The sequence below is a fragment of the Candidatus Halobonum tyrrellensis G22 genome, from assembly GCF_000495475.1.
Taxonomy (GTDB): Archaea; Halobacteriota; Halobacteria; order Halobacteriales; family Haloferacaceae; genus Halobonum; species Halobonum tyrrellense.
Genome location: NZ_ASGZ01000070.1, coordinates 1 through 115,343 on the forward strand (window position 1 = coordinate 1; position 115,343 = coordinate 115,343).

General features: G+C 58.1%; 98 protein-coding genes, 1 pseudogene and 1 CRISPR repeat array (1 of these 100 running past the window's edge). Of the genes and pseudogenes, 59 read left to right on the forward strand and 40 right to left on the reverse strand.

Annotation, left to right across the window (positions count from 1 at the left end; genetic code table 11):
• The first annotated feature begins 37 nt into the window (after positions 1-37).
• A CRISPR array of direct repeats spans positions 38-334; the repeat unit is 31 nt; unit sequence GTTTCAGACGTACCCTCGTGGGGTTGAAGCA.
• A gap of 502 nt (positions 335-836) precedes the next feature.
• The 4 genes from K933_RS16790 to K933_RS18485 form a co-directional block, all read right to left on the reverse strand.
• Entirely contained in the window at positions 837-2,735 is a 1,899-nt protein-coding gene (locus tag K933_RS16790) for an ABC transporter ATP-binding protein (protein ID WP_023395953.1), read from the reverse strand.
• Between the two features lie 857 nt (positions 2,736-3,592).
• On the reverse strand, positions 3,593-4,033 hold the full coding sequence (locus K933_RS17570; RefSeq protein WP_080509314.1) for a hypothetical protein: 441 nt from the start codon (positions 4,031-4,033) through the stop codon (positions 3,593-3,595).
• On the reverse strand, positions 4,030-4,548 hold the full coding sequence (locus K933_RS16795; RefSeq protein ID WP_023395954.1) for a DUF7342 family protein: 519 nt from the start codon (positions 4,546-4,548) through the stop codon (positions 4,030-4,032). Before K933_RS16795 ends, K933_RS17570 begins: the two co-directional genes overlap by 4 nt.
• 589 nt (positions 4,549-5,137) lie before the next feature.
• Positions 5,138-5,389 carry a hypothetical protein gene (locus K933_RS18485; RefSeq protein WP_023395955.1) on the reverse strand — a complete coding sequence of 84 codons (252 nt, stop codon included), beginning with the start codon at positions 5,387-5,389 and terminating at the stop codon, positions 5,138-5,140.
• A 109-nt stretch (positions 5,390-5,498) separates the two neighbouring features.
• Between K933_RS18485 and K933_RS16805 the strand changes: the two genes are divergently transcribed.
• Complete coding sequence (locus tag K933_RS16805; protein WP_049947995.1) at positions 5,499-6,839, forward strand: DUF1593 domain-containing protein; 1,341 nt, start codon at positions 5,499-5,501, stop codon at positions 6,837-6,839.
• 360 nt (positions 6,840-7,199) lie between these two features.
• On the opposite strand, the gene K933_RS16810 is transcribed toward K933_RS16805, so the two are convergent.
• From K933_RS16810 to K933_RS16830, 5 genes are all read right to left on the reverse strand, one after another.
• Positions 7,200-8,327 (reverse strand): ABC transporter ATP-binding protein, encoded by a 1,128-nt coding sequence (locus K933_RS16810; protein ID WP_023395957.1) that lies wholly within the window; start codon positions 8,325-8,327, stop codon positions 7,200-7,202.
• Positions 8,328-8,337: 10 nt separating this feature from the next.
• Complete coding sequence (locus K933_RS16815) at positions 8,338-9,174, reverse strand: carbohydrate ABC transporter permease (protein WP_023395958.1); 837 nt, start codon at positions 9,172-9,174, stop codon at positions 8,338-8,340.
• Complete coding sequence (locus K933_RS16820) at positions 9,174-10,193, reverse strand: carbohydrate ABC transporter permease (protein ID WP_080509315.1); 1,020 nt, start codon at positions 10,191-10,193, stop codon at positions 9,174-9,176. The genes K933_RS16815 and K933_RS16820 overlap by 1 nt, the downstream gene beginning before the upstream one ends.
• A gap of 264 nt (positions 10,194-10,457) precedes the next feature.
• Positions 10,458-11,795 carry an extracellular solute-binding protein gene (locus K933_RS16825; protein ID WP_235063462.1) on the reverse strand — a complete coding sequence of 446 codons (1,338 nt, stop codon included), beginning with the start codon at positions 11,793-11,795 and terminating at the stop codon, positions 10,458-10,460.
• Between the two features lie 221 nt (positions 11,796-12,016).
• The gene (locus K933_RS16830; RefSeq protein WP_049947996.1) at positions 12,017-14,038 is read right to left on the reverse strand and encodes a beta-galactosidase; all 2,022 of its coding nucleotides are present in this window, start codon (positions 14,036-14,038) and stop codon (positions 12,017-12,019) included.
• Between the two features lie 997 nt (positions 14,039-15,035).
• Between K933_RS16830 and K933_RS16835 the strand changes: the two genes are divergently transcribed.
• Positions 15,036-15,398, forward strand: a complete 363-nt coding sequence (locus tag K933_RS16835; RefSeq protein WP_023395962.1) for a hypothetical protein — start codon at positions 15,036-15,038, stop codon at positions 15,396-15,398.
• 81 nt (positions 15,399-15,479) lie between these two features.
• On the opposite strand, the gene K933_RS16840 is transcribed toward K933_RS16835, so the two are convergent.
• On the reverse strand, positions 15,480-17,729 hold the full coding sequence (locus K933_RS16840; protein WP_235063463.1) for a glycoside hydrolase family 3 N-terminal domain-containing protein: 2,250 nt from the start codon (positions 17,727-17,729) through the stop codon (positions 15,480-15,482).
• 194 nt (positions 17,730-17,923) lie between these two features.
• Between K933_RS16840 and K933_RS16845 the strand changes: the two genes are divergently transcribed.
• Positions 17,924-19,045 carry a tyrosine-type recombinase/integrase gene (locus K933_RS16845; RefSeq protein ID WP_023395964.1) on the forward strand — a complete coding sequence of 374 codons (1,122 nt, stop codon included), beginning with the start codon at positions 17,924-17,926 and terminating at the stop codon, positions 19,043-19,045.
• Positions 19,046-19,102: 57 nt separating this feature from the next.
• Positions 19,103-20,104, forward strand: coding sequence for an LLM class flavin-dependent oxidoreductase (locus tag K933_RS16850; RefSeq protein WP_023395965.1), 1,002 nt, complete (start codon positions 19,103-19,105; stop codon positions 20,102-20,104).
• A gap of 180 nt (positions 20,105-20,284) precedes the next feature.
• Here K933_RS16850 and K933_RS17580 read toward each other — a convergent pair whose 3' ends face one another.
• Together K933_RS17580 and K933_RS16855 are read right to left on the reverse strand one after the other, a co-directional pair.
• A complete protein-coding gene (locus K933_RS17580) occupies positions 20,285-20,602 on the reverse strand; it encodes a hypothetical protein (RefSeq protein WP_080509316.1) in 318 nt (105 codons plus the stop codon).
• A 49-nt stretch (positions 20,603-20,651) separates the two neighbouring features.
• Positions 20,652-21,200 (reverse strand): hypothetical protein, encoded by a 549-nt coding sequence (locus K933_RS16855; RefSeq protein WP_023395966.1) that lies wholly within the window; start codon positions 21,198-21,200, stop codon positions 20,652-20,654.
• A gap of 121 nt (positions 21,201-21,321) precedes the next feature.
• Here K933_RS16855 and K933_RS16860 point away from each other — a divergent pair, with 121 nt between their 5' ends.
• The 4 genes from K933_RS16860 to K933_RS18065 all read left to right on the forward strand — a co-directional run bounded on the left by K933_RS16860 (position 21,322) and on the right by K933_RS18065 (position 25,277).
• A complete protein-coding gene (locus K933_RS16860) occupies positions 21,322-21,735 on the forward strand; it encodes a helix-turn-helix transcriptional regulator (RefSeq protein WP_023395967.1) in 414 nt (137 codons plus the stop codon).
• An 803-nt stretch (positions 21,736-22,538) separates the two neighbouring features.
• Positions 22,539-23,774 carry a Cdc6/Cdc18 family protein gene (locus K933_RS16865; RefSeq protein ID WP_023395968.1) on the forward strand — a complete coding sequence of 412 codons (1,236 nt, stop codon included), beginning with the start codon at positions 22,539-22,541 and terminating at the stop codon, positions 23,772-23,774.
• A gap of 292 nt (positions 23,775-24,066) precedes the next feature.
• Positions 24,067-24,858, forward strand: coding sequence for a ParA family protein (locus K933_RS16870; protein ID WP_049947997.1), 792 nt, complete (start codon positions 24,067-24,069; stop codon positions 24,856-24,858).
• Complete coding sequence (locus K933_RS18065) at positions 24,858-25,277, forward strand: hypothetical protein (RefSeq protein WP_152529850.1); 420 nt, start codon at positions 24,858-24,860, stop codon at positions 25,275-25,277. Before K933_RS16870 ends, K933_RS18065 begins: the two co-directional genes overlap by 1 nt.
• 18 nt (positions 25,278-25,295) lie before the next feature.
• Here K933_RS18065 and hepT read toward each other — a convergent pair whose 3' ends face one another.
• The 3 genes from hepT to K933_RS16885 all read right to left on the reverse strand — a co-directional run bounded on the left by hepT (position 25,296) and on the right by K933_RS16885 (position 27,272).
• Positions 25,296-25,760: a type VII toxin-antitoxin system HepT family RNase toxin gene (gene hepT, locus K933_RS16875; RefSeq protein WP_023395970.1), complete on the reverse strand. Its 465-nt coding sequence runs from the start codon at positions 25,758-25,760 to the stop codon at positions 25,296-25,298.
• Positions 25,761-25,798: 38 nt separating this feature from the next.
• Positions 25,799-26,236, reverse strand: coding sequence for a type VII toxin-antitoxin system MntA family adenylyltransferase antitoxin (gene mntA, locus K933_RS16880; RefSeq protein ID WP_023395971.1), 438 nt, complete (start codon positions 26,234-26,236; stop codon positions 25,799-25,801).
• A gap of 211 nt (positions 26,237-26,447) precedes the next feature.
• Positions 26,448-27,272 (reverse strand): transcriptional regulator FilR1 domain-containing protein, encoded by an 825-nt coding sequence (locus tag K933_RS16885; protein ID WP_049947998.1) that lies wholly within the window; start codon positions 27,270-27,272, stop codon positions 26,448-26,450.
• 639 nt (positions 27,273-27,911) lie between these two features.
• Here K933_RS16885 and K933_RS16890 point away from each other — a divergent pair.
• The 6 genes from K933_RS16890 (at position 27,912) to K933_RS18085 (ending at position 37,744) form a co-directional block, all read left to right on the forward strand.
• A complete protein-coding gene (locus tag K933_RS16890; RefSeq protein ID WP_023395973.1) occupies positions 27,912-31,130 on the forward strand; it encodes a tubulin-like doman-containing protein in 3,219 nt (1,072 codons plus the stop codon).
• A complete protein-coding gene (locus tag K933_RS16895; protein ID WP_023395974.1) occupies positions 31,127-32,572 on the forward strand; it encodes a hypothetical protein in 1,446 nt (481 codons plus the stop codon). Before K933_RS16890 ends, K933_RS16895 begins: the two co-directional genes overlap by 4 nt.
• An 82-nt stretch (positions 32,573-32,654) precedes the next feature.
• Entirely contained in the window at positions 32,655-33,602 is a 948-nt protein-coding gene (locus K933_RS18070) for a hypothetical protein (RefSeq protein WP_152529851.1), read from the forward strand.
• A 223-nt stretch (positions 33,603-33,825) separates the two neighbouring features.
• On the forward strand, positions 33,826-36,561 hold the full coding sequence (locus K933_RS18075) for a hypothetical protein (protein ID WP_152529852.1): 2,736 nt from the start codon (positions 33,826-33,828) through the stop codon (positions 36,559-36,561).
• Positions 36,561-37,136, forward strand: a complete 576-nt coding sequence (locus K933_RS18080; RefSeq protein WP_152529853.1) for a hypothetical protein — start codon at positions 36,561-36,563, stop codon at positions 37,134-37,136. The genes K933_RS18075 and K933_RS18080 overlap by 1 nt, the downstream gene beginning before the upstream one ends.
• 239 nt (positions 37,137-37,375) lie before the next feature.
• Positions 37,376-37,744: a hypothetical protein gene (locus K933_RS18085; RefSeq protein WP_152529854.1), complete on the forward strand. Its 369-nt coding sequence runs from the start codon at positions 37,376-37,378 to the stop codon at positions 37,742-37,744.
• Here K933_RS18085 and K933_RS19120 read toward each other — a convergent pair.
• Positions 37,744-38,015 (reverse strand): annotated as a pseudogene (locus K933_RS19120) (IS6 family transposase); the annotation flags it as partial. The gene K933_RS18085 and the pseudogene K933_RS19120 sit on opposite strands and share 1 nt — an antisense overlap.
• Positions 38,016-38,439: 424 nt before the next feature.
• Between K933_RS19120 and K933_RS18090 the strand changes: the two are divergent.
• Positions 38,440-39,240, forward strand: a complete 801-nt coding sequence (locus tag K933_RS18090; protein WP_152529855.1) for a helix-turn-helix transcriptional regulator — start codon at positions 38,440-38,442, stop codon at positions 39,238-39,240.
• Between the two features lie 815 nt (positions 39,241-40,055).
• On the opposite strand, the gene K933_RS16915 is transcribed toward K933_RS18090, so the two are convergent.
• From K933_RS16915 to K933_RS16920, 4 genes are all read right to left on the reverse strand, one after another.
• The gene (locus K933_RS16915) at positions 40,056-40,223 is read right to left on the reverse strand and encodes a DUF1931 family protein (RefSeq protein WP_023395976.1); all 168 of its coding nucleotides are present in this window, start codon (positions 40,221-40,223) and stop codon (positions 40,056-40,058) included.
• Between the two features lie 44 nt (positions 40,224-40,267).
• On the reverse strand, positions 40,268-40,690 hold the full coding sequence (locus K933_RS18095; RefSeq protein ID WP_152529856.1) for a hypothetical protein: 423 nt from the start codon (positions 40,688-40,690) through the stop codon (positions 40,268-40,270).
• 101 nt (positions 40,691-40,791) lie between these two features.
• The gene (locus tag K933_RS17585) at positions 40,792-41,070 is read right to left on the reverse strand and encodes a PadR family transcriptional regulator (protein WP_023395977.1); all 279 of its coding nucleotides are present in this window, start codon (positions 41,068-41,070) and stop codon (positions 40,792-40,794) included.
• A 157-nt stretch (positions 41,071-41,227) separates the two neighbouring features.
• On the reverse strand, positions 41,228-41,890 hold the full coding sequence (locus K933_RS16920) for an NAD-dependent epimerase/dehydratase family protein (protein ID WP_049948001.1): 663 nt from the start codon (positions 41,888-41,890) through the stop codon (positions 41,228-41,230).
• A gap of 182 nt (positions 41,891-42,072) precedes the next feature.
• Between K933_RS16920 and K933_RS16925 the strand changes: the two genes are divergently transcribed.
• From K933_RS16925 to K933_RS16970, 9 genes are all read left to right on the forward strand, one after another.
• Positions 42,073-43,122, forward strand: a complete 1,050-nt coding sequence (locus K933_RS16925; protein WP_049948002.1) for a transcriptional regulator FilR1 domain-containing protein — start codon at positions 42,073-42,075, stop codon at positions 43,120-43,122.
• A gap of 175 nt (positions 43,123-43,297) precedes the next feature.
• On the forward strand, positions 43,298-44,074 hold the full coding sequence (locus tag K933_RS16930; RefSeq protein WP_023395980.1) for a helix-turn-helix transcriptional regulator: 777 nt from the start codon (positions 43,298-43,300) through the stop codon (positions 44,072-44,074).
• A 203-nt stretch (positions 44,075-44,277) separates the two neighbouring features.
• Positions 44,278-44,721 carry a hypothetical protein gene (locus K933_RS19125; RefSeq protein ID WP_235063464.1) on the forward strand — a complete coding sequence of 148 codons (444 nt, stop codon included), beginning with the start codon at positions 44,278-44,280 and terminating at the stop codon, positions 44,719-44,721.
• Positions 44,722-44,774: 53 nt separating this feature from the next.
• On the forward strand, positions 44,775-46,667 hold the full coding sequence (locus K933_RS16940; protein WP_152529857.1) for a hypothetical protein: 1,893 nt from the start codon (positions 44,775-44,777) through the stop codon (positions 46,665-46,667).
• Positions 46,668-47,155: 488 nt separating this feature from the next.
• Complete coding sequence (locus tag K933_RS18100) at positions 47,156-48,190, forward strand: hypothetical protein (protein ID WP_152529858.1); 1,035 nt, start codon at positions 47,156-47,158, stop codon at positions 48,188-48,190.
• Between the two features lie 14 nt (positions 48,191-48,204).
• Positions 48,205-49,263: a hypothetical protein gene (locus tag K933_RS16955; RefSeq protein WP_023395985.1), complete on the forward strand. Its 1,059-nt coding sequence runs from the start codon at positions 48,205-48,207 to the stop codon at positions 49,261-49,263.
• Positions 49,264-49,266: 3 nt separating this feature from the next.
• Positions 49,267-51,222 carry a VirB4 family type IV secretion system protein gene (locus K933_RS16960; protein WP_023395986.1) on the forward strand — a complete coding sequence of 652 codons (1,956 nt, stop codon included), beginning with the start codon at positions 49,267-49,269 and terminating at the stop codon, positions 51,220-51,222.
• Positions 51,219-55,691: a helicase HerA domain-containing protein gene (locus tag K933_RS16965; protein WP_023395987.1), complete on the forward strand. Its 4,473-nt coding sequence runs from the start codon at positions 51,219-51,221 to the stop codon at positions 55,689-55,691. Before K933_RS16960 ends, K933_RS16965 begins: the two co-directional genes overlap by 4 nt.
• Positions 55,692-56,064: 373 nt before the next feature.
• A complete protein-coding gene (locus K933_RS16970) occupies positions 56,065-57,465 on the forward strand; it encodes a phage NrS-1 polymerase family protein (RefSeq protein WP_049948022.1) in 1,401 nt (466 codons plus the stop codon).
• On the opposite strand, the gene K933_RS16975 is transcribed toward K933_RS16970, so the two are convergent.
• Positions 57,462-58,133 carry a DUF7509 family protein gene (locus K933_RS16975; RefSeq protein WP_049948003.1) on the reverse strand — a complete coding sequence of 224 codons (672 nt, stop codon included), beginning with the start codon at positions 58,131-58,133 and terminating at the stop codon, positions 57,462-57,464. The genes K933_RS16970 and K933_RS16975 overlap by 4 nt on opposite strands.
• A 66-nt stretch (positions 58,134-58,199) precedes the next feature.
• Here K933_RS16975 and K933_RS16980 point away from each other — a divergent pair, with 66 nt between their 5' ends.
• Complete coding sequence (locus tag K933_RS16980; protein WP_161631431.1) at positions 58,200-58,655, forward strand: winged helix-turn-helix domain-containing protein; 456 nt, start codon at positions 58,200-58,202, stop codon at positions 58,653-58,655.
• A 268-nt stretch (positions 58,656-58,923) separates the two neighbouring features.
• Here the strand turns inward: K933_RS16980 and K933_RS17590 are convergent, their stop codons facing one another.
• Entirely contained in the window at positions 58,924-59,160 is a 237-nt protein-coding gene (locus tag K933_RS17590; protein WP_080509318.1) for a hypothetical protein, read from the reverse strand.
• Between the two features lie 123 nt (positions 59,161-59,283).
• Here K933_RS17590 and K933_RS16985 point away from each other — a divergent pair, with 123 nt between their 5' ends.
• From K933_RS16985 to K933_RS18115, 6 genes are all read left to right on the forward strand, one after another.
• Entirely contained in the window at positions 59,284-59,562 is a 279-nt protein-coding gene (locus tag K933_RS16985) for a hypothetical protein (protein WP_023395991.1), read from the forward strand.
• 5 nt (positions 59,563-59,567) lie between these two features.
• Positions 59,568-59,894, forward strand: a complete 327-nt coding sequence (locus tag K933_RS17595; RefSeq protein WP_080509319.1) for a DUF7558 family protein — start codon at positions 59,568-59,570, stop codon at positions 59,892-59,894.
• A gap of 73 nt (positions 59,895-59,967) precedes the next feature.
• Positions 59,968-60,165 carry a hypothetical protein gene (locus K933_RS18105; protein ID WP_152529860.1) on the forward strand — a complete coding sequence of 66 codons (198 nt, stop codon included), beginning with the start codon at positions 59,968-59,970 and terminating at the stop codon, positions 60,163-60,165.
• Positions 60,166-60,752: 587 nt separating this feature from the next.
• A complete protein-coding gene (locus K933_RS18110) occupies positions 60,753-60,935 on the forward strand; it encodes a hypothetical protein (protein WP_152529861.1) in 183 nt (60 codons plus the stop codon).
• Positions 60,932-61,222, forward strand: coding sequence for a hypothetical protein (locus K933_RS16990; RefSeq protein WP_049948004.1), 291 nt, complete (start codon positions 60,932-60,934; stop codon positions 61,220-61,222). Before K933_RS18110 ends, K933_RS16990 begins: the two co-directional genes overlap by 4 nt.
• 91 nt (positions 61,223-61,313) lie before the next feature.
• Positions 61,314-61,715, forward strand: coding sequence for a hypothetical protein (locus K933_RS18115; protein WP_152529862.1), 402 nt, complete (start codon positions 61,314-61,316; stop codon positions 61,713-61,715).
• Between the two features lie 5 nt (positions 61,716-61,720).
• Here the strand turns inward: K933_RS18115 and K933_RS18120 are convergent, their stop codons facing one another.
• On the reverse strand, positions 61,721-62,350 hold the full coding sequence (locus K933_RS18120) for a hypothetical protein (RefSeq protein WP_152529863.1): 630 nt from the start codon (positions 62,348-62,350) through the stop codon (positions 61,721-61,723).
• A 356-nt stretch (positions 62,351-62,706) separates the two neighbouring features.
• Here K933_RS18120 and K933_RS19130 point away from each other — a divergent pair, with 356 nt between their 5' ends.
• Positions 62,707-62,937, forward strand: a complete 231-nt coding sequence (locus tag K933_RS19130; RefSeq protein ID WP_235063465.1) for a hypothetical protein — start codon at positions 62,707-62,709, stop codon at positions 62,935-62,937.
• Positions 62,927-63,340: an HVO_A0114 family putative DNA-binding protein gene (locus K933_RS16995; protein ID WP_049948005.1), complete on the forward strand. Its 414-nt coding sequence runs from the start codon at positions 62,927-62,929 to the stop codon at positions 63,338-63,340. The genes K933_RS19130 and K933_RS16995 overlap by 11 nt, the downstream gene beginning before the upstream one ends.
• A gap of 219 nt (positions 63,341-63,559) precedes the next feature.
• Here K933_RS16995 and K933_RS18125 read toward each other — a convergent pair whose 3' ends face one another.
• From K933_RS18125 to K933_RS19135, 6 genes are all read right to left on the reverse strand, one after another.
• Complete coding sequence (locus K933_RS18125; protein ID WP_152529864.1) at positions 63,560-63,769, reverse strand: hypothetical protein; 210 nt, start codon at positions 63,767-63,769, stop codon at positions 63,560-63,562.
• Entirely contained in the window at positions 63,750-69,344 is a 5,595-nt protein-coding gene (locus K933_RS17000; protein ID WP_023395993.1) for a DEAD/DEAH box helicase, read from the reverse strand. Before K933_RS17000 ends, K933_RS18125 begins: the two co-directional genes overlap by 20 nt.
• A gap of 61 nt (positions 69,345-69,405) precedes the next feature.
• Positions 69,406-70,206 (reverse strand): hypothetical protein, encoded by an 801-nt coding sequence (locus K933_RS17005; protein ID WP_023395994.1) that lies wholly within the window; start codon positions 70,204-70,206, stop codon positions 69,406-69,408.
• Position 70,207: 1 nt separating this feature from the next.
• On the reverse strand, positions 70,208-73,303 hold the full coding sequence (locus K933_RS17010; RefSeq protein WP_023395995.1) for a hypothetical protein: 3,096 nt from the start codon (positions 73,301-73,303) through the stop codon (positions 70,208-70,210).
• Positions 73,300-74,163, reverse strand: coding sequence for a hypothetical protein (locus K933_RS17015; RefSeq protein ID WP_023395996.1), 864 nt, complete (start codon positions 74,161-74,163; stop codon positions 73,300-73,302). The genes K933_RS17010 and K933_RS17015 overlap by 4 nt, the downstream gene beginning before the upstream one ends.
• Positions 74,160-75,011 (reverse strand): hypothetical protein, encoded by an 852-nt coding sequence (locus K933_RS19135; RefSeq protein WP_023395997.1) that lies wholly within the window; start codon positions 75,009-75,011, stop codon positions 74,160-74,162. The genes K933_RS17015 and K933_RS19135 overlap by 4 nt, the downstream gene beginning before the upstream one ends.
• Before the next feature lie 625 nt (positions 75,012-75,636).
• On the opposite strand from K933_RS19135, the gene K933_RS17025 reads away from it, so the two are divergent.
• The 7 genes from K933_RS17025 to K933_RS18130 all read left to right on the forward strand — a co-directional run bounded on the left by K933_RS17025 (position 75,637) and on the right by K933_RS18130 (position 86,641).
• A complete protein-coding gene (locus tag K933_RS17025) occupies positions 75,637-76,713 on the forward strand; it encodes a hypothetical protein (RefSeq protein WP_049948007.1) in 1,077 nt (358 codons plus the stop codon).
• Positions 76,710-79,451: a DEAD/DEAH box helicase gene (locus K933_RS17030; protein ID WP_080509320.1), complete on the forward strand. Its 2,742-nt coding sequence runs from the start codon at positions 76,710-76,712 to the stop codon at positions 79,449-79,451. The genes K933_RS17025 and K933_RS17030 overlap by 4 nt, the downstream gene beginning before the upstream one ends.
• Positions 79,448-81,538, forward strand: coding sequence for a hypothetical protein (locus K933_RS17035; protein ID WP_049948008.1), 2,091 nt, complete (start codon positions 79,448-79,450; stop codon positions 81,536-81,538). The genes K933_RS17030 and K933_RS17035 overlap by 4 nt, the downstream gene beginning before the upstream one ends.
• Positions 81,535-84,810 (forward strand): PD-(D/E)XK nuclease family protein, encoded by a 3,276-nt coding sequence (locus K933_RS17040; protein ID WP_023396001.1) that lies wholly within the window; start codon positions 81,535-81,537, stop codon positions 84,808-84,810. The genes K933_RS17035 and K933_RS17040 overlap by 4 nt, the downstream gene beginning before the upstream one ends.
• Positions 84,811-85,009: 199 nt before the next feature.
• Positions 85,010-85,453: a DUF6884 domain-containing protein gene (locus K933_RS17045; RefSeq protein WP_023396002.1), complete on the forward strand. Its 444-nt coding sequence runs from the start codon at positions 85,010-85,012 to the stop codon at positions 85,451-85,453.
• A gap of 167 nt (positions 85,454-85,620) precedes the next feature.
• Positions 85,621-86,169 carry a hypothetical protein gene (locus K933_RS17050; RefSeq protein WP_200862346.1) on the forward strand — a complete coding sequence of 183 codons (549 nt, stop codon included), beginning with the start codon at positions 85,621-85,623 and terminating at the stop codon, positions 86,167-86,169.
• Between the two features lie 52 nt (positions 86,170-86,221).
• Entirely contained in the window at positions 86,222-86,641 is a 420-nt protein-coding gene (locus K933_RS18130; protein WP_152529866.1) for a hypothetical protein, read from the forward strand.
• On the opposite strand, the gene K933_RS17605 is transcribed toward K933_RS18130, so the two are convergent.
• Complete coding sequence (locus tag K933_RS17605) at positions 86,627-87,124, reverse strand: AlbA family DNA-binding domain-containing protein (RefSeq protein WP_080509321.1); 498 nt, start codon at positions 87,122-87,124, stop codon at positions 86,627-86,629. The genes K933_RS18130 and K933_RS17605 overlap by 15 nt on opposite strands.
• On the reverse strand, positions 87,121-88,092 hold the full coding sequence (locus tag K933_RS18135) for a hypothetical protein (RefSeq protein WP_152529867.1): 972 nt from the start codon (positions 88,090-88,092) through the stop codon (positions 87,121-87,123). Before K933_RS18135 ends, K933_RS17605 begins: the two co-directional genes overlap by 4 nt.
• Before the next feature lie 537 nt (positions 88,093-88,629).
• Here K933_RS18135 and K933_RS17055 point away from each other — a divergent pair.
• Both K933_RS17055 and K933_RS17060 read left to right on the forward strand, forming a co-directional pair.
• Positions 88,630-89,529, forward strand: coding sequence for a single-stranded DNA-binding protein (locus K933_RS17055; RefSeq protein WP_023396004.1), 900 nt, complete (start codon positions 88,630-88,632; stop codon positions 89,527-89,529).
• A 172-nt stretch (positions 89,530-89,701) separates the two neighbouring features.
• The gene (locus K933_RS17060; protein WP_023396005.1) at positions 89,702-90,622 is read left to right on the forward strand and encodes a transcription initiation factor IIB; all 921 of its coding nucleotides are present in this window, start codon (positions 89,702-89,704) and stop codon (positions 90,620-90,622) included.
• A 1-nt stretch (position 90,623) separates the two neighbouring features.
• Here K933_RS17060 and K933_RS18140 read toward each other — a convergent pair whose 3' ends face one another.
• The gene (locus K933_RS18140; RefSeq protein ID WP_152529868.1) at positions 90,624-90,890 is read right to left on the reverse strand and encodes a hypothetical protein; all 267 of its coding nucleotides are present in this window, start codon (positions 90,888-90,890) and stop codon (positions 90,624-90,626) included.
• A gap of 234 nt (positions 90,891-91,124) precedes the next feature.
• On the opposite strand from K933_RS18140, the gene K933_RS17065 reads away from it, so the two are divergent.
• The 4 genes from K933_RS17065 to K933_RS17080 all read left to right on the forward strand — a co-directional run bounded on the left by K933_RS17065 (position 91,125) and on the right by K933_RS17080 (position 93,720).
• Positions 91,125-91,997 (forward strand): biosurfactant protein 1, encoded by an 873-nt coding sequence (locus K933_RS17065; RefSeq protein ID WP_049948011.1) that lies wholly within the window; start codon positions 91,125-91,127, stop codon positions 91,995-91,997.
• A 219-nt stretch (positions 91,998-92,216) separates the two neighbouring features.
• Complete coding sequence (locus K933_RS17070; protein ID WP_023396007.1) at positions 92,217-92,627, forward strand: hypothetical protein; 411 nt, start codon at positions 92,217-92,219, stop codon at positions 92,625-92,627.
• 109 nt (positions 92,628-92,736) lie between these two features.
• Entirely contained in the window at positions 92,737-93,117 is a 381-nt protein-coding gene (locus K933_RS17075) for a hypothetical protein (RefSeq protein WP_049948012.1), read from the forward strand.
• Positions 93,118-93,228: 111 nt separating this feature from the next.
• Positions 93,229-93,720, forward strand: a complete 492-nt coding sequence (locus tag K933_RS17080; RefSeq protein ID WP_023396009.1) for a hypothetical protein — start codon at positions 93,229-93,231, stop codon at positions 93,718-93,720.
• 96 nt (positions 93,721-93,816) lie between these two features.
• Here K933_RS17080 and K933_RS17615 read toward each other — a convergent pair whose 3' ends face one another.
• From K933_RS17615 to tcmP, 3 genes are all read right to left on the reverse strand, one after another.
• The gene (locus K933_RS17615) at positions 93,817-94,893 is read right to left on the reverse strand and encodes an SPL family radical SAM protein (protein ID WP_394295685.1); all 1,077 of its coding nucleotides are present in this window, start codon (positions 94,891-94,893) and stop codon (positions 93,817-93,819) included.
• A 344-nt stretch (positions 94,894-95,237) separates the two neighbouring features.
• Complete coding sequence (locus K933_RS17620) at positions 95,238-96,539, reverse strand: SPL family radical SAM protein (protein ID WP_235063467.1); 1,302 nt, start codon at positions 96,537-96,539, stop codon at positions 95,238-95,240.
• Positions 96,532-97,542 (reverse strand): three-Cys-motif partner protein TcmP, encoded by a 1,011-nt coding sequence (gene tcmP, locus K933_RS17085; RefSeq protein WP_161631432.1) that lies wholly within the window; start codon positions 97,540-97,542, stop codon positions 96,532-96,534. The genes K933_RS17620 and tcmP overlap by 8 nt, the downstream gene beginning before the upstream one ends.
• 625 nt (positions 97,543-98,167) lie before the next feature.
• On the opposite strand from tcmP, the gene K933_RS17090 reads away from it, so the two are divergent.
• From K933_RS17090 to K933_RS17635, 9 genes are all read left to right on the forward strand, one after another.
• Positions 98,168-98,839 carry a DUF6166 domain-containing protein gene (locus K933_RS17090; RefSeq protein WP_023396013.1) on the forward strand — a complete coding sequence of 224 codons (672 nt, stop codon included), beginning with the start codon at positions 98,168-98,170 and terminating at the stop codon, positions 98,837-98,839.
• Positions 98,836-98,979 (forward strand): hypothetical protein, encoded by a 144-nt coding sequence (locus tag K933_RS18845; RefSeq protein ID WP_023396014.1) that lies wholly within the window; start codon positions 98,836-98,838, stop codon positions 98,977-98,979. Before K933_RS17090 ends, K933_RS18845 begins: the two co-directional genes overlap by 4 nt.
• On the forward strand, positions 98,976-99,242 hold the full coding sequence (locus tag K933_RS17095; RefSeq protein ID WP_023396015.1) for a hypothetical protein: 267 nt from the start codon (positions 98,976-98,978) through the stop codon (positions 99,240-99,242). Before K933_RS18845 ends, K933_RS17095 begins: the two co-directional genes overlap by 4 nt.
• 292 nt (positions 99,243-99,534) lie before the next feature.
• Positions 99,535-101,214: a hypothetical protein gene (locus K933_RS17100; protein WP_023396016.1), complete on the forward strand. Its 1,680-nt coding sequence runs from the start codon at positions 99,535-99,537 to the stop codon at positions 101,212-101,214.
• Between the two features lie 159 nt (positions 101,215-101,373).
• The gene (locus K933_RS18145) at positions 101,374-101,982 is read left to right on the forward strand and encodes a hypothetical protein (RefSeq protein ID WP_152529870.1); all 609 of its coding nucleotides are present in this window, start codon (positions 101,374-101,376) and stop codon (positions 101,980-101,982) included.
• Between the two features lie 952 nt (positions 101,983-102,934).
• On the forward strand, positions 102,935-103,210 hold the full coding sequence (locus K933_RS17110; protein ID WP_023396018.1) for a DUF7389 domain-containing protein: 276 nt from the start codon (positions 102,935-102,937) through the stop codon (positions 103,208-103,210).
• Positions 103,211-103,258: 48 nt separating this feature from the next.
• Positions 103,259-103,477: a hypothetical protein gene (locus tag K933_RS17625; protein WP_080509324.1), complete on the forward strand. Its 219-nt coding sequence runs from the start codon at positions 103,259-103,261 to the stop codon at positions 103,475-103,477.
• A gap of 427 nt (positions 103,478-103,904) precedes the next feature.
• Positions 103,905-104,288: a hypothetical protein gene (locus K933_RS18150; RefSeq protein ID WP_152529871.1), complete on the forward strand. Its 384-nt coding sequence runs from the start codon at positions 103,905-103,907 to the stop codon at positions 104,286-104,288.
• Positions 104,289-104,406: 118 nt separating this feature from the next.
• Entirely contained in the window at positions 104,407-104,997 is a 591-nt protein-coding gene (locus tag K933_RS17635; RefSeq protein WP_080509325.1) for a hypothetical protein, read from the forward strand.
• 87 nt (positions 104,998-105,084) lie between these two features.
• Here the strand turns inward: K933_RS17635 and K933_RS18155 are convergent, their stop codons facing one another.
• Positions 105,085-109,506 (reverse strand): bifunctional RecB family nuclease/DEAD/DEAH box helicase, encoded by a 4,422-nt coding sequence (locus K933_RS18155; protein ID WP_161631433.1) that lies wholly within the window; start codon positions 109,504-109,506, stop codon positions 105,085-105,087.
• Positions 109,507-109,735: 229 nt separating this feature from the next.
• On the opposite strand from K933_RS18155, the gene K933_RS18160 reads away from it, so the two are divergent.
• The 3 genes from K933_RS18160 to K933_RS17125 all read left to right on the forward strand — a co-directional run bounded on the left by K933_RS18160 (position 109,736) and on the right by K933_RS17125 (position 111,002).
• On the forward strand, positions 109,736-110,167 hold the full coding sequence (locus tag K933_RS18160; protein ID WP_152529873.1) for a hypothetical protein: 432 nt from the start codon (positions 109,736-109,738) through the stop codon (positions 110,165-110,167).
• A gap of 153 nt (positions 110,168-110,320) precedes the next feature.
• Entirely contained in the window at positions 110,321-110,620 is a 300-nt protein-coding gene (locus K933_RS17120; RefSeq protein ID WP_049948013.1) for a hypothetical protein, read from the forward strand.
• A 55-nt stretch (positions 110,621-110,675) separates the two neighbouring features.
• Entirely contained in the window at positions 110,676-111,002 is a 327-nt protein-coding gene (locus tag K933_RS17125) for a hypothetical protein (RefSeq protein WP_049948014.1), read from the forward strand.
• A 271-nt stretch (positions 111,003-111,273) separates the two neighbouring features.
• Here K933_RS17125 and queC read toward each other — a convergent pair whose 3' ends face one another.
• From queC to K933_RS17655, 4 genes are read right to left on the reverse strand one after another with little or no spacing between them, the layout of a single operon-like run.
• Complete coding sequence (gene queC / locus K933_RS17645) at positions 111,274-111,963, reverse strand: 7-cyano-7-deazaguanine synthase QueC (RefSeq protein ID WP_023396020.1); 690 nt, start codon at positions 111,961-111,963, stop codon at positions 111,274-111,276.
• A complete protein-coding gene (gene folE, locus K933_RS17650) occupies positions 111,960-112,574 on the reverse strand; it encodes a GTP cyclohydrolase I (RefSeq protein WP_023396021.1) in 615 nt (204 codons plus the stop codon). Before folE ends, queC begins: the two co-directional genes overlap by 4 nt.
• 1 nt (position 112,575) lies before the next feature.
• Entirely contained in the window at positions 112,576-113,343 is a 768-nt protein-coding gene (locus tag K933_RS17130) for a 7-carboxy-7-deazaguanine synthase QueE (RefSeq protein WP_023396022.1), read from the reverse strand.
• 1 nt (position 113,344) lies between these two features.
• Entirely contained in the window at positions 113,345-113,800 is a 456-nt protein-coding gene (locus K933_RS17655) for a 6-pyruvoyl trahydropterin synthase family protein (RefSeq protein ID WP_023396023.1), read from the reverse strand.
• A gap of 126 nt (positions 113,801-113,926) precedes the next feature.
• On the opposite strand from K933_RS17655, the gene K933_RS19140 reads away from it, so the two are divergent.
• A protein-coding gene (locus K933_RS19140) for a queuine tRNA-ribosyltransferase tRNA-guanine transglycosylase (protein ID WP_235063468.1) crosses the window boundary here: on the forward strand, positions 113,927-115,343 show its start. The gene runs 2,060 nt beyond the window's last position; the window shows 1,417 of its 3,477 coding nt (coding positions 1-1,417); it begins with the start codon at positions 113,927-113,929; its stop codon lies beyond the right edge, outside the window.

Consider the following 115,343-nt stretch of genomic DNA (forward strand, 5'->3'; position numbering starts at 1 on the left):
GCGACCAGGACGCCGACGCCTACCCTGACCCCGACGGGTTTCAGACGTACCCTCGTGGGGTTGAAGCATTGGATGCTCCCTGTGTTGTACAGGTTGGACACCTGTTTCAGACGTACCCTCGTGGGGTTGAAGCAGCTCAGCCGACGAGTCACTAACAGACACGTTGTAGTTTCAGACGTACCCTCGTGGGGTTGAAGCATCCAGCCGTCGACAACGGCCTGGACGGCGCCCGTGAGTTTCAGACGTACCCTCGTGGGGTTGAAACTCCCCGTTCGCCCGAGCGGAAGCGGCGTATGTAACCTGGTTTCAGACGTACCCTCGTGGGGTTGAAGCGGAGAGAGCAGCCGCCTGCTCGATCGGAGTCACGTGTTTCAGACGAACCCGTTATTCGGCCCCAGTCGAGTTGCTCGGCGAATACAAACGATCACCAGTAGTGACTGCGAACACGGTTCTCACGCTGCTGAAGAAGCAGACTGGAATCGGATAGAACCCTCTCGGAGGCTAATGAGGCCTGTCGACTAGGGGCGGCGCTGTCGTGACAGTGACGAACTGAGATGAGAGATGGAGATCTCGACACAGTTGCCTTAGAACCGTATTGAGTCTAGTCGCCTCCCCCAATTCGGCCGCTATCACGCATCACGGCCTCTCTATACAAGCTGCAGTCTCATCTTCCACGGTTGCCCAGAAGTTGAGACTAGTGCTCTCAATGCAAATGGCTACTGCCCTGGCTGTCCGTCGAGAGACAGCCTATCATGTCATCCGATCAATACCTTCACAAAAATCTGGGAACGATTGTGGAGATGGTCTCTCAGAGACCGTTTCAGGCCTGATTCAGGCTACTCCCCGTGCGGTCGGAGCTGTTCCGGTAGTTCCGTAGTTTCTCCCGTATGGACCTCCCAGAGGGACGCGTATAGTCCGTCACGTTCAACCAATTCTTCGTGGTAACCCGATTCCACGATCCGTCCGTCACGGAGCACCAGCAATCGGTCGGCCTCTCGAACTGTCGAGAGTTGGTGGGCGATCACGAACGTCGTACGTGAAGCGCTCAGATCAGAAAGGCTCTCCTGGATCAGCAACTCGGTCTGATTGTCGACGTGGCTAGTCGCTTCGTCGAGAATCAGGATCGGGGGATCCTTGAGAAGTGCGCGGGCAATCGCAATCCGCTGGCGTTGCCCGCCTGAGAGTTTCACGCCCCGTTCGCCGACTGCAGTGTCATACCCGTCCGGAAGATCACGGATGAACTCGTGAGCGTTCGCCCGCTTGGCCGCTTCGACGACCCGCCGTTCGTCGGCGTTCGGATCACTGTACGCGATATTCTCGCGGACAGTACCTCCGAACAGGAATGGGTCCTGACTCACGTAGCCGATCGCCCCGCGAAGGCTCCCCACGGTCGTCATCGACACGTCGGTGCCGTCGATCGTGATCGTCCCCTCGTCGGTATCGTACAGCCGAAGTAAGAGCTTCAGCACCGTCGATTTTCCGGCTCCCGTCGGCCCCACGAGTCCGACGAACTCACCGGGTTCGGCTTCAAAGGTAACGCATTCAAGGGTCGGGCTGTCGGCGCCCGGATACGTGAACGAAACGTCGCGGTATTCCACGCGTCCGTCGACGTGTTCCAACTGCTCCGCCTCATCTGACCCCGATATTCTGCTCGGGTAGTGAAGGAGGCCGAACACCCGCTTGGTCGACGCTCTCGCATCGGTATACGTATCGACGAGGTCTCCGATCTGAGAGGACTCCTGGACGAGTCGCCGTCCGTAGAAAAGGAATGTCACGAAAAGGCCTGCGGAGAGCGGGGAGGAAAACACGAGCGGGGGCCCGAACAGCGCCCACCAGCCGCCGACGACGACGATGGTGAGGGACATCACTTCGGTGAGCAGCCGGCGAGTCGAGTAGAACAGTCCCGAGAGTTTGGCCGCACGCCAGTCGGCTTCCCAGAACGCTCGTGAGTGCGATCGATGCTGCGCGCTCTCTCGTCGTTCCGTGCTGAACGTTTTGATAGTCTCGATGCCGCCGATAGCGTTCTGCACGTGTGTGTTCAATTCCCCAACTGCCGATCGTCGTTCGTCGTAGCGGGGCTCGATCGCCCGTTGATAGACATACACCAGCCCGAGCATCACGGGGAGAAACGACATTGAGAACAGGGTTAGTTGCCAGTGAAGTCCGATCATGAAGGCGAGAAGTCCGACCAACAACGTAGTCGACTCGATGGACTGTCTGAGTCCGCCTAAGAGAAACTCTTGTAATTGGTTGACATCGTTGTTGAGGACGCTCATGACGTTTCCCGTCGCTTCGGTCTCGAAAAACGCCATATCGAGCCGCTGGGTTGCATCGTAGGCGTCTGTCCGGAGGTCGTGCAGGATTGATTGCTGGAACCAGCGGAACGTCACGACCTGTACGGCCTGGGTAAGTGCTGTCGCGAGGGCGGTCGCAACGAATAGACCTGCAATCAATCCGAACTGCCCACGTGTGCCCGAGGGAATCCAAGCGTGTGGCACGAGTACGAGGGATAGTGTGGTCCGCTGTCCGGTGAAGAAGGCGTCGAGTGTAACGCCGAGAAGGTACGGTGGGACGAGCGTGAGTAGTTGATGGAGAATCGTGGTACAGACGGCAATAGCAAACACCCCCGTGTTCCCCGGTACATATCGCCTCATCAGGGCTATGATCGGATCGGAGTCTCCGCTGTCCGCCTCGTACACCGCCGAAATGTCCGGGTGCCGTTCGTCCCCAGTCATACGTCGGAGGACTGTCTCCATTCGATGGCCAACCCGGGTGAGTTTCTATTCCGGCTGTGACTGAAGAACGTGGCAGATACTCGTGTTCTTCGTAGTGGTCGCAGCTGCAATCGTCCGGTCCACAGTCGCGCTTGCGCTCGTGTACAACCGTCGTTTGTAGATCGGTGCTTCAGTAGTGTTCGCAGTGAGCGACGGTCCCGTATCATCTGTGTGAGCCGCTGACGGGCGGCGGCCGGCCATAGCACAGCCTCGAGCCACGGCTATGGCCGTGAGAAGACGCCCGAGTGTTCCGCCAGGTAGAAGATAAGTGCTTTGGGGACCAGGAGACGGTACTCATCGAATACCTGGCTCGCCGTCCCGAGATCTGCGAGAAACTGGGCTTGGAGTCGATTCCCGCTCAGTCGACGCTATGGCGAAGCTGCCATACACGCTTCACGAAAGATCTCCGTGAGACTATCGGGACGTTTGCTTGAACGATCCTTATCACCGCTCAGAACGCGGGTATCATGGTTCCGTGTAAGCCGGATCGAACGAGGAATCGGGTAGTGAGGTGCTCTATTCGGGTTAGCGCGCCGTCTCAGTGGCTACACTGCTGGAAATATCGATCATTCGCCCATATGGTTGGGAGTATAATAAGAATGGCCGCTTGGAGAGTGATCTGAGGTAGTTTGCGTAGACTGCATCACCCAAATTCGCGCATCAGAGCCCGCTATACCCGTTGTAGTTTCAACTTCTCGGGTCAACAGTAGTTGAGACTGGCGTTCTCGATGCATACGGCGTGATCGGCTCTGATAGCGTTCAAGATGAACCTCCTTGGACAGGATAGTAGAACTGCCTCCTCCCCACCGAGACGTAAATTAGAGTTCTGCCGTATAGTCGGGGATTACGGTCTCGAAGAGATTACCACAGCACTCCCAGAGGAGTTTCGGAGGAGACTCTGCTTCGAACACGGCCCCTTCGTAGTGTGGCGTCTCCATTGAGGCCGTCTGGTACTGAAAGTGCGCTACACCGAGATCGTCGTGATCTTCATCTTGGTGCCAGCCGCAATGGAACTCCAAGTTTGGATCGGCGTAGTCGATTCTGAATTCGTCATGGGGCGGCGTCAGTTTCCAGTGGACCTCGAGCTGTGGTGACTCAGACCCGGTCGGTGGAACGACTCGCTGTGGGTCGATCTCAGCGGCGAGGTACCGTTTCTGGATCGCGTCTGGCTCGAACCGGACGGAGATGACTTCGACTTGTCGTTCCAGTACGTCCTTGAGCGTCCGATAGAGAGCCGGGTTTTCCGCTCCAGGCTTCATGCGGAGGCGGAGCGCCGCTCACCGGGGAAACGGTCGTAGAGCCGGAGCGCGTCTTCAACGAGACGACGGCGCGTTTTGAGGTGGTCCCACTCACGGGCCGCCTGACGACGTTCACGCTCGTCCGTAGCGTCTTCTGTCCTCCCGAGGCTCGCGCGTAGTTCGTTGGGGGTTTCGACGTCGTATTTGGCCTTCCACGCTCGAATCTGTTCGTTCATCTCTTCGAGACTCGCGGCGAGGTCGTCAGGCGAGTGTTCTTCGTAGAGCTCGCGCATCTCGATGAGGTACTGACCGACGGGGTCAGGCTCATACGTGGTCTGCTGGCCGCGTGTATCCGCGTTCAGCTTGCCGTCGTCTGTGAGACGTTTGAGGTACTTGGTCGCCGTTTCGTGGGCTACCTCGGCCTCTGCGGCGATCCAGTTGGCCGTTCGGGGTTCACTGACGGTGAGTGCGATTGCTTCGACGCGCTCGGCCGCCGATAGACCGTCAGTCCAGCTTCGGTCCGGTTCGTCGTTCATGACTCCGTCTACGTCCTCAATGCAGAAATAATTTGATGTGGTTCAGATTATATCGAATACGGTGTCTCCTGGGTAGACTGGTCGACATTCCCGAGGAGAGCTGGGTGGGTGGTGGGATGGCTGAGAAGAGCCGAATCGTTCCGTGGGGCATCTGATGGTGAGCAGGTTTCTCCTGACACTCGGAGTTTACCAAGGCTAGTTAGATTCAGAGAATAAACGGCTATCAGAGCGGGAATTGGAGCATTCTGCCTTCCTCAATTCGGCTCAATCCACGCATCAGAGGCCCTCTATACGGCGGGTAGTCTCAACACCCCACCCGAGAGATTTTATATCGCCATATAGAGTTTATAAGCTCCGATTTAGGCCATACACATCTCGAAACGCGTGTTATTAGCGGTTTTAGTGATTTTGCCACCCACTGTGGATTAGAGTTGCTGTACACAGTAGAATTATCGAGGTCCACGCTGTCCGGTGAGCACGGACCATGGGGACCACTCAGGACGACGCTACACCCGAGATTTTGATCGAGCGCGCTATCGAACAGTACCTCGATAGCGTCGAGGCCGGTAGCTCACGGAAGAACTTCCAGTCAGCGCTCGCCCGGTGGCGCACTTGGCTCGAGGATGAACGCGGTGTGACCACACTTGACGACCTCGACGTTTTGGACTGCCACCAATACGCTCGTCACCTCAAGCAGCGCGGTCGCGACGGCGAGCTCAAAGCCGGCACCGCGATACCACCTATACGCGTACGTCCGCGCGTTCCTCTCGTTCTGCGTCGCAGACGAGTTCCTCGACACGAACCCCACGAAGGCGAATCGACCGACGAACTTCCCGAACACCTCGGTAACGCCGACCGTCAGTTCTGGCAGAAAAACGAGCGACGGGCGCAGTCCCTCGGGATGATCCCGTCGGAAACCTTACCACATCAACCGGTAATGCCTCGATCGTATGAGTTCGGCTACTGACGACTCCCGTCCGAGGATCGTCGCCACGACGGATGGGGAGATCGACGACCGGTGTTCCATGATCCGCTTCCTGATGTACGCCAACGAGTGGGACATCGAGGGGTTGATCTACTGCAGTTCCCGTTTCCACTGGGACGGCCACGACTGGGCGGGCACCGACTGGATCGAAGGCCAGATAGACACATATGCGCAGGTGTACGAGAACTTGGTCGAACACGACTCCGAGTACCCCTCCCCCGATGAACTGCGGGACCTGGTGTACGTCGGTAACATCGACGACGTCGGCGCGATGGACGAGGATACGCCCGGTTCGGACCGGATCGTCGACGTACTCCTCGACGATAAGCCGGGTCCCGTGTACCTCCAAGCGTGGGGGGGCACCAACACGATCGCGAGGGCGCTCTGGAAGATCGAGAATGAACACCCCGAGCGAATGGAAGAGGTAGCGGATAAAGCAGTCATCTACATCATACTCAATCAGGACCGGACGCTGCGGGAGTACATCCAGCCGAACTGGCCGGATCTACAGGTGCTGAACAGCTTCAAACAGTTCGGGGTCTTCGCCTACGACTGGAAGAACCTCATCCCGGAGGAGGAGCATCGACGGTTCTTCGAGTCCGAGTGGCTGGAGGAACACATCCTGACCGGTCACGGCCCGCTCGCCTCGGAGTACCCGACGGTAGATCTCGATCGTGAGGAGGACCTGTGGGACAGCGTCAGAGTCTACTGGGAGGAGGGACAGTACTTCCTCTCGGAGGGCGACACACCGTCGTACCTCCACCAGATTCCCGTCGGACTCGGAAGTCTCGAGCATCCGAGCTACGGTGGGTGGGGCGGACGATTCGAACGAGAGCCAGGGAGTAAGAACGTCTGGATCGGCGCCGAGGACGACGGCGACCTCTACAAGCCGATCTGGCGTTGGATCTCCGACATGCAGCGAGACTGGGCCGCGCGCGCCGACTGGTGTGTCCAGTCGTACGAGGAAGCGAACCATCCCCCGGACGTCGTCGTGAACGGGGAATCCGGGCTGGACATCGTTAGAACCGACGCTCGACCCGGTGAGACCGTCGAGGTGGACGGGTCGGGGACCACCGACCCCGACGGCGACGGCCTCGAGTATCAGTGGTGGAACTATCGAGAAGCCGAACAGGTCCGCGGTGGCCCGCCCGCGATCGAGATACACGACTCCCGGAGCGAGCGTGCTACAGTCGAAATCCCGGCGGACGCGGAGGAACGGGAGTACCACGTTGTCCTCACGGTAACCGACGACGGCGAGCCGAATCTCACCCGCTACCGGCGGGTCATCCTCAACGTACAGTCGTAACGTCGCAGAAACCGGATCCGCTTGTATCGTATCGGAAGTAAATGTAGAGCGTTCGCGTACTGCTTGGAGAACCGACCAGGTACCGGGATCGGAAGTGTCACCGGATCCACGTTGACAACCATCTGACTAGACGCCCAGTCGGGACGGCGAACACACAGCCAAGCGGGCGACCGACGACCTTCCCCAAGACCTCGGCGACACCAACCGGCAGTTCTGGCGTGAAAACGAGCGGCGAGCGATCCTGCGGTTCGTCGATGGCGCGAACTGTGGAATGAGAATCCGGTCTCACGCGAGTGCGAAAGAGTCCCCCACGGAGGTTTCAATTAAAAAGTGGAGGTGTCGCCGTGTCTCTCCGGTTACTCAGGTCGTTTCGCCAATGTATTTCTCGTAGGCTACGTCCGTCTCGCCCGTTTTGGTTTTGAGAGCCTCACTGGTGTTAACATCGAAGAGGTACAGGTCACTCTCGTCAAACCCGAACTCGACGTCCGTCCCTTCCTCCGGGTTCATCACGCTCTCGATACGTGCAGTGATATCTATATCTCCCATCTCGGCGTACAGGAAGTTCTCGTTACCCATCTGTTCGACGACAGTAACCGTGCTTGGTACTGCGCCGCCAGCTTCAAGTCGCATGTCCTCGGGACGGATACCCATCCGAACGCTCTCTCGGCCGGTGACCAGTGATCCATCCTCGAGAGTATACTCGAAGCCACCGGGTCCGGAGAGAGTTGTACCACTCACCTCGGCAGTAAAGAGGTTGATGCTCGGACTTCCGATGAAACTCGCGACGAACTCGTTAGTCGGTGATCGATAGACTTCACTGGCGGTTCCGACCTGCTGGAGTTCGCCCCCGTTGAGAACGGCGATTCGGTCGCCCATCGCCATCGCTTCCGTCTGATCGTGGGTGACGTACGCTGTGGTCACATCGAGTTCTGACTGGAGTTCTTGCAGTTCCGTCCGCATCTTCGAGCGGAGTTTGGCGTCGAGGTTCGACAGCGGTTCGTCCATCAGGAACACCTCGGGGTCGCGGATGATCGCACGGCCCAGCGCGACCCGCTGCTGTTGACCACCAGAGAGTTCGCGCGGCTTCTGCTCGAGCAGGGTTCCGATCCCGAGCAGGTCGGCCACGTCCTCAACCTGTTCGTCGATTTCAGCACTCGACTGTTTCGTCGACAGCCGCAGCGGGAACGCGATGTTCTTCCGGACCGTCATGTGCGGGTACAGCGCGTAGTTCTGGAACACCATCGCAACATCGCGTTCGCGTGCGCGCTGGTCGGTCACGTCGCGACCGTCGAACTCAATGGTCCCCGAGGTGACGTCTTCGAGCCCCGCGATACATCGGAGCGTCGTCGTCTTCCCACAGCCGCTGGGGCCGACGAACACGAGGAACTCCCCGTCTCTGATAGTGAGGTTGAAGTCGTCTACTGCGACGATCTGTTCGCCGTCGTCACCGAACTCCTTACGAAGTTTCGTGATGTCGATTGTTGCCATTCGTAGTCACCTACTGTTTGACCGACCCCGAGAGGATGCCCTTGATGAAGTACTGTTGCATCGTCAGGAAGACGACGAAGATGGGCGTCACCGCCAACGACGTCGCCACCATGATCTGGTCGAAGTACACCCGCTGTTGGCCGACCAGTTCGGCCAGCGCGAGCGGGATGGTGTACATCTGCGGGTCCTGCAGGATCACCAGCGGGTAGAGGAACGCCTGCCACTGGTTCAAAAACAGGATGATCGACAGCGCCGCCAGCGACGGTAGCATCGTCGGTAGCGCGATCTTGTAGTACAGCTGGAACTCCGTCGCCCCGTCCATCCGCGCGGATTCGAGCAGCGAGTCGGGGATCGCCTTCATGTTCTGGCGCATCAGGAAGATCCCCAGCGGGTTCGCCGCCCACGGCAAGATCACCGCGAGGTAGGAATTGGTCCACCCGATCTGCACCATCAGCAGGAACAGCGGGATGATCAACAGCTGGATCGGCAACACCAGCGTCGCGAGGATGAAGTAGAACAGCGGCTCCTTGAACCGGAACTCGTACTTCGCGAACGCGAACCCCGCCATCGAACACAGCACCAACGACAGCGCCGTGTACGACACCGAGATGATGATGCTGTTCCACATGCTGTTGAGGAAGTCGATGTTCTCCTGGAGCGCTTGGAAGTTGTCGAACCACTGAAGACCGGGAATTATCCGTGGTGGCCAACTGAAGAACTCCGACTGCGGGATGGTCGCAGCGACGATCATCCAGTACAGCGGGATCAATACGAGGACGACGATCACCATGAGGAAGATGTACGCGCCGAACTTCCAGAGCGCCTCGTTGCGTGTCTCGGTACGCACTACTCCTCACCCCCGTACTGAATTTGGACGATCGACATCGCACTCACGATGATCACCAGCAGGACGGAGACAGCACTGGCGTACCCCAGGTTGAGTTGGAGGAACGCCTGGTTGTAGATGTACTGCACGACGGTGATGGTGGCGTTCGAGGGACCACCGCCCGTGATGATGTACGGTTCCGAGAATATCTGGAACGTGCCGATCGTCGACGAGACGACGACGAACAGCAACACCGGCTGGATCTGCGGCAGCGTGACGTAGCGGAACTTCTGCCAACGGCCCGCACCGTCGATCTCTGCGGCCTCGTACAACTGCTCGGGCACCGTCTGGAGGCCCGCGAGCAGGATGATCATGTTGTAGCCGAGCCAACGCCAGGTGACTGCGAGGACGATCGTCATCCGCGCACCCCACGCGCTGCCGAGCCACGCGACCGGCGAGAGCCCGAGTTGGACGAGTACGTAGTTGATGAGGCCCGCTTGGTCGTTGAACAGCAGCAGGAAGATGGTCGAGTACGCGACCAGTCCCGTCGCCACGGGCAGGGCGATGAGCGTCCGGAACAGCCCCTTCGCGCGGATGAACTTCGAGTCTAATACGACTGCGGTCGCTAGTCCCACCGAGACCATCAGCGGCACCTGCACGAGAAAGATGAAGGCGGTGTTGAACAGCGACGTGTGGAACAGCCCGTCCCGAAATACGAGCCGTTCGTAGTGGGAGAGACCGACGAACTCTAGGTTCGCGATCTGGGGGATCGATACGGTTACCGGTCCCATCGTCACCGACAACAGCACCTCGTTCGCGACGCCGAGGTAGTTGAAGAACGAGAGGTAGAGCGTATACGCTGTCGGGAAGAGCAGAAAAATCCCGAATAGGATGAAGAACGGCGAGATGTACGCGTACGGAAGCCACGGGATTTCGGGGATTCCCGCCGAAATGTCCTGTCGCGTATAGCGCACTCGGTCGGAGAGCTGCTGGTACGCCTCTAACGAGCGAACTCGCGATCGGATCGCGCTCAATGCCATACTGGTCGTGACTCCCGTACAGTGTGTCTCCACTCGGATGCGTATCCGGACCGAAGTTCGGTCGTACGCCGGGTTGTTGGGACGACGCGAGACGGGCCGATTCGAGACCAGGGGGACCGGACGCTCCACCGGCGAGATGACTCGGTCGACGAGCGATAGCTACGGCTCGCTCCGAGCATCGCGTCCGGCCGAAACGTGGGCTCCCTGGTCGAGAACGCTGACGTGTTCATGACATTCGTGAATGAGACGTGGTCTCGACTGAGGTTATGCGAGTTCTCTATCCGTTCGCTCGGCGACGGTTTCTGCTGCGTCTTGGATCGCATCCTCCGGTGATTTGTTCCCGTTGAGCATGTTCCCCAGTTCGGTCACGAGCGTGTTGTCGATCGCGGAGGTCACAGGGCTGTACCGGTACGGCTTGATGTTCTCTGCAACCTCGGTGAACAGGCTGAAGATAGCCTGCCCGTCGTAGAACTCCTGCCCCTCGTCGTAGAAGTCGGCGTCGTACGCTGCTGTGAGCGAGGGGAAGATGCCGTACTCCTGAAGTATCTGGTTCTGGATCTCGGGATTTGTCATAGCCCACAGGGAGAAGTCGTACGCGCGTTCGAGGACGGCGTCATCGCTCACCGTCGTCGGGATCGCAACGTTGGAGCCACCCCGGTTCGACGCTCGGCTGCCGCCCTCCTCGAACGCGGGAAGTTTATACACTCCCCAATTTCCGGCCGTATCGGGGAGTTCCGCCCGAAGCGTGCCGTCGAGCCACACGGCACTGGCGACGGACGCGACAGTTCCCTCCTGAAGCGCGGTGAACCACCCAGCAGAGAAGAATTCGATCTGGGTCGTGATCCCCGCCTTGCTCATGTCGTTGAGTAGCTGGGCCACACGAACGCTCTTTTCGCTATTGATATTGATCGCACCGCTCTCGGTTATAGGCTGTCCGCCGAGCTGTCGGAACAGCATCCGCCAGACGAGATTGATGTCCTGCGGAGGGAGGTTCGTCATCGAGACACCATCGGGGAGTTTCTTTCCCTCCTCGATGAACTGATCCCACGTCGAGATCGAATTCGGATCGATGTCATGTTCCTCGTAGACGGAGCGATTGTAGAAGACACCGGTCGGACCGATGTCCCACGGGATCGCGTAGTAGGAGTCATCCAGAGAGATAGTCGAGAGCTTCCCATCGACCACTTTGTCTGCGATGTTTGCCTCCTCGAGTCGGTCCGTAAGGTCCATCAGGCCGCCTTTATCGGCGTACGGTGCGACGTCGAAGTTCTGGACGGAGGAGAAGTCCGGACCGCCACTCCCGCTCAGGACGGAGGTCTGAAACTGCTGTTCCCAGTTATCGAAGCCCATCTCCTGAACGGAAATATCCGTTCCGTTCTCCTCGTTGTACGTTTCAGCGGCGAGTTGAAGCGAGCGCGCAGCGATGTTCCACCCCCATCCGGAAGCGGACGAAGCCATTTCGGCTGAGCCGGAACCGGTCTCGGTCGGGCTAGTCGGGCTAGAACCGCTTCCGCCCGTCTCGGTGGTGCCGCCGTCTCCGTTCTCTCCGCCAGTGCTGACACTACAGCCAGCTATCGTTGTTGTACCTGCGATACCGAGCATCTGCAGTAGCTGTCGACGTCGTGGGGTTGACTCCGAGGATCGGGTCATGCGTTACCAAGAGAGGATGGTGTACCGCCACGTATAATCCTTACTCTTCTATCCCGATATAGGCTATTCGAACATTACAAAAGAGATATCTCTAACATAAGTCATGGCTATCAGTAATGCCTGAATCAGGCATCGACGCTGACGCTCGGTGAGTTGTCGGACAACTCAGGAGGTTAGACGCTCTGATTCACCTCGATCTCGTGTGGAGCCGCCCTCACGACGGAGAGGTCTCGTCCCTCGACGATCGGACCGCCGAGTACGATATCGGCGTCCGAGCTGATCTCGATGGGTTTGGAGCCGAAGTTAGTGACCCACGTGTACCCGTCGCGTTCGGTGAGTCGGACCAGATCCGGAAGTCGGTCGCCGAACTGCACGTCCGCGCGTTCGAGGAGGTCCGTCGTGATGGCGTCGGCGAGTTCGGGTTCCGGCCACACGCCCACGTAACCCACGTGGCCGTCTTCGTGGTCGTTCAGAACGACCGCCGGTTCGCCGGTGGCGACACCGGAGCTATGTCGACCGACGACAGTTGCGTCCTCAGCGGTGAGCCACTCAGCCCACGTCCGGTACTCGTACGTCTCCCCTCCGTACGTCGTTCGCATCTCGGAGCCCGGAGAGAGGCTCTCGTGTTGGACTATCCGGGCACCGAGCGCATCCGAGAGCGGACCCGGGGCGAGTTCGTCCCGGAGTTTGTGGTGTTCGTCTTTCATCGCCGAGCGGGCGGTTAACAACAACTCACCGCCGTCGGCTGCGTAGCCGGCCAGTCGCTCGGCGAGTTCCTCGTCAACGAGGTGGAGTGAAGGCGCGATGAGAGCCTCGTAGTCGGTCAGGTTCCTATCGGTCGGAACCAGGTCGACGGTCACACCGCGGGCCCGAAGCGCTCGGTAGTACGCCCGGAGGTGGCCCCAGTAGTCGTACTCGGGCGTGTGTAACTCGCTGTCGAACGCCCAGAGGCTCTCGTAGTCGACGAGCATTGCCACGTCCCCGGACGGTGCATCGAGGTCCGGGAGGTCGTCGAACTCCTCGGCGACCTGCCTCGCTTCGGGGAGCCCCCGGTCGGGAGATCCATCGTAGTTGTTCAGCGCACCCCAGTACTGCTCCTGGCCAAATCGGCAGCGCTGCCACCGGAAGTACGATACCGTGTCACACCCGTGTGCCGCCGCCTGGTGGCTCCAGAGTCGAACCATCCCGTCAGCGGGCTCCGGGGCGTACGGAAAGGCGCGAATGTCCCCGGACTGCGTCTCCATCGACCAGAAGGGACCGTCGCTCACGCCCCGGTAGAGTGCGTGATTCATCCCAACGACGTCCGGGTCGCCGACGCGAGCGAGTTCGGCCCCCCGCTCGGAGGATGGGTCCGGCGTGTCGGGGGCCTGCTGTGTGACGAGTGCCGGATAGCAGTCCCATGCGGCGAAGTCGAGGTCCTCGGTCACGTCGAAGGCGTCGATGGACGGGAAATCACCCATGAAGTTGTGAGTGAGGAACCACTCCTCGTTGGCCTGACGGAGCAGTTCCGTGTGGAGGCGATTGTACTCGGCGACGCTGTCGGAGGCGAATCGGTCGTAATCCAGGAGCCGCGAGGGATGGTGTTGTTCTTGTGCCGGAGTCGGACCCGGGAGGTCGATTTCAGCGAAGGAGGCGTACTCCTGGCTCCAAAAGGCATTACCCCACGACTCGTTGAGGTCGGCGATTGAGCCGTATTTCTCTTCGAGCCAGGACTGGAACGCCGACTGGCAGTCGTCACAGTAGCAGTGAGTCGTCTCGTGACAGCCGAACTCGTTGTCCGTCTGCCAGCCGACGACGTATTCGTTGTCGGCGAACCGCGACGCAACCGCCTCGATGATTCGGCGGCTCTCATCCCGGTAGGCGGGGGAGTTGAAGCAGTAGTGGCGACGGCTCCCGAACTCCTTCGGCGTGCCGTCGCGCGTCTCTTGGCGAATACTCGGATACTCGTCGACCAGCCACTTCGGCGGCGTCGCCGTCGGCGTGCACAGGACGACCTGCATACCGCGTTCTCCGATGAGTTCGACTGCCTCTTCGAGCCACTCGAAGTCGTACGTTCCGGGCTCAGGTTCGATCCTGTTCCACGCGAACTCCGCCATACGGACGTATTCGATGCCGGTCTCGGCCATCCGGTCGGCGTGCGCTTCCCACTGGTCGCGTGGCCAGTGTTCGGGAAAGTAGCATACTCCGGTGTGCATCGTCGCTCTAGCGACCGAATCGAGGGGATAAAAGCATTAGGAATACGCTCGGGTCCACGAGCCACCGGTATCGACTGCTCACAACAGCGTTCGAATTCGATACCACCTGCCGACCGACCAATCCCGACGGAGAGTGGTCCCTGACGGTCCTTTCATTCTGACGCCTCGTCGCAGCGGCTGAAAGCGAGATCGTGGAGTCCAACGGTCAGCCGTCTCACTCTTCGAGCGTGAGCGCTTCGACCAGTCGCTCGACGCTTCCGTCGGTTGCCGTCATCGACGTCATTCCCGGTCGAAAAACAACATAAAGCTGAGTTCCCCCGACGAGTATTACTAGTAATACCAGACGGCGCTGACCGGGTCATCCCGAAATAACTCGCCGAGCGAGGGTCAACTGGAGCGTCTCCGAGCGCAGCGGGGTAGTGACAGCACGATTGGCCTCGCCTCACGAGGGAGAGATGGTGACACACATCTTGTGTGGGCGTCTCCAGAGAGTCGGTGTACATCTACATTACAGACGTACCTCCGTAAAGTTCGAGCTACACAGTGCTACGCGTTCGGACGATAGCAATATGAGTAATACTAGTATTACTCCATCAATTCTCGGGTCGGGGACTCGGCGTGGACATTTGCGAACACCGTGTAGATCCGGATCTCACCCCGCTCGTGTCCGAATGCGGAGAGCCGAACAAGCCTATTTTTGTACGCAGTATTATCGACATATGACTAATTAATCCATCTGTTTTTCGATCCTTAGAAAATTACTCCTGTCATTAGTGTCTTATTGCACGTTATTAATTGTCCTAACCCATCGAATGTCATAACCTCCGTCTAATACCCAGATTAGATATAATACGCATCTATTGTCTACAGAGGGGTACTTTTCCCATAAGGTAAATACGCTTGGCCGGCAAGCCCTAGCAGAACAAATGGTCCTATCTTGCTTGGGTCAACGAGTACGAGACCAGCTCCCCCACCGACATTCGAACGGACGGGAGCCATGAGCGAAACCCCCAGCGGAGAGGAGAATGATGAAGCCACGAACGACTCTTCCAACTCGGAGACGGACGAGCCGCAGACGGCTGAGATCTGGGCGAACAAAGCACACAAGAGCAGTGACTTTCCGCCGGAGGTCGACGTCAAAGAGGAGTGGGACGGAATGACGGTATACCTCCCATCGTCCATTCGGAAGGAGCTCGATCTGACATACCAAGAGATGAGCCTCGATACTAAACGTAATCGTGAGATAGACATTACGAAACTTCGAGACTTCTATCCTCTCGTCATCATGCTGGGGCTGGAGCGAGTAGAAGAGGCGGACACCGATGAACTGCTCGCGTTGCTTATGGATCTCACCCGTTGATCACGCGCGGCGTAGCGGAATTGCTGCGGCGAGCACCGAGCCGGTCCGTCTACGCCCGGTGGATTCCGCCGATGGAGGCAGTCAATCGTCGATGTGAAAGCGCTTCGAGAGCTCCCCGACCGTAACTTCGAACTCTCCGGGCTCAACCACCGAGGATCCGTCCGGTCGGACGACGCCAAGTCGATGGGTCTCGACTGCGAGTTCGACTCGCTTCGTCTCGCCAGGGTCGAGCGACACCCGGTCGAACGCTATGAGTTCTTTGACGGGCGTGAGCCGCGAGCTCACGAGGTCCCGAGCGTAGACCTGCACTACCTCCTCGCCCCGGCGTTCGCTTCGGTTGGCGACGTCGACAGCCACATCAATGAGCCCCGACTCTTTCGCTCCGGAACTGTCGACCGAGAGCGACCGATACTCGAAGTCGCTGTAGCTCAGACCGTGGCCGAACTCGAACACTGGATCATACGACGAGGGGTGTTCGTCCGAACCGATCGGATACGGAGTGGGCAGCCTGTCGTGGGTCGAGGGGAGGTCGCCAACGGACTTCGGCATCGTAATCGGGAGCTTCCCCGATGGGTTCACCTCACCCGTGAGAATCTCAGCGAGCGCCCGCCCCCCAGCTAATCCCGGGAGATAACACATTATCACCCCGTCCGCTCGCTCAACCACGTCCGGGACCGCTACGGGCCGTCCAGAGACGAGCACGAGAACCGTCGGAACGCCCGTGTCGGTGACGGTCCGTAGCAGGCGACGCTGGGCCTCCGGGAGTCGGAGCCGGCTCCGAGTCGGGAATTCTCCGGTCGCACCTGTGATGTCGCGCGGTCCGAACTCGTGGACGTACCAGTTCTCGCCGAGTGCGACGACCGCAAGGTCGGCACGCTCGGCTCCGTGTCGAACTGGCCCGAGGTCCGTGACGTCCCGTATCGACGCCCCCTGTTCGAACCGGACGTCGACGCCGTCTGCCACCTCGGTGAGCCCGTCGACAAGTGTCGACCCGTACTCTTGGTCCAACTGTGCTACCGTCCACCCGCCACAGAGGTTGTCGACGGAGTTCGCGTTCGGGCCAGTGACGAACACTTCGTCGACGCTGTCGTCTATCGGCAGTACGTCCTCGTTCTTCAGGAGCGTCATCGAGTGGCGTGCACACTCGAGTGCAGCGTGTCGATGCTCGTCACGCCCGAGGACACGGCGTGCCCTGTCCGCGTCGACGAACGGGTGTTCGAACAGTCCCAGTCGGAACTTCACTTCGAGAACCCGTCTGACGCTCTCGTCGATTCGATCCTCGCTTATCTCCCCGTTTTCGACCGCTTCGAGCAAGTGCCCCGCATATGTGGGACCACCCACCGAGAAGACGTCGACCCCGGCATCGGCCGCCTGTCGGATAGCGTCCGATACCGTCGTCGCTGTCCGGTGGTCCTCGACGAGCATTCCGATTCCCAACCATGCCGAGTAGATCAGTCCCTGAAAGCCCAGATCGCCGCGAAGGAGCGTTGTCAGATACTGCTTCGAACTGTGACCCGGCTCCCCGTTGATCGCGCTGTTGGTGACCAACGCGGCCGAGACCCCCTCTTCGACAACGCGCCGGAACGGCGGGACAAACACCCGGTGTAACGTCGTCGGCGAGACATCCATGGGCGCAGCGTTCTCCCCCCGCACGGGAGAGCCATCGAGGAAGTGTTTCATCGTGGCGGCGACGGCCTCGGTCGGGTCGCCCGACCCGTCAGAGCCGTACTCCAGACCCGCTGCTTCGGCGGCTGCTAGCTCGCCGACCAGATGTGGCGACTCGCCGTACGTCTCGTACGTCCGTCCCCACCGAGGATCCCGAGCCACGTTGGTCATCGGCGCGTAGTTCTGTGTAGCCCCGGTCGCTCGCATCTCGGTCGCCGTGATACGAGCGGCCTGGTGTACGCGCTCGGGGTCCCACGTCGCCGCCATTCCGAGGTTGTGAGGGAATACGGTTCCTCCCTCGACGTTTGCGTGGCCGTGTAATGCGTCGATAGCGATGAGAAGGGGAATACCCAGCCGCGTCTCGTTGATAGCTGTCTTCTGTAGTCGATTGGCGATCCGAGCGACGACACCCACGTTGTTGTGCGACGAGATACCCGTCCCGAACGGGGTGGAGACGCCGATCTTGAATTCCCGAATGGCGTCTTGGATATCCTTGATGCTCTGTGTCCCACCTGGACTTGATGCGAGTCCCGAAAAGTTCCCCTCGTACATCCCGATCAACTGGCCGACCTTTTCGCCCAGTGTCATCCGCGAGAGGAGGTCATCGACCCGTTTGGCGAGGTCCACACTCGGATCCTTGTATGGTGGGTCGCCGTTCCGTGTCACGGCTGAGAATCCGAACGGGGCAACATAAACCCGTAGTGCTACCAAGCGACCGATCGCATTACTGTTATGAAGAGTTCACACCACAAGTACTCTCGAAAGATAGCGCTCCCGGTCTCATCAAGCGGTCGTAGGGGATTATCAACCATGTACACAGTGGATTTACGACGGCCAATACTGACGGTGAAGCACAGACGATGAATGAGACTGAAGACAACACTACACCGGAGATCTCAGTCGAGCGCGCCATCGAGCAGTATCTCGACAGCGTCGAGGCCGGCAATTCACGGAAGAACTTCCAGTCGGCGCTCGTACGATGGCGCAGTTGGCTCGAGGATGAGCACGGTGTGACCACACTCAACGACCTCGACGTTCTGGACTGTCGCCGATACGCTCGTCACCTCAAGCAACGCGCTCGCGACGGTGAGCTGAAAGCCGGCACTGCAACCACCTACTACGCGTACGTCCGTGCGTTTCTCTCCTTCTGTGTCGCAGACGAGTTCCTCGACACCAACCCCGCGAAGGCCAAGCGAGCGACCGACGAACTTCCCGAGGACCTCGGCGACGCCGACCGGCAGTTCTGGCGAGAAAATGAACGACGGGCGATCCTCCGGTTCGTCGACGATCGCGCCGACCGAGCGCTCGATGGAGAGGCCGACGTCGATCGCGAGCGCGCCTTCCGCGACCGCGCCGTCGTCTACCTCCTCGGCCTCTCCGGCGTTCGTGGGGCAGAAGTGTTCGCGGCGCCGGCCGACGACAAGCGGACCGGCATCACCTGGAGTGACGTTCAACTCGACGACGGCGCCATCCGTGTCCTCGGGAAGTCTCGTGAGTACGAGTACGCCCAGCTCCCCGAGCGGGCTGCGACGGCGCTCGAACGCTACAGGCGTCTCCTCGACCCGCCGACCGACGAGTGGCCGGTCTTCCCGAGCGCTCACGCCCCGTCGAAATACCGCGCCGTTCGCGAGCAGTTAGCAGAGCAAGATATGCCGGACGACGAAGTCGAGACGATACTCGATGACCAGGAGATCAACACCGTGGTTCGCGAGTACGAGGTTGTCCCGCCGGCACTGTCGACGAACGGCGCTCGAAACCTGATGAAGCGGCTGTGCGACGAGGCCGACGTTGACGTCGACGGCGAATATCTGAAGCCGCACGGCGCCCGTCGTGGTCTTGGGCACGAACTCTACGCCAATAGCCACGCCGAACTCGCTCAGTCAGCACTTCGACACGCCAGCATCGAGACAACCCACAAGTCCTACTCAGATATTCAGGCTGCAGAAACCGCCCAACAGGTAGACGAGTTGCTCGAAGACTGACTCGCCTCAGCGGAGTTTGGCGATTAGGCTTATCAGGAGCCGGCGGGTGGTTTTCGTATGGACGTTGGGATCGGACTATTGAGCGCGCAGCGTCGACCAGACGACGATCGTTCAGCAGCCGCCATCTACAACGAACTCCTCGAACTCGGAACGGAAGCGGATCGGCTTGGATTCGACAGCGTCTGGACGTCGGAACACCACTTCACCGACGACGAGTACCTCTCGGGAACGATGCCCACGCTCGGTGCGCTCGCCGGCCGAACCGACGACGTCGAGATCGGGTCGGCAGTCGCGCTCACGCCGCTGTACGATTCGGTTCGGCTCGCCGAGGACGCGGCGACGATCGACGCACTCTCGGACGGGCGACTCACACTCGGCCTCTCGATCGGCTATCTCGATAGCGAGTTCGACGCCTTCGGTGTCCCAAAGGACGAACGTGTCGAGCGGACCGAAGACGCGATCGAACTGCTCCAACACGCGTGGCAGCCCGGTCCGCTGAACTACGAGTCGGAGTTCCACCCGATCTCGCCGGAGACGACCGTCACGCCGACACCGGACACCCCGCCGCGGCTCATGATCGGCGGGCTCGCGAGACCAGCCGTTCGGCGTGCGGCTCGAATGGGTGACGGCTGGTGTGCGAACGAGACCCTCTCGATCGACGACATCAAAACACGACAGGACGACATCGAACACGTCCGTGCGGACGAGGGAATCGACGGGGAGTTCACGACGTACGTTATCCAGCACGGGTTCGTCGGCGACTCCTACGAGGAAGCGTGGGAGACGATCCGAGAGAGCTACCTCTACCAGCAGCGCAAGTACGTCGAGTGGGACGAGAGCCGATCGGTCGAGGATCTCCCAGACGACTGGGAACAGGAACTCGAAGACCGGGCGATCGTCGGCACCCCCGAAGACGTCCGCGAGGAACTTGCCGACTACCGTGACGCGCTTGGCGACGACACCCACTTCATCTTCCGGATGTATCATCCGGGGATCGGAACCGACACGATGACCGAGTGTCTCGAACGGGTGAGCGACGAGGTACTCCCGTACATCTGAGAACGAACACGGCGACTCGAGAGACCGGTCAAGCACCGTACGACCGCCGAGTGACGAGTCGCGAAGGCCACGCCGAACTCGCTCAGTCGGCACTCCGACACGCGAGTATCCTACTCGTACAGACAGACTGCAGAGACAGCTGAGTAAGTCGATGAGTTACGTGACGAGTGAGGGAGGTCGCTAACTCTGGTTGACGGGCGATTTGTATTTCGAGGTCACGGTGCCGTCGTCAGCCCGCCACTGCCAGTACCAGTACTCGTTGTCGTTGATCGTCTTCTTCGTCAGCGTCGCTTTCGCCGGGACGCCCTCGGGAAGTGGATCCCCCTGGACATCGAGAGCTTGACTCTGCTCTCCTTCGGGTCCGTCCGTATCCTCTGTTCGCCACTCGTGTCGTCGTTTCTCTTCCGCGCGCCGTTGAAGGAGTCGAGCCACATCGTCGAGCTGAGCGGCTGTCAACCCGTCTAGCCACTCATCGACAGCGTCAGGTATCTTGGTCATCGTTGGTTAACTGTCCCGTTGTTGGTTAACAGTAGCGGAGCTTACCCTACTACGGCAGTTCACCACTCACAGTAACCAGATCCTCTTCCGTCCGCCAGCGATACAGCCGTCCTTCTCGGTCGAAGAGATCGAACACTCCGTCTTGCATCCACCCGAACGGGTGGTCCTCGTCGTCGTACTGCCGTTTGAGGACGTGGCTCTTCGAGAAGTACTCGACAGTCCCGACGAGTAGTCCCTGTTCGACGAGGAAATCACTAGGATCTTTCTCTGCGACTCCGACGACGTAGGTGACGAGGTCGGCAACCAAGCAGAACTTCTGGATGCTGTTGTCCCACTCGCCTCGGATATCTACCATTCTGAACGCGTACGCGTCCGTCCGTCGGTTGAGTCGGTCGACGACGAGATTCAGCCGGCGGATCGGCTCTCGGTCGTAGTTGCCGAGCACGAAGTACGAGCGGTCGTTCTCGTAGATCGGCTCGAGTTCACTCAAGGCGTGGAGGATCTCCTCGTTGTCCGCAAGCGAGATCTCTTCCTGGTCGAGTTGCTCCTTCGCGCTCGTCAGGATCTCACCTGGAACGGGGGACTCCTCGTCAACCATATCCTCATCTCTCACCGGCACGGCTTGTGGTTTACTATGTAAATTACTTCGTCGACTACCGTCGTTCTGAGTAATTTACTCTAGGGTAAACTACTTGGTGAGCGGTAACGTAGAGAGTCGTATGAGTACCGGCTTGGAGGCATCCGATGGAGGGGACGCCCGCGAACTCGTCCACTTCGTCACACAACAGACGCGGTTCACGCTCATCGCGAACATCCTCCAGCACCCCGACCAACTCCCGTCGATGTACGAGCTCGAACAGCTCAATCCTGCCGTCAGCGAGGCCACCGTCTACAAGCACATCCAGAAGCTGATCGACGCTGGCATCGTGAGCGAGGTGACGCTTCCAGAGGGCGAGCGCCGCCAAGGCTACCCTTGGAAGTTCTATCGACTGACCGACGAGGGACGTACGTTCTTAGAGGATCACAATCTCCTCGCGGCCGAAGAGACGCTCCAGCGGATCTACGAGACGATCGACGACAAGCCCGAAAAGATGCTCAAGTACGAAACTGCACCACGACCAGAGGACGTCTGAGACTAGTCCATCCATCCTCTGGCCAATCTGCTGTCGTGTCTCTATGTATGTGGGATCACGTTATTCTCTTCCATTATCTCGCTTAGTAGCCGCCAATTCATCCATCCCAATTATTGATGGGGACGGGTATTCATCTTCTCGTTGGTTAATCACTCCCCTCGTTGGTTAACGAGCTGGAGGACGAAAGATTCACTTGGGAACTCGTTCGTCGCTATTCCCCTTAGAGTGCCAGTAGCGGTCGACCTACTCGAGTGGAGCGAACAGACACACCGAATTTCCTGAGAGTGGTGTGCTCTGCACTGGCCCTATCTGAGAGTTGTTGTACTCGCTGAGTGATCCAGCTTCCGACGGTGGCTTCCGAGCCAGGTTCACTGAAGAAAGGCACGTATCGGCCGATGGCTCCGGTGATCTCCCAGTTTCCCGGTTCCTGGGACACACCGAATTTCCCGAGAGTGGATGGCGAGACTAGGTCAACACACACACCGAATTTCCTGAGAGTCATCGTGTGGAGCCGCCCCACCGCTACGCGCGACTAGTTCTGTTCTCACTATACATCCTAGCAATTAATATTACTCTCTGCGGTACGGGTACTGTTGTAGGAGCTAGGGTTTAGTCTTTTCTCCGGCTAGAAGGGTCACGTCCTCCCGACAGCCGGGTGTCTCACGTGGAACTCTCGGGAAATTCGGTGTGTGTGAGGGGGCGTGTTTTAACCGACACACCGAATTTCCTGAGAGACCGAGGAAGCCGAGGAAGCTCAGGAAGCGAGGGGATTTAAGATACTGCTCTCTAATGGTTTCGACAACATGGGGCTGGAACCGTTCTCGGCTGACGACCCGATCTTCTCTCACGAGTCAGTCCTTCGTGACACCTACACCCCTGACGACCTCGTCGAACGAGACCGCGAACTCCAAGAGTACCAGAACGCGCTCAAGCCCGTGATCAAGGGGGAGGACCCGAAGAACATCTTTCTCTACGGGCAGACTGGGGTCGGGAAGTCCATCGCGACCGAAATGATCCTTGACCGATTGGATCAGGATCAACAGCAGTACGACTATCTCGACATCAAGTCGTTGAATATTCTCTGTAAGGGCCTCAACTCCAGCTACCAGGTCTCAGTCAAACTCGTGAACGAGTTCCGCCCGCCGGGCGAGAAGATTCCGCCAACGGGCTACAGTCCCGACGCAGTACTCGAGATGCTCTGGACTCATCTCACGGAACTCGATGCCACTCACGTTCTCATCGTCCTCGACGAAATCGACAGCATCGGCGGGAACGACGATATTCTCTACCAACTCCCACGCGCGAACAGCAACGGGAACGTCCCACCAGAGGAGACGAAGATTGGCGTCATCGGCATCAGCAACGACTTCACCTTCCGAGACAATCTCGATGCTCGCGTCAAAGACAGCCTCGCAGAGGAGGAGATCCACTTTCCGCCGTACGATGCACCACAGCTCGAGAACATCCTCCGACAACGTGCGAAGAAAGCATTCGAGGACGACGTACTCAGCAACGACGTCATTCCACTCACGGCCGCCTTCAGTGGCCAGGAGAGCGGCTCCGCTCGACAGGCGTTGAAACTGCTCTACAAGGCTGGTGATCTCGCACGTAGTCGAGATGAGACGACGGTGGTAGAAGACCACGTCAGGGAGGCCGAACCACTTGTCGAGGCCGGGAAGGTCGAGGATGAACTCGCTTCACTACCGACACAGTCGCACTTGACATTGCACGCCGTTCTTCGTCTCAGTGAGGAGGACGAACTCCCCGTCAAGTCGAACGTCATCTACCAACAATACCAACAGGCTGCCGAGGCGATCGACGCTGACGTGAAGACCGATCGCACGATTCGCGACCGGCTCTCACAGCTCTCGTTGAAGGGATTCCTCGACGTGGACGAGCGGAACAAGGGCTCACAGGGAGGTTCGTACTACCTCTACGACCTAGATATCCGGGAAGACGTGGTCCGCGATATCTTGGAGGACGACGACCGGATGGCCCCGCTCTATGGATCAGAGACCCGTACACTAGGCTCGTTTTGAGGAGTAATCCTGCCAGTTGACGACTCTATCACTTACAGAGTGAGGTAATCTCCTACGTAGGATAATCGTCTGTATAGGAGGTATCGGAGATGGAGGAACTATAGGAGACGTAGGAAACAGAAAATACACTTCGTTTTCTGCCTTTGGACTCTTTCCTCTGTTTCCGGCTGACGCACTCTACCGCTCTTATTCGAGATAGTAGCTAATCACGGGCTGTTTCCTTTATATCCTACGCTTCCTACGATTCCTACGTCGCCTATCTATATGTATCTCCTATATCTCCTATGCGACGATGACAGTTACCATCGCCGTCAGCTGCCAGATGGGGGGTAGTGGGAAGACAACGACCTCGATCAATCTCGCCGGGGCACTCGGGATCGAGAACCGGGGTCACGACGTACTACTCGTGGACATGGACCCACAAGGTGCGGCGACCGAAGGCACTGGATTCGAGGACCGATATCGAGCCGACGTTCCGTCACTCTACGAGGTTCTCACCGACATCGACCGAGAGGACGAGATCAACGACCTCATCCAATCCCACCAAGAGATGGACGTAATCCCCGCTCACGAGCAGCTGTTCGGGCTCGAACAGGAGATCCAAAACCTACCGAAGACGGAGGAACGACTAGAGGGGGCGCTGGACGCTATCACACACGACTACGACTACATCGTCATCGACACTCCACCCCATCTCGGCCCGATCGCGAACAACAGCCTGGTGGCTGCGGGGAACCTAGTCGTACCAGTGAATCCGGTTCGGCGGTCGATCAGAGCTCTCGAAACGCTATTCGAGCAGGTGCGAATCATCGAGAAGCACTACCGGGATATCGAGCGGCTTGGGCTGGTAGTGAACGATGTCCAGTACCCGACGGACAACGATACCGAGTACATGCTCGACTGGTTCGACGACTTCGCGGACAGGATCCCGATCTACCACGTTCGTAATCGGGTAGCTCTGAAGCGCGCTTGGAACTCGGGTGTATCCATTTTCGCACACGAGGAGGAGTGCGATATGGAAGCCGTGTACGACGAACTCGCAGGTGACATTGAGACCAGAGTCCAAGAGGAGGTGAGTGCGTAATGAGCGATGGTGATGACGAACGAAAGTCGGCACTAGAAGGGCTGATCGGACCAGGCGAATCGGAGGAGCCGGAGGAATCAGCGGAGACAGAGGAACCATCTCCTACAGAGGAAACGCAAGACGGCGATGACAACGAAGATGTATCGTCTACGAGCAACACGTCTCCTACAGAGGAGACAAAGGAGACACAAGAGACCAAGGAAACAGAGGAAACGCGGCTTGTAGAGGAGACGCATGACTTGCACATGTACCTCCCGGAGAGCAGGTATCGCGAGCTGATGTCGATGTACAAACGCCTCGACGGAGAGTACTACGCCGAGACCGGAGAAGAACTCGAAAAGAACCGACAGTACTTCGACGCTGTCGTTGCGACTGCATTAGAACACGATGACGAGATACGAGAGCGACTCGGGCTGTAGTGATAGAAAGGGCCGCTCTTACTCTTCAGACATCCCCGAGAGATAGACTTCGACTGCTTCCACGAAGTCTACGTATCGGTCGAGACTCGTCTGGAGCGCATCGTATACGAGATCGTCGTTGACGATCGGACCGTACGAGTGAGACAGCACGTCGCGGAATCCAGTCGCTTCTCGTAATCGCTCGGCCACATCCGCCGAGATGATTCCCTCGTTCTCCGGTTCTCTGATCTTCTCTTTCCGACGGTCGGGTGCAGCATCACGCTCCTGTTTGCAGATCTCTTCGACGATATCGAGTGTCGCTTCGGCCAGCTTCTCGAACTTCCGCTTGACTGCGTTCCGCAGGTCGTAGTTCTCGGCGGCGGTGTACTCGGAGCGACTTAGCTGTTGATCGTCACGAAGCCGCGCGACGTTCTGCTCGATATCCTCGACGGCATCCGCGATTCGATTCGCCCGATCGGGCGGTATCCCACTACCGGGAGCCATTGCTACTCCAGAGACGACGGGAGGCCACCTGAGCCATCCTACTGTCCCTCACGAAGCCGATTCGCGGCAGCCGCAACCCGTTCGTGTGCGTCAGCGACCGTCGACGCTTCGCCAGCCAGATCACGCTCCAGTCGCTCTCGCTGGGCGTCGGAGCCGACGAGTACTACCCCGTGGTCGAACGCCGCTCGCGCGAACGCAGGTGACATTGAGTGGATATCGACGACATCGACGGACCGAGAGACTGCATCGTCGACGGCGGCCGTGAGTTCGAGGTACACCTGACTGTAGCCGTCGTCGGTGGGACGAAGCGACTCGAACTCGACGGCGAGGTCGAGGGCACTCGTGTCGCTCAGCGTTTCGCGACCGGCCGACCCGAAGAGCATGGCGAACGAGACGGGATGCTCGGCGAGGACACGCTCCAACTGCTCACGAACGGCGTCATCGAGGCGTGTTTCAGGTCGTTCGTCGCGGCTCATACTCGATAGTACATCGATGTGAGCAAAAATAGCTTTGTGAGTGTCGACCGACCGTCAGAACCTCACTATGAATCATTCATAATTCAGAACTACGGTAGCGAAGTTTCTTTTCTCGATCGAGTCGGTCCCAGTTCAGTAACTCCAGACTGTCACCCACTTTCTCACTACCCAACGACGACGTCTATTTTGGTGATATGGAGATACCATCCGCTCAGGAAAGAGTGATTTCCGAGGTCGACGACGACATTGTGAGTTCTGCCTGACGCTTGTACGTCTCGAAAACACCGGTTGCCCACTCGTATACCTCACTCTGGGTAGTTTCGATGAGGGCTCGCGGTTGTTCGCCATCGGCAGCGATGATCTGCACGTAGTCGTCAAGGACTCCGACGGACAGCGGAAGTTCGGTGGATGCCTGGTAGACGTCGAACCGCCCTGTGGCGACCATCCCCTCGAAAAGCGTCGTGTACTCTTCGTTGGTCTGAATAGTCTCCATGACGCTTGGTGCAACGACGAGTTCACACGCTCCCTCACGATCGACGATCGATTCGTGTGCGACTTCCGTCGCGTGAAGGCCGGTATACGGCAGGAGGAAATGACCTTCGTCTAACTCTCGAATCCGTTCAACGTGATGGTTGATGACGGCGTAAGGGTTACCGGGTTCGGCAATAACGACTGTTGCGTCGTCGAGAAGTCCATAGTCGAAGTCCAGTGCATCCTCGTCCACCCACCGAAGGAACGGGTTGAGCCGGATCCACTGTTCGGCAGTACTCGTGAACTCCTCGAAGCTCTCCATGATACCCGCCCCGAGTGGGGTGAGTTGGTAGCCTCCGTCGCTGTGCTCAACGAGGTCGACCGCCTGTAACTCCCGAATACCACGATCGACCGTCGACCGGGAACACTCGAGTTCTGCAACGAGGGTTCGCTTGTCTCTCGACCCCTCTGAGAGAAAGGACAGGAACGACGTCCGCTGGACGACGATATTAATTAGTTCCTCAGTCGTGTCATCTAGTTGTATGGTTGGCCGATAGGAAACCAACGTAATAGTATTTTCGACGACAGTTAGAGATATCTCGGAGAAAATTCAAGCTGCAAAGAAAGAGAACCACTTCCCCAAATGATTTCTATCACGAATCGTCCGTTGAGCAACCAAGCGTCCCATGGGGTAATACTCCCCGAGAACACCAGTGATGTATGGAGTGGAAGCGCGGACAGATCCAGTTCGAGAGTTGGTGAACCGATGGCGATCTGTCCATACTGTCACGAGGATATTCGACCAGTACGCGATCCTACTGCAGTACCGCGAGGAACCGGAAAGGCGATCTCGGGAAGCACGTGGGTCTGTCCCGAGTGTGAACGAATTCTCTCCATCAGTGAACTTGACTTCTGTGGGTGAGCCCCTCTTCAACTCTCTACGGCGTATATACAACATAATTCGTAGAGAGTTGCACAATCGTGTGGGATTAGACACATTTTTATACTATAATTCATCGGCTGCCGACTTCGTCAACCAGTAACGTGAATGAAGAAATTCCCATGCGCAAAAGCATGGGAATCAGACTGGCTGATGGCGCCGAGATACTCTCGCCATCGAATAGTTCTCACGTTGAACCTACCGGTCTGCGGTTTCCTGTGGTGTCGGCAACCCGGAAGCGCTAACGGACGATCAAACTAAATCATGAATCTTCCAGATCAGATCTTCACCATTGGTGGCGCGGGCAAAGACATCGGTATCGAACTACTTGAGTCGGAGTGGCTTCTCAGAGATATCCTCAAGCCTCGCCCAGAGCCCGAATCGATCACGGTCACGATCATCGACACGTCCTCGGAAGAGAAAAACTCTGACTTGGAACGGATTCGCCAGATCCGGAGCAAGCGGGACAAACTGAAAGCGGAGCTTCGCGATACCTCTCAGGGACGGGTCGGAGACGTCGACATTCGGTACAAACTGGTCACGGAAAACATCATGCTCAACAGCCGGATCGACCTGACCGGTGACGATGTCGTTCCTCGCATCACTTCCGGAAACGGAATGCGGAGAGGGGACTGGTGGTTGGAAGACAGCCACATCGAAGAGAACCTCAACTTCGCGAAAGGTGCTGTTAGAAAGCGAGGGTTGGGGAAAGCGATGTTCTACAAAGCGTACGCCGAAGACGACGAGTTGGCGACGATGATCGACATCCCAAGCAAGGGAGAGGTTGCGGTCATTGCTGGCCTAGGTGGAGGGACCGGATCAGGAGTTTTCGGTGACGTAGCACATGAACTCGCGGAGAAAATGCCGACAGCGGATATTACTCTCTTCGGAGTGTTGCCGAATCACACAGAAGGACTCAGAGAGAATGCGAACGCGTTCGCAGCACTCTCAGAACTAGAACGGCTCAGCCTCGAGGGCGAGGAAATCTTCAAAGACCGGATCGTGATGCCGATCGATCCAACCGGCTTCGATGGAAAGCGCGGTAATCGGGTCGAATCTGACCAGCTATTGGAGGAGTTTGACGAAGCAGCAGTCTATCTCATCGCTGCCTATTACAACAACCAAGGGATGGAGGACGTGTTCGAAGGGTCTCCTCAGTTTGCTCCGTTCACGATCGGGATCCCACAGGTACTCCGGTACAACGTTGAGGCGATCCAACAAGCCCGAGCCGACTTTCAGGAGATCCTCGATCAAAAGTCGAAGGCACTCGAAGCGGAGAGCGACATCTACGAAGAAGTAGAGTTGTTTCTTGAGCGGCACTACGACCTGAATGAGACTGGGCTTCGGGGTGAAGAGGAAACTGACGTCCAAGACCGATTAGCAGTCATAGAGTCGCTTCTCACATACGACCTCTTCGACGAACTAGACTACGAATCAGTTGAGATTTTTCGGGAAGTACTCAACGATGCCAAATCAGAAACCGAAGACGTCGAGGATCAAATTGAGATCATCAGTGGATCACTCCGAGCCGGTGTTGCTACCCCACGGGGAGATACGAACTACGCCGACAACGTTGACGCCCACCTCGCAGAAATCCTGAAGCAGGACCTCGCGTCGCTCGCACGTCGAAAACAGCTTCTTGACTGGAAAAGCGCAATCGGGAATAACCGAATTCGGCGTACTGTGGAGCATCTCGTTGGTGCAGAGGAGGGAGGAACGAGTGCCGGTGGGACGATCCGACGGCTCGAAGCCGATCTCGAAGACGCTGAGGAGAGACGCGAGAGAACGAGCGAGGAACTGCAATCGACGACGCATGAACTTGAGCAACTACGCGATGAGCAAGCCGAGCAGATCGAGTCGGAGGTTACCCGGTGGCATCACGATATCGAAGCGGAGCTTGAACAACTCCAGGCAATCGATGTCGCACGGGTTGAACAGCAGCTCGCACAACTCGAAACTGCTCTTTCGGGGTTCATGGGCGAAGTCACCAACGCAGAATCGAAAGAGGAGGTCAGCAACATCAGCAGCAGTGAGATCACCGATCACCTCGACGAAATCGAGCGAATGGTCGAGCGGTTCGGTCTCCGTATCGACGAAGAAAAACAGGATATCAATCGCTCACTCTCCGAACTCAAGAACGCTCGTGAGGCGTTTCTCACTCTCAATCAAGAGGAGAGCACGATTGAGAGGATCACACCCTGGAAGTCGACGACCGAAGAAACACGACAGGATGCCAATAAGACATACCGGATGGCTTCGAACCGGCTCGACGACGCTGGCGTCTTTACCGTCGGTCCGCCAAGCGACACGTTCACCGCCGAACTTGAGTTCAGCGTCGCCCCAATCGTCAGAGACGTCGACGAACAGCGTCAAGAGCTACAACAAGCGATCGTCGGCGGTCTCCGTGAGAAACTTGATGATTCCCCGTCCGAACAGAATCTCGATGACCTTCGGCGAGAGTTAACGAGTTCCGAGATCGATGTAGAAGCTTGCTCTGCAATTGTCCGCCAGATGTTCGAACGCGAACTCGAGGGCACCGACGATCTCGAAAGTCGACGAGTGACGCTTCAAGAACGTCTCGAGACAGTCGACGAAGAGATCGATCTCTATGAGGCGACAATCGATCTGTTCGAGGCGGTCAGCAATCGTCGTCGGACTCTAGAAGAGTATGAAACGTCGTTCCACAAACAGCTCGACGAATTTGGCGATGAAACAGGTGGGTCGGTCGCTTCGGGATCCGATGACTACGTGTTCGTCAAGAGCATCCAGCCAGAACAGGTATTTCAGGCGACTGGGAGCGAGACGCTCGCTGAAACGGGCTTGTTGACCGGAGCCGGAGAGCGACACCGTGTCCGCGATGCGCTTGAGGAGTTGGCGAACAACACGCTTGACCGGAAATACACGGGGTTGCAGCGCCGTAAATTGAGTCAGAATGGGCGGCGATACGAGGGGATGCGAGTCCGCGTGGCGGTCATGAGCCAAGCGATTGATCAAATCAAGGGAGACGACATCAACCTCAAGTCGACGTACCGCGAGGCGTTCGATCTCGAAGGAAGCCCGACGCGGCAACGATACAGTGCGTGGAATCCGGAGCTGGGCAACGACTGGGATATCGGATTAGGGGTGTTCATCGATGGGGTCTTCCTCGATAATATCCGAAAGGTAGTTCAGGCAGATGGATACGCAGCTGGGTATGCAGAGTGGGCCAATGCGCAGGATGTTGATATCCGGATTCACCACAGTCTCTGGCTCGATAAGGGTCGGTACGTCTACCGGAACGGAACGCTGAACGTCGAAGCGGCAGAGAACGTCGAATTCTTCCTCCAAGACGAAAGCAGCGTCGTCAACCAACTCCTTGAAGAGTACTCGGATACCGTCGTCTTCGGTGTCGATGCGGTCGACGAGAGTGCGGACCCTGCTGCCGATAAGAGAGGAGACCGCACAGCCGAGCCAGCGGCTGAAACAGAGGAGGAAGGCAAATGAGCGGTCCGGTTAGGTTCGTGATGCGGAATCGAGAGAAGTTCCTGCTCGTCGGCTATGCGATTGCAATCCTCATTTTCGCGAGCCTACTTTCACCGATGCTTGGGCAAGCATGGCAGCGAGCCGAGCTAACTCGTGCGCTGTTTCAAACCCGTCTGTTGATCGGTCTCTCGCTGGAGATTATTGCGGTCGTCTTAGTGAGTCTGTTCTTCGGCCTGCTGGGTCTGATGATCCTCGATACGAAAAAGCGGTTTCAGGGTGTGTTGCTGTTTGTCGGTAGTATCGTCGGACTTCTTGCTCTGTCGTCGATGGGACTACTGCTTCCAAACATTGACCTCTTCGGGAACATACAGTGGGTCGCCGCTGGACTCGTGGTCGGTGGCGTAGTTGGCGGTGGTCGTTCAATTCTCGACGTCAATTCGAACGGTCCCCGTGAGTTTCGTTCCGCATCTCGAGCAGTCTATTTCTTGCTCAGTGCGCTAATGGTGGTCGGATTCCTCGAATACCACCTCGAGTATCCCTTCCCACTCGAGATCGCGCGTAATGAGGTCGTGATGGAGCCGGTTGCTTCCGAATTCGCCGTCGTCGGGGAGAGCAGTGAACTCCTGATGAACGCGGTACTCGTGGGCGCGTTCATCGTGACGACGAAGCGGTTCGTCCAGTACGACGCAGAGCGGGACTTCTTCGTGTTGGGGCCAACTGGATCGGGGAAGAGTCTCTTCTTGGTCGGGGCGTATCTAGAAGCACTCGAGCGCTTCACCCAAGATGACTCGGAGACGCCACTGAACCCGAGTCAGGATCTGATCAATCTCGTCGGTGCTTTAGATCGGCAAGGTGACGGCTGGTTCGTCGAGGCAACGCGTGCACAGGAACTGGAGGACCTGCACTTTCAGTACGTCCACGGAAACGTCTTCCCGAAGAACGTCGAAGTGTCGAGTCTCGACTACGCTGGCGAGTGGCTTGAGGACATTCCGGATATCATCATGGGGACGGAAGATGCGGACGACCCGCCGAACACACTCAAACGCGTCGCTGACAACGTCCGTCAAGCGGATACACTGATCCTCCTGATCGACTCGAATCGCTGGCTCGACGATGAACCACTTGAGATCGAACCGTATTTCGATATCGTGCAGGCCACCGAAGAGAAGAACGTCATCCTCATCGCGACGAAAGCCGACGTGCTGGCCGAACAGTTCCGCTCCGAGCGTGGGCTCGATGCTCAGCAGTACTTCCCCGACTTCAAAGAGTACGTCAACGAACAGCTAGGGACAAATCAGACCGTCCAGTCGCTCCTTGCACAGGCGGGAAGCGCATCAGAAATCCACCCTGTCTACTATCAGACAACGGTCGATGATAGTGGCGAGCGCGTACCAATGCGTGCGAATGGCACTGTTACGACCGTCGGATTCGACGAACTACTCGACATGGTCGGGGAGAACTAACATGGCGACAATTACGATCTTCGACTCACGGGGCCATCAGCTCGCCGACCCACATGGGGAACGTGACGAAGACATTCGGCGCATGAACCAGTACGGGGTCGTCTGTGAGCTCTACCACGGACAGGTGCCTAGGCTGACGACGTACTTCCGCGCTCGTGAGTCCGACTCCGGCCGGCTCGAACAGTATTATGCACGCTATCAACCTGACCGTAGCGATCGATCTCCGGCTGATTTCCCTAGTGGTCATACTAGAGATAGCGTCCCAACCAGCAACTCAGCTGACGATCTGTTCTTAGACCGGTTCCCATCCGGATTTGCGGCTCAGATAGTCCGGCATGCGGAATCAGAGCATGGCTTGTCGGTCGCTGATTCGACTACTAACGAGAACTTCTTGGGAACCTTACTGGAGATTGGCGGATCACCGAATCAAGGTAGTTCTGCTGACGAACGGCAACGAGCACGGGAGCTGCTCGCTGACGGAGAGCGGCTCCACTTCGCGACCGAGTCGTACGAGACAGCACTTGGCCTCATTTCGAGTCTCTTAACAGCGCAAGCGGATCTTACCGCCGCGATCACCGAGGACACCAGTACACTCGATGGCGGGATGTCGGCGTACGATTGCGTGGTTGAGCCGGGAGGGGAGGAAGGCTTAGAGTCACTCGGCGATACGAAGGGGAAAATGATACCTCCCGAGCCAACCAGGAACGAAGGAACCGGCTTGGGGAACGATATATTATCGTCAGCTCAAGGTGAAACAAGTGACGGACATGCGGACATTGCGCGTATTGCTCCGTACCTCGCGGGCGCCTTGGTCGTCGGTGTCGCTATTGGTATCTTGATCGGGATGGCGCTCGCAAGTGGCCTTGATAGTGGAAATTTGATCGCCCTCCCAGATATGCCCCATATTCTGGACATCAGTCAGTTGCCCTCTTTCATCTCAGAAAACGGAACAGAGGCTTCCGGAACGCCGGCTCCGACGTCTCACCCGAATACCACAGCAGGAACAACTACGAATAAATCAACACTCTAGCCTCGGACCCTAGATTCCGCTACTAGGTTAATGATGAATAATCGAACGGTAAGAGACGTTTGTACCGGGTTCTGATATCTGCGCGATAGTTATTTATACGAGAGTGTAGCTGCTACCGACCTACCCAGACAGTAACGTAAACTCTGGATCTTCTGTTGATCGCATTATGAAACACCGGTCTGACCATATTCGCCCGGAACGATTAAATCATTCTTCGGCTACGATGGCTCAAGAGGTCTTAGAGCCGCCGTTCGTTGAAGAGTTCGAATCAAGCCCAAGCGGCTGGACGATCGGACTTCATTCGCGGGCTGACGAGAGAGTAACGAAAGGCGAGGGTGCATGGTCCTCCGAGTACAGTGGAAGCATAAAACTGCAGGTGGATGGAGGGCCGAACCATATCGGGGTCTACCATCCGGTCGGTGATTTAACAGAAGGGACCGAAATCACAGTTAACTACAAATCTCCGAATCTTCAAGGTGAGCCAGGCGGTCCTCGGATTACTCTTCACCCGCCAGACGACGATTCGTTTACGATCGATATGGATAGTGGAGGGGGAGGATCGGGAACGGCGGATACGGATGGGGTGCTTCGCGGAACGCTTCCGGAAAGCGTCCCTGCTGGGACAGAGGTCGAAGCACGTCTCGGAGTCTGGCCGGGAGAGATCACAGTCTACATCACGAGGGTGGTAGTGGGGAGTTCCGAGTCGTCTTCTACGACCGAGGAAGCTGACACGGCCACCGCGACGGCGCCACCGGCGTTCGAAGACAGATTCGAAGATGGAAACCTTGACGGCTGGAGTACCGTGTGGGGGTCACGAAGCCAGTACTGTGAAATCCTCAATGAGTGGGACACGACGACTACTAACGCAATCTCGGGTGAGCGATCGCTCTACCTGCATTCGAACTGTGATAACAACGCCCTGGCGACGGAGGATCGAATAATAGATCTATCGAGTGAGTTCGAGATCTCATACAAGTATTATTTCGAGGAGGAAAACAGCCGGGGCGGGATCGCTATGCTTCTCGATTCGGATCGAAACGGAAGTAAACAAGGAGAGCGAGTTGAGGGAGAACACTGGTATCCGCTAGCTGGGCCCCATCGGAGGCCAGATAAGGATAATCCTCACTTCAACATCTTGGGAGTGAGTCAGCCGTTCGAGATAAAACCAGAACCTGGAACCGTTCATATGGTCCGCGTAGAGAAGTCCGGCGAACGGATTCACGGGTACCACGATGGTGATCAGTACATCGACGCTTCACTCTCGGATGTCGAGGTACCGCTGGATCGGCAGTATCGGCTCCTCTTGCAATCGAGTGGGGCATATGGGGCCGAGTCAGAGATGTGGTTCGACGACATCCGGCTTGGACAACCTGGAGGGACGACAACTGAGTCTTCATCCCCGTCCGATACTGGACAAGGCCAATCGGCTCCAGTGGGGGAGCTACAGTTTGTAGCCGACATCAAGCGGGTAGTCTCCTGTGGGCCGACCTGTCGTGACGTCACGCTCTCGTTGACGAACGCGGGGGACGTTGAGGCTACTGACGTCACCGTCGACGTGACCGTCCGCAGCGGTGGGACAGCTATCTGGGCTGGATCCGAATCAATCGGTAGCTTAGCAGTTGGAGAGTCATATGAGACACAGCAGCGGGTCGACTTCGGTTACGAAGACGTTGCCCGGATCGTCGGCGACGACCGAACCGTTCTGGTGCAGGCCATTATTCGAACTAATCGTGGGAATCTCATCAGTGAGCAAGTGTATGACCTTAGCTCAGGTTCGGTTCGATCTCCCTCTCTTCCGCCACTTAGTGAAGGATCACACACCGAGGTTGAGGTCGCTGGAGAGACGTACTATCTCATCGCTGATCTTCCGAACCAGCCCGTCGATCGAGAAGTGGTAACCACGACGGACTACGAACTAATCTCACCGGAGCGAGCGAAAGCAGTCATTGCGACCGACTTCTGGCCACAACAGCGGTTTGCCGACTATGACTGGGAGCAACGAATTCAGAAAACGCGCGATCTCCGAGAGCGGTCACTTGACTTCTATCGGAGCGGTAGCTATCTAGATGTTGGATGGGATATTACTGAAGCACTCCTCTTTACGAGTGCTCATCTACCGGTCAAGGGGGCGATCTTAGATGCAATGAGTGACGTCGCAAATACGTACGTTGAACAGACCAACGAACCGTGGAAGGAGAGTTTCGTGAAGCTCACTGCTAGCTTACAGAATACAAAGACGTTGCATGGTCTGACTAATCAGGTTGCTTGGTACGAGGATATCGACACGAGCGGGCCGCTTCAGACACTCATTGACTTCGGGCTCTTGTGCAACGACGTGGTCCAGACGGGGACATCGTTGACACAGGCTTGGAGCCGCGCAATGACGGCAATCGGGACGGGTGGTGCACTCGGTCAATCGCTCCTCCAAACTAGTGTGAAGGATGCGTTGGGTGAGGCGAGGGACATCTTCGTTGGACTTGCTATTTCTATGGCCGTCGACTCGTTTGACGGGCCAGTCAAATTGGCAACCGATGCACACGGGCTTGCACATGCGTGGACCACAGCCCGAATGCCTGTGCTCCGCCGGCTTCGAGATTTGGATGCCACTCTGGCCCAACGAGAGCATTCGATGGGGACCGGCCACGAATACTACTGGAACCTTCTCATGGACTTCCAAATGAAGGCGCTCGCGTTCGAAGGCTCTCGGAAATACTGGCAGGCGATATCCGACTCCAATCTCGGCTTCGTCTGGGACGTCGTCGGGAACGCCCAACCTCGTGCTGCCAAGTATGGTCAGTGGGCTGAGACGGCCAATGAGATGGCAAAAACGGTTGCTCAGATTTATGGAGCGACCGAGACGGCGATCGGTCAACGCGCATCAAACTCGCTCAACGCTGCAGTAACACAAGAGCGGCCAGCACAGTCATTTGCTCATTTGTCTAACGGAGGGACTCAGTAATGAAACGCCGGAGTCTCGCCAAGCTACTTGGCATTGGTCTCGTCGGGGGCGGGGGGGCCAGTGCGGCCGTCTACACGGACGCGATCAACGTTGATCCCAATGATGTATCGCAGCTTGACGGAGACGCTACTTCAGCGACTATCACCATCGGGACAGTGGACACAACGCCTACTCCGTCCGACTTCGATACGAGTCGAGGGAAAATCGACCAGCCACCGGCGCCGTTTCGGTACGACTACGACCCGCTTAACGAGACCGTCTCGGATGGGGAGTATATCCAAACGGTCCGTGCACAGCCAGCTACTGGGGTTACTGGTGATCGAATTCAACTTGAGGTTACTGCTGAGACCAACTCAGAGACGTACGCTGCACAGCTCAGACTTGCACTTGCAGTTGGGACAGCGCTAACACGCGAAACGACAGTTGACGGTAAGGTAGTTGATTTTTCTGGAGGATCCGTCGGCAGACATGTAGCGTTGGTCGGTGAGCAACCAGAGCTCTCTGCTCAAATTTTCATAGCTCGAGCTACTTCACAGCAGGGAGTGGAATCCCTTGTCGACAATTGGTCGGAATAACCCTCTAGAGAGCTGGCGGCTACTGTAAATATGTAGTTGCGATATAGTGACTGTTCGGTACCGTGAGTACGATAATTCATATTGGTATAGTCACTCCCTCGGTGATTCCTCAGACGATAACGCAAATTTGGGTACAACTAGTAATTTGGCATGGCAATCCGACTCACGGAGAGGGTGGTCAATAGAAGAGTAGCTCAGGACTTAGGAACCCCAATCCAGTCTAAGGGTTCTTTACAACTATGAGACTAACAAAAATACTCGGGGAGTTCAACGGAGTCGTAATTGGAACAGTCATCGGCCTCGGAGTATACATAAAGCTGGTATCTGGAGATTTTACCCTCGTTGGCTTGATTACAGCCATGATAGATGTTGGCGGGTATGCGTTAGGAGCATCGACGTCTACATTAGTCACGTCAAGCGTTACCAAGTATCCACTAGGTCCAGTTTTGGCTGGCACCCTGGGTGGGGTGATTGGTGCAATCCTTTCACTGTATCTCCCTCTCGTAACTACTCTCCCCCTTTCATCAGATCTCCTTGAACAGGTAGTAACAGGACTGATTGCTGGTGGGGTAATCGGTATCCTCACACGGTTCCTCCCCGGATTGTAAAGTCTGGCAACGATCTCGTTGACTGCGACCCGCGACGGCTGCGCTGTTGGCGGGTCAGGAGCGTTGTCAGCCAATCGATGTACCTACGAAAGATCGCCTAATGAGAGCGTTTCACGTCTAATTCAGCAAGAACCGAAGCTATTTCTCTAATTGAACAATCGGTCGTGTGAAGGCGGACGGTGAACACCCTGACGGGCTCTGCCGTCCGCTCACGCTCCCAACATCCTTGGAAATCCGGCGCAAACGACTCATTGAGCAGGTCTGCGAGCATCCTAGTAAAATCCTCCCCAACCTGCTCACTTCTTAAACTGGCCTAACTAGCCAGTATCATATTGGTTGATAATAACTTTCTAGAGAATCTGCAGAAAATTTCAGTTCTATTTCTTTCGTGTCTGGAGTGATAGTGATTACGAACCTTCCCGAACAGCTATAATAACATGTTCTCACAGTATCGACTCTTGAAGAGTATATCTATGTCTTCTATTGAGGCTAGCCCAATGCTCTGAGTTTCCAGATCTAAATTGTCATCGTCATCGATCGTGAGTCACCCATTATATTAGATTAATTAATTTTAATGGCGGGGAAAGAACATATTCTCCTCTAGAGAATCTCCCGCGATTGATGGATTATTTTCTTCACTCGAATCTCAGAATAATGTCAAAGAAGCTATCTATGCCGTTTCCTACTCGCCCTCTATGCAACTGAATGACAAGACGGAGAAACTGATTAAGTTGGTTATCAAACGAGACTCATTTCTCACATGTCTTAGAGAGAACCAAAAGGACAAGCGAACACTCGTTGCGGAACTAGATTACTCCCGATCGACTGTTGATCGTGGGATCCGCGATCTGGAAGCAGCCGGTCTCGTCCAGTATAAAAACGGTGGCTATCAGCTAACCTCACTTGGAGCTAGCATTATGGATGGCTTCGTTGAGTTTGTAGAGGCCTCGGAACAGCGGGTTCGGCTCGATCCATTCCTTCGGTGGATTGATGAAGACGCACTCGATCTAGACTATTCCTATCTTGCTGATGCAGAAATCATTGCTGCTGACCCGGGCGACCCGTACGCAGTAATCAACTATCACGTTAGTCGAATCGAATCAATGTACAATGGTCGATTCCTTCTCCCAATTATTGGCCTTCACGGAACCGAAGTCATATACGAGCGGATCATCAACCATGGAGCAACGTGTGAATTAGTTGTTGAGCCGGACGTCATGAATACGATCCAAAGCAAAGATGAGTACCTGGAGTACTTCGAAGAGATGATCGCGACTGACCGTCTTACTATCTACCGGACGGAGACCAATCTATCACCGCCTGTGGGCATAATCAACGATTGCGTCCAACTCCTCGCCGTTGACGGCGACCTCCCCCGCACGCTGATTGAAACCTCACATAGTCAGGTCTACGAATGGGCGACGGATACCTTTGAGGCCTACAAGCAGCAGGCAGAGTTGGTGATGGCCTCAGATATGGGAATCACTACCTCCTAAGCAATATATTGGCTTGTAAAAAATTTAATCCCAATAAAACCCGAATTGAGAGAGCGAACTTTGCGCGTTTTTGAGTGTAAGGTAACCAGTTCACCTCTCTTGCTGCAGATAGTGGACTTTCATCTACTAGACGTTCCGCAGGCGAAGAACAATTTCAGCAACCTGGTGTTCAAAAGATATAAATTAATTTATTTAATCCAATACGGGTAACCTACAATCCGACGCTGTGGCCCCGTCTTACGTCTCGATCGTCCGTGTGGTGTCCATGTCCACCATGGGTCGGGGGACCCTCCCCATTCTGGATTCGATATTCTGTGGGGACTCTATGATGCGTTCTTGATTGGTGGAGACAGCCTACCTCTCATTAACTAACAGTCGTTAGTCCCTTGTTGGTTAATATTCGTCTACGAAGCGAAATGTAAGGTGAGTCTGGCCAGCAGAGATGGTAGATAACCTATGAGTCGCCCGTATTGTAGTAGCCGTCAGCGGCTCCAATGACCACTAGTACGGCCAAGAGAAGACTCACGATCGGAGCTGCCCACATGTGAAACCCAGTCGAATCGAAGAGGTAGAGGGAGAGAAGGAGGAGTCCTCCAGCGCCGAGGCATGCACCGCCGAGTCGTTTCCAGAATCGAGTGCTGTGTCATAAGCGCAGAGTCTGGTTTGATTGATCGCCTTTTCTGTAGCATCGGCTGCTCGTCTCCGTGAACGTAAGGACAGAGGAAGTAGATTGCGGCAGGAGTTCTCCAAGAGCAGTAAACCGATTTATCCAGAATAGAGCGACCACTGGGACAGAGTGACGAACTGAGACGACGTTACAGGTCTTTCGGCTGGACGGTCTTTCGGTTATTGTCGGTCGCTCGCTGGGCGGCCTCGACGAGGAGTTCCTCGACTTCTTCATTGAGCGCGTCGTAGAAATCGCTCGCAACGTTCTGGTCGTCGAAGTACTCCTTGACCGCGGCCTTGACCACAAGATCAGCCATACCGACTGGCTCGTCGGATAAACACTTCAACGCTGTGCCCATACCTAGGCTGATTCCGGGGGGCGGTATGCCCACCGAGTCAGCGCGTCTTCGGCGCTCTCGCGGGTCTTATAGTGCTTTCCTCGAAGAGGCTTTCCTGTTTTAGTCACCCACTCTGCCCGGTAACCGTCCGACTTCTCCCTGAGTTGGAGGACGAGCGCCTCCGGCTCACGGTCCCACCGATACTGGAGTGTCCGATCGGTCTCGGATTGGCGAGTGTACTGTGAGACGGTGGGTGCGCCGATCGTCGGGAGATCGAGAGCTGCGAGAACGACTGCTTGCGCGCTCGAATAGATGTGCCGAGCAGGGGGAGCAACTTCCTGAAGGACTGTCTGGAGTTCGGCCTTGGTGGTGATCCCGTCGGCGACGAGCTTGGCCACAGTCGGCTCCCCGATACCGCCTATTTGGAGGAGGTCCGCTTTCGTCATGCCCGCTGGACGGTGGCTTCTATACTCGTATAGCTTTCTCGCCTTCGATGGTGGTCACATCAACGTTTTCCACGGTTCGGCTCCCCCCTGATCCTACTTGACTACGAGTCATCCCAGTACTGGTCTTCCCACTCCCGTCGGGCCTCGATCTCGCGTGTTCCACGTTGAGTGATCGAATACACGTTCGTTCGGCGGTCCTTCTGACCTTTCTCAACAAGCCCTTTGTCAACAAGTGTGTCGAGGTTTGGGTAGAGACGGCCGTGATGAATCTCACCCTCGTAGTAGTCTTCGAGTTGCTCTTTGATCGCGAGTCCATGCGGGTCAGTGAGTCCAGCGATGACGTAGAGGAGATCTCGTTGGAACCCAGTGATATCATACATCTATCTGTGGTGAGAAGTCAGCTGTGATTAAAACCCTGTTTTCGGTGGGTCACCTCGTATCGAAGGCTGTGACGAAACTCAGATACCTCGTAGAAGCACGACAGAAACACTGGGGCTGTACTGCTGAGATTCTCTTGAGTAATCCTTGCTGGTTCGATTATCGTCGGTACTCCGCAATCGCCTCGATATCCAGTAGTTGAGGTGTCTCCTGCTCCATGTCCGCAGCGGCGAGCGCGGCGCGTGCAACAGGTTCGACTGGGAGGGGACGAGCATCACCCATCTGCTCCGAAATTGAGTTGAGGTTGTCGAGCAGCCGGAACCCTTGGTTCACGAACCACGGGAAGTGGGGCTGGCCCTTTCCGTAGAGCGGCCCCGCTCGAAGGATGCGCGTTCGGAGGTCTAGATCGGCAATCGCGCGTTCAGCCCGGCGCTTCGCTGTAATATACGCGTCTCGAACCGTCGGCGGTGCCGCACTCGCGGAGATGAAGACGTACGACTCGACATTGGCGCGTTCGGACTCGAGTGCGGTGATGATCGCTGAGTCACCGTTGACTCGTTCGAACGGAGCGCCCTGCTTGGGTGCTTCGTGGAGCGTCCCCATCGAGTGGATGACGGCGTCACAGCCGTTGAGGTGGTCACGCCAAGTGTCGGGACTGAACACGTCGGCGGCGGTCCACTCAACCCGGTCCGTCCAGCTGGCAGACTCGTTCGGCTGGCCGCTTCGAGACACGCTCCGCACCTCGCATCCCTCCCGTACTGCGAGCCGACAGATTTCGCGCCCGATGAATCCACTCCCACCGACGACAAGCAGTCGCTCCATGTGACCCGTACCACGAGAGGGGCGTACTAATCCAGCCCGGTCCCGGTTGATACAATCCATCCGCTCGCTCTCCTTCTCAGGAATCTATTCTCGTTCTCCCATCAAGCCGTCCCGCGATACTGGCTAACCTTCCGACGAACGGACGGTGGTTCTATAACGTGTCCGCCAAAGCGTGCCACGTAGTGGGGCACGAACAGGTCGCGTTCCTCGCCGAGTCGGTCAACCGACAGCGAGTCTTACAGCACCTCCGCGAGACTGGCGACGCGATCAGCATCAGCGAATTCGCGACCGAGGACTCCGTCTCACGCGCGACCGCCCATCGCGCGCTTACCAGCATGGCTGACCTAAACTGGCTCAGCCAAGGCGACGACGGGAGATATACGCTCACCGCGACCGGCCATCTCGTCGTCCGTGCCCACTCCGCGTTTCTTGAGACCGCTGACCAGGAACTCCTCTCGTTTCTCGGCGGCTCATCCTACCGAATGGACTTACTTGAGACGCTCACCGTCCGGGACGCCCAGGTCAAATTCCAAGAGATGCTCGTTGAGTCGGAGGCGTCGAAGGCGACTGTCTCCCGGTGTATGGACGACTTCCTCGAACGGGACTTGATCGATCGCCCTGATCACGGCCGCTACCGCCTCACCGAGGAGGGAAAACAGGTGAGCAACGCGTTTCGAACCCTCCAAAACACTGTGGAGTGGGCGACCGAGAACGCTCCGGTGGTCAACGCACTCGGGTCGATCGGGGCCGACCTTCCGATTCAGGCCCTCGGCTCCAATACCATCACGACCATCACGGCGTCCCCTGCTGATCCCGACCGGGCGATCCTCGGCTTTACAGACCGCATCAAAGCGGCCGACCCCAACGCACTCTATGGAGTCATGCCCGCGGCGAGTCACAGCCTCATCACGCTCTACAAAGGGCTCGCGAAAGCGAACACACAGATCGAACTCGTCGTCGACGACGCTGTCGTCTCCGCGGCGGAATCATCGTATCCAGACACGCTCAGCCTTGTGGAGCGCTGTGACGAACTGGACTTGTACGAGTACCCTTCGCGGCTCGACTGTGGTGTCGCGTTCTACAACGACCAAGCGATCATCGGCGTGTATCACGGGGATACCGGCCACCTGTGGGCGCACCTCGTGAGTCGTCACGACGAGTTTACCGCGTGGGTCTGGGACTACTTCGATAGCCACCGGAAGCAAGCGACCAAGTTCACAGCTCGTTCGTAACTTCGTAGTCGGCAATCCGGATGCTCCTCGGATAACTAGCCATGTACTGACGCGCTCACGGCCCCCTTACCGACGGAGCTTACGAACCTTCGACCAGACGAGAGCGAGAAAGACTAACGATTCCACTGACTTTTATATAATCACGAAGAGAAGAGTCATTCGGAGACTGAGAACCATGGCTGAAGACCCGTTTGAGCATATCGCCTTCCTTACGTCCTCACAGAATCGAATCACGATCCTCCAACAGCTGGCCGACTCCCCTGCACGGCAGTCGGACCTCGCGAGATGGTGTGACATCTCGAAAACCACCGTCCATCGAGCGATTGACGCCATGGAGGAGCGGGGCTGGGTGGCCGAGGCGGACGGCGAGTACCAGCTCACGGCTCTCGGGACGGCGCTCATCACCCACTACGACGAGTTTGAGAAGTCGTTCGCGAGTGTGCTCCGCAAGCGAGCGTTCTTCGAACATTTCGACACCGACGTCGAGATTCCGACTGACGTAGTCACCGACTTCGAGCTCACGGCGCCCGTCTCGGGTGATCCCCACGCCACAATGGAGGTCTTCAGAAACAAAGCGCGTGAGGGCGATATCGACTGGTTCGCAGGTATCCTTCCGATCATGAGCCCCGGTTACATCGAGATCGCCGAGAATATGTTTGACGCCGGAGCGCAGATGGAGTTGGTCGTCGCTCAGGGTGCTGTGAATGCCATGCAGTCCAACTACGGAGACGACCTCGAGCGTGCCCTCGGTGCTGACAACTTCAACCTGTACATCTACCCGGGGCAACTCCAGATGGCACTCGCGACGTTCGACCGCGACCGGGCGATGATCGCGTCTGTCGACGACAACGATCAGCTCCACGCTGGACTCGATGGAGGGAGTGATACGGTCCTCAATTGGACCACGAGAATGTTCGAGTCGATTCGAGCACAGAGCCAGCCGCTCATGTAGTACTGTCGCCGCGCCACCCTCCTTTCTCCTATTTGTTCGTAGCCTGGCCCGTCAGCCACGGCTGTAGTCACGGTATTGAGCAACGGACCAGAGAGACGAGACTAGTTAGAATTCTCTCAGATCGTCCCGGACCCTGAAACTAGTTGCATGGGGTAAATATAATTCAGTTCCGGTCGCCCATTGATGCGGACGCTATGTCCCGGATGAAACCAAGCGAAACGCGGTCAGACGACGACGCGGACGCTCAGCCCGTCCGCGAGAAAGCGCACGGCCTCTACGAAACCACCAAGACACACGCCCCAACCATCGGGTTCGCCGCGTTCGTAGCCCTTACTGGGATGACCGCTCCGGTCGCAGCGCAGGCTGGGTCGGGTATCTGTGGGACTCCCCTCGCGGATACGATCAATCAGGCCGCTCCGCTCATCGTGGGCCTACTGATGATCGGCGGGGCGATCCTCTCGTACATCCTCCACAACGCCTCGGCGTTCCCGAAGAACCCGCAGGCGGTCCAAGAGATCAAAGATTGGCGGAACCGTGCGGCGTTCGCGTCGATCACGACGCCGCTGTTCGCACTGGTGATGCAGTTGTTCATCGGGTTCACGGGCACCGACCTCGCGACCTGCGTCGACCTCGTCCCGTTCGTCTGAACTGTGTAGACGGGACAGCCGCCGACCACCCTCCCCCTCTCTCCCCCTGACTGATGGACAACGCCATACGTCTATTCGGGCTCGCACTCCTCTTGGTCGTCGGCACCGCCGCCGCACCGATAGCCACAGCACTCCCGCCGACGCCCGTCCCCGGTGACGGACCACCGGAACCCACGCCGCCGTCGACACCCACCGCCACGCCGTCGGCACCGTCGACGCCGACAACTCCCGCGACTCCAGCCGCGCCCGCGAACGGCACCGGCACGAACGGCTCGACGGTCAACGGCAGCGGCGTATGTAGCGGCGTCAGCGGAATCGGTGGACAAGTCTGCAACGGACTCGTCCGGACCGTCGGCGCCGTCGTTGACGATGTGACCGACTGGGTACTCACCCAATTTCAGAACGCGGCAGAGTCCGTCGTCGAGATGTTGGTGAGTCGTCCCGTTCCGCTTCGGAACGGAAACGTCGCGCTCGCGGGTGAACCGACCAATCCGCCGATGACCACGGTCCGTGCCGTGTGGCTCAACGTTGGCCTCCCGGCCGCCCTCGGCGTGTGGATTCTCGGAATGCTCCTGCTTCGACTCACCGCGTTCCTGCCATCCGGCCCGACGGTTGAGGCGAAGACGAAGCTCTCGGAGGGGTGGATCGCGCTGTTTCGGATTCTGGCGTCGTGGGTCTGGTGTTCGCTCGTGTTGCATCTCTCGTTGGGCATCGCGCAAACGTTCGCGCCTGCCGGCGAGGAGATCTTCGCGAGCCTCCAATCCGTGATCGGGACTGCCGGCGGTGCCGGCGTCGCCGCGCTCCTGATCTACCTGTCCTCAGGAGTCCTGCTCGCGCTGATCGCGATCGTGTTCGGGCTGTCGTACGTGGCGCCGTTCATCCTGATGCCGGTGTACCCGGTGTTCATCGCGCTGTCGCTGCCGGACATCTGGATCTTCGAGTGGATCGCCGAGAAAGGCGAGTTCTTCCGCTCGCTGTTCGCGCCCGCGGCGCTCATGCCTGTGCCCACGGCGATTATCCTCGGTGTCGGCTACCCGGTCGTGAACGCACTTCGAGGACAACTCGGCTGGGCGGCGGGGCTGGTCATCGGCTCTGACGTGATCACAGTGATGGTGCTGACACTGTGGTTCACGGCGTTGACTGCCCCGTTGTTCTTATTCGTTGGCGGTCGAAAGATGCGCCCATTACAGATGTTCGCCACTGGCGCTCTCGGCGCGGCCGCTGGACGCAGCCTCTCACGGCCCAACCTGAACCTCGGTGGTTCGGGCGGGTCGGAATCCAGCGGTAGTGCCGCAGGAACCGGTAACGCCGGCGCCGGGCGGACGGTCGACCCGCTGAACGGGTCGCCGTTCTCACGCGAGAACGACGGCGCCTTCGGTGGACGGCTTGGGCCGGCAGATAGTCCCGAGGTTGCCGGTCAACTCGGCGATGGCAGTTCGACGGTTGAGGGTGTCAGCGGGCCGCCGGCACCCACGGCGTCGCCCTCGTTTGGAGCGAGCGGTAGTGCGAGTGGGGGCGCGTCAGCTGGGTCGTCGTCGTCGAGTAGTTCCACGACGAGCAGTAGCGCGAGTTCGAGCAAGTGGGATCGAATCACCAGCCGGCCGACGCAGGAGTACGCCGACAGCGTTCCTGACGGCGTCGGCTTCGAGAAAGCGGCGACGCGATCGGAACTCGACCGAGACCAGTACAATGCAGGCTACTTCGACGATGACGGTGAGTTCAAAACGGTCAGTGACGGGAATTCGAATTCTGGCTGGCTCCTCGATGAAGGAGGTCTAAAGCGCGTATCACGAGGGCACGAAGATGATCCCGTCGTTCTCTACGACGAGCCGAACGACGTTGCCCATGACGCCCGGAGCGTCGTTCAGGACGGAGAGTACCAACAGGGACGGTACGAGCGGCAGCATCAAGACAGCGTTCGTGCCGTTCAGGAGACTCGGCTATGACTGACGACGTTGATTACAGCGAAGCAAGTGAAGCGGCTCTCAAACGGGATGGACATACCTGCCAGCTCTGTGGGACGGTCGGATACCCGAAGACGGAGCATGGTCTCGCAGCTGTCCCGGTTGATCCTGACGATCACCAGAGAGAGAACCTCGTCACGGTATGCCACGAGTGTTTGAAAAAGGACGACCAGCGACTTCGAGAAGAGGTATCGACCGCCAAGGCGCGCCGCCAACGTAGGACAGCTAAGGACACTTCGCGTACTCCTTCCGATAGCCGAGATTCTACCCCCTCAATCGGGACCCGGCTTCGGACAGCCATCGGGTCTGCTGGACATGGGTTACAGTCTCTGCTTCGCGAGTCGAGGACAGCTGATACAGAGAAGAGCGACGAACTGATCCATCGAGTTGCCCGTCGAGATAACTACAATTGTCAAGTTTGCGGGAATATTGTCACTCCTCGAGGTCGCGTAGGGTATCTAATCGACGCGGTGGAGCCACAGAAGAACACGGATGACCCAGTAGACAACAACATCACAGTCTGCTGGGATTGTGGTGAATGGAAGGAGATCGAAGCCGTCGATCGAATAACGAGTCGGGCGATCGATCTCAAGACCGCAGAGAGGAAGCCGTCGCTGAGATACGCGAAGGCGTCTCTGCGTGAGTTCACCGAGAAACTCCGCGTCTTCGCTCACACGGGGCGAGCAGTACTTCTCCGACGAGCGCTCGTCGCAACGATCGGGCTAGCGCTGCTACTCGCGATAGGTGTTGCAGCTGCCGGCGCTGTGGGTGCCTTATTCGTCTCACCGGATACCGGTATTCAGTGGGTCGAATCCACGCTCGCTCAGTACCAGACACTCGGAGCGCTGCTCCTCGCTCAGCCCTGGATCGCTCTCGTCGGTATCGGCGTCGGATACGTGATTCACACCTATGAGCAAGAGCGTGCCTACGAGCGGGAACTGTTCCGGAAGGAACGACGACGCGGTGAGACACCGTCGGTTGGTCACGGCCGCCCGCGCTGGCAGTTCGTCGCCGGCCTCGCCGCCGTTGGCCTGTTCGGCGCGGTCGACTGGATACTCGTTCGCCACGGTGTCTTCCCCGACGGGATGTTGTTCGGTGCACTCGTCTTCTGGAGCGTCGGGTCGGCCGGCGTCGCGTTCTACCTCCGGAAGGTACTCCGGGAGGACCGCGATATCCATGGCCAACCGGTCAATCCCGCACCGTGGGTGTTCGCCGCTCGGTACGCGCTGTTCGTCGCACTCGCTGGTGCCGTCGCCTCCTACCTCACCACCGTCTCGCTCCTCCCGCCGGCTATCTTCGAGTCCGCGCTGATCGCCGTCCCACTCGTCGGCGTGCTGTACGTCGGTCGCCGGCTGGCCGAACAGCGGACAGTGTGGGGTGCTCGCACGATGTACAGCATTCGCTCGGTTATCGACCGCGTGTGGTCGCTCGACGACGACTGGCCGCCGACCGAACAGAACCAGAAAACCGCGAATCCTGACGACACAGAGCCGCACAACGGCTAACTTCGATTCAACCAATGAGCAACAGAAGCCGCGATCCCCACCGACGGGTACTCGATGAGTTCGGCGCCGACGACGAGATCGTCGGCGTCGATATCGACTACAGTATCGACGACCTCAAACTGTTCATCCCTGCGATGTTCAGTGCTCTCATCGTCGTCCTACTCAGTTCCCGCTTCGGCGGGCGCTGGGGGACGACCATCGGCCTCGTAGGAGCGGTCGCGATCTTCCTCGTGGCCGGCGCAGTCGTGTACATCGCGCCGAACCACATGACTCCGCATCGGTGGCTCACCCGCATCGCACGGTTCGCCACCCGCGAGACCACCCGCTCCGCCGTGGACACAGCCCCCGACGACCGGCCCGATTCGTTGACGCAGGTCGCCCGGTTCGTCCCCGAGGCCGACGCAGTGGAGCGACAGGACGGCCAGCTCGTTGCCGCCATCCGTGTCGACCCGGCGAACATGGCGCTCGCGACCCACGACGAGTGGGACAGTGCCGCCAATGCACTCGGAAGTGCGTTGAACACGCTCGGCTTCCCGATTCAGATCCACGCCAGCGCCCGGTCGATTGACCCCGAGCGGATCACCGAGAGCTATCGCGACCGACGAGACGACCCCGACGTCCAGGCGAACGACGCACTGCGCGAGATCGTCGAGACGTACGAGACACGCCTGCCGGCGGAGTTCCGAGCGCGTGGCACCAGCCTCCGCGAGTATCACATCCTCGTGCCGGTCAGCATCCGTGACGTACAGTTGGCCGAGCGAGGAGCCACGTCCCAACTCCAGTCGCTTCCCTACGTCGGTGGGTTGCTCGCGTTCATCGGTGCCGAGAGTAGCGGGCTCTCGGACGCCGAGATCGAACAGCAACAGCGCGAGACGCTCGAACAGCGCCTCGATGACGTACAGGCGGCCATTCGCGGCCTCGATTCGTGCGACTGTGAACCCGTCTCCGCCGACCGGCTCGCCACGCTGATCGAGGAATTCTGGACGGGTCGCCGCACGCAGTACCGCTCATCGACCGACCGCGTTCGGTCCATGCCCGTCGTCACGGTTGGCGACGCCGACAGGAGGGCCTAACTCATGCCACTCATCAAGACACTACTCGACCGCTTCACCAGCATCGACGTCGACGACAATCAGCAGTTCGACGAGGCCGAAGCGCACGCGCAGAACGTCGGTCCCGCAAGCGTCCGGCTCGAATCCGACGCCACCCGGTCAGGTGACCAGTGGGTCAAGACGCTCATGATCACGGACTGGCCCGATACGGCGAACCCGGGTCATCTCGATGCGATCACCACCCATCCAAGCGCCGACGTGGGCCTCTCGATTCACGCCGAACCCCGCGAGACGGAGCAGGCCATCACACAGGTCGAAAACGCGATCCGCGACCTCCAGGCCGTCCACCAGGGCAAACAGGAGAACGGCGACCCGTCTATCGGCCTCACCGAACGCCGGATCAGTGACCACGAGGATGTACTGACCCAACTCACTGACGAGTCGCAGTCGATCTTCGACGTGTCTGCCTACCTTCCCGTCCGAGGCGAATCGAAAGAGCAGGTCGAACAGCGGTGCCAGCGGATTCGCGCCGAACTCGAAAAGCAACAGCTCACCGTGCGGTCGGTCGACTACGACCAGTCGGATGGGCTGGTGAGCGCGAGCCCCATCGCGAAAGACACCATCAGCGAGTGGCTGCCGAGTGCGACCACGCCGATGCTCGGGAGCGCCCTCGGCGCACTCTTCCCGTTCTCGGCGTCGACGCTCATCGAGGAGTCGGGGGTGCTGTATGGCTACCACGCGACGACGGACGCGCCCGTCGTCGTGGATCGCTTCCAGCGGCCGAACGGCTACAACGTCCTCGCGGCCGCCCAGGTCGGGTCGGGGAAGTCGGTCACGGCGAAACTCCTGAACCTCCGTGAGATCGCGAACGACCCCGAGACGATCCTCATCATGGTCGACCCGCTGGAGGGCTTCCGCAGTCTCGCAGACGAACTCGACGCGGAACACATCGTCGTCGGCGGGCGCCAGCAGATCAACTCGCTCGAAATCGAGGCGACACCACAGCACGTCCTTGAACGCACCTCCGAACTCAACCCGTACGGTCAGCGCGTGTCGAGCGTGATGGGCTTCTTCACGACCTACTTCGGCCACATCGACAGCGCCGGCTCTGGACTCGATAAGGAGGAGCGTGCAATCCTCGGTGACGCCGTTCACGAGGCGTATCGCCGGCAGGGCATCACGACCGACCCCACAACCCACAGCAACGAGAGCCCCACCGTCATCGATGTGTTCGAGATTCTCGGCGAGATGGCCGAGGACGTCAACGCGTTCGTGGAGGAAGCAGAGTCGGATTTGACCGAGGTGACCGCGACCGAGTCAGAGCAGTGGGGCGAACTCGCTGCCAATCTCCGCATCTCGATGCGGCCGTTCACGGGTGATGGCGAGTTCGCGAACCTCGCCGGGTCGTCCGACATCGACCTCGAGGGTGAGACAGTCTCGTATCTCGATCTCCAGCAGGGCGAGGCCGACCAGGAGATCGCGCTCATGTTGCAGGTGCTGTTCGATACGGTGTACGAACGCGCCAAGCAGACGGACAAGCGAGTGATCCTCGCGATCGACGAGGCTCACTACCTGATGCAGAGCAAGGGGTCACTCGACTGGCTCGAACGCGCCTATCGCCACAGCCGGCACCACGACCTGAGCGTCCACCTGGTCACGCAGGAGATGAGCGACTTCTTCGTCCACGAGAAGGCCGAGGTGCTGGCGAACGAGTCCTCTATCAAACTGCTTCAGAAACTCCCTGGTCTCTCGGAAGAGCATCGGAAGAAGCTCGGCTTGAGCGCGCGAGAGGCGCAGTTCCTCCGTGACGCGAAGCCCGGCACCCGCGAGCGTGGGTACAGTCACGCGCTCGTCTGCGTCCAAGACGAGGGCCGGTACCCGGTGAAGGTCACGGCGCTTCCCGAGGAGATGGAGATCGTCAACCCGCCCGAGGACGAGCCGGACGACGAGAGTGCCGTCGGCTCGGGGGTGACCGTATGAGCGACGCTCGTGAGTACCTCCGCGTCCGGCCTTCCTCGCAGTCGCTTCACACCGAGGCGATTCCGCGGTTGATCGAGAGCCTCCACAAGGTGACGGTCGAGGAGTCCACGAGTGGCTTCATGCGGCTGTTGCCGGGCGACGGGTCGTACCCTCCACAGTTCGAGTTCCTCGCGTTGAGCGAGGGCGCAGACGAGCCTGTTGAGTTCTACGTTGGCGCCGACGGCGACCTCACAACGTTGGAGGATCGGCTGGAGTCAATGTATCCGACCACGTTCGACATCGACCGCGTCGAGATGGACATCGCCCACCGGCTTGTCCATCCTGTGGAGTACCAGCGGGAGGAGTTCGTGGATCGGTTGGACAGCGATTCCCTCTACTACACGCCCAGTGCGGAGGACATGGTTGACGACGGCACCAGCGGGCTGAGCATCCTCGGTGACGGTGGCCTCGTGACGAAGGGGGGAACCGAGGAAGACAGGGACGACGCAGCTGACTCGGATGAGCAGGTGGACGACCCAGACGACGAGGAGGACACGCCCGATCCGACGGCGGTCGAGTACAGCAACGGGACGTTCCGCCTCGATGATGCACAGCGTGGCGTCGACCCAACTACGCTTACCCGGCCGACGTTGACCGACGACGGCACCGTGCTTGCCCGCCCGCCACTCGGTGATCTCGCACCGATGGGCGTTCGGTGGCACGCGCTCGCGGAGGAGCGCAAGCAAGACTGGATGATGACCATCGCGGATTTCCACGACCAGACGGCCTCACCCTCGGATGACTCCGAGCGCCGGGTGCCGCTCGCGACGATCATCGACCATCTCGTCGAGGCGGAAGCGCCCATCGCTTTTCAGGTCGTGTTTCGCAAGAAGCCGGACTGGTCGCCCGACGCATGGCAACGGAAACACGACATCAAGCACAACCTCGATACGTGGTACGGGAAGATCTGGGACTTCATCGAGCCGACGACGCCCGATGACCACGAGTTGAGCGACCGCGACGAAATGCGGTTGGACCAACTCGACGACAAGCAACCCAAGCGGACGTTCACCGTCAACGCCCGCGCCGTCGCGATCCCGAGTAACGACGAGACGGAGGAAGAACTTGACACACGCCTTGATGCGCTCGCGTCGGGGTTCGACTCACTCGATGGTGAGTTCTACCAGTTCAGCGGCCATCGTCTGCGCAGGAGTGGCTTCCGGCAGTCCAAGAAAGAGCAGTACGCCCGGAACGCGCTGGAGCGTCTACTGGACCGAGAGTTGGTTACTGGTGGGCGAAAGACCCGGTTCGATTTCACGCTTAACGCAAGCGAACTCGCGAACCTCATCACGGTGCCATCGGGCGAGAATCTCTCGATGGAAGGCCGCCGCGGGACCGACGCGAAACAGGAGAGTCAGAACCCCCTCCAGCGGCCCGCGCCTGATCACGCCGACGAGTTCCACGACACGGGCGGGTTGGCGATCGGCCGGGCGCTAGATGAGACGGGGACGCCGGAGGACGACCCGACGTACGTCCCGCCGTCGTTGCTTCCCACTCACTACGGCCGGTTCGGGACGACCGGATCGGGCAAGTCGAAGGCGCTGATCAACGACGCGCTCTCGCTGTACGAGCACACGGACGGGCCGATCGTCCTAGTTGACCCGAAAGGCGACGGCCTGCCCGAGAACTACATGCGGTCTCATGCCGCCCGCTTCGGCGTCGACGACATGGAGCAGAACGTCGTCCACTTCTCGATTCCCGACGTGCTTCCGGGCTTCTCGTTCTTCAATCTCCAGCCGGCGCTCGATAACGGACTGAGTCGGATCGACGCGATCCAGCGGACGGCGGACCATTACGAGGAGATCCTCAAACTCACGATGGGGAGCGCGAAATACGAGAGCGCAACCGTCGCGCCGACGCTCATTCGAGCACTTATCTCCGCGCTGTTCGACTCGGAGCACGGCCGGGACAACGGGCAGTACCGTGCCGACGAGGATTACTTCGCCCACCGACAGCTCGAATACGCGCTCGACCAGTTGTGGCAAGCCGGCCCACCGGAACCACAGCCCGAACTCGCCCCACAGTCGTCGGACCCGGATGATCGTCGGCGGATCGACCGACAACTCCAGTTGGACCAGACCGCATTCAGCCGTGTAATGGGCGGGGTCAGCAACCGCCTCGCGTACGTCTCCCAAGACGGCCGGCTGCGAGATATCTTCAACAACACCGACCAAGAGTTCGACTTCCGGGAGGTGCTTGACGAGAATACGGTCGTCATCTTCGACCTCGGCGATCTGCGGGCGGAGCCGACGAAACTCCTCAGCGGGCTCATCTTGAGCAACCTCGAGGACGCGCTTCGAGAACAGTCGGACAGTCTCTCAGAGAAACCCGAGGAGTACGTGGTGAACCTGCTCGTCGACGAGGCGGCGTCGGTCGTCACCTCCGACATCATGAATCGACTGCTCGAACAGGGGCGTGGCTTCCGGCTGTCGGTCGGGTTGTCGATGCAGTTCCCCGAACAGATCGAGGAAGAAGGCGGTAGACGGCTCTACCTGAACGCGCTCAACAACATCGGGACGACGCTCGTCGGGAAGATCTCGGTCGACCGCGAGATCGCGGAGGCGATGGCCCACGAGGAGATGAGTCCGCGCGAGTTCAAGGACCGAATTGCGTCGTTGCCACGTGGCGAGTGGATCGCGCAGGTGCCGAGTCCGACGTTCGGTGAGACGGGTCCCAAGCCGTTCAGCGTTGACCCGCTGCCGATTCCCGAGGGGCACCCTGAGAGTGACGACCCGTTCACCGGCGAGGAGTCGAAGCGTGTCGAGAACGCCATCGACCGCATACAGACGCAGACGGACGATGAGTTCGGTGTGCCCGAACCGGAGCCCGAGCCGCGCGACTCCCCGGAGGACGTACAGGAGCGACTCAGCACGGCGAACGCCGACCTCGATCAGGCGCTCGCCAGAGTGGTTCGGACGATCCAGCTCCGACACGAGGTGCGTGAGGAGAACGGCGAGGTGCCGGTTGAGGAGGTGGACGAAGAACTCCGCGAACTGTTCACCGACGGTGAGGTGGAACCACCGAGTTACGACGAACTCGGCGCGGTCCGAGAGCGCTCACAGTTGCTCGCTGTTGGACTCGACACCGAAGAGGACCAGTTGGTCATCTCGCTCACCGAACGCGGTGAGGAGGCTGTCGCGCCCGACACGGGCGACGTGCAGGCCGCCGGGAGCGAGGATCACGACAACGGCGTGTACGAGGCAGAGCGAGCACTGACTACGGCGGGGTTCAACGCGACCGTCGTCCCGCAGGATGGAAGCGAACAGCCCGACGGCCGGGCGACCCATCCAGAGTTGGACGACGAGTTCGTGATCGAGGTCGAGACAACCACGCCCGCGAATCCGGTGAAGGTGCTGACGAACCTCCGAAAGGCACAGGACGAGGAGGCGATCCCGCTGTTCGTCGTCCGGCCCGAGGAGAAGGATTCCTATTGGGCCGATCGGATCGAGGGCATTCTGCATCCGCCGGTCAAAGAGATTGACAACCACGACGAGACGCGCCTCTACACGTTCGACGAACAGTTGGAGGTACGGCACGTCGAGACCGGCCAGCGGTTGACGGCCGTCCGCCCGGCGACCAGCGACGACGACACGCGAATGTCGATGTGGCGGCGCGACGAGGAAACCGGAGACGCGGTACTGCCAGTTGAGGGTGAAAGCGACGATGCACGGATTCAGCGCGTGGACACGGCGATGGACCGCGACGTGCCCGCCGTCTACACGTACGACCCCGACATCAACCAGTACATCGTCTTGGAGAACGAGGCGACCTATACCTACGACTCGAAAGAGACGTTCGAGACCGAGTGGGTGCCGATCAAGAAGCCCTTCATCCCCGAACGGGAACTGCCCGTCCCTAACTACACCCGCGACGCATACGCGATTGTCATCCTCCCCGAGGGTGGCGACCCGGTCGTCTACCGGGAGGGCGAGACAGCACCAATCGAGACGCTCGTTGACGACGGCCCGCAGTTGGCGACCCCGGCGGCTGACGACCAACTCAATCCGGCTGAACCCACGACTGACGAGTCGCTCCCCGACGAACCTGATGAGTCCGCTGAGGAGATGCCGACCACGACCGAGCCCAACGAAACCGAAGTAGAGTCGGACACCGCGGTGACCGCCGAAGCCGCCGAGGAATCTGAGTCGGCGAGTTCCATTGCTGACCTCGATAAGAAGGAAGCACTCGGCATCTTCGCGGACCAGCACCTCACCGAGACTGACGAGGACGTAGCTATTCAGAAGTCGAAGGTGTACTCGGCGTACGAGTCGTGGGCAGAGGACCTCGGTATCGAGACGGTCACTCACAGTTGGTTCACACGGCGTCTCAAGAACTACATCACATTCGAGACAGATCGCCGGAGAGAGGACGGCGACATCGTCCGATACTATGTCGGATTCACCCTCGATGAAACGGAGGACGTGGAGTAACCTATCACAATGCTGTCTCTCAATCCACGATTTCGAAATCGCAAGAGGGCGCGGTGTGACACCCAAATCGAAGACTGCCATCACACAACCGCCAGTGTGTCACCCAAAATCGCCCGACGGCGTGGTGTGACAACCAAATATTTCGCGGATAGTCGACCTTTCGTGTCAGATGAATGGGGGCACAGTTGGGTGTCACAGCGCGCTGTACTGCGATTATTGATTCAACCCGACGGGTGTGACACCCAAAATCCAACTAGTATAGTGGTGGGGGGTGGCCGTTGGAGATTGGTTTGTGCGGGGCCGCAGGCCGCAGGGGAGGTTTATCAGCAAGCTGAGAGGGAGCGGACTGCCGATGACAGAGAGCGTGAGAGCAATGAGTGAAGGGAGTGTCGAGAATCCGGTAGGTGTACCGAGCGCGTTCGTCGCAGTTGAGCAGTGGATCTGCTGGCGCGAAGAGGAACGCGACGGCAAGCCAACCAAGATTCCAGTGACGCCTGGGACGGGTGGGTTCGCCTCGTCGACCGACCCCGAGACATGGAGTGACTTCGAAACCGCACTCGAATACAGTCGAAGCGACGAGGCGGATGGACTCGGCTTCGTGTTCAGTGAGGTCGATCCGTTCGTCGGGATCGACCTCGACGACTGTCGCGACCCCGAGACGAAGAGTATCGATAACGATGCCCGCGACATCGTGAACCGACTCGATTCATATACGGAAATCTCACCCTCGGGGACCGGGTTCCACGTCCTGATTGAGGGTGAACTGCCGGACGGTGGGAATCGCCACGGGAGCGTGGAGATGTACGACTCGGCGCGGTTCTTTACGATGACGGGTGACCGCGTCGACGTTAAGCCGCAGACCGTGAACGAGCGGCAGGAGGCACTTGAGGTGGTCCATCGTGAGTACATCCAAGAGCCGTCGATGGGGAGCGGTGAGGATGCATCGGAGGAAACGACCCACTCGGTCGATACGGAAGCAGCCGGTCTTCCGGAGGAGTCCGTGACGGAGGTTGAGTTGTCTGACGAGGAACTGCTAGAGAAAGCGCGGAACGCTGGGAACGGCGAGAAGTTCGATCGGTTGTGGCGAGGCGGGACGAGCGGGTATCCGAGTCAGTCAGAGGCAGACATGGCGCTGTGTTGCCTGCTGGCGTTCTGGACGGGGGGAGACGCAATGCGGGTCGACAAACTGTTCCGCCGGTCGCGGCTCTATCGGGACAAGTGGGACGACGTCCATTACTCGAACGGCGACACCTACGGCGAGCGGACGGTCAAGCGTGCCATCGACAACACCAGCGAGTTCTACGAGCCCGCCACGCGGGATGCGACAGCAGAGCAGGAGGACTCCACCGACTTCGCCGACGAGTTCACAGCAGCCTCGAGTGGCCCGTCGGCCGAGACGAGAGGGACAGGCACGGATGCGTCGGCGAAGACGACGCAGGCTGAAACAAGCGGGTCAGAGGAGACGGCACAGACAGCAGGCGAGTCAGTCGAGACAATGGGGGTAGATGACCCGTCGGATAGGCGCGAGCGTTCCTACCTGAAGGAGCGAAACACGGTCCTCTCGGCGAAACTCGAACAGCGAGAGGCCACCATCAACGAGTTGCAGGAGCGTGTCGAGACACTCGAAGCGGAACTCACCGAACTCCGATCGCAGACAGCAGGACGCACTCAGGGCTCCTCGACTGAGACGACAAGCGATGACGCGTCGGACGGATCCGCTGATCGGTCACTCTGGGACCGTGCAAAGGGCCTCATCGAGAGCGGACTCACCTAATCGGTCGACCCATCGACGGAGGAGAGATCCCCACGACGTTCGCTCCGGAGCACGCCGGCGAGGAAGCGTTCGAGTTGTTCGTGGAGTTCTGATCGGGTTCCGTACTCTGAGAGTGCGACCTCGTACTCGTGGGGGACAGCATCGAGCGTTGCACTCGAGACGCCGTGCTCACGGAACACGTGGAATCGTTGCGGCGATTTCTGGGGAGTGCCCTCACCGAGACCGAGATCGAATCCGGAGAGGACAGCACCAATCTCGATATCGACGCCGTCACGAACCCCTGCCTTTGGCAGGATGAACACAACTGCGTTGCTCGCTTCGGCGTACGCCTTCGACTGGCTGATCACGTTCATCCGCTCGGCGTCCGTCTCGTCAGGAAACCCCTCGGTGGGGATATCAGGATCGACGGCGAGGAACGCGTTGACACCGACATCCGTACGTAGCCATTCGACGATATCACGGAGTTCGTCCTGGAGTTCAGTCTCGGCGTCGCCGAATGCGCCCATATCGAGGTCGGCGTCGTCGATCGTGAGATCATCGCGCAGGTAGTAGTCGGGACGGAACGTCGTGTATGGGCCCATCACATAGACGAGAAACTCGGTGTGGGCCGTCGGCGGGAGCCGGTCGAGTAGTACCTCCCGCATCGGCGTCCCGTCGTACGTTCGCATTGGAATTTGGTGGTCCCGCTCGGAGGATAAAGCCACCTGATGTGCCCGAAATACCGATCGAGGTTAATGACCGTTAACCTGATTACACCAGGTCGTGTACTCTGGCCCATGGCGGATAGTCCCTCGACGGCGTCGACGGAGACGGACGAGCCCGAAGCCGACGCGATCGCGACGCTGACGGCGGATCTGTTCGACGAGGACCCGCTCCTCGATCTGGATACGTATCTCGATCTGTTCGAGGAGATCGCGGAGCGACCGCGCTTCGCAATCCTGTATGCGCTCAAAACCGAGGGCAAACTGAGCGCGAACGAACTCGGCGAGGCACTCGGTCGACGCGAGAACAGCCTTCACTACCATCTGAACCGGCTAGTCGAGGCCGGTCTCGTGGAGAACCGCAAACAGGAGCGTCCGGATGTAAACGGGCTCTATTCGTACTACGAGCTCACCGGTCTCGGGGCCGACCTGATCGACGCGGCGACCGAGTTCATCGGCCAGGAGAAGACGGCACTCGAACAGTACTGACGACTGTGGAGCCACAGACGCTTCGACTGCTCCAGCAGATCCGTGCGACCGAGTGGGACTCGTTGAGCGTACGTGAACTCGCCTACCGGAACTCGGAGATTACCAAGCGTACCGCTCATGATCACCTACGGGAGATGGCGACGCGGGCCGACTGCTCGTCGCGAAACTCGAAGCCGAAACGCGTGCACAGAACGTTCCGTGGACATACTATGCGGTGACCGAGTACGCATCCAAACTCCTGAAATTTCACACCGCTGATCGACGGTAGTCACTCGTACGGACGGGGCGGAATCCGTAGCTCCCCGTCAACTTCGTAGAGATAGCCTTTCAGGAGGAGCGCCTCGATCCGGTCGCGAGCATCGGCCGCTTCGATATCGTGGGTCGCGAGGTGTTCGACTGCTGTCTCTCGTGGGAGGCCATCGACATCGTGGTCGTCGGCGTATGCTTCGAGATGCTCGAGAACAGCGCGTTGTCCCGGACTTACCGGCGTCCGAGCGTTGCCCATTGACGGTCCCTACGAGATCATCATAGTAGGGCGTTGGGGTGTGTCAGACGCTCGTGCGACGACTCTGAGAGGTTTATCGGCGCCGAAGGGCCCGAGGCGCTTTGAGGCGTCTCGTGACTCCATATGGATAGTCCGACCGCATTTGACGATACAAGTACCGACCACGAGCGATTCGAGACCGAACAACTCGCTCAGGATCGAGACGCCGAGCAGTCGACGGCTGATCTCACCGACGGGACGGCACGGCGGCTCGTGACCGACCTCGTCGACGACGGCGTGGTAACCTCCGTTGCGGAACGACGAGTGTTGGTCCACGATCGGAGTGGCGAGGCGTTCGACTCAATTACGCAACTCGCTGCGTTCCATCGTGGGTGGACCGCCGGCTGTGACGAGGAGACATAATTCCGATGCAACGGACGCTCACCGGCTGTTGGTTCTGTGAGGCGCCACCGAGTACGAACCTCGGTACGGCGCGGTCGTGGGGCCATGATGACCTCGTTACGTACCCCATCTGCGCCGACTGTGCGCTTCAAGAAGTCGCTGATCCCGACGAACGCGGCCACCGAGCCTGCGACGGCTGTGGACTCGTCGTCAACACCGGCGTGGCACTCACAGGGTTCCGCGTCAAACTCGGTCACCTGGAGGGCACGCTTCGGTTCTGTGAACGGTGTAGTCCAGACGGGCGCGTGACGTACTGGACACGTGCTCTCAACGACCACGTCGCTGTCGACTAATCTATCTCCCTCAAGCTCTTGGCTCTGAGCTAACAGAAGATATATAACAAATTCTAACGGAGAATCACCGTACATGGTCTCAAATTCCCTCTCCTTCATCGGATTTCTACTGTTGATGATTGGATTACTTTACGTGGTTTACTGGGTCTACACCGATGCGAAAGCAAGAGGTAATGCACAACTGCCTTGGGCCATTTTTGTGCTCTTCACGACTGCATTTGGACTACTCATATATCTACTCTTCAGGAACTCTTCAACTCCACGCTACTAGGATACCGGCTAGGGTTGCAGTCGGACGCTAGTGGCTATCGGTAAGCGACTTATCTTCCACAGCTTCACATGAGAGCGGTGAGACTTAACCAACAGCTGCTGGCGTTCCCTCTCCGAAGTGTTGGTTAAGAACAGTCAGTCTATCGGCGCCGGAACGGGCGAGGCGCGACTGCACTCGCGTCTTGTGGCACCAATGAGAGTTCGATACGTATCCGATGAGCCGATGTACCGTCTCGATCACCCCGAAGCACTCGCCAGTCGGGAGGCGTACTGATGCCAGCAGGTGATGGTGCGACGCGGGTCGTCTCTGAGCCGACCTGTGAGGATTGCGGCGTATAGCTCACGGGCGAGCTCCGAATCCGGGTCGACCGTTGGGCGATGGTCACCTGTCGCGAGTGCGCACCGGAGGCTCGCGAGACCGCGTCGCCATCGTGTACCGTCTTCTCGTTGCCGCGAATCGACGACGACACGGTGGACGGTGGAGCCGCCAAGGAGACGACGTGAGAACCGACCCATAGCGACCGCAGAGGAGTTTTTCGGCGCCCGAGGGGGCGAGGCGCGCGTTTCGAGCGTGCGTCGTGCACATTCATGCCTGGATCAGAGACGGTCGAGAAGTCAGCGCAGTGTCCCGACGAACACAATCCGGCGACCAGTGAGCAAAACCAGGACGAGGAGACGTGCCCGAACGGGGAGGCGTGGTGTGAGGGTACCGAGAGCGACGAACTGTCGTGTTTCCGCTGTTACCTCGATGGACAGGAGGAGAGCCGATGAGCGCCATCACCAATGCCGGTGGCGCGGAAGCGATCGAGGAGCCGCTGTCCGACCGCGAGATCCGAGCGCTCACCGAACGGTTGGTCGTCCTCGACCGGGGCGCGCCGGGACTGTTCACGGTCTTCTCCGAGGAGGGGACGGAGTATACAGTCGACATCCACGACGGGGGAGCGTGTACGTGCAATGCCGGCGGGGTCACGGCAACCGTATCTTTTGACCGTAGGCAGCATCGAATCCCAGCTGTCAGCGGGACGTGGCAGGGCAGGTCCCCAACAACTTCAAGATAGTTGTGCACCTCGCTCTGGAAGTGCCATTTTTACCCCGTCACGTTCGTCCTGCGCCGCCCGTTTGATATCAAGGTAGACTCAATACTGTTGTATGTCCAACCGTGGACCACCGAGCGACGACCCGGACATCGGATCACTCATAACGAAACTGAACCGAATCGAAGATACAGTCAGGGAAGTCGAATTGAGTGTCGAGACGCTTGAATCAAGGCAGGATCAGATCATTTCCGTGATGAAGGATAACGACAACCTCAGGTTTGAGTTGACCCCTCCTAGTACGAGTAATGACGAGGATGAGAACGGGGATGAAACGGATCCTGACGACGGCGATAGAAACGGTGAGAATAGCGGCGAAGACGAAGCAGATGAGAACGGGACAGCGAATGAGAGCGAAGACGATGACGGTTCGGCTGACAATGCCGACTTGCAGGACGTCGTTGACGCAATCAACAACCTCAGCGATACACTAGACGATGTCAAGGACACACTGTAAAGGCTTCAGTTGGAGTGATTCTCGTTATTGAGCTTGTCAAGCGCGTGTGCTTGATAGCAGCTGAGTTCACAAACCTTCTTCATAATTTCTTCCCGGTTTTGATTTTTCTCTTCCTCGTCATCACTATGAGTTCGGTAGGAGTACGAAAGATCCTCAATATTCTGAGCGGTACCGTAATAATCCACGATCGCTTCAACTTCACACTCGTTTAACATTCCCAGCTGATCACAGTTATTCTCGTACATTGCTGTTGGCACAATGCGACGCATCCGTGCGATTTCGTCAGCGGTGAACTTGTTTGATATGTTATCAAGATTCTCAACTCCGCTGATCTCTGCTTTAAATGTTGCTCGAATATTATTCACCTGCTGTTCATGTTCTTCTTGTTGTCGCTGCTGTTCCTCAATGCGGAGTTTTCGAGTTTCATAAACGTACCAACCGGTAAGACCGACCAGAAGGAGCGTCGCTCCGGCTGAGAGTAGTGAAGTGTAATTGTCGGCGATGCTCGGATTACCATTGCTGAGTGCGTTTATAGTCTGTCCTGATCCATATAATACAATAGCGAACCCAGACAATAACGATATAATAGTGATTGCAATGGCGAGTTCTTCTTCCTTGCTTGTTATATTGCACATGGATTTTCCTTTAGTTGCGGGGATAGTCAGATCATTTCTCTACAGCTGGTAGTCATCTGTGGCCCGAAGAAGTTTACTACGAACTCTTGAATTTACCCCCCAGCTATCATAGCATTTCAAAAGGAACGACGATAGGGTGTAGTAAGCGAAAGGTGGAGACTGCGCCAACGTCTGGTGACTGATTGATGACGATATCTTGGTTAATATTCCATAGCAAGTCACATACGTTGATGTATGAGGACACGGAGGTCGACTCGTACGTCGACCGACATCGGGTCGTCGACGACCACGTCATCAACGTCGTCATCCTCCGTGTCCCCGAATCAGAGAAGTACCCCGAGGGGTAGAAGTACCGGATGCACTTCGGCACCCGCGACGGTGAGACGATCGTTCGGTACGACAACTCTCAAGGGGTCCACGAGCGGCACAGTATCGGCGATGCGGACCCGGAACACATCGAGTTTCCTGGCCCGACAAACTACTCGCGCGCTTCGAACGCGACGTACGCGAGCATCTGTAGGCCGCGACGGCCATCCGGCAGCCCACACAGGGGCAACCCATGCCCAGAGGACCACAATGACCGATGATCCACCCACCACGCTCGTCGTCCGCCTCGAGGAGACTGACGAGTTCTTCGACCAACTCCACGCAGACGTCGAGGCGATGGAGCAGGGTGAACAGCCCGAACACCCGCACAGTCTCAGCGTTCCAGACTTGGAAGCACTGGAAGACATCTTCACTGAGCGAAATCTGGAGTTAGTCCGGGCGATTCGGCATCACGAACCCGAAAGTATGCGTGCGGCCGCTCGACTCGTCGACCGAGACATCAAGAACGTGAGTACGGCACTCAATCGACTCGCCGAACTCGGACTCGTCGAGATCGAACAAGATGGCCGCTCGAAGCGTCCCGTCGTGACCTACGACGACATCCGTATCGAGATCAATCTCGACGAGTCTGGTGCCGACTCAGAGAGCGCGATCTCGGCCTAGTACAGTGTGGACTGCGGAAAAACCGATTCGACGCGACTGCGTCGAATGCCCTTCGTAGCTATTCCTTGTGACTAGAACTACTTAAACGAAGGACCACTCGCAAACGACGAGCACGAAGGTATCAAGGTTTCAGTATAGTAATCTCAATATTAGCTCGTTCCACTCTTTATGCCTCAGATAGAGTTGCCGTCTTTGATATTTTTACTAACGGTATTGTTCCTAGGAATCGTTTCTGAGCCGTTTTTCTGTACGCTTGAATGCTAATCGAAGTTCTTCCTCGTCGTCAAAATCTTCGTCGCTCTGCTTGAGATCGAGTTTCAGGAACGCTGCGACGAAAACTCTCCTCCTTTCGAACCAACAAAAATAGACGGTTACAAGTTCGCCTGACAACAGTGAACGGGGGTAGTTCTCATCCTTCTCCTGGTGCATCTCTGGATATACGACGAAGGCGAAGTCCGTTCTCGACGAGTTCAAGCACATTATTGCGCTCGAACGACTGAGGGCGGTTCCGATGGGTACACCCGTACTGATACAGACAGCGTGGACACCCATCCGAACAGTCACACCTAAACTGCGTCGAGATGAGGTCCATTGCGGACTGGAAGTTCTCGAACGCCCCATCCTCTTCTTCGATCAGAAGACGAGAGACGGCCGCACCTCCCTCGAGCGAGTCGAACACGTCGGCGTATTCCATCCCGACATACTCGTTGAGATCCCGGATCGTCACACCAGAGAGTTTCTGAAGCGCCAACCGAAGGCCGTGAACGAGCGTGTGATCCGCGTGATGTGTTTCCCCACTTAGGCTCACCCGGACACCCTCAGTCGAGTACGAGTATCCCAACCGGGCGTACGTGGCCTCCGAATCCCCGGTATCGACGACGTGATCGGGGTTGACTGAACAGCGACGAGTGTCATTGTCGTCTTCGTACACGACCCCGGTGCAGTCCGATTCTTCACAGATCTCGAACGTTGTCGCTTCGTCGTCCACCGCGCCTGACTGGTACTTGGTACGATATGATTCGGTAAACTCGAGTATCTCGTACTCGCCGAACGCGAGCGTACCGACGGGCGTTCCGTCGGCTGTCTGCAGTTCGAACTGCTGTTCGGAGTCGAAGTCGAGGATCTCCGTCTCTCGGTGTGCGTACGTGTTCTGAACGCGCTCCCCGGAACGCTCGTAGATCTGACGCGCCCGGTCGAGTTCGTTCGGAAGCTGTTCGGTGTCGAGCGTCGCCTCTACGGACTCGAGTGCATAGAGCCGTCGTTGCTGCCAAGCGGTCGCCCCGCACGAACAGTCGGTGTCGAGCGACTCGGCGATGGACCCGCACTCCTGACAGACGAAGTCCTCCGCGAGTCCACCGATGTCCTCGACCGCGGTCTCCGCATACGTCTCGATGGTCTCCCGCAGGTCGGCCGACCCCTTGTCGTCGATGAACACCTGTGAGACGACGAACGGCCGACGCTCGTGCAGGTACGCCGCCCCCGGATGGAGTTCACCGATGGCAAGGCGACTCGACCGACCGCTTCGATCGTCGCCGATCGGTTCGGGTTCGCCCGTCTCGTCGACGACCTCGATCCCGACGGCGTCGGAGACAGTGCGGAGGCTGAACGCGTACTCCGCGAACGCATCCTTAAGGACCGTCAGATAGCTCTTTCCCGACAACTGCTCCAGGTACTCCTCGAGAACACGTCTCCGATCCTCGAACTGCTGTTGTTGTCGCTCTAGCCGGGGTACCTCCTCGGCGGTGGCCGCTTCCAGCCGGGATTCGATCTCGTCTCGACGGGACGCATACTCTTGGATCCGCTCACGGAGTTCATCCGCGTAGGTTCGATACCCGTTAACGAAAACGCGTCTCGCCGCGTCGACAGCGTCGTCGACGAGATGACCGTGTTCGGTTAGTGCCCCGACCAGTGGTCGATCCGAGTCGCATTCGGGGCACCCCGTACCCGCCTTCGATTGTTCGAAGTGTCGGTGACACCCTCTACAGTAAGCGTACGACAGCATCGACTCGAGGTACTCACGGATCTCCCGTTCGTGGTCCGTGATCGTGATCCCGACAGGACGGAGTCGCGACTTGTCCGTCCCGAGGTCGAGTTGCGAGACGTCACGCGACAGTACCTTCGTGAACTTCGCTACCTCGTCGTGCCGTTCCTCCGAGACGTCCGAGCGGCGTTGGACTGATTCTCCCCCCTTTACGCTGTTTCGGGTCGTCTCCCACGGAATGACGAACTCCGCTGCGAGGTAGTCGAGGACACTCCAGGCCAGAGAGATACGGAGAACACGCTCGTTGTGTTCGTTGAGCGGAACGGGCTGTTTGTCGGCGTCGATGAGCTCGACCGGTTCGTCGTAGTAGTAGTAGTCGATCGGGTTGCGCTGGCTCACGCTGTGGACGAGTGCGGACCCGGAACGTCGACCTGCTCGCCCGATCCGCTGGAGGTACGCGTTCATGTTCGGCGGCGTACCGTACAGGAGGAGCGTATCGAGCGACCCGATGTCGACCCCCATCTCCATCGTCGGCCCCGACGAGAGGAAATGCGGATACGTTCCCTCCCGGAACAGGTGTTCGATCTCGCGGCGCCGCATCTTCGGCGTCGCCCCGAAGTACAGTTCGCTCACCAGCAACGCGACACGCGACCGTGTCGCAGTGAACGCTCGCTCGGTGAAGCGCGGGTGGGTTCGTTCGGCCCGATCGAGCATACTGTCCTCCGCTCGAACGACACCGGTCGGTGATTGATACTCGTACTGCCGTTGGGAGTAGTATTGGTCACTGCTCGGGTCGTACTGGACGGACCCCCGGTCGGGGAGCGTCAGTTCGAGCACGGTCGGCTCGAACGCCACCCGATCGTCGTTCCGGAACTCCAAGACGTCTTCACTCACGAGCCGGTCGACGATCCGACGCCGTTCGTCGTCCTCCTCGCCCGCGATGTCCGCAAGCGCGGCGCTGTCTCCGGCATTGACCAACGCGGCGATGACGGGTTCCTCCTCCGGTACGAGTTGGTCACGGACGGACGGCGAGAGCCGAACGTCGACGAGTCCCTCCGTCTCCAATGAGAGTCCCGTCGTCGGTCGCTCACCGACGTGACGGATCGCTCGTCGTCGAAGCTTGTCTTTGACGGCGGATTCGGGGTCCGATATGTACTCGGTGCCGAAGATGGTACTGACGAGGTCGACTCCCTGTTCGTCCCGGACGTCGCCGTCGCCGAGTTCCCGCTCGAGTGCCGAGAGAAGTTCGTAGCTATGCTCGGCCACCGTCTCGAGATCGATCCACGCCGAGCCGGACTCCTCCGACGGGAGTCCGGTCGCGATCGTTCCGGCTGTGAGAGTTGCCAAATCGCTCCCGTTGAGCTTCGCCGGCTGTTGTCCGGCGAGCGCGAGTTCCAACCCCGCGAGCACGAGTTGATCGAGCGCGGTGTCCACTTCCGGTTCCGTGAACGCCCGGTCGATCTCCTTCATGTCTCGATGTGAGTCGGAGAACGCGAGGAGCTTCGAGTCGCGGAGTCCCTCGTCGCTCGCGAGATCCCGAAGTAGGTACTGGGAGGGCGTCACCGCGGCGTTCGTCGGGCTCCGCATCAGCTCGGTGTACGGATCTCCCACCACTGTCGAGTGGAGGCTGTGCGTACACGGGATCGCCTGAGGGTGATCCAGTGGCGACCGGACGCGCCGTTCCCTGTCCCACGTCCGATATCGACGGTACGGTTCTTGCGTAGTTCGGTACGAGGGGTCGGAGCAATCGCAGTTGCCGCCATCGAGCTGCTCCGCGCCACAGGTGGAACAAGTATGGACAGTCGACACCTCGTAGAGGCCGCGTTTCACGAACTCCGTCGATCCACAGGAGCACCTCTCGGGCGGCGATCGGTCGAAGTGCACCGACTCGCAGTCGGCGTCGGTACACACCCATGGAACGTACCGGGTGTTCGTCACCCTGTTCCCGCACGAACAGTCGGTCGGAACCTCAACGGTGGCATGGCTCTCACCGCACTCGCCGCATTCGATCGGACCATTAAGCGCCGCGGCTCGGAGATCCGCTCCGCCACAGGAGATACACGAATGCGTCGTCTCCCACCTGTGCTCACAGGAAGGATTACGGCAGACGAACGTCCCCGTGTCGGTCGGAACGCCCTGTGTCCCGCACCGTTCGCAGCTATCGGTTATCGAGCGAGGCTCGACCTGCCCGCAGTCGGCGCAGTGAACGAACGGCGAGAACGTGACCCGGTGCATGAGGGGACCAGTAGTTTCGTCGGTTCCGCAGAACGGACAGGGCTGGAACTCCTCTCCCCCGATCAGTCCCTCCTCAGTGTGAACGTGGGGGGTGAGCCGGTCGCAGTTCGAACAGGCGTCCGCGATGAGGTGTTCCTCGCCACAGTTGTTACAGTAGGTGGCCCGTGTGACGAACTCACCACCACAGACGTCACAACCGTCCTGCGGAGACCGGTACACCGCCTCACAGGACACACATGCATAGAATCCATCGAGCGGCCACGAGAACAGATGGTGGCGGCTTTCGAGTAGCCCAGCGAACTGGCCCACCGTTCGGAAGTTCTCGACCACACGGCTAGCCTGTTCCTGCGTGAGATCGAACCGGTCGGCGGTGTCAGTAACGAATTCTTCCGGTGTTCGAGGTTCGGTCGACAGATCCGTATAGAGCGTCTGGAAAGTCTGGATGACCGGGTCGTCGGTGCTGTCAGCAGTGTAGTGGTTGAACAACTCGTCCGCAACTTGGTCCTCCAATCGGTCGTTATCGAGGTGTCTCGCGTTCTCAATACGAACGTCGACATCTCCGAACTGGCTGGGCGGTTCGCTATCGCCTCGACCGGCGTCGACGATCGTCTCGGGATCGACAATGTACGCGTACAGTGCTTCCGGAACCTGAACGTCGTAGCTCTCCAGCGATCGCGGATCCTCTCTGACCGGTGTAACTTCGCTCGCCCCGCTCACCTGCCTGAACAGTTCCTCGTCGTTAGCGACCGTCGCGCTGCTCCCGATCACTTGGAGCGGATCGCAGTCTCGACGCTCGCGGAGGCGGCGTAGTCGCTTGACGAGCGTCGCGGTGTAACTCCCCAACAACCCGTCGTAGGTGTGGACCTCGTCGAAGACGAGGAACTCCGGCTCATAGATAAACGCCTCCCGTTCGGTCTCACCGTTGATGTTGAACAGTCGGAAGTTGACCGTATCGGGGTTCGTCAGGATGATGTCCGCGCCGTTCTCCATTAACTCCGACCGGGTCAGGTGGACGAAGTCTAACGGCACGTCGTTCGGTTGGTCGTCTTCACAGTGCGGTTTGTCGGGACGGAGTCTGAAGCCGTTCGAACTGGTCTCGACGAACACGCCCTGTCCGCACGACTGACACTTGTCGAGGTCGTCGTTCGCGCCCGGGCAGCCGAAGTGCTGGAAGGTTCGGTTGAGATAGCCCTGGGCGTTGGACTCGTACTTGTGGCGTGGGGTGTCTCCGTCGTATATCCCCACGGTGACCCATTCTTTCTCCCGGAGGTTCCGGTTGACTCGGCAGAGTATCTGGACCAAGCGCTTGAACTGGTCCTGCGCCAGCGCCTTGGTGGGGTACATCAACAGCGCCTTCGTCGATGTCCGCCCGGACTGGTCGGTCACGGTCTTCGACTTGACGATCTGGTCGAGGATCGGGATCAGCCATGCCTCGGTCTTTCCACGGCCGGTCGCGGCACTGATCACAGTATCGTCGCCCGCGAGGATACGCTCGACGCTTCGCTCCTGGAAGTCGTAGAGACGACGGAAACCCTCCTGATGGAAGGCGCGTTTGATGTTCGGGTGAAGCGACTGTGCCCCCGCGAACGTCGACCAGTCCTGGTCGCTCCAGTTTGCGATGGGAAGCGCTTGGAGGTACGGGCCTCGCATCCCCGCTAGCGTTGTCTCGCCGGCCGAGTCCGGTTGTAGTCGACTCGCGACGCTCTTCGCAGGGAGGCCCCCTCGCCCCTCCAGATACGTCTGGTACGCTTCCCGCATCGTCTCCGCGTGGTGTGCCGGCTCGTTCATTGTTCGCGAGGGTGGGTCGGTTGTTGTCGTCGGTCGATTCGCGGACTCGGCCTCTCGGCGGTCAGATCTCGATCTTCACCGACTCGGCTAATTGTGGGATCGACTTGAGCTCCCGGAGTGTGCTTAGTTCGATGTCGGCGAGGGTCATATCCGTTCGCTGATTGAGGTTGAGGATCGTCTCCATCGTCTCGTCGCTGATTCCGTGCTCCTCTTGGAAGGACGTCGTGTCGTGGAGTTCCTCGCTTTCCTCCCACTTCTTCCGAGCGTTCTGCCACTTTTGGACGACCGACGAGGCGGAGTTCGACGGGTCGTCCATCTCGTTCGTGATGATCGTGCGAAGCCAACTGATGGTGTTCGAGAAGTCTCTCTCCTGGGAACCAAGGGCATACAGGAGATCCTGTGCGGAGTTGAGTTTTTCTTTCCACTCTTCACGTTTCGATCGGTATCGTTCCCTGGCATGGTCAGTCGCCTTGTCGACATCATCTTTGGCGTCCGAGATCTCGTCCCGATATCGGTCGTACTGAGGGCCGCCGCTCAGTTTCCCAGAGGAAGTCCTCTGCTGGTCGAGTCCGTCTTCGACAAGGACGCTGACGAGTTCGTCCGATGTCTTGGTGATTGAACTACGAGCGCGACTGATCGCCGCGTCTCCGGGAGGTTCGATGCCGAACCCGCTGTCGAGGATCTCGCGGTAGAACTGGAGTTTTCGGACCGAGTCCTCCAGAGCGTTGACGTCCCTCTCGAGGGTCGAGACGAGCATTCCGGCTCGTTCGACCTTCTGGTCGATATTCTCGGCGTTCCGCTTCCGGGCAGTGGTCTCCTCGATCTTCTCGACGGCTGACTCGAGTGACGCTGACTCGCTCATGTTAGAACTCCTCCGTGGCTTTGATCGCGTTTTGACGTGCTCGCTCGTACTGCTGCAACTCCTGCAGTTGCTTGACTTGCTCCTCGACGTCGTCAGTGGCGTCGACTTCCTGATCGCTGAGGACCTCGATCATCTCGTCGAGGGCTTTGTAGACGTCCCACGCGTCGTGGGTTTCGAGACTCCTCTGAAAGTCGTGAAGCAAGGCGAGCCGCTCGAACGGTGTATCGCGGTCCGTCGATCGCAGGTCCGAAAGGACCGAGTTGAACTTGTTCAGGTGGAGGTCGTGTCCTTCCGTGGTGAGCGACGCCTTCGCGTCGTTCCAAGATCCATCCCTCGTCACGTCGAAGACTCCCAGCGCCTCGTCGAGTGTGTCGAACGCGTCCAGGAGGTCGGCCTTCGTGTGCTCCGGATCGAACCACTTCTCGACGGCGTCCAAGTGTTCCGCGAAGTGCTCCTCGAGGTCGTCCTCAGAGAGGAGCGATACTTGCACGGCGTAGTCGGACACTGCGTCGAGGAAGGTCGTGACGTTGGTGTTCGCGTTACCGCGATTCGTCCCGATCTCGTACCATTCGGGATAGTCCAACTTCTCCGTGTTAATCTGCTGGGCGAGGTCGAGGTACTTCGCCGGGTCGTCGGCGACCTCCCGTTCGACCGCACGTAGTCGGTCGTGGTCGACGAGGTTCTTCTTCAGGAGGAAGAACCCTTTGACGAGGTCGGTGATTTCGGTCCGACGCTTTTTGAGGGCTTTGAGTTGCTCGTCGAGCGGGCTGTTGTTCCCGAGCGCCGCCCGGATCGGGTCCTTGTAATCCCGGTCGTGCTTCGGCGTCGCCTCGTCGAAAACGAGTTCTCTCGTCACCTCGAGGTCTCCGAACTCTGCGTTCCGGAGGAGGAACTTGGAGAACACGATTACGTGTTCGATAGAGAGTTCCTCCGGCAGGCACGCCTCGACCCGCTCACGAATGTCGTGTCGTAACTGAACGACCGAATCCGTCGCCCAGGCGTGAAGCCGTTCGGCGTTCACGTCGTTCGGGAACCCCTCTCCATCGTGCATTCCGACCTGAAGGATGTCGAAGTAGAGATCGAGGTTCCCGTCGTTGAACTCCAACATGACAGAGAGGTCTTTGCGCTCATCAGGACCCTGAATCGAGACCGGGACCGAACTTCCGTGGGTGAAGTAGATTCCCCCGACACCCGTAGTCGATGCGTTCGGGTTGGCGACTCGAGTGCTGTCGTACCACTTCTCGAGTACCTCCTCGGCACCGGATCGGAGGACGTCCGAACTACTGTACTCCTGGCCGGTTTCGAACCAGTCGTTGAACTCCTTGAGGCGTGTGTTGACGTTCTCCTCGGGTGGCTCCGGCGGTGGGTCGACAACGATATCACTACCACTGTCGTCGCCCTTCGGTCCGTCCGAAACGCCATCACCGTTTCCAGCGGTGCCGGGTCTGTCGACTTCGATCTCGGGAGCGTCTTCCTCCTCTCGACGATCTCCATCGTCATCGCCGATCACCGACGGACGTGTTCGCTCTCCGCCGGTGAGAGCGATCTGATTGTTCAGTTCGAGGACGACATACTCACTACCGGCCTCTTCGCTCTCGAACCGTTCAGCCTCGTCCGGGGGATCGATTTCGAAGTGGTCGAGTACGCCGATAGGAACAAGAATGGGATTGTTGCTCGCTGAAACGCCTGCATCCTTCTTGTACCCGTACCACGTCGCGACTTTTCTCAGATCCGCCGAGTACTTGCTCTGGTCGATCGGCGAGATGACGTCGTCGACGTTGGTGCTTCGGTCGAGTGTCTCGAACGGGGGTTCGTCCGAGAGGAGACACCGACGGACGACCTTCTGCAACAGCACCCTGGGTGTCCGCCGGGGACTCCCGTCGTCGATGAGGTTATCATACGCGACACGGATCGCAGTCTCGTTGAACGGGTAGAGCCCGTCAAACACATCCTCAGTCGTCTCGTCGATCGTGCTGCCGGATTCCGCTTTGATCACGTCGAGGTACTTCCGGACGAGTTCGATGGAGAGGGCGTCATCGAGGAAGAGCGACTCACCGTTCTCGGTGAGCGTCATGTACCCCTCCGCTCGGTCCTTCAGATACGTGAGCGCGTCCTGCGACTCACGGTCTCCGAGTGCGTCCTGGAGGTCGTCCTGCTCGAACCCGGTCGTGTATCCGAGGACGATATCGAACGAGGCGCTCTCGACCTGAATGATCTGGTCGAGTAGTTGCTCCTTGAGGACGGAGAAGGTGGTGACGTCTTCACAGATGATCACCGGCCGCTTGCCCATCTCGTCGATGTACTGCTCGGTGTACTGCAGCAGTTGGCCTTGGAAGTCGGTAACACCGATGACGTGCGAGAAGTGCCGATGGATCTCGTCCCGAAGGACTTGGCGCAGGACACGCTGGTTGGAGTGGAAGACGCTGTCGCTTCCCAACTTCAGTGCGAGGTCGCGATAGTCGTCCTTCGAGATGAGATCCGGATCGAAGTCGGTCTCGTCTTCCGCCTCGAGTCCGCGCTGATACTGCTCGATGTTTGACCGCAACATCTCCGTGAGGCCGCCCTCCTCGATGATCCGGTCGATGTCCGCGTCCTCCAGTTTCTGTCCGGGGTTCGCGGAAAGATTTGTAGTGATCGCGTCCGCAACCTTCGAGGGATCGAGGCCGCTCACCTGCGATATTTCCGGGTCGATACCCAGCGGCTCGGCTAGCGTCTCGATAATCTGCTCGAGGCTTGTCTCGCTGGCCTTGATGTGAAGGGGGATGCGCTCCTCTACGTCGGTCGGCGAGCCCCCACGGAGACCCTGGAGTTCATAGTCGAGCCATTGACAGAGCTGGCTCTTGCCGGACCCGGTTTCACCCTTCAGGATGTACGTACGGATGTCGTCATCGAGGTCTCCGCTCAGGATCGTATCACGGAGATCCGCTTGGGTGACGATGGTGTCCTGTTTGTCGGCGAGGAACTCGGCGTAAATCCGGTCGATATCGAGGTGCGTCTTGTAGAACTTCTCCGGATCAGACTTCTGTTGTGACGTTGCCGTCAGATACTCCCTGACGACGTTCTCGTTCCACGGACGGGCCTCCTTGGTCAGGCTCATTGGGCCACCTCCACGCGATGTGCTGCGAGTGGGTACTCGTACGCCGGTCTGGTCGGTCGCTCCCCAAGTTCGAACGAACTCGTCGTCTTCGATTGCAGCGTCGGGATCGAGACGTGCTTGTGGGTGTCGCTCATTGATGTGAGTGTCAGCGAATCGTCATACTGCATCGTACTGAGTGTCTCAGCGAGTCCTCGGTGGACGATCGGTGTCGAGCCCCCCCGCTCGGCATAACATGAACAGAACCGGTTCTCGATCCAGTTCAGCGCGTCGCGGACACGATTCGACCCGTCTTCCGACTCCATAAACGCCGAGAGGAGATCGTACACGAGACGCGGGGACGGACTTGTGAGGATCCCCTGATTGTCGTGGACGGAAACCAATCCGAATGGACCGACTAGGTTGTACCACGTTTGGACCTTCTCGGTGTTCCAATCGAACGAGTACTCCAACTCTCGTTTGGCCTCCTCGACGAGCAGTTCCTTGTCGTAGAACTGCGCGTCCTGTTTCGCGAGGAGTCGGTGCAGTTCCATGAAATGTTCCTGGTTCCCTGACTGCTGCTTGAGATGGTGAAGGACTCGAAGTTCAAAGGGGAGATCGGCGAACGGTTGTCCCTCGATCGGTTTCACTATCCGATCGTCGGATCGTTCGACGAAGTCGATCGCGTGGAGGAACTGAACGGTGTCGTCGATCGTCGATGTCGAGTTCCCGCCCGTCTCGGGACGGCCGAAGTCCGAATACAGTTGTTTCAGCGGGGTCACCTCGGTTATCTGCTCGAAGATCGCTTTGACGTCTGCTCCACGGACCGACTGATAGCTAACTAAGTCCTTCTTCGACTTTCCTGTAGCGTGAGTGTAACTCATCGGTTGGTATCGTTCTGATATTCGGCGAGCCGTTCTGCATCGAAGTCGCACCGGTGAAGCGTCGCGATCATCCGTCTCGCGATCTTGCCCGTATCGCCCTGCTCGATCCACGAGCGAAGCGCCTCCATGACGTGCTCTTCGTACTCGTCGAGGATATCCTGGAGGTCGTGTTCGAGGAAGTAGTACAGCGGATCCCAGACGGGACTTTCTGCCGGTGCCTCTTCGTACTCGAACAGTTCCGGCAGGGTCGATGCCGGCGCTCCGTGTTTCGAATGATACTCGGAGATTCGATGGAAGAACACGTTTTTCGTGTAGTCCAGCGGAAGCGTCGAGTCGACGCGTTCGACGACGTAGTCCCGAACGAGGTCAAGATAGTCAAACGTCATGGCGTTGAACTGATCCGCCGCGGAGCGACCCTTGACCGGGGTTCGCGAGGGGATCTCTGGTGTGTCGGTATCGGTCACGAGGACGTACTGGCCGTCGCCGATCCGTTCGCTCGCAGTCCGAAGCAACTCCCACGTGGCGTCGGCCTGTGAGATCCCTTCGTAGTCGAACTCCTGTTCGTGACGGGGGAGCAACTGCGGTGCAGTGACGATGTGGCCCAACGGGAACGAAACGTCCGCTGGAGACACTTCGTGTGGGTCCGTGTACCTGTGTTCGACGAGTTGGAACTCGCGAGCCCAGAGATCGTCGTATACGAACTCTTCGACCCCCAATTCGCAGAGAAGGGGGATGCTCCGGAGCTGTGCGCGTTCCTGCTGACCACGGTTCTCCAGGTGTTCGTCATGGATGACGACTGGGGACTCACTCGTTCCGAGAAACGCCGAGAGCCCGTTCTGTCCGGTCATCTATGGGGTACCCGGACCGATTCACGCTTCAGACGTCTCTGAACATTGAGTCCGACCGACCCGTTCGGCTCTGGCGACCTCGAACCTCTCGCGGGCACAGTAGTTGTGGTGCCCAGACGTCGAATCCCATGGCCTGTGCCGCTACCTTTCTGTGAGTCGGTATCGGTTCTCACGTACCAACCCATTCGTCTGTTGTCATGCGTACGTGCCTTCATATCCGGTGACAACCGGTCTCGCGCCGGATTTCCGGAGATCGGCGCAGTGCGAATTTTGGTTCGCACCGGTCCTGTCTCTTCAAATACATTCTCCCCTAATAATGCTGTGGGTGAAATTACGTATCTCGATAACCACGCGGGTGTAAGCGAAATCGGCCATGGGGGCGGATTGACCCGGTGGCTATCGCCGCCGAGTCGCGTTGGCCACTACCCACCCTTGCCGAGTCGGAGGGACCTGGCCAACGCCGATTGCTGGTTGTCACCAGTGGCGCAAATGGCTGCGCCAGTTCAGCCCGACCAACATCACGTACAAAACGCTGGTGGTGGGTTCACTGACCGATATCTAGACGATCGACACAATACTTTATTACCCATTACGTCATCGAGGTTGTCAGACAACTAGCCGTTTAATGTCGAACCTCAGCTCACAATTCGAATCTTCGCTCGACAGGATCAGAGATGAACTGAAGCGTGCCCGCAACCGATACGATGAACTCAGCGCGCTAGAGCAACCTCCCGAGGTTTTCGTCCAGGCGATACACGAGCTTGAGGACCAACTCGAGTCCTTGGAGCGGGCGACGAGCGTCGACCGATCGCAACTTGAGGTCGCTAACGAGACACGAGACCGCGCAGAGTTGTTGAACGACGCACTCCTCGCCTCGCGGACTCGCCAGAAAACGCTCATTCGTCAGCAGTTACACCGGCTTGGATGGTGGATCTCAGTCGTCGATGATACTCCGACCGGAATGGTGCCTGAGGAGATAGCGGAGGAGATCTCGACGATAGCGCGTCAGTATCAGATCCTCTCGACGCTCCTCGACGAGGAGAAATACGCCCAGATCATATCGAACTCACGGTTCACGCCGTCGGAGATCGAACAATCACTCCGCGAGATAGACGCCAGGCTCCAAGAAGCGCTCCCCATGGCCGAATACGTCGACCGCTACGAGTCCGGAATGGATACCGCGCTGGAGCGGATCCATTCAGTTCTTCAAGAACTGTCGTCGGAGTCGGACCGAGTTACTACGTATCAGAATGCGCTTCGAACGGTCAAGGACCTACGTACACGCTCGGAAGAACTCCTCGAGGATGATGACGGTTCAGCTGCCGTCGCGACCATCCGCGAAGCGTTTGAGGGAGCGCTGATGATCGACACCGAGTTAACGCGGATCGAAGCCGACGCCGAACTCGCCCATGCGCTCGGAACGTTCCTCACGAGCCACGACTTCGAAGCTGAGGAGGAGATCGAGGAAGCGGTCGCGAACGGCGACACGGACGATCTTCTCGCACGCATCACCTCCGTCATCGGCGCCGAAGTCGATTCGACGATCTCGACCCGAGTACGGCGACTGCTCGAGGAGATGGACGGAAGTGTCGCATCGGCAGTCGAACGAAGCGATATGGATCAACAGGCGTTTCTCGAGGAGATATCGCGGTTGTACGCTGACGGCGTCATCGCGGATCTCACTGTGGAATTCAAAACATGAGCAACAGGGGAGCATCCCAAACAGTCGACAGGGCAGCGATCGAACAGACGTGGAGCGAGTTCACCGAGTCTACTGAGGTGTATCGAGACGTCCGCGACGACATCGTCCGGATAGTGACTGAGGAGTGTCGCAGACAGATCAACGCCGGCACCTACGACTCGGCCGCGTCGCTGTCGGAAGTCTTCGAGGAGTTCAAGCAGGAACACCTCGCTGCCGACGCTGCGTTCAAACAGGAGGTACTGGAAAGCGGCGAAACCTACATGATCACACTCGAACTGGGGTCGGCGGGCGAAGAGCATCTCACCCATGTGATATTCGACCGTTTGGTGGAGGAACTTGTTGAGGACCGCGAACTCCTCTACGTCCACAACCGTCAGAAGGTCCGCAGCCACGTCGCCGAGATGGCGCGGTACTTCGCGCTCATCCGCCAGCGCATCAACGAGGACACCGATTACTCGTTCACGCCGAACCTCGTGAAGATGGTCAAACTGGCGTCGTCTCCCCGCGAACAACCGATCATGGGGAAAGGCGAGTCCGAGGCGATGCGGTTTCAGGCTCCGCTCCGCGAGATCTCCGAGCGGGTCGACGCTGACGGGTTCACACCCGCGTGGGAACTCCAAGCACTCGGAACCGGTGACTGGCGAACGCACGTCACGGACACGGTCGAAACCCTGAGCGAGTTCTTCACCGACCGACTCCCCGAAGACTTCGACTCGCTCGCGGCGTTTCAGGGGCGAGCACTTCGGGATATCTACTTGGACGCGATCAGCGACTCCGGAAGCGACCCGGAACAGGCCCACGTCGTCACGGCCAGCACCGGCGGGGGGAAGACGGAGGCGTTCCTCTTCCCCGCGCTCGCGTATGCCCTCACGGCGAATCGAGCGGGGCTAGAGGGGAACAAGGGCGTACTCACGTACCCTCGGCGTGACCTGTGTGACAACCAGTTCGAGCGCGCGTTCGACTACATCACCGAACTCAACCGGCTCGGAAGCGGGATCGACGGGTCGTTCGAGTCCTCGGATCTGACGATCGGCATTCAGCACGGCGGACGCGACGACGTCACGCTTCCCTGCCCGTACTGTGACGGCGAACTGGCCGTCCCGGAAGGCTACGAGAACACACACTTCGTCTGCCAGCAGTCCGACCGCCACGAGATACGGTATGCGACTGTCGATCGGTCCGAACCAGCCGACATCATCGTGACGACGCAGAGTTCGCTCCATCGACGGCTGATGGATCACTACGGCGACGATGCCTTTTGGTCCGCACAGTCCCCGCCGAAGTTCCTCGTCCTCGACGAGGTCCACATCTACACGGACCAGGCCGGAATGAACGTCGCGAACGTCGTCCGCCGGTTCAAGCAGGCGCTTCAGCACAGAGGACAGAAGCAATCCCCGACGTTGGTCGCCTCGAGCGCGACGATCGAGAACGCGAAGTCGTTCACTAGCGGCATCTTCGACGTCGACCCTGAAGCTGTCAACCGAGTCAAGCCACGGAAAGGCGAGAAGACCACGCTCGGTCGAGAGCACTTCGTCTTCGTTAAGGCGACCGACCCGCGGGACGTTCAGATCCCGATCGGCGACTCCGTGTTCAAGCCACGCGAGGAGTGGACGGAGATGACCACCTCGACGGCAACGAACCTCTCCTGTATGATCCAGATCGCGTTTGCCTTCCAGCACACGATGCGGAAGGAACGCGCGGGAAGTCGCGAGGGACTCGACAACGACAAAGACCGGATCCTCGGGTTCGTCGACTCTATCGACTCGGTGAGTCGACTCGGCGGCTACGTACAGAACGCCGAGGAACAGGGGCTGTTCAAGTACCGAATCCCCGACGCCCTCCTCAACACACGGGGGAACAATCCCGACTGTCCGTCGGATAGCTTCCAGCAGGGGACCGACGACGAGTACGAGGAGACGGCGGTATGCGAATCGGTCATTCCCGACCCGAACGTGAACCCGTGTCCGGTGTACGAGGACGGCGAGTGTTGGTGGACGATGCGGGACGAGCGTCTGGACCTTCAGTCGATGACAGTCGGAATCCACAAGAGCGGTCGTACACAGTACGCCGGGGAAGACCGTCCGCTCGGCGATGAGTGGGACCAACTTATCTCGACGAGCGCGCTTGAGGTCGGCTTCGACCACCCCAGCATCATCGGTACGTTCCAGTACCGAGCTCCACGTAACGTCCCCGGTTTCCTCCAGCGGAAGGGCCGCGGCGGACGCGACGCCGAGGACGAACCCGTCACGGTCGTCGTCCTCGGGTCGACACCGACCGACTCCTATTACTTCCATCACTCCAATTACCTGAGTGACCCTCGAGACGAACACCTCGAGATCCCGCTCGACGAGGAGAACCGGTTCGTTCGGGCCGAACACATGACTGCAGCCGTGATCGACTATTTCAACGTTACTGATGGAACCAATGCGCGGAAACTGTTCAGTGGGTTCTCGACCAGCCAATACGGTCCCGGCCCCGATGTTGACTACCTCCGTGACCAGTTCGAACGGCATCGCGATCCGATCCGACAGTGGTTGAACCGGGCGTTCGGCGCGGACAGCGAGGAGGTGCGACAGGTTCTCGACGAGTTCAACCGGTACAGCGATCTTCTTGATGCACCGATCGACAACGGGGAAGACCCGTATTGGAAGTTCTTCCGCCGGGCGATCAAGCAGAAACAGAACGGCACCACACCTGAGATAGAATCGCTGCTTCAGCGGCTTCAGGAGGAACGATGACTGACGACGCACGACGATCCGTGGAGGACTCGTCGGATCGAGAACTGACTCTCGACGAACGGGTCGGCCGCCTCCAAGGTATCAAACAACACTTGCAGGTATTGGATCGAACCGGATTCGACTTCCTGTCGCTTCCGAACATATACGGGCTCGACCCGGCTGTCCGGAGCCCGTTCGCCATCCCGGAGACGTTCATATCTGAGGAGGTCGGCGGGTCTATCACGATACTCGACTCCGAGGAGGGCGAGAGCCTTGCACAGGAGAACATCAACCAAATGCTCCAGAACTTCCTCCCGGGCGGATACAAGCGGCGCTGGGGGAGTTTCTATCTCTGGCGTGGAGCGTGGCACCACGACACCGAGTTCGGCCATGCGGACGTCGGCCCGATGTTCGAATGGTCGGACTCGACACCGCTGACCGAGATCCTCGGCCCCGTCGAAGACGTCGCGTATACCGAACTGGAGTTCGACCCCGACGACGTTACCGTCTACACGCCTCGGGCGATGAACGTCGAGCGACTTTCCAATGACGATCCGGACTACGTCTGGGTAGTGGACAAGGGGATCGTATGGACCGGATCGCCGCCGGGAACCACCCGCGCGCTCTCGTCGGACCCGACGACGAACTACCTCTGGTTCAAACATGCCGTCGACGATTTCGAGGAGTCGACAACCCCGGTCACGGACAGCAAACTCGTCTCGGGGTATCGGTTCTACGACGACCATCGCTTCATGCGGTGCTACTACGCGTCGCTGCTCACGCTCTATCCGCGGAAATCTACGCGCGTTGAGTCGGGGATCATGCGATACCAGGAGGAAGGAGACGGGCGGACCGCCTTCATCGGAAGCAAGGAACGGAGCCAACTGCTCACGTTCGAATTGGAACGTCCGACGCTCCGGGATGCGATCGAGGACGTCCTCGAGTCGGACCAGCATCTCCGACGGGATCTCCAGTTCGCGTTCCTTCACGCGCTCGTCTGGGAGGAGTTGTTCTTCCAAGAGGAAGCACTCGATCACACCTATCAGGTCCGGCCGCTCGTGGAACACCTCCTCGGCGTGGACTTCTGGCAGCGAGTCGACCAGGGTAACGACGACGGAGTGTTCCCGCTCTCGGGGTCGAAACTTGTCCGTGCGGTCGAACGGCTCCTCCCATCGGAAACCAGTACGCGACTTCGCCTCCTCGGCCACGACTCTGCGGAGAACTCTGCGATCTTGGAGATCTTGAATTCGCATACGGAGGAAGTCGCTCGAATCCTCGCGCTGTGCCGGAACGATGACCTCCTCCTCGATTTCGCCGAGGACGCGGTCGTCCATTCCGCAGAACACGCGCTGTCGGGATGGGCAAACAAACTCACCGGCTCCGGGACAGCGTTCGAACTTTGGTACGATGTCAACTTCCAAGCGAACGAGGCCGACTCCGCCCGGATCGCTGTGTACGATCCCATCCAAGGGGGAGCCGGCATCGCGAAGGAGGTGTCGCGTCGGCTTGACGAGCGCACGGAGATCGGTGTCGACTCCGGCCTCGCCGAACAGGGACGCTGCCACTCCGCGATGGCGGACAGAGCGACGATTGACCTCCTCGGACAGTACCCCGACGGCTCGCTCTACGACGTTCACCGGAACAACCGACCACAGTTTCGCGAACTCGTCGAGGGGACGATCAACGGTCTGGTCTCGGATCCGGACGCCTACTCCGTCGAGGACCTCCATTCGCACGTCGATCAGCGCGTACAGTTGCTGTTCGAGACACGCGAACTGGCCCGGTTCTACTCGTACATCGCGGCGGAGTACTCGGCGGTCGAATCGGAACTCGGGCGGACTCCTCGCCCGCCCGACCTCGCGCTTCACCTCGACAGGCACGTGTTCAGAGATCCGTCTATACGTGCGACGTATGAACGGTTCGCGAGCGATAGCGGACGGCGGGACATCGCGGAACTCGGCGAGCGGCTGGAGGAACTGACGGTGCAGTGCGTTACAGCCTGTCCTGACTGCCTGAAGACCGACGGCGATGTATGCGTCCGAGGGGCGAGCCAACAGGAGGCGACGCTCAATCGCCGGCTGCTGACGGAGGTGTTCTCGGGCCGATGATTCATGATATCGCGGACGTCCTCGATCGACCGGAAGCCGAGTTGGGTGGAGAGCTAACCGTTCGGTGCCGGATCCAGAGCAACCGTATCCCCGGCACGGAGGGGAACGGAATGAAGAGCCTCTACATGGTAGACGACCCCAGGCAGTCGACCGATTCGTCGGTCGCCCTCTCGTTTTGGAGTTCGTCCCCGACCGTTGAACCGCTCAAGAGCCTGATCGACAAGACCGACGACCCGGTTCTCGACTCCCTCGGCCTCCCGATGGAACTTGAAGACGGGACCGGGAAACCGCTTCAGAGGGGAGAGGAAGTCCTCGTCCGGGCCGTTCCGAACCGGTCCGCGGCGAGCGAGGCGGATCTCTATCTCAACGTCACCTCCGTGGCGATCCGGGACCCGTCGCAACTCGTCAGCAAGTCCCGACTTCGGACGCAGGATAACTGTCAGCGGGAGAACTACCTCCGCTACGTGAAGAACGTCTACTCCGGAGACCGGTATTCGGATCCGCCCCACCATCAGCAGTCCATCCTCCGTGGCGACGCGATCCATCGGATCGCCGAACGCGCTGTCGAGAACCAACTCGACCGGTTCGAGTCGGATACATGGACGAAGGACAGAATCGAACAGTTCTGCACGCAGGTGCTCGAGGAGGAGTTCGGCTTCCGGCAGGCCCTGCTCGTGCTCTCCGGCGCGGGACTCTCCGTCAGAGAACACATCGTTGAGACGCTGACGACGCTGTTCACCGATACGGAGTTCCAGTCGCTGGTGACCGACGCCGACGAACTCGCGACCGAGGAGTTCCTGAACGAGGCGTACGGGTATGCCGGCCGCGTCGACCTCCTCGTCGACGGAACGCCGTACGACATCAAATCGACTCGTGACCCGGACGACCAGGCGGTGTGGAAGCATTCGCATCAGGTTCGATTGTACACATTCGCGCTGATCCTCGAGTCGCTGGAGGAGGGGGAATCGTTGACGGACGCGATCGACGACGCACCTCCGGGCATGCTCATCTACCCGAACACGTCCGACGGTACTGTTCGATTCGAACCCGTCGACCTTGAGCCGGAGCACGTCGGAGAGTTCTTGGAACTGCGGAACAAGGCCGTCTCCGGAAGCGCTCTTTCCGCGCCGTCGTCGCCATACAACCGCGACTGTGAGGACTGCCAGTTCGCCGTCGACGAGTGGATCTCCGGCCCCGACGACGCACTCGCGCCGGCGTGCACCTTCCACTGCCAGAACGAACGCCGGTGGCCGTGTTACGAACTCGACGGCGGGGAAGTCACGACGGAGTGCTCCCGGTTCGATGACTGCGAACAGCGTCTTCAGTATCGCGACTCCGAGCAGACCGCCTACTACAATCGACAGCGAAAGGCGTTCCGAACGGAGAGACGCGCGCGCCGGACGGCGACTCAGGTCCTCGAGCAGTTCGACCGTGAACTCCTCCACGATGCGGGGTTCTTGGTGCCGTCGATGAACTGTATCGGGGCCACCGCAGCGGGGACTGTATTCCGCTTCGAAAGCGATGTTGTGATCGTTCCAGCCTTCGAACCCGGCGAATCGGTCACACTACAGTCGGACGACGGAACCCTGTCCGCGACAGCTACGTACTACGGAGAGGCGGATGGGGCGTTCTTGTTCAAACCGGACTCGTCCGCGCTCACCTTAGCGGACGTCTTGGGATCCGATGCGTCGTTCGAGGCGCTCTATCGGTTCGCCCCCGAGTCTGTCGATCGGAAGTTCCTCCCGTATCTCGACTTCGCGGAACGGCGAGGGATCGAGCCTGGGTTCGCCGACGGTGAGTTCGGGGAAGATGCGGAGACGGACAGGGCGGACGTGTCGGACATCGCCGACTACCTCGACAAGGAGGCGGTGTTCGTCGATCTCCCGATCCATCGGAACCGCGCTGAGAAATTAGCCGAGTTGGTAGGATCCCTCGTTACGGCGACGTACCCGGCTCCCGACTCGACTGATGTCGATATACCAGATCCCGCCTCGCGTGTGTTAGTCCTCGGATCGACTCCCAAACTCGTGGAGACGGCGGTCGCTGCCCAACCGACCGGCCCACATTACCGGCTCGACGGAACCGGCGGCGGCGACTCCGTGATCGATTCGGACGACAGCTACCACGAGATCCAAACGAAGATCGGCGAGGCCCGGTCGCTCGTCTCCTCGACGCATGTCGCGATGAGCGACGCTGGACCTGACGGGATCTCGGAGTTCTTCCATAGACTTGCGGAAGGCGACTACAAGGACGCGGACGACCCGAGTCGACGCGACCACTCGGGGCAATTCTTCGACGCCGTCGTTATCCTCGGCGGGGAACAGATCACCGAACCCGAGTTCCACTTTCTTAGTGACCTCGCCGACCGCGTAGTTGTCGTCGGTGATACGCGACGCGGCGGGCCGACGATGGTGAGCTCGGAGGCAGCCGACGCGGGACTGGATCGGTCGTACTTCACGCAGGCGTTCGACCAGTATCAGTCGTTCCCGAGCGAGGAGGCGGTAAGTCTTCAGCTCTCCGGCGAAGCTCCGCCGGCGATCCAGTCGCTCTATCCCGACGGGCCGTGGGAGGCGATCGACGGTGACGTGACGTTCCTCTCGATCGACGGGGACGAGGAAACGGCGCTTGATGCGGTTGAGTTGACCACGACAGTTCAGGCCGAACACGCCGCACGCCGACTGGTCTTCGACGTTACTGATACGCCCGTGAGTCCAATCGAGGCACAGGAACTATTCCAACAGCGGCTCTCCCTTGACGCGACGAAACTGACTGAGGGATCGGTTGTCCTCATCGACGATATGAGCCTGTACCTCGTCGAGAAGGACGACATCGAGGGTGAGCGAACGAACGACCACGAGGTCGTGGTCCGAGCGGATGCGGCTGAACTCCCGCAGTTCAACAGGGCACTACTGACCAACTCTATTGCCGAGCAGATCGTCGCACAGGTCGCAGAATCGGGCGATATCGACGTCGTCGTGACGCCGTTCGAAGCACACGCGACGGCGATCAAACGAGAACTCGCGGAGGCCGGTGTCGATGTGCCCGTTCGCCGGCCGGAAGCCCTCCCCGGAACGTGCACCGGAACCGCGCTCGTGAGTTTCGCCGTGTCGAACGAGTCGAACATCGTTCGCTCCCCGCTCGACTCGCCTACGGTCCTCTACGAACTCCTATCCGCCGGATGGGACGTCGTCCTCGTCGGAAACAAGTCGACGCTCTCGACGAAGGACTACTTCGCCGAACTCCTCAACACGGCGACGTCGTACGAAAGCTGACCTAGTAATAGGAGAAGTTGCCTCCTCCCTTGGTTTATGTCTCGGTTCGTCGAGTACGACTTAGATTCGTGATTCGAGTCGAGAGCGATTCTTTGTGTGAATCTCTGTACCCTCGACCACCAGGGGTGTTGGTTAAGGAGAGTCGTTTATCGGCACCTGACGGGGCGAGGCGCGCGTTCGAACGTGCCTCGTGACCACTATGAGAACGATTGCACTCGTCGGTTGCGGCAGTCAGAAACGTGACCTCGAAGACGAACAGGTAGTCCGAATCGACCAGCTCTACACCTCTACGTACTTCCAACTCAAGCGCGAGTACGCGCAAGCCTGCTGTGACGACTACTACATCCTCTCGGCGAAGTTCGGTCTCGTCCCGCCTGCGGCACTCGTGGCTGAGTCGTACGACCTAACCGTCCACGATCTCGATGACGACGCACTCGCCGCGTGGGTCGCCCGCATCGACAACCGACTGACGAGCATCAGCGCCGACGCGACGCTCGTGGTACTCGCTGGGCAGGCGTACATCGACCCGCTTCGCGACACGCTTAATGACGCCCCGCCGGACGTCTTCTACCCATTCGCAGATACCGAGGGTATCGGCGAGCAGATGGGCTGGCTCAGTCGAGAGATCGAGACGGCGGAGTAGCCGTGGTCGCAAAACCACCGCTCCCCGACGAGAGTGGTCTCCCATCGGCGCTCAATGGCTGGGTCCACGACCCTAACTCGAATCGGAACGGCCACGTCTGGACCGGCCGGGATGCCGCTCGCTCAGTCGCCGTCTTCTCGCACTTCGGCACGATGGTCAACGTCGCGGTGTTCGACGACCGCGTCGACGGCTTCGCCAACCGGATCGAACCCGTCCGACGCGAGATCCGCGAGGAGGAGTCACAATCTGAGGCAGTCGCGTGGGGCGTCGAACGCGCTGTCGCGTGGATGGAGCGGCACGCACCAACCGAGTGGGACCACCCGGCCGTCGAAGCGGCCATCTTCGACCCGCCGGCGGGATTCGTTCTCGATCGCTACTACCTCGAGGAGCGCGAGCAGATCGTCTACTACCGGCAGGACAACGCCGAGCGTGCGGTCGGGATGGCTGGCGGTCGCGTGCTCGATTCGGAGGCAACTCTGGGGACGCGAGCGTATCTCGTCGTGAAAGCGTGGCGTGGGAGCGGCAACGCGACGGTCGCACTTGCCCCGTGGCTCCGAGCGCACGACGGGGAGATGGAGGAGGTGGTCGACCCGCCCACCGAGTGCGGGCTCGCGATCGCGGTGAAACTCGCTCGGGAATATGTCCGGACAGAGACCGGCCGAACGCGAGACGCGCCGGTGACCGGGCAGGCTGACCTCGGCGTGTGGTCACCGTAATAGCGGAGATATCGTACAATATATGAGCCGATCGCAACTATCCACAACTGATATGGTAAAATGGGATCTTATTCGTGGCCTCATCCCGGATGTTTGGAGTACAAAGAATAAGAGAAATAATGTTAAGTCCCAACATGTTAACATCCGCAGGAGACTTAAATCTGAAGAACCAGTACAAATAAATTTTAACGAAGAATATGAAGCTAGCCTGGGGATAGCTACAGAGAGTCACTATAAGATAAAATCATTAGTTAGAAACTATGGGCACCAAAGAGGGCATGAATATGTGATTCGAGATCATAGCGACAGAGAGGAAATAATAGAGGAGATAGGAAACTTAATATGGAAAATAAGGATAGCTAATAGTATATCTATCTTGATGTGGCTATTTCTCGCAACTTTTATTGTGTTGGTATTCGGTATAGCTACTTCTATATCATCAAGTATTATACTTGAATTATTGGGTGCTTGATTCTAATATGGCCTTTAGGGTAGAAGGAGACATCGGATAAGAGTGCTTTGATTTTCTATAGAAAAATTGGCCTTGAACCGCAAAAGGCAACTCCGCATCTGTTTCCGTGTACTTTTTTATGCGACTAACTAGAATAAATTTATTATCGATCTCAACTGCATATAGATCATATGATAAGTCTGGTTCTATTTGATCTTCAAATATCTCTGCTATCTCGTCAATACCTTCTTCGGTATCTGTTATTCCCTTTACTTCTCCTGATTTTCCTACTCCAAATAAAATTACTCCACCGCTTCTGTTACCAATTCCACATGCTTCCCTTGCCAAATCTGCTTCGCTAGGGATAGATGATTCACTATACGTATCGATCTTGCTAGGTGTAGATAGGAAAAACTCTATTGTTGGAGAAATACCGTTGTAAAATATTTCTCTAATATCGGCTTCTTCTAGTCTTTCATCAATCGAGTCATCGGACCAACTCATTTTTCTCTCCTCTTTTCCTTATATTTTCTAGTTATGGAATCTAACGAAAAGCCCAATGAGAGCCCTCGTGCCTCAAGACCAGCTAATATACTCTCAAAGAAGCTATCTGGAGGATATTTATCTCTTGGATCCATATCCATCCACTTCTTGCTTATATACAGTATTTCGCTTACAAACAAAACAGAAATAACCATTCTTTTCAGGTCGCTAGAGTGTTGTATATCCGCACGAGATTTCACATGTATCCTCCCGTTATCTGAAATATCAGATGCAATGTGATATATGTCCTCATATATGAAGTAGCCTCCAAGCGTATCTAGGTTTTTTCCTTGAAGAATAGCAGTCGCAACTGGAGCTGATCTCATAATTTCGGTTGAGCCAGAGATTCGTCTCGTTGAGTCGCCTATATCTCTATTACCAGTTAGCTTGGCATCTGTAAACCGCTCAACTCTAAGTTTATCAGAGAAGGCCTTCCCGTTATTATGTAAGTAAATCATCCAGACTAGAAAATCAGAGCTAAAGTCTATCTCGTCGAATATAAAATTATCACTTGCCACTCCCTTTATATTTTCTCGGGCGCTTTGCGTAATTCTCTCAGATCCCCTAAAAATCAAAAACTCCGAATTCACTAGGAAAATATCGGCAGTGTTAACATTTTTCATGAACACTTCCTCTATCTCCCCTTGATTATTCACCAGTTCCTCCCTAGTGTAGTCCTCTCTTTTATATTGAAGGTAGGTTATATCCCTGGTATCTGAGCTAAGGTTTGTGATGAGATCTTGGTCGTACCTGTCTAAATCTACAATATCGAACCCTTCACCAGGATTATCTGGTGTTCCTCCTTGATAACTAGATAGATTCGACAGTAAATCCTTATTGGTTGCTTCCCCATTTTCTGACCTCAAATGATATAGTTGGTTAAATACGAGTCGACCCTCATAATTAAATTCTTCCGCTGACTCGCCCATTACCTTCCCTAGTCAGCTATGACACTAATATCCAACGTATATTATATCATATACTAATACATTAGATTATATTTATTTCGAATCTATTTATAAGTACGAACCGGCACGCCCCGCGCGGTGCGTTCCGCCCTCCGCTTGCTCACGGTTCCCTTCGGTCACCGTTCGCGTCGAGACGCTCCTTCCAGTCGCGTCTCGCTTCACTCGCGACTGACCATTCCGGGCTGCCTGCCGGCGAAGCGGGCGGGCTGCCGGGCTCAAGTGAATCTGGCTTCGACGCCAGCGGGTAACCGCCGGGGGCTGCGCGCCGTCGGTGCTCACCCCCGACGCTTACTCCGCTGGACGTTCGCTCCGGGCGGGTCACCGCGCGTGGCTGGTTGTCTGTCTGCCATCGGCGCGCTCTCGCTCGCGCCCCAAGGGGCGCTCGCGAAGGCGCAAGCGAGAGCGCGCGAAGGAGTAGTCGGTCTGTAGAGATAGCCACGGCTGGAGAGTTGTGGTGTCGGAAGAAGACGCCGAGTGAGCGCCTTCAGGCACTTCGCAATGTCGAGTAACAACCAAGGCAGTAAGGAAGTTTCGGTGGATGAGCAGGCATACGAGAACAACGACGAGGCGGCAGTCGACGAGGACGGGTTTGAGGTCGTTGACGAGCGAGCAGAGTTCCGGCCGACGGTAGAGATGGAAGTGCAGGCGAAAGTGGACGCCAACCACCCGGACGCGCGGGTCGACGATGGGCCCGAGCACATGGTCGGCAAGACCCTCGCACAGGAAGAGCGCATCCAAGCGCGAAACGACGAGTTGGAGCACATCAGTACCCAAGCGGAGTTGACGACCCAAGAGGGTCGGCCGGGGCGGACACGAGACGTGGTGACCGAGCAGAGCAGGACACAACAGGAGGAGTTCCAGGAGCGGCGTGCAGCCGTGGACCACTGGGCCGACCCTGAGCGGGACGACCCCCGTGAGATGCTCACCCAAGAGCAGTTGGGCGAGGTCAACAGCGAGGCGATACGGATGGACACGAAGCTCGAACAGTGGTCGCGGGCGGCGATCAGTCGGCGATTGGCACGGGCGGTCGTAGATGGAACAAGCGTGATGAGTGCGGTCCTGCGCGTGTTCGAGCAGTTGCAGACGGCGCCCGGACGGGTCGTGCCGATCGGGGAGTTGGAAGGATTGAGTCGACAGACGGTGAGCATCGAAGGGACTGTGACGAAGCTGTGGACTCCCCGATCGCCAGCCATCAGTCAAGTCGGGCTCATCGAGGACGAAAGCGGAAAAACGAAATTCACGAGCTGGACTGCCTCAAACCAACCTCTAGTCGAAGAAGGAGAGCGTGTGCGAATGCACGGGGTGGCGCGGAACTGGTATCAGGGGCGTCTCTCGGTGGCGCTCCGCGGCTGGAGCACCGTGCATTTCCCCGAGCGCGGGTGCTGGTGGGACGAATAGCCTGAGCGGCGGCCTCCTTTTTTGCTAGTACGTAGCGGTCACCGCCACCTCCCACCACCTCCACGGTCCGGGCGGCTCACAGAGCCGCCGGGCTTTCGCCTTCTGCTGTTTGTCAGCCCCTGAAGGGTGAGGGGCGCGAGACAGCGTCTTCCTCGAAACTCCGGTGAAATCGATGGCGACGACAGAGAGAGACATCTACACGACGACGGTCGACGAAGACGTACAGCCCACCACCAACCAGTGTCCCGAGTGCGATGGCCGGGTCACCACCAACGCGGCCGAAAGTGTCTGTGACGACTGCGGGCTCGTACTCGACGACCAGCGGATCGACCACGGCCCCGAGTGGCACTCGTTCGACGCGGAGAAACGCGAGCGCACAGGCGCACCGCTCACGGCGGCGCGGCACGACCGCGGGCTCTCGACGGAAATTGGCCACAGTGTCGACGCGAACGGCAACACGCTCTCGGGACGGAAGCGCCGCCAACTCTCCCGGCTCCGCCGGGAGCACAAGCGTAGCCAGCGACAATCGACGGCCGAACAGAACCTCGCACACGGACTCGGGGAGGTCCGTCGAATCGTGAGTGCACTCGGTCTGCCCGAGTCGCTCCGTGATCAGGCCTGCCAGCTGTTCCGGAGCGCCCAGTCAGAGGATCTGCTCGTCGGCCGGTCGATCGAGGCGATGGCGGCCGCGAGCGTCTACGGCGCCTGTCGCTGTAACGGCATCTCACGCACGCTCGATGGCGTGAGTGAGCCGGCACGGGTCGAGCAGGCGAGCGTGACGAACGCCTACAAGACGCTGAATCGAGACCTCGGCCTGCCGGCGCAGCCCGTCGTACCGAGCGATCATATCGTCCGGATTGCGTCGGCGGTCGAGGCGTGTGATCAGATCCGTCAGCGGGCACGGAAGCTGGCGGAGCAGGCGGAGGCCGAGCAGCGGACGGCAGGTGTGAACCCGTCGGGCTTCGCAGCGGCGTGTCTCTACGTCGCCGGCCGAGAGCGTGGTCGCCGGGTCACACAGGTGGCGATCGCGGAGGTGGCGAGCGTGACGCCGGCGACGATTCGGAAACACAGCGAGACGCTGACTGAGCTGTAGATTATCGCCAACGACAGACATCCATAATTGATTTAGTGCCATCAGAGAGCGCGTTAAAGATCACGTCTCGAATTGCCTCCGCTTCCTTCTCTTTGTCTTCGTGTATGATCTCCTCCACGAAGATCGCAGTCCAGCTGTGGGGCTCAGATGGTGGGTCTATCCAGTTTATGTCGTAGAAGTCCTCTAATTGGTATCCCATCCGGTTCGCCGCTTCAACACGATCATCGCGAGATAGGTCGCTTTTGACGATGTTTGCAGGATCCTCCATAAGTCAATATCTCTGACGGGTCCCGTTACATGAGCTTTACGCCCAGTATGACCGCAACGGCAATCGCGCTCACGACGAGTGCGTCTCGAACCGGTTCGTAAGTGTCTTCTCCGAACTCATGGCCACGATGTAAGCGCATGGCGGCGCCCCATTCTGATGGGCACGGAGCAGCGTAGCCGACACCACCGGCAGAAGTTTATCCCGGATGACGGGCCAAACTGACGATAGACCCCCATGCCCGGACGCGACTTCGACGACCACGCCGAACTCCGCCCGCTCGGTGAGGCGACCCACGTCCCCGATCACGAACTCGATACCGGCTGTAAGGACCGGCGCTGTGACCCGCGGCGCTCCCGCCCGTCTGCCGATTCCGGGTCCTCGCGCAACTGCCGTGCCTGTGGTGCGTCGATCCCCGCTGGCCGGACGAAGTGTCGGTTCTGTCTGACGAATCACGTCGAACCGCTTGATACCGACGACCCAACCGGCGAGACGGAGTTGCTCCACGTCGTCCACTTGGCCGTCCCGGCGGCCTCTCACTACGCCGCGGTCGCGAAGGGCACCACCGCCGCGTCGGTCGTCCCGCGCAACGACGCGACGATCACCGGCTGTGATCTCGTCGCTGATCTTGACGACGACCCGGCACAGCAATTGGTGAAACAGTGGGGTGCGCTCCCCGCGGCGGCAGAGGTAACCACCGAGCGCAGTCAGCAACTGCTTGCGACCGTTCGGGAGCGAACGCCGGGGATGGACGCCGGCCAGCCACACGGCGACTGTGGAGACCATACGACGTTCCTCTACGACGAGATGGGACAGGCGGTCGAGAACGACGAGCGGCTCACGGCGCTCCTTGAGGACGCCCGTGACGACCTGTGGCTCGTGCCCGCGCTCGCGCTTCAGCGCGCTGAGAGTGGCGACGAGGACGATGAGAGTCAGCGTCATCACGGTCCGAAGCGAGCGAGTCTCACCTGCCACGAGTGTGACCGCGAGAGGGCACACCAGTTCCAGTCGGTCGAGGAGATTCCCGATGAGACGTGGTCGGGCCAGCCCATCTGGGAGTGTCGGGTCTGCGGAGCGAATCGATACGGTCCCGATCCAGAATCGACGTGAGTACCGTTCACTCGCTGTCCAAGAGCAGTACTACTGTAGCTCTGATAGTCGTTGATCAACAAAACAAGTGGTGATATCTGAGTGTGTAGAAGCTAGATATGAACCGATTGGTAGGTATAATCGGATCAGGCGATCCGAAGTAGATGTGAAATCAATCTAACCAACTATCTCTCTATACAAGAATATTCAAGGTACTACCACCGAAAGACGCAGTTGACAATGGGATTCGAGAAAGTCCAGAAGACGGGTCAAGGTGGCAGTACAAACGAACCGCTCATCAGCCTCCGAAAGAGCGGTGGCATCGGGATCAACTCGGCAGCCACTAAAGAGTACCTCCCCGACGCCGAGTTCGTCCATCTCTACTACGACGACGAGAACAGCAAAATCGGCATCAAGCCCGTCGACGAAGAGGACAACAACACGTACAAGGTGAACATGACCGAGTCGAGCGCTGGGATCACCCCCAGCTCGTTCATGAAGCGGCACGACCTCGTGCCGGACGTGACGACGCGATACGAGGTCGAGTGGGACGACGACGAAGACATGCTCGTCGCCGACCTCACCGCCGAAGCCGGAACGTACGGCTCGGCTGACGACGAGGACGACGACCCCGACGCTAACGAAGAATAGTCGTCGCTGCTCCCACTTCATCCCAGCTGTAGAGAGCATCTGATGCCGCCGCCCTGTTTATCGTCCCCTGAGGGGTGAGGGGACTACTGAGGTCCTCTCTACAGTACCAATGGCGACACTCCACGCAGCGACCGCTTCACGCGGCGCACACGTCACCGACGCACAGGCTGTTCGACAACTCTGCGACGCTCACTGCTTTGGAATGCTCGAGTGGGAAGTCACCGAGACAGGCGAGTTCTCAGTCTGGGGCTACGATGCCTTCGACGTCTACGAGGCTGACGACGAGGGCCTCCCCGACTACGAGGTAGGCATCCGGACGCGGTCGTTCCTGCGTCAACTCTCCCAGTACATCGCTCCGGACGCGAAACTCGACATCCAGACGGCCGGCTACACCAAGTGTCGGTTCCCCGTCCACGCACAGCGGTACGTGGTTCGTGAAAATGAGGTCCTTCACGCCGATCTCGGGAGTCTCGACCCAATCGACGAGTAGAACTCACGAGTCGTACAGCAGAGCGGTTTATCGAGCGCCGGCAGTGAGTGCCGGCGCAGTGGGTGGGGCGACGAAGTACCCGCTCGCGTGCGTCGGCGGAGTGAACTACCGATGCACATGATAGTGTACGCGCTCGTCGACGCACCGAGTCGAGACAGCGCCCTCTCGGCAGGCCGTATCACCTTCGACCGACTCGTCGGCGCCGACCCCAACGTCGCCGCTGTCTTCGACTACTACGCCACCTTCGACGAGGAAGACACCACCGTCGCCGGGCAAGCCCGCTGGGGCGACCTCCCAGTCGTCGCTCGCGTCGACTCCGACGATGGTGAACGGCTCCTTGACCGAGCGTGGGAGGCGACCGAAGCCGAGTTCGAGCGCAACCTGAATCGCGTGAAGGAGGCGCTGGAGGAGCAGAGTGACGAGGCGATCATGCGTGACGAGGACCTCGCGCGGCACGCCTTCCACCAAGTCGGCGCGTACGACGGTCCCTCGATTCCGCTGTACGACGAGTACGCGCGCGGCATCCGCCATCGGGAGCGCCTCGATCGAATTCTCGACGAGTACGAAGACTGCTGGATCGTCCCCGCCGACGTGCACTACTGACTCATCAATGCCCCCGATCACCAATCTATCCAGTCCATTCCCCTAAGTCCGAAAAGAATTGAGAATTCTGGTAGGTAACTTGGCCATGTGTATCCGCTACCTTATCACGTCAGGTTCAACTAGATGGTCAATTTGTTCGTAGTCCTCAAAGAGTGGTCTGTGTGCTTCACTGTGGGTTGGGTCGTCTGTCTCCTCGAATTGCTCAGGGGAAGGGGATTGCCGCATTGCTGCCAGTTGGTCACGGAGCTTCCCACTCGTTGCTCGCACAAGTTCTCTGTCTGGCCACGAATGTATCGGTGGAGCACCGAGATCCTCTGCTTTCTGTTGAACCCAATTTAGCTGCTTGAGCGCGTACTTTACCCACTCTTCTACATCTTTCAGTTTCCGGAATTCATCAGCCTGCTCTTCTAACCCCGCCTCCTCCAGAGCAGTAATCATCAGCCCGAAATTCTCTCCTCGTGGATTGATTGGCTCATGGAATACCACCTGTGCACGCAGAGCCATGAATCGCGTAAGCAGTCGGTGGAGCCCATGTTCGTCCATTGTAGGGTACGTTGGCGACATCGACACATAGACCGGCACACCTTCTAATTGTAGCATATCAAGTGCTTCCCACCGAGTAAGAGGAGGTGGAGCTCCTGGTTCAAGTGCTCCCACCAATTCCTCATTGAACGAGGGAATCGAAGATCCAACCGTGATCAAATCTCCTGCATCCTTGAATAAGTCAACATCCTTGACAACAATTGAACTACGAGTGAGAACTCTAACTGGTATATCACGGAAAAGTAGCTCGTGAATCACACCACGAGTGATTTGCCCTGCTCGGCGGTCTTGGTATGGGTCGGTACCGCTGGACAGCATAACAACGCCTTGACCGCGTTCCGTGTCTCGAAGGTCTTCCCGGGTTGTCTGCTGTAGTTCTTCGTGGAGTCGCTCTGGGAGATCGTCGCGGTAGAGGAGGTAGCTTCCCCACTCTTCCTGCAGTTCATCGACATCTGCTTGTTCACTCAGCATCTCAGCACGCCCTTCATAGCCTGGAGTCGTTGGCACGTAGCAGAATTTACAACCGTGTCTACAACCGGTAGCGACGTTGACTACGTAGTCACAAAGGCTCTTTTCATACAAGTGAGACTCACTAATGGTCGCCTGAGTCGGATCAGTATTGACCCGAATACCCGCTTCCTTTTCTGCATCGGATGTGACTGCGCATTCCCAGCAGAGGAGATTTCCACGGGGATCTGCGGCGAATCGACCTCGGATCTCTGTTGAACAATTCGCGCATGGAATACCTAAGTTAGAGAGATTTATTCGTTCTTTGTTCCGTTGCTCAGCATTCCGGAGTTGATCGAGAGTCGGATAGTCCGAGAATTCCTCCAAGACAGTACCGGTTTCGTCCTCAAGGAAGTATGCGCGCTTGAACTCGTCTTCCGCCTCCCATTGGGATTCCAAGCGCATCTCTACGCAGACCTACGATCTCCAACCCCAAAATTCTGAGTAAAGCGTACTGAAAGTGGAATCTACGAAGGAAGTGACGGTGTAGCGATGCGTTCGGGAGAGACTGCATCTCTTTGCCGGAGGAGTTCTTGTGCCTTCTTCTCCCCTACCGACTTGATCACTTGCTTGTCAGGCCACACATGAACGTCAACACCGTGCTTTTCGCCTAACTCCTCTGCCCACTCCATCTGTTTGAGAGAATACTCAACCCAATATTCCCGGTCGTTACTGATTCGTTCCAACTCCTTTGCGAGCGTTGTTTCTCCGGCTTCACGAGCTGCGTCAATCGTCATCTGAAAATTCCCACCCCGGGGATTAATTGGTTCGTGGAAGACGACTTCGGCTTTCAAGTCAGCGAACTGGCCTAGTAGCTGATCGAAGTCGTCACGTGTTTGTGTTGGATACGTCGGTGACATCGACACATATACTGGAATTCCCGCCTCACTCAGCGTCCGAAGGGCTCGAAGTCGTGCTTGTGGTGAGGGCGCGCCTGGTTCAATTGCGCGGACCTGTCCCTCATCAAGGCAAGGGATCGATGAACCAACACGGATTAGTTTCCCGACTTGATTCTGGCTCTGTTCAACGGCCCATTCGAAAACATCGAGATCTCGAACAACAGCAGGACTCCGAGTAAGAATGCGAACAGGGAAACCATGGTCAATGAGTTCAACAACGCATCCACGAGTAATCTGCGCCGTCCGACGATCCTGATAGCAGTCAGTCCCACTTGACAGCATTACAACGCCTCTACCGCGAGCCGTCTGTTTCCATTTTTGTTTCCGATCCAGCTTCCGCCCCAAGCGTTCAGGGAGATCGTCGCGGTAGAGAAGGTAGCTTCCCCACTCCTGCTGACCATCATCAACCGCTGCTTGTTCTGCCAGCATTTCCTGTCTCGCAGTAACGTTAGGTGTGCTCGGGACATAACAGAACTTACAGCCATGTGAGCAGCCGGTTGCGACGTTAATGACGTAATCACACAGGCTCTTGTGGTACAACCCGGATTCACCGAGTACGACCTTGGCAGGGTCAGTGTTGTGCCGAATATTGTTCTGTTCCGCCTCTGTTGCTTGCATAGCACACTCCCAGCAGAGCAGTTGACCCTCCATTGTCGCGCTAAATCGTTCTTCTAACGGTGAGTCACACTGAGAACAGTCTAGACCTGCTTCAAAGATGTCGAGACGGTCTTCAGGTGTGCCTGTAGTTCGACTGGCTTTGCGCAACTGATTCAGAGAGGTGTTTGAAAGTTCAGAAATCCTCTGTCCATCATGTTTAACAACAAATCTATTCTCGCTGTTTTGGACGGAAAATGAGGTACGTTCAGTCATGGAATTCAACCAACTTTGACTGGGGATCGTCTTCGTCTTGTTTGGGAAGGAACGATTCCATGGTCATCTGGTCGCCACGCAGGATCTGGAGCATATCCTCGACGTCCGCGCCATCGACAGCTTCAACGAACCTGTTAATATACTCAATAGCGTTGATGTAGTCACTCCCACCGCGCGTTTTTCTAGTCGCGTAGATCATGTCATACTGGTAGTTTTTCGTCCCACTATCTATGTTTGTGACGACTTGTTCTGTCTTCCCTAAACCACTCAATCGCGTCGTGTAGGCCTCCAGCAACTCCTCTTTCCCGTTTGCTGACCTCCACCGGTCTCCCCCGTAGTAGTCCACCATCGCGTTCTCGCTCCCTTTGTGACCAGACGCACGGAGGACGTTTGAGGTCGGGAAGTTAATTAGGTAGTCACCGGTGGTACTGTCTTCGAGGTCTTCAAGCCCGCCCCAGTTGAGATTTAACCCCTGGTTGTCGATGAACGTGAGATGGTTGAAATTGGCTTTCCCGTCTCGCTTGGCGACCCTCCACATGTTACGGGTGACTTGCTGTAGTTTCTTGTTAGCGTCGCCAACGTAGACTTCATAGCCGCATTCAGGAGGGGTAATCTGTAGGTCAGAACCATTGAACGCTACGTCTAAACGCTTCTCCAGGGCAGCCGCGTTCTCTTTATCCTGCTCAATGAAGTACATCTTGGTGAACGGCTCAGCGGCGTTTTTCGCAGCGAGGAGGGGAGACCCGAGGAAACTCTCATCTGCGTCACCATAGACAGAGACTCCTGAACCAGCGAGCGCGTCAATGTAGAACCAGTCGTTGAAGTACTCAGAGATCACCGTGGTGTACATGTTCACGGTGGCTACATGGACAATTAGTTTGAGCGCGGACCACGTTCCGAATTCGTTGTAGACATCTGGTTCCACGGACCGGATGTCTTCGGCGTGTCTAGTGAGTGTAGGAACGCGCTCTTTAACGCGTTCTCTCGGCGAAAGCCCGGCCATGACTGGTGTTAACAACCTACTTTTAAAAATAACTTTGCCTCGGACATATAAAGACATCCAGCCTTCGTAAAATAGAGAGTAACCAATCGAGGGGCTCCGTTTAGAGAACATCGTATTCGGGGTCCATGGCTGTCTCACCGCCGACAGCGACTCCTCGGCCAACTGGCGCCTTGGAAGTGAGCCCACACGATCTCGCCAGTCGAGCGGACGTACCGCAGGTGTTGACGCTTGTTGCTCCCCATCGAGTGATAGAAGACGACGCTGAACGTTCCGTCATCCCACAGCCGGACTTTCCCGGCCCGTGGTGAGGGGAGTTCCATCCGTGCGAGGACACGTATTTGGTCGACGAGCGGTGCAAGCGGTTCCATCGGCGGTATCTCTGTTGTGTCCATGGTGTCGTCCCGTCCGCCCGCAGTCAGCGGGCGAACGGCGACACGTCGGTCGAGAGCGTGAGCACTACCAGCGTCAGCACCCGTGACTGCGAGAAGCCGGAACGACTCTCGAATCATCGTGAGCATTCAAGGGTTTACCGGAGGTACGCAACACCCTCACACACCATACGTCTCGGCGTAGAGTCTATCACCCCCTGAGGGGTGCGGGGGCACTCACTCCCGCGGATGACGTGATGAAACGGAACGACGCCGACACGTCCGAGACGAATCACTCCTCGAACGATCCACAGCCCGACGTCGAGTATGTCGGCTTCCGCGTCGACGGTGAGGCAGTCGTGTTGAACCTCACCGACCGTCGCCAACTCTCGCCCGACCGGAGTCTCGACCTCGCCAGCCACAGTCCGACTGGCTTCGAATGGGGATTTCGTGGGAACGGCCCAGCGCAACTCGCGCTTGCACTCCTGCTTGACTACACCGACGACGAGACACTCGCGTTGGCGCACTACACCGCGTTCAAAGACAACGTGGTGAGCGAACTCTCCTGTGACGGCCCGGCCGACTGTTGGCATCTCACCGGCGCCGAGATCGACGCCGCGCTCGCGGAGGAAACTGAGGAGGCAGTGATTGCCCCCGACGGTGGGCAGACGGAACCAGCACTCCCGTCGAACTGGCAGACGGTCGAACGGCACGATCGGACGGTCTACCAGCGCCGCGACGTCGACCACTACATCGTCACCAGCGACGGCACCGACAGGCGTCACCTCCTCCTGTGTAGTCAAGGTGACCGCGCGTATCCCGCACCGCTGGCCGTAGAGACGCTTCCAGCCGAGGCGAACCCCAACCCGGCCATCGTCGCTCTCACCGCCGCGAGCAACGATTGTATCGCCCCCGAGGAGGAAGCATGATCGACGCGGTCCGGCTCTCGCGAGCGACATACCAACTCGCCGAGCGTGGTATTGAGGCACTCGAACGGATCGCTCACGAACTCGAACGCTATAACGACCTGCAAGCGGAGGCGCACGAACGCAACACGGAGGACCGATGACTGCCGCCGACGAGTATGTAGACGAGATTCACCTTGAACCGATCGAGAACACCGACCGCGTGAAGGCGACCATCAATGGCGTCGAGGTCGCTGCCGAGCAGGTCCGCGTCACCGGACCCGAGGTGGTCTTCATCGCAGACGATGCAAGCGTAGCGCGTGTCGAGACAACTCGCCCGCCGGGAACGCTCCCGAACATCGTCTGTCGGGCGCTCGTCCACGGTGAGACGGCGACCGGGACAGCCGATCCCGAAGCGAATCGGTGACACTCGCTGGCGGCGGCGCGACGTACCTTGCTAGTGTGGAGGTTACTGGATCTCTCGGTCGGTAGTAACCACCGCGAGCGCGACGACCACCAGCCCCACGCGATGCGCGACCGGTCGAACTCCGTGTTGACTGAGATGCTCATCGGACTGACGAGAGCGCGAAGCCCTCAAATTCCCCGGCCGAACACCTCGGTCGACCGTCACCGATCGCATCCTGCGTCGAAGTGTGCGAAACCGCCCTTCAACCGAATAGTACAAGGGATTCGATCGGGAATTATTGCACATCCTCAGAATGTCAATCTATCGACCTCTCGCCCGGCTGGGCGTCGTCCTCCTCCTGCTGTGTAGCGCCGCGGTCGGAGCCGGCGTCGCACACCTGGACGCTGGGCCGACCGAACCCACGGCGGCAGACGGAGCCGAGGCGTCGTCGGTCGGGGCGGACGCCCCCGCGCCGAGACAGGTCAACGCAGGTGTCAACGGGACTGCGACGTACCTGCTGACGCCCGAGGAGCCGGGATCGATAACGGTCGAACTCGACTACACGGTCGGCGAGTCGGTCAAGCAAGTAGTCGTCGACGCCCCCGCCGGGGTCACGAACGCGACGATGTCTGGGTTCGAGCGGTCGGACGACGGTCAGTTCCGGTGGGACGGCGAGACGTCCCGGCCGACACTGACGCTGACACTCCCGATCGACGGGACGAGCCACTTCCTGCGGTACGCCCCGGCCGACGACGAGCCGTGGGCGCTAGTGCCGACGGACACCGTCCGGACGGCGTACTACGACGGCGATACCGACTCGTGGCACGGCGGGATGAACGGGAGCGAGCCAGTCCTCCGACACCGGCCCGCGGGGGCGGGCGTCGCCACGGACGACCTGGTCTACCTCGGCGAGTCGTCGGTCGTCGCCGAGTCGGACGACCCCGCGTTCCGCGTGGTCGAGAGCGCACCCGTCTCGGGGACGAACGGGACCGCGGCCCTGGCGACGCTGACCGAGTTGTCCACCAACCTCAACGTCTCCGCGCCGACCGAACGGACGACGATGCTCGTCGTCCCGTCACTCGACGTCTACGGGTTCGCCTTCCTGAACGAGGGGAAGAACCGGTCGCTTGTGGTCGGCCCACGGTACGACCAGCGGACGCTTTCACACGAGTTCGTCCACACCCGCCAGGCGTTCCAGGTGACCGACCGGATGCAGTGGTTCGTCGAGGCCAGCGCCAGCTACTACGGCGACCTGCTGCTGTACCGGTCGGGTGGGATGCGCTACGGCGACTTCCGCTCGGCCGTCACCTTCTCGCGGACCGAGAACGCCGTGTTGACGAACGGGTCGGACCCCGCGCGGGAAGCGTTCTACCTGAAGGGCGCGCGCGTGTTAGCCGCCCTCGACGCGGAGATACGAACCGAGACGAACGGGAGTCGGACCCTGATGGACGTGTTCGGGCGGGTGAACGACCACGAGGGACGGGTGAGCTACGACGACTTCCGGGCCATCGTGACCGAGGTAGGCGGAGAAAGTCTGGGCGAGTGGGTCGACACCTACGTCGCCACGGAGGCGGTCCCCGACGTGCCGGACCGACTACTGCTGTTCCTCCCGCCGGACGACCCCGACCCCGACGGTGACAGCCTCGCGTCGACACGGGAAATCGAGTTGGGGACCAGTCCGACCCGGGCGGACACCGATTCCGACGGGCTCTCCGACGGCGAGGAAGTCGACGCCGGAACCGACCCGACCGACCCCGACACGGACGCCGACGGCTACTCGGACGGGAACGACCCCGCGCCGACCGACCCGGACGAGCCGGGGGCGTCGACGTCGGCCGACGCGAACGTGTCGACGGGGGCGAACACGTCGACCGGCGCGGACGCGACTTCAGAGTCGACGGAGACGATCGCTCCGGGGTTCGGGCCGACAGCGTGTGTGGCCGCGCTGGCCGGACTCCTGGCGCTCGCGGGACGTACGGCGTCGCGCGACTGAGGGTGGTATGACACGGGACGGCAATCAGGGAGCTGATACTGATACAGTTTGCTTACGTCGGCGTGCCGTGTTTCAGCGGTTGATGGTGACTGTCACCCACTATTACGAGTCGAGTCAAGTTCCCACAAAAGTTTTCGTATCTGACTTTTTTGCTGTGACATGGACCGATCTGCCCTCCGCTCAGTCGGCTCCGGCGTAGGCGCAGCAGTAGTGGCCTACGCACTGACGGGGCTTGTTGCGCTTTCGCTCCTTCCACGACTAATCACACAAGCCACTCCTACCGGAGAAGAAAGTGGGCTGTTTCAGGCGTACGAGGCGGCTGGACAACCACTCTGGCGTGCAGCTGGATGGATATTGTTCAATGAGAACTTCATTCCCATTAGCGTCAGCTCTGAGGGTGAAACTACGTATGGGATACTTGTTCCAACACTCGCAGGTGCCGAGTGGCTATTCGTCATTCCAGCGCTCGCGTGCTTACTTGGAGGGCTCGTTGCTGTTCGACTTACAACCACCTCCAGCACTATTCCGGTCGCAGTCGGAGCGTATCTCACGGTCGGATATACACTCATCACTCTCGTTGCTGCGCTTCTGTTCACGATGACCGCTGCCGGGTACACTGTTCAACCGAACCTCCTGAGCGGAAGCACTCTTATCTGGCCGTTGGTCATTGTGGGTTACCCGCTCATCTTTGGATCACTCGGTGCAGTGATCGCCACAAGCCCCCTTGTCAGAGAAGTAGCGTCCTCACGACCTGAGAGCGAGAGGTAGGAGACGTACCAGTAACGAGACTTCTAGGTTACCTGATATCGTCCGCGCGGACTTCGAAGGGTTGACGATCCAAGTCCTCCGGGACAAAGGCTGGCACTGCAACGGACAGACAGAACCGGGGCAGGCGGGTAACCACCCCGACAAGATGATTCGTGACCACCAAGGCGACGGTTCCTCTGTGAAGTGCCCCACACAGGGGAGCGTGAACGGGCGACCTCCGAGCGGTGGTCGGCGTGAGTCGAGAGGCGCACCCGGGGAGTTCACCGGCGACAAAGGCGGTCCCTCGGAGATGTCGACCCCGTCGCTCGTTGAGCGCCTCCTTGCACCGAGCAGTCCGACGCTCGGCCTCCGGCTCATCCCCGGTGAGGGTGACTCGTTCTACCGGCAGAACCGGGGGACGGAGCGGTATCTGTTTCGTGACGAGCATGGCCGCTGGGTCATCCTCCAGCCATCCGCAGACCGATCCGACGAGGTCGTGCGCTGAGTGTACCTCCCCGACGGCAAGCCACAGACGATCGCCCGCACTGGTATCCGATAGTGGACGGTGATCGGGTACGACTACGTCCAGCGAGTGGACGCGCCTGACCCCGCGCAGACAACGGTGACGGCGAAGTTCGTCGCTGACCGCTTCCCCGGATCGACCGTCGAGTATGGCTCCTGTGGCGGGTCGTTCGAGACGACGAACGAGCACGCGATCCACTGTTGGGCCGCCCACCCATGGGTGCCGAACCCAGCGCAGATCCGTCGCCGGAGCGAACTCAATCAAGAGTCTTAACCAACAAACACCGGGATGATCCCTCGCCGGTGTTGGTTAACGGGCGCTCTCCATCGGCCCGTCGGGAGGGCGGCGGACTCGTGAAATGTGGAGTGTCACAGCGCGGGCTCGCTCCAAGAGCTGTTTATCTGCCCTCTGACGAGTGCGAGGGCGATTCGCGTTGTCCTCGTACCTGATATGACCGACCAAGACGAAGTGACTGACCAGTCGGATCGAGCAGGGAACACCAACCAAGAGCGAACCGAGTACGTTGAACGGACCGACGTCGGCGTCTCACTCACAGTCAAACTCAAGCGCGGGACCGGCACTCGGGATCAAGACGAGGTGATCGCGAAGGCGAAAGGGTCGACGCTCGAAGACGCTCGTGAAGACATGGACGAACTTCGGGGGTACATCCGCGACCTCGCGGCGGATGTCCGGCAGATCCAGCCCGACCCAGAGTCAGACGAGTAGGCTCCGGTGCTGTTTGTCGTCGCCTCATGCGAGCGGAGGCGACAGTCTATGAGCGATTCAGACCAGTCGACCGAGTCGAATAGCCTCACACCCGAACAGCGGCTCGAACCCTCGAACGTCGACCTTCTCAACGCGGGTATCGAGACGATCCACGACATGGAAACTCTTCGTGCGTGCGTCGGCTACGAGAACGCCAATCAACAGCGTGTGCGTATCCTCGAACGCCTTGCCCGTCGGGGGCAAGAGATCCGCTCACCCGATGAGTGAGCCGCCTGGGCTGTTTGTCGAGCCTCGATGGGTGGAGGCTCGAATCCATGAGTGAACACCCAGAGGTCGAAATTCACCAGCAGATAGCGTTCGGCGACGGCGGTTAACTCAAAGTCACCGAATCCAGCGTCGAAACCTCCCTCGAAGACTTCGGCTCCGACGTCGATCATCGTGAACGTAACTCTCAGATCGACCGGCCCGAGGCAGCTGAGTTCGGTGTCGACGACCGTCCCCAGATAACGCGGTCGTCGGAGAGTGACCAGTCGAACCTGTTCGCAGAGACGGCAGTAACCAGCAGACGCTCACCGGCGGTGCCATTACGATTCAATCCGACATCTAGTTATGACCCTAGTTATTACCAGAACAGATGGGGGAGCCTATAGATGGTGAGGTACGACATATTCGGATTACGTCTACGTATAAGGACTTGCCAGCTGGGAAGGACAGCGAATACAGTTTCTTTGTATATGGAGAGGTAGAACTGGGTGAGCAGTATAAATCTCGTGTCATGGGTGAGAAGGAGGGAAAGTATGTTGCAGTCACTATTGGAGCCGAACTTGTCTTACGAGTTGATGAGATGGGTGATGGTGGAGGGATAGCAGAGTTACCATCTGGCCCAGTATATCTTCCAGGATTAGAAACAGTAGGGAAATGGTGGCGTTGCAAGGTCTCTAAAGTACAGGAAGATCGGCTTGTTGCGAGGGCAACACAGGTAGTTCCTCGTAGAAGTCGGATTAAGAAAGGATCAGTATCTGATGAACGAGATCAGTCCTTGAACGATTTGCTCAATCCAAAGTATACTGATTCCTAATTCGATTTTATTATTTTCTAGGATACAATTACTGTATAGAGGATCAAAATCCAAATCGTCCATAATATAAAGTATCCAAATATTCATAACTTCTTGGTTGGGTGGTATCACCGAGGATATGGACGACTCTATCACACCCTCGGATGAATCTGGTACGCCTTCCCTTGATGAGATGATGCAGCACCTTGAAGAAGCGAAAGCACGTGAGCGATCCAGTTCGTCTCAGAGTCGATCGCAGTGGACTGGACTCCAGCGTAAAATGCGGAAGCATCGCAACGTCGCAATCCTCGCCAAAAACTACGCTGAACGGCTTGATGAACTCGTCAAGTACGACGCTACCACCCACCGGTCAGGTAGTAGCTTAAAATCTGCAGCAGCGGCTGTCGATGCTCATGGTCAACTCCCAATCTACTACCGAACTGGTGATACAGTGACTCATGTTGGCATCATCACGAAACTCCTTCTTGACCCGGACCCCGATTCCCGGGAGGCCAAGGAATTCCAGAAATACATCAGCCAAGAGGATACATACAGTGATTACGATGGAAACGACGAGCTCGATACGACGACGTATATTGTAGAACAGGGGAAAGAGCTTGATGAACCGTTTCCGATGACTGAATTGCGGAAGGTTGGAAACAACGAACCGATTGACCCAGGGTTCTGGCGATCTCCAGCGTATGTGTTTCAACGGGAAACAGACTTCTAAACGGGGAGAGACACACCAGCCACCTGCCGATTAGACAAACAGATCTTCCCCGAATACTTTGAGTATACCTAGGGTGTGGATAGACTGCTAAGGTTGTCCTGCAGAGAGTGTGTATATTGACAGCGACGTCGTTTTGCTTCCCGCTGGGAGGACTGCAGTATCAAGACAGAACTCTTGGAGTGGCCCCCGCCAGTGAAGCGTTTTAGTGTCATCATCAGTAATTCCGAGTGCGTTGTATAGTCGCTTCCAGATCAGCGTCTGATCGAATTCGTCAGCATCTGCTGGTGTTACCCGGAATACCGATTCGCTAGCGATGATCACGAGTTTCTTCTTCATCCGCGACATGGCGACATTGAGTCGGTTCGGATTCAGGAGAAACTCAGACTCCCCACGGACGTAGTCAGGGTCACTTGCAGTCGCGGAGACAAACATTACGTCGCGTTCACCGCCTTGAAAACGCTCCACAGTATCAGCAGTTACCCTATCACCAATCGATTCACGGAGCCGTCCTTTCTGTGCGTTGTGCGGCGTAACTACTCCAATGTCTCCCGCCGTCTCATTGAGTGCTTCTAGCATTGCCTGAATCAGTGCCACCTCAGTCCGATTTGCATCCTGGCTCTCGGCTTCATCGTGGATGATAAGCGTGACAGGGCACTCAGGCGCCATCGCTGCGTCAACACCATCGGTAACAGGATCAGTAGACGCGAGGATATCCTCCTGTTCGGACCGCAGTCGGATGCCGTCATCAGTATACACGAGGTCAGTGAGAAGATCTGCGACTAGTTTGTGTAGCCGATACGTCTTATCCAGCCGAGTGATTGGGATAGCATCGTCCACGTTCGGTGAAGCCGGAATGGCGTATTCGACTTCGTCAAGGTCACCTCGGAGGAAACGCACGAAGTCCAGTACAGACATAAATGGGGCATTCTCTTGGATCGTACGGCGATCTTCTCCATCCCAGTTGTGTTGCTGAACAGGTTCCATCTGCCTGTGATCTCCAATTAACAGCGTCTGAGCTCCGTCGCGGAGATACGCGCTCGCGAGGAGTGTCTGTGGAAGATTGAGCATGCTCGCTTCATCGATGGCTAGTAGATCGATAAACGATTCACCGGCTTCCATCAGATCCTCAGCACTGTCAGCGCCAAACACCGGGCCAGCAGTCTTATCGACGACTCCCCGAAGTGATGTAGTCGTCGTGAAGAGCACTACGTGCTTGCGATCACCACTCGCACTTTCGGAGACGTGAGGAGTCAGCAGCTCAGAGACGCGGTCGAGATCATCGTCGTCGTAATAACTCCGGTATTCTACGTTGGGAAGTGCGAGTTCGTCTCGGTCTCCAGAGAGCACACGCACGAACGCTGTTTCATCGAGATCTCCCGTCGCATCGTGGAATGCCGTCCATCGATTCGCGACGTCTTCGAGTGCTTCGTCAACCGCCGTGTGTGACGGCGCGGTTACGACTGTGACAAGCCGTCGGTCATCTTGTTCGGCGGCCCAGAGACGAGCAAGTACAGCGGGTGCAAGCGTGTAGCTTGTCTTTCCCGTTCCGGGTGGTCCCTGGAGGACCGATACCGTATGGTCTATCTCACGGACGAATTGCTTCTGCCGGCCGAGTGGGGCTTGACCTGTCGCATCCTCGTAACGATCGAGAAACGCGTCTATCGTATCGGGTGCATAGAGTTGCTGTTCAAATTGCTCTGACCGTTTATCGGTAAATGCAGCATCCAATTGCTGATAAAGGGCGTTTGAATCAGTGTGTTCTAAGGCTGCATACGCACGCTGGCTCGGGTAGCTGTCGGCGTACGGATCAAGGATGAAGAGATCACCCTCTTCAATGAGTGTGTCGTACTCACCGGCATCGGCTGGGTTTATCTCCGCATCGCAGTGCCATTCTATGAAGCGTTCATGACCGTATCCACCAATTTTCGAGGCAGTAATGACGATTTGATGGTGTTCCCGATCGAACGTCTGTACGGTGGCCTTCGCCGAATGCTCGATGTGTTCTGGTGAGGACACATCTACGTGTTCGAGCCCACCGTTTGCACTGCGTTGGAGCTTCGTCATTACACGCCAACTCCCGGATCCGCTTCCCTCATTGCCTTTGATCCGGCAGCTATCGAGTACGTGGTCAGGATCCTCGAAGAGATCACCGTACATCAGTTGACCCTCAACTTGGTAATCCCACTGACCGATGTCGCTAACGTTCGTCACCCGGAATATCGTTGAGTCGCCTGATTGCACCCGCTGACGTGGCGGGTCTAAGTAGTGGTCAAGACATTCTTGCCGATGGGTAGCATATTCGAGGTCAAGGTACTCCTGACAAGCCTCGCCCAAATTCGTGTCCGGTAATCCGAACGCCGGGAGATTCGGGATCGAAATCGGCCGCTTGCTCATTTGGAAGTTTTTGTAGCCGATACCCCGCTCAGTATGCTCTAACGCCTCACACAGTTTCAACGCAAGTGCCGTTACATCCGCTTGCTGGATTCGTTCACTTCTTGGTCCATCCCGGAACCGATACGTCGAGAGAGTATTCGCATCCTGCTCGGATGCATCTTCTAAGAGCTCGTCGAGTTTGCCTTGCGCCCCCCAGATATACTCTAATGGGATCTGGTTCCCGTATCGGTTGTGAAGCGGATACCAGCCGTCTGGACTCTCGCCTTCGCCGCCAAGTAGGAGACGAATCGAATCATCCTCGGAGACATATGGCCGCCATCGTTCGAATAGTCCGGTTCGGAATACCGTTCGAAGATCAAGTTGTCCATCACCTCGCTCAACGACCCAGTCGTCATTGGTCCAGTTCCATTTGTCGTGCTTCTCATCACCAGCGTATGCGCTGAGTTGTTCGACGGTTTGGACTAGACCTGTCCCAGGATACCGAAGCGCCAGTCGTTTGGTGATGTCGTCGTGGACGATCGAGACCATCCGTTGATCGATCCCCTCCCGCAATCCGAGTAGATCGCGGACGGCCGGAGATCCAAACGTACTAGGTTGTCGTTGAACCGACTCCATAAGCGCATCTCGCTCATGTTGAGAGTAGAAGTAGAGGTGCACTCGTGCCTCATCATCGTATCCTGCTTCGTGGGCCGCAGTATGGAGGGATTCGAATAGCGTCTCGAAGAACCGCTCTAATAACTCGCTTTCCTCCTCTCGACTCGCTGTCTGGCCAGTTTCTAGACGCTGTGACAGCTCAACTACCTCGCGCGGTTCGATCTTGTTTCCATTGATACGACCGGCCAGCAATGCCAATCTGTCCCGCACATGGTCCTCCTGCACGTAGAGGTAAACCCGGAGAAGCGACCCCCGTTCGTAGGGCACGTCCAACGCAGGATGCGGATCGTCGTCCGGCAATGAACCATTTCCACTCCCCTTCAGGAACTGCACATCATCGAATCGGTCGTACGCCGGATCGAGTGCCTCCTGCAACATCTGAGCTCGTTGCACGATATCCTCTAGTCGATCACCAAGCGTTCCCTCCGTCTCAAGTGCTCGAACGAGCCGTTCGTTCTCAACGCGTAGCCCATCGTAATCGATAGGACGTGTATCTGGGTCAGCCTCGTACAGTTCGCTGAGTTCGTGAATGCGGTCGATCCCTTGGGCGTTGAGCCGTTGCTGATCGCCCTGTGTCAGGTTCAGTAGTGCGGGATCTCCCGACTCAATTGCCTTCGTGAAACAGACACCATTGTATGGACAGCCGTCGCACTTCCGTTCTAGTCGATAGCCGACCTCCTCAAAGGATTGCTGAGCGAGGTCATGAAGTTCACCTTCCCGTTTGAGTAAACGCTTGACCTCCGCAGTTCGTGACTCCCGGTCAATGTAATCGACTTCGTCGAGCGCCGTCGTTTGAAGATCTGCTTCTCGATTAATAACCGCTGCTTGGGGTTCGTGCTCAAATCCGAGGTCGGTGACAACCTCATCGATGAGGAGGCTGTATATTGTCGCCTGTATCTGATGGGCTGTTTTGTCTTTCCAAGCAGTCTTCACTTCTAGAACACGCGACCGGACTCCTCCGTCGATCGGTTCTAGAGTAATGAGATCAGCTATGCCGGTTATATCCCAAACACCGATCTGCCCCGTGATTGGCAATTGGAAGAGGGCTATCAGGTCATCATCGGGTCCGAGCGCTGCTGCTTCCTCAACAAGCCGCTCAAACTGAGTCCGCACCGACTGCTTCCATCGGTCACCTGGTGTTTCACTTTCGCCTCCGTCAGGGAGTGTAACTGTCGGCGGCCATGTTTCGTCGAATGTAACCGGATCGCTGTCTTTGTCCTTATCGCCGGCGACTGTTGAAGCACGACTGGCAAGGACTTCTAACTGGGTATCCTCAAATGAGAGGCCGATCTCGGCGAAGAGTCCACTATGAGTATTTCGGTCGTGCCAATTCCGTTTGTCCACAATCGCCTGGTCGAAATATTTCAGTCGGAAAAAGCGCGAACAACCAGAGTAGTTGATGTACTGGCCGATACCGCTCGGAGTGAGCGAGACGGATGGCCGTGTCCCCTCTGTCACCATTTTGTTCACTTTCAGGTCAAATGACATAAGCGCTTGCCTGATCGACCCCGTTCGTATACCCTGTAGTTAGATCGGTCGGCGATGTCGATCGGAGGGGAGCCCTCTTCTGGATTGGTGGAAGCCGATAGTGGCACCATCACACAGGTGGCTATACTATCATCCCCTGAGTAATCGTCCCGAAAGTTACCTCCTAGATATATTTATATACCAGAATGGAGAATACAATCCTATGGTAGGAAACACATCATATTGTCTCCGACAGCAAAATTCGAAAGAGGCTGCCTATGAGGGCCTGTGTGAGGTAATTTCAGCGCTCCCGGTTTCGTCCGAATGGTCAATTAACGTAGAGTGGGAGTCGGAAACCCATGTACATGAGACAACTAAGTACGTAGTGACAGATAAGATCACTCGATACGGTGAAGATGCACTCAAGATTCAGGGACGAGGCGGTAAGCAGACCGGAGGGAAGTACGAGATAATCCCAAAGCCAAATAACTCGCCGTGGATTATCTATTATCTTCCAGACAATACGATTGGTTGGGAAGAAGAACTAAAGAGCTTAGTTGTTCACCTCCCAGCTGGCAAGTTCATTGAGGAAGATAGTGGTCAACCTCTTCTCCTCGAAAATATAGAATACCTAAAAGAGTATTTGGGGTTCTAGACTACTGCACGCGTGCGTCGGCTACGAAAATGTTAGTCAACGGTGAAGGGATATCCTCAAACGGTTGCCCGTCGGGGACGAGAGATCCGCTCACAGGACGGGGGGGCCGCCGTGGGCTGTTTGTCGAGCCTCGATGGGTGGAGGCTCGAATCCATGAGCGAACACCCAGAGATCGAGGTTCACCAGCAGACAGCGTTCGGCGACGATGGCCAGCTCGAAGTCACCGAATCTAGTGTCGAAACCTCCTTGGAGGATTTCGGTGCTGACGTTGACCATCGGGAGCGCGACTCTCGGATTGACCGACCTTCAGCGAGTGAGTTCGGCGTCGACGATAGACCACAGGTAAAGCAGTCCTCGGAAAGCAACCAATCCGCTCTGTTTGTTGAGACGGATGATGATCAGCAGACCCTTACCGGTGATGACGCCGCACTAGGCTGGCTAGTCGATGAGTGACCGAGTAGGTACGAATCTTTATTAAGACTATCAAGACATGGTTTCTACAGAGCAAATGCCCGAGAGTCAGACAGAGCACATCGATTACTATCCATCCGGATGGAACGAGGAGATACACGATCAGTACTACGTCGAATGGGTCTACGACGATGATCCAACGATTCTCGTCCGGTTGGACGGTACCATGGGAGAAGGCGACTATTCAGTCGTTCCCATAACCGGCGTGAACTCTGACGGCGAAGAGTTCGTAACCAGCCCCATCTCACAGCTTTCAGAGGAGGAGGCATTTGCGGTCGCAGAGACTCTCATCTACGCGATGAATGGGACTGCTGGTCGGGTGAAAGGCGAAGCAGAATTCACGGGTGATCAAGACGGATCGTAAGACTCCTTCAGACACTCAGTGGAGCGAAATCCCTATAGAATCAACCCTAGCGAATTGAGGTCGGGCACGGCAAACAGAGCGGTATTTCTCTCCACGGTGACCTCGGTTTATCGACGTTTCTATGAGGTTTCAACCAATGTACTGAGGCTACTTAGCGAGCAGTTTAAGATCCTCAGGACGTACGTTGGCAGGATCGGCCCCACCATCGCATTCGATCAATCGACTGTTAAGCGCAACTTGCCCCGCTTCGGAAACTCACCGAGACAGGAGATTAGGTATAATCCGGCCGTTCGGCGTACTCGATAGGATCTGTCTCATCGAGACTCTGGAACGCCTTTAGACGGAAAGCGCACGCATCACAGGTTCCACAAGCGGGTTCACTTTCTCGATAGCAACTCCACGTATGTTCGTAGGGAACATTCAGCTCAAGACCACGCTCGGCGATATCCGTCTTTGACCACTCGACAAACGGTGCTTCAATCGAAATCTCCGTCTCGTCCTTCGTGCCGACGTCAACGACCGTCTGAAACGCCTCGAAGAAGGCGGGTCGACAATCAGGATATCCAGAGAAGTCCTCTGAGTGAGCGCCGATGAACACAGCACCACAGTCGTTTGCTTCGGCGTATGAGGTAGCCATTGAGAGGAGGTTCGAGTTCCGGAAGGGGACATACGAACTCGGGACTTCATCACTATCCAAGTCTGCATCCGCTACCTCCATCTCATCATCCGTGAGGCTTGATGAGCCGATCTGCGAGAGATGGTCAGTAGTGAGATGGAGGAAATCGGCGGCATCAAAGTAGTCAGCCTGCCGCTGTGCACAGTCGTATTCCTTCGATTCCGTACGCTGGCCATACGAGGTGTGGAGCAGATAGAGCTCGTACCCCGAATCCTCGGCAACTGCTGCTGCCGTCGCACTGTCCATCCCACCGGATGCGAGGACGACTGCACGTTGATCAGTCATAGCCTCCCCTCCGTTCGGGTGACAGCGGCTCGGAATTGCTCTCGTTCTGGCTCGGTCAACTCCCCAATGGTAGCTCTAGTAGTGGTCGTGCTTTCCGTTTCGATGCCGCGCATCGCTTCACAGAGGTGCGTTGCGTTCATTTCGACGAGTACTGCCGGTGCATCGAGTTCGTCAGCCAAACCCGATGCGATATCGTTTGTAAGCCGTTCTTGCATCGTCAGAGACCGGGACTGCCAGCGAACGTACCGCGTGAGCTTAGAGAGTCCAACGACAGACTCGTCAGGTCGATATGCAAGATTGACGGTCCCGAAGAATGGTAGCAGATGGTGCTCACAAAGCGAATACACCGGAATATCCGTCTTCACCACAAGCCCATCCGAGTCAGCATCGAACGTCCGTATAGTCGGCTTCGCCGGCTCGCGATCACCTTCAGTCAGTGTCGCGAACGTTTCAGGAACCCGCCGTTGCCACGTATCAATGAGTTCGTCACGGTCTGGATCTTCGCCTACTGCCTCAAGTAGGAGTCGAGCACCCTGCTGTGCTTGTTCCCAATCGATCTTCTCTTCGGCTGTGTCCGTCCGTTTCGAAAACTGAGAGTGATTACTTGTCATGTTATGTACCGGGTGCGTCGTTCCAGAGATCAACGTGTAGCCGGGGGGTGTATCGATAGCCGTGCTCCATCGCTAACTCAGCGACAGCATTACGTCGTTCATCAAGTTCGTCTCGCGTAGTACCCTCCGGCATCAATAACACATCCGAGTCCGTGATGTTCGTCTCGGTTGCCTGTCGGACTCGGTCAAGGATCTGTTCTATCTCGACGAGATCATCCGGCCCGGTAACCACGAATTTGAGCTGAGACTCGTATCTATCGACCAAGCCGGACAAGGCATCCATATCGATACGGCTCTCTTCGTGTCGATCTTCCCACTCTCCCTCACCCTTCGGATCCCTCTCCGGCGTCGGTGTACTAGAGGAGAGTTTCGGGCTGATACTCGCGAGATCGATCGGAGCACCGGGCTGGATTGTGCCATTCGTCTCGACTGTCGTGTGATACCCCAATTCGTTCAACCGCTCTAATAGCGTAGCTGACTCAGTATGGATGAGTGGCTCCCCACCCGTGAGTACGACGTGGTCGGCCTTCTCGTGCACTTGAATCTCCTCGACAATCTCGTCGAGTGTCATCTGAGCATGCGTGGGCTCCCAAGAGGTATGGTACGAATCACAGAACCAGCACCGGAGATTGCACCCACTGGTGCGAACGAAGACACTTGGCACGCCAGCTAGCTTCCCTTCCCCCTGCAACGAGTAGAACAACTCGTTGATCGGTAGCGTCTCTCCCTCAGTCGCCCCGTCAGAGTCGGTACGGCTATTGACTGGCATCTCAGTACGTTGCCCCAGCACAGAGCTCGGAAGTCTCGCTTACTTGAACTGAGACCTGAGAGACAGAGTCCGGTAGTTCCTCCAAAAATCGTTCCTCCAAGAGAACGCCCATCACTTCAGCCGTTGGAGGGTGGTCAAGAATAACAAGCGCGTCCGCGTCTCCCGATTGCTCAAACGCATCGATGAGCGGATCGCCTTTTTCGAGCAAGAATCGGTGGTCCCATTCAGATATGACTGAGGTAATATCTCCCTTGTCCACGATCCACCCTTCCTCGGTGAGCGTACCCGTCACCTTCACCGTAATCTCGTAGTTGTGTCCGTGTGGCCTGCTACACTTGCCATCATGGTGGAGGATCCGATGACCAGAACTGATGCGAATAGGTCGGTCTTTCCCCACCTCCAAAGTTCGCTCTCCAGAGTCGTGGAGAGCGCTCGTGGGCTGTTGTCCAAGAGGCACGCCGCTGGGTTCTTCAGGTACTCACAAAATATTATCGATAGAGTATCCCGGTATTCGTAGGGTGGTATCGAGGTGAGAAAGAGAGATTGATATACCCCACCTCAATAAAACAATCAGGGATACTCTGTGAGGTTCTACGTTCCGGAATGGGATGACGCAGTTGACGCCCATTACGACTTCGAGCATGACGAACTCTCTACCCTTAGTCGTAAGAAACGCGAATTAGATTACGTCTGGGATATCTTCGATCGCGAGACGACCCCCATCGATGGTGTCCTCATTTCACGTGAGAAGGTAGAGGAGACACGCCGAAAACGGGAGCGTCTGTTAGAGCATGGGGTCTACGATGACCCAGTTTTGTCGATTCCCGAATGGCTTCCTACTATCAGTGACTGTGGCGCGTGGGGCTACAAGTCGCTCCCGTTTCCGCCGTATGGCAACGCCGAGATGCTCGACTTCTACGAGCAACTTGACGTCTCCGTGGGGGTCACGATCGACCATCTTGTCTTAGGCTCGGGGAAGGACAAAGGTCGGCTGTACCTCGACAAGCGAGCCTTCCACAACGACTTCCAGCGCTCTGACATTCCCGACAAGATCACCGAATCAGTGGAGGTGATGGACGACGAGTGGAAAGACCGATGGCCTGCTTACACTGCTGAGCACGAGCCTTCCCTCTGGACGGTTGTCGGCAAGGCGATCGACCTTCAGGTAGACGACGAACTCCGCACGGTCAGGCCGAACACGACGACGAAAATTGAGCTCCAGGAGGAGCGACCTGTCGAGCTAAGAATAGACTATGAGCGACAGGTTCAATTCCGAATTCATACTGGTGACCAAGTCCATGTAGACAGGGAATCAGCCGAGTCGATCGATATCTCCCCTGGTTCGGTTACAACGGTAACACTCGACCCTGACGAGGTCATCGAATTCGTTTCGGATACAGATGCATCGGTTCGGCTTGAGCCGGAGTCCGATTCCTGCATCACCCTCTCTCCGGGATACGAGGTTGGGATAGAGGTTGGAGGTAAGAAAACAGCGGAGTTGGAGGTCGGTACGGACTCTCCAGCGACGCTTGCTCTCACTGCAGACACGCCTGTTCAGCTCCAGTCCCCCAAGAGTCAGACGACAACGCTTGATCCTGGTGTGACAACAGAGGTGTCTCTCGAAGGGGATTCCATAGTAACGTTTCACGCAGAGGGTGATGCAGAGATTACAATTGGAACGGACTCACGCGTGGACCTCCAAACCAACGCTGAGCCATACGTCCAATCCCTCCAGGCCGATGATTTCGAGGGAAATGTAGATCAGATCCTTGAGCGTCTTACTGACGACCCACGGGCGGTCTACCGTCAAGACGACAAGCAATTCCGCTATGATTTGACGCTTCGGAACGCGAAGGAGATGTACGCCCTGTACGAAGACAGCGACTATCCATTCCGACTCATGGTGGCTGTTCAGGGGTGGACAGCCGAATCATACGTCAATGCGACTGAGCGCGTTCTGCAACTTGGCTATGACTACGTTGGCATTGGAGGAGTTGCCG

Bases quoted from the DNA above. Each gene is read 5' to 3' on its own strand.
- K933_RS16790 (WP_023395953.1), bottom strand. From the start codon at position 2,735: ATGACTGGGGACGAACGGCACCCGGACATTTCGGCGGTGTACGAGGCG.
- K933_RS17570 (WP_080509314.1), bottom strand. From the start codon at position 4,033: ATGAAGCCTGGAGCGGAAAACCCGGCTCTCTATCGGACGCTCAAGGAC.
- K933_RS16795 (WP_023395954.1), bottom strand. From the start codon at position 4,548: ATGAACGACGAACCGGACCGAAGCTGGACTGACGGTCTATCGGCGGCC.
- K933_RS16805 (WP_049947995.1), top strand. From the start codon at position 5,499: ATGAGTTCGGCTACTGACGACTCCCGTCCGAGGATCGTCGCCACGACG.
- K933_RS16810 (WP_023395957.1), bottom strand. From the start codon at position 8,327: ATGGCAACAATCGACATCACGAAACTTCGTAAGGAGTTCGGTGACGAC.
- K933_RS16820 (WP_080509315.1), bottom strand. From the start codon at position 10,193: ATGGCATTGAGCGCGATCCGATCGCGAGTTCGCTCGTTAGAGGCGTAC.
- K933_RS16825 (WP_235063462.1), bottom strand. From the start codon at position 11,795: ATGCTCGGTATCGCAGGTACAACAACGATAGCTGGCTGTAGTGTCAGC.
- K933_RS16830 (WP_049947996.1), bottom strand. From the start codon at position 14,038: ATGCACACCGGAGTATGCTACTTTCCCGAACACTGGCCACGCGACCAG.
- K933_RS16835 (WP_023395962.1), top strand. From the start codon at position 15,036: ATGAGCGAAACCCCCAGCGGAGAGGAGAATGATGAAGCCACGAACGAC.
- K933_RS16845 (WP_023395964.1), top strand. From the start codon at position 17,924: ATGAATGAGACTGAAGACAACACTACACCGGAGATCTCAGTCGAGCGC.
- K933_RS16850 (WP_023395965.1), top strand. From the start codon at position 19,103: ATGGACGTTGGGATCGGACTATTGAGCGCGCAGCGTCGACCAGACGAC.
- K933_RS17580 (WP_080509316.1), bottom strand. From the start codon at position 20,602: ATGACCAAGATACCTGACGCTGTCGATGAGTGGCTAGACGGGTTGACA.
- K933_RS16855 (WP_023395966.1), bottom strand. From the start codon at position 21,200: ATGGTTGACGAGGAGTCCCCCGTTCCAGGTGAGATCCTGACGAGCGCG.
- K933_RS16860 (WP_023395967.1), top strand. From the start codon at position 21,322: ATGAGTACCGGCTTGGAGGCATCCGATGGAGGGGACGCCCGCGAACTC.
- K933_RS16865 (WP_023395968.1), top strand. From the start codon at position 22,539: ATGGGGCTGGAACCGTTCTCGGCTGACGACCCGATCTTCTCTCACGAG.
- K933_RS16870 (WP_049947997.1), top strand. From the start codon at position 24,067: ATGACAGTTACCATCGCCGTCAGCTGCCAGATGGGGGGTAGTGGGAAG.
- K933_RS18065 (WP_152529850.1), top strand. From the start codon at position 24,858: ATGAGCGATGGTGATGACGAACGAAAGTCGGCACTAGAAGGGCTGATC.
- hepT (WP_023395970.1), bottom strand. From the start codon at position 25,760: ATGGCTCCCGGTAGTGGGATACCGCCCGATCGGGCGAATCGAATCGCG.
- mntA (WP_023395971.1), bottom strand. From the start codon at position 26,236: ATGAGCCGCGACGAACGACCTGAAACACGCCTCGATGACGCCGTTCGT.
- K933_RS16890 (WP_023395973.1), top strand. From the start codon at position 27,912: ATGAATCTTCCAGATCAGATCTTCACCATTGGTGGCGCGGGCAAAGAC.
- K933_RS16895 (WP_023395974.1), top strand. From the start codon at position 31,127: ATGAGCGGTCCGGTTAGGTTCGTGATGCGGAATCGAGAGAAGTTCCTG.
- K933_RS18070 (WP_152529851.1), top strand. From the start codon at position 32,655: ATGAACCAGTACGGGGTCGTCTGTGAGCTCTACCACGGACAGGTGCCT.
- K933_RS18075 (WP_152529852.1), top strand. From the start codon at position 33,826: ATGGCTCAAGAGGTCTTAGAGCCGCCGTTCGTTGAAGAGTTCGAATCA.
- K933_RS18080 (WP_152529853.1), top strand. From the start codon at position 36,561: ATGAAACGCCGGAGTCTCGCCAAGCTACTTGGCATTGGTCTCGTCGGG.
- K933_RS18085 (WP_152529854.1), top strand. From the start codon at position 37,376: ATGAGACTAACAAAAATACTCGGGGAGTTCAACGGAGTCGTAATTGGA.
- K933_RS18090 (WP_152529855.1), top strand. From the start codon at position 38,440: ATGCAACTGAATGACAAGACGGAGAAACTGATTAAGTTGGTTATCAAA.
- K933_RS16915 (WP_023395976.1), bottom strand. From the start codon at position 40,223: ATGGCTGATCTTGTGGTCAAGGCCGCGGTCAAGGAGTACTTCGACGAC.
- K933_RS18095 (WP_152529856.1), bottom strand. From the start codon at position 40,690: ATGACGAAAGCGGACCTCCTCCAAATAGGCGGTATCGGGGAGCCGACT.
- K933_RS17585 (WP_023395977.1), bottom strand. From the start codon at position 41,070: ATGTATGATATCACTGGGTTCCAACGAGATCTCCTCTACGTCATCGCT.
- K933_RS16920 (WP_049948001.1), bottom strand. From the start codon at position 41,890: ATGGAGCGACTGCTTGTCGTCGGTGGGAGTGGATTCATCGGGCGCGAA.
- K933_RS16930 (WP_023395980.1), top strand. From the start codon at position 43,298: ATGGCTGAAGACCCGTTTGAGCATATCGCCTTCCTTACGTCCTCACAG.
- K933_RS19125 (WP_235063464.1), top strand. From the start codon at position 44,278: ATGAAACCAAGCGAAACGCGGTCAGACGACGACGCGGACGCTCAGCCC.
- K933_RS16940 (WP_152529857.1), top strand. From the start codon at position 44,775: ATGGACAACGCCATACGTCTATTCGGGCTCGCACTCCTCTTGGTCGTC.
- K933_RS16955 (WP_023395985.1), top strand. From the start codon at position 48,205: ATGAGCAACAGAAGCCGCGATCCCCACCGACGGGTACTCGATGAGTTC.
- K933_RS16960 (WP_023395986.1), top strand. From the start codon at position 49,267: ATGCCACTCATCAAGACACTACTCGACCGCTTCACCAGCATCGACGTC.
- K933_RS16965 (WP_023395987.1), top strand. From the start codon at position 51,219: ATGAGCGACGCTCGTGAGTACCTCCGCGTCCGGCCTTCCTCGCAGTCG.
- K933_RS16970 (WP_049948022.1), top strand. From the start codon at position 56,065: ATGAGTGAAGGGAGTGTCGAGAATCCGGTAGGTGTACCGAGCGCGTTC.
- K933_RS16975 (WP_049948003.1), bottom strand. From the start codon at position 58,133: ATGCGAACGTACGACGGGACGCCGATGCGGGAGGTACTACTCGACCGG.
- K933_RS16980 (WP_161631431.1), top strand. From the start codon at position 58,200: ATGACCGTTAACCTGATTACACCAGGTCGTGTACTCTGGCCCATGGCG.
- K933_RS17590 (WP_080509318.1), bottom strand. From the start codon at position 59,160: ATGGGCAACGCTCGGACGCCGGTAAGTCCGGGACAACGCGCTGTTCTC.
- K933_RS16985 (WP_023395991.1), top strand. From the start codon at position 59,284: ATGGATAGTCCGACCGCATTTGACGATACAAGTACCGACCACGAGCGA.
- K933_RS17595 (WP_080509319.1), top strand. From the start codon at position 59,568: ATGCAACGGACGCTCACCGGCTGTTGGTTCTGTGAGGCGCCACCGAGT.
- K933_RS18105 (WP_152529860.1), top strand. From the start codon at position 59,968: ATGGTCTCAAATTCCCTCTCCTTCATCGGATTTCTACTGTTGATGATT.
- K933_RS18110 (WP_152529861.1), top strand. From the start codon at position 60,753: ATGCCTGGATCAGAGACGGTCGAGAAGTCAGCGCAGTGTCCCGACGAA.
- K933_RS16990 (WP_049948004.1), top strand. From the start codon at position 60,932: ATGAGCGCCATCACCAATGCCGGTGGCGCGGAAGCGATCGAGGAGCCG.
- K933_RS18115 (WP_152529862.1), top strand. From the start codon at position 61,314: ATGTCCAACCGTGGACCACCGAGCGACGACCCGGACATCGGATCACTC.
- K933_RS18120 (WP_152529863.1), bottom strand. From the start codon at position 62,350: ATGTGCAATATAACAAGCAAGGAAGAAGAACTCGCCATTGCAATCACT.
- K933_RS19130 (WP_235063465.1), top strand. From the start codon at position 62,707: ATGCACTTCGGCACCCGCGACGGTGAGACGATCGTTCGGTACGACAAC.
- K933_RS16995 (WP_049948005.1), top strand. From the start codon at position 62,927: ATGACCGATGATCCACCCACCACGCTCGTCGTCCGCCTCGAGGAGACT.
- K933_RS18125 (WP_152529864.1), bottom strand. From the start codon at position 63,769: ATGCACCAGGAGAAGGATGAGAACTACCCCCGTTCACTGTTGTCAGGC.
- K933_RS17000 (WP_023395993.1), bottom strand. From the start codon at position 69,344: ATGAACGAGCCGGCACACCACGCGGAGACGATGCGGGAAGCGTACCAG.
- K933_RS17005 (WP_023395994.1), bottom strand. From the start codon at position 70,206: ATGAGCGAGTCAGCGTCACTCGAGTCAGCCGTCGAGAAGATCGAGGAG.
- K933_RS17010 (WP_023395995.1), bottom strand. From the start codon at position 73,303: ATGAGCCTGACCAAGGAGGCCCGTCCGTGGAACGAGAACGTCGTCAGG.
- K933_RS17015 (WP_023395996.1), bottom strand. From the start codon at position 74,163: ATGAGTTACACTCACGCTACAGGAAAGTCGAAGAAGGACTTAGTTAGC.
- K933_RS19135 (WP_023395997.1), bottom strand. From the start codon at position 75,011: ATGACCGGACAGAACGGGCTCTCGGCGTTTCTCGGAACGAGTGAGTCC.
- K933_RS17025 (WP_049948007.1), top strand. From the start codon at position 75,637: ATGTCGAACCTCAGCTCACAATTCGAATCTTCGCTCGACAGGATCAGA.
- K933_RS17030 (WP_080509320.1), top strand. From the start codon at position 76,710: ATGAGCAACAGGGGAGCATCCCAAACAGTCGACAGGGCAGCGATCGAA.
- K933_RS17035 (WP_049948008.1), top strand. From the start codon at position 79,448: ATGACTGACGACGCACGACGATCCGTGGAGGACTCGTCGGATCGAGAA.
- K933_RS17040 (WP_023396001.1), top strand. From the start codon at position 81,535: ATGATTCATGATATCGCGGACGTCCTCGATCGACCGGAAGCCGAGTTG.
- K933_RS17045 (WP_023396002.1), top strand. From the start codon at position 85,010: ATGAGAACGATTGCACTCGTCGGTTGCGGCAGTCAGAAACGTGACCTC.
- K933_RS18130 (WP_152529866.1), top strand. From the start codon at position 86,222: ATGGTAAAATGGGATCTTATTCGTGGCCTCATCCCGGATGTTTGGAGT.
- K933_RS17605 (WP_080509321.1), bottom strand. From the start codon at position 87,124: ATGAGTTGGTCCGATGACTCGATTGATGAAAGACTAGAAGAAGCCGAT.
- K933_RS18135 (WP_152529867.1), bottom strand. From the start codon at position 88,092: ATGGGCGAGTCAGCGGAAGAATTTAATTATGAGGGTCGACTCGTATTT.
- K933_RS17055 (WP_023396004.1), top strand. From the start codon at position 88,630: ATGTCGAGTAACAACCAAGGCAGTAAGGAAGTTTCGGTGGATGAGCAG.
- K933_RS17060 (WP_023396005.1), top strand. From the start codon at position 89,702: ATGGCGACGACAGAGAGAGACATCTACACGACGACGGTCGACGAAGAC.
- K933_RS18140 (WP_152529868.1), bottom strand. From the start codon at position 90,890: ATGGAGGATCCTGCAAACATCGTCAAAAGCGACCTATCTCGCGATGAT.
- K933_RS17065 (WP_049948011.1), top strand. From the start codon at position 91,125: ATGCCCGGACGCGACTTCGACGACCACGCCGAACTCCGCCCGCTCGGT.
- K933_RS17070 (WP_023396007.1), top strand. From the start codon at position 92,217: ATGGGATTCGAGAAAGTCCAGAAGACGGGTCAAGGTGGCAGTACAAAC.
- K933_RS17075 (WP_049948012.1), top strand. From the start codon at position 92,737: ATGGCGACACTCCACGCAGCGACCGCTTCACGCGGCGCACACGTCACC.
- K933_RS17080 (WP_023396009.1), top strand. From the start codon at position 93,229: ATGCACATGATAGTGTACGCGCTCGTCGACGCACCGAGTCGAGACAGC.
- K933_RS17620 (WP_235063467.1), bottom strand. From the start codon at position 96,539: ATGACTGAACGTACCTCATTTTCCGTCCAAAACAGCGAGAATAGATTT.
- tcmP (WP_161631432.1), bottom strand. From the start codon at position 97,542: ATGGCCGGGCTTTCGCCGAGAGAACGCGTTAAAGAGCGCGTTCCTACA.
- K933_RS17090 (WP_023396013.1), top strand. From the start codon at position 98,168: ATGAAACGGAACGACGCCGACACGTCCGAGACGAATCACTCCTCGAAC.
- K933_RS18845 (WP_023396014.1), top strand. From the start codon at position 98,836: ATGATCGACGCGGTCCGGCTCTCGCGAGCGACATACCAACTCGCCGAG.
- K933_RS17095 (WP_023396015.1), top strand. From the start codon at position 98,976: ATGACTGCCGCCGACGAGTATGTAGACGAGATTCACCTTGAACCGATC.
- K933_RS17100 (WP_023396016.1), top strand. From the start codon at position 99,535: ATGTCAATCTATCGACCTCTCGCCCGGCTGGGCGTCGTCCTCCTCCTG.
- K933_RS18145 (WP_152529870.1), top strand. From the start codon at position 101,374: ATGGACCGATCTGCCCTCCGCTCAGTCGGCTCCGGCGTAGGCGCAGCA.
- K933_RS17110 (WP_023396018.1), top strand. From the start codon at position 102,935: ATGACCGACCAAGACGAAGTGACTGACCAGTCGGATCGAGCAGGGAAC.
- K933_RS17625 (WP_080509324.1), top strand. From the start codon at position 103,259: ATGAGCGATTCAGACCAGTCGACCGAGTCGAATAGCCTCACACCCGAA.
- K933_RS17635 (WP_080509325.1), top strand. From the start codon at position 104,407: ATGGACGACTCTATCACACCCTCGGATGAATCTGGTACGCCTTCCCTT.
- K933_RS18155 (WP_161631433.1), bottom strand. From the start codon at position 109,506: ATGGTGACAGAGGGGACACGGCCATCCGTCTCGCTCACTCCGAGCGGT.
- K933_RS18160 (WP_152529873.1), top strand. From the start codon at position 109,736: ATGGTAGGAAACACATCATATTGTCTCCGACAGCAAAATTCGAAAGAG.
- K933_RS17120 (WP_049948013.1), top strand. From the start codon at position 110,321: ATGAGCGAACACCCAGAGATCGAGGTTCACCAGCAGACAGCGTTCGGC.
- K933_RS17125 (WP_049948014.1), top strand. From the start codon at position 110,676: ATGCCCGAGAGTCAGACAGAGCACATCGATTACTATCCATCCGGATGG.
- queC (WP_023396020.1), bottom strand. From the start codon at position 111,963: ATGACTGATCAACGTGCAGTCGTCCTCGCATCCGGTGGGATGGACAGT.
- folE (WP_023396021.1), bottom strand. From the start codon at position 112,574: ATGACAAGTAATCACTCTCAGTTTTCGAAACGGACGGACACAGCCGAA.
- K933_RS17130 (WP_023396022.1), bottom strand. From the start codon at position 113,343: ATGCCAGTCAATAGCCGTACCGACTCTGACGGGGCGACTGAGGGAGAG.